Source organism: Ligilactobacillus animalis KCTC 3501 = DSM 20602, assembly GCF_001434535.1.
In the GTDB taxonomy this organism is placed as follows: domain Bacteria; phylum Bacillota; class Bacilli; order Lactobacillales; family Lactobacillaceae; genus Ligilactobacillus; species Ligilactobacillus animalis.
The window spans coordinates 1-115,343 of record NZ_AYYW01000003.1 but is presented as its reverse complement, the minus strand read 5'-3'; the positions used below and the strand labels follow the sequence as shown (position 1 = coordinate 115,343).

Here is a 115,343-nt window from a genome sequence, read left to right as displayed (position 1 = left end):
GCACCTTGGTTATATGTGATCCATGCATCTTTAGATGGGTTATCATTCTTGTTCGCTGATCTATTGAACATTCGGATCGGAAATTCCTTCTCCGGTGGGTTCATTGACTTCCTATTGTTTGGGATCTTACAAGGTGAAGATAAGACTAATTGGATGCGCGTTATTCTCTTTGGCGCCGTTTGGGCAGTCGTTTATTATCTTGTCTTTACTTTCTGTATCAAGAAATTCAAAGTTGCGATCCCAGGGATGGAAATCGAAGAAGATGTGCCAGTGCAAACTGAGGCTACAGATAGCTCTTTGAATGCTGAAGCTAAAACTGTGATCAAGGCCTTAGGTGGGGCTGAAAATATCGAAACGGTCGAAGCTTGTGCGACGTGCTTGCGGGTAGCTGTTGTTGATAAGAGTAAAGTTGATAAGAAAACGCTCAAGAGTTTAGGTGCCGTAGCTGTGCTTGAAGTAGGTGGCGGTATCCAAGCTGTTTTTGGCGGGAAAGCAAATCTCTTTAGCCAAGAGATCAATCAAATTTTAGGAAAAGGTGATTAAATATGTTTGGACTAAAAAAGAAGAAATTGGATCTAAGCTCACCAGTTGACGGTAAACTGATCAAATTAGCCCAGGTGCCTGATAAAGTTTTTTCACAGGGGTTAATGGGTCAAGGTTTTGCGATCGAACCAACAGCTGATATGATCTATGCACCGGTTGCTGGTAAGATCACCAATATTTTTCCAACTAAGCATGCGATCAGGATAAAAACTAAACAAGTTCCAGAACTGTTATTGCACTTAGGCTTAGATACGGTCGAACTGAACGGGACACCGTTTGAGCTCTTAGTTACAGAAGGCCAAAATGTCGATCCACAGACACGATTATGCAAAATGGATCGCCAACAGATCATCACGGCAGGTAAAGCTACTGCAGTTTTAGTATTGGTAACTTCGGGTGAAACAGTGACATTGCTTGAACAAGAGCGTGAGCAACATGGCCAAGTTTGCGCTACGATAAAACTTGATTAAAAGTATCAAAACATATTGCTTGCATTTGGTAACGCTTAGAACTATAATTGGACTATACCAACACGGAAGGGAGAATGGACCATGGAAATTATTGTAGTTAAAGACAAATTTGAAGGTGGCAAAAAAGCAGCAGAAATTTTTAAACAAGAACATGATAGCGGTGCCAAAGTTTTTGGCTTAGCGACTGGTGGGACCCCAGAAACAACTTATGAACAAATAGTTGCAAGCGACCTTGACTTTAGCGATGATGTTTCAGTCAACTTGGATGAGTATGTAGGCTTAGCTCCTGATGATGAACAAAGCTATCACTACTACATGCAACATCATCTCTTTGACAAAAAGCCATTCAAGAAGTCCTACTTGCCAGATGGCACGAACCTCGATGCCAATGCCGAGACTAAGCGTTACAGTCAAGTGATCGCAGACAATCCGATCGATCTCCAACTTCTCGGGATCGGTGAAAATGGACATATTGGTTTCAATGAACCAGGGAGTGCCTTTGATTCAACGACTTCTAAGATCCATTTGACCGATTCAACGATCAAAGCTAATTCACGTTACTTCGACAACTACGAAGATGTGCCTAAATATGCTTACTCAATGGGTATCGGCGAGATCATGCGCTCAAAGAAGATCTTGCTGGAAGCATTTGGCAAAAACAAAGCCGAAGCGATCAAAGCGATGGTCGAAGGTGAAGTAACGACCGCTGTTCCTGCAAGTATTTTGCAAAAGCATCCAAATGTGACGGTGATCGTAGATGAAGATGCTGCTTCATTGTTAAATTTAGACTAGAGCAGTATCACGGTACTAACAGAGAACAGTTTTTAGAGCTGCTGTTATTGGGCGATGAAGATGAGACTAAAGTGTAAGCGTATTTGCAGACAGGTGAGCTATATTTAGCTAAGAAATTTGGCCAAACAGTGGGTGTGGCTTTGATCGTTCCGACGGAAGAACCGACCGTCTTTGAATTGAAAAATCTAGCGGTCTTGCCTGAATTTCAACGCCAAAAGATCGCCACAAAACTTATCGAATATGCGATCTTAGCCCAAAGCACGCAGGTCAAACGGTTGATCGTTGGGACTGGTGATGCTGATTTGAATAACATGCGGTTTTATCTGCGCAACGGTTTCCGCTTTTTGCGCATCGAACCTGATTTCTTTTTGAGCTACCCGCAGCCGATCTATGCTGAGGGGATCTCTTTGAAGGATATGGTTTATTTTTACCGCGATCTAAGCTGATCATGATGTAGGAGTCATGATCGGCTTTTTTTATGATTTAAAAGAAAATTTTTTAATTATAGTATATAATGTCTATTGTGTGGCCATAATTTTGGCTAAATATTGAGTTTAAATTGAAAAGCGAGAATCGAAATGAAAAACAAACTATTATCCGGAACTTTCTGGATGATGCTTGGGAGTATCCTTTCACGGGTCTTAGGGATCATTTATCTTATCCCGTGGCTGATGATGATCGGTTCACCTAGTGATCAAAATGCTGCCCAAGCTATTTTTAATGCAGCTTATACACCGTATGCTCTGTTTCTATCGCTCGGAGTAGCTGGCTTTCCGACTGCGATCGCCCGCCAAGTTGCTGAGTATAATGGGCAAAATCGCTTTAAAGATAGTGTCCATGTTTTTAAATACGGGATGTTGTTTATGCTCTTTACGGGTTCGTTGTGTGGGCTATTGCTCTATATTTTTGCTCCAATGATCGCGCAAAGAAGTGCGGTCGTTTCGACTGAGGTGGCGACAACAGCGATCCGGGTGATGGTGCCGACTTTGATCATCTTGCCACCGATGAGTATGATCCGGGGCTTTTATCAAGGTAATTCCGATATGCAACCGATGGGCGTTTCTCAATTATGGGAACAATTGATCCGGGTGCTCTTTATTTTGGGGGCGACTTATTGGATCATGCTCGTCCAACATGGAAGTTACATCAAAGCGGTCAATTACAGTACGTTTGCGACCTTTATCGGGGCTTTGGCAAGTTACATATATCTGATCGCCTACTCGAGAAAGCGCATGGGGCATTACCGCGAGCTTTACCATGAAAGTGTTCCTGCTCATGATATGCATGTCTTTACGATCTTTAAAAATATTTTCAAAGAAGCTTTACCATTTATCTTTGTTGGTTCCGCGATCACGATCTATCAATTTATCGATCAGCTGACCTTTAAAGATATCATGGTCGATCTGACGGGATTGGATGCATTACAAGCCCAAGATCTGTACACGTATTTTTCAGCCAATCCAAGTAAGATCACGACGGTCGTTATCTCGTTAACGATCGCGATCTCTGAATCTTCCTTGCCGTTGTTAGCAACATTGGCCAAGCGTAATGAAAAGCATCAGATCGGTAAAACGATCGCACAAAACATCGAATTGATGCTACTGACACTTTTGCCAAGTTCGCTATTATTAGCGGTGTTGTCTTGGGAAGTAAACGGGGTCTTTTTCCCGTTTAGTCGTTTGGGAGCTAACTTATTAGCATATGCCCTAGTTACAAGTATCGCACTGGCACTGTTTACGGACTTCTTTACGATCGTTCAATCACTTGGTAAACATCGCCTAGCTGTGCGTTATTTGACCTTAGGGATCATTTTAAAATTAGCCTTACAAGTTCCGTTCACCTATCTTTGGGGAGCGTACGGTGCTTTAAGTGCGACGACAGTATCGTTTTTACTGATCTCCTTAGGGGTGTATGGCCAGATCAAGAAGCATTATCTGGTAAGAGGTCAGATGAGAAATGTGAAGTTGATCATTGTGATCAATTTATTGGTAGCTTTAGCGGCTTATCTGACAAACGAATTGGTCAGTCTAGTCTATCTACCACAAAATAAATTGACGGCCTTCTTGTATGCAGCGGTCTTTGGCGGAGCCTTTGTGCTATTGTATATCGCCTTGTTGAACAAGAGTGGCATTTTCAAAGAAGTCTTTGGTTTTAAAGTTAAATTAGCCGTCAAGGGCAAACATTAGTCGGGTGCGTGAGTTGTGCCGTATAAATAACGAGGGTTCTATCAAGATGTGATCGTGATAGAGCTCTCGTTATTTCTATTTCTACGGGGTTATTCGCCCGCTTGCAAACTGAGCTATTTTAGTTGACAGCTGATAATTTTTTTCTTAAACTTTCAGTGACTAAAAATTTATGGATGGAGATGTTATTGGTGAAACACACTAAATTACTTACTGCATTAGGCGCCTTTTTATTGGTCGTCTTGACTTTGAGTGCATGCACTCCGAGTGAAGATGCCGTTAAAAATAGCTCCTCTTCAGCAAAATCTGATAAGAAAGTTACTTTAAATATTGGAACGATGCCAGCACCGGATTCTTTGCCATTATATATTGCGCAAAAGGAAGGATATTTTAAAGATCAAGGTCTGGATGTCAAATTGACTAACTTTAAATCACCTAAAGAACGTGATGCAGCGATCTCCGGGGGACAATTGGATGCTGCTGTGACTGATGTGGTCGCTTTGGCTAGTTATGTCAATGGTGACTTAGGTTGGAAGAGTGCGACTGGCTTGACCGGTTATTTTGGGATCGTCACAAGTGATGATAGCGTAAAAAATGTGGCTGATCTTAAAGGTAAATCAGTTGCAACTTTGCCACGTCAAACCCCAACATTTTACCTCTATCAACAATTAAAGCAAAACGGTCTTTCCGCTAGTGACGTAACGATCAAGGAAGTCCCAGCTATTCCTGCTCGTTTGCAATTAGTTGAACAAAAGCAAGCCGACGCCACGATCTTACCTGATCCATTTTTGAGTATGGCTAAAGCAAGTGGCTTAAAAGAGATCGCTAAAAGTGATCCTAAGACTTACCAAACAACGATCCTTGGTGTAGACAAGAAATTGGGCGATGACAAGGCTACTTTGGCAAAATTGACAACAGCCTATAATAAAGCAGTTGCTCAGATCAATAAGCATAAGGCCAGCGATTATCAAGCAATCTTGACCAAAGATCTTGGCTTCCCAGAAGCGGTCGCTAAAAACTACACTTTGCCTCATTATGAAAAAGCGGGACGTGTCCCAGCTAAGATGCTTCAAGCAGCCTTCAACTATGCTAAAGAAGAGGGCATCTTGAAAAGTGATATCGATGCTAGTCACTACCAATTACCGGTGGCTAAGTAATGTTTGAACTTGAGCACTTGACGATCGGATATGCGAAGCGTCAAGTCATCACCGATCTTAGTTTGAAGATCCCTGAACAGACGATCTTAGCCATTTTGGGTCCATCTGGGAGTGGGAAGACGACGCTTTTAAATGCGATCGCGGACTTATTGCCGCACAGTGGTGGGATCTCTTTAAATGGTAAACCGGTCACACCTAAGCAAGCCACCCTCGCATTGGTGCCCCAAGATTATGGCTTACTACCTTGGAAGCGTGTCAGACAAAACATCGAACTAGGGGCTAAGCTCAAGGGGCAAAAGCTGGATACTAGAAAAGTACAGCAACTGTGTGCGACCTTGGAGTTGACCGACGTTTTAACTCGTTATCCCAGTCAACTTTCTGGAGGCCAAAAGCAACGAGTGGCCTTAGCGCGGGCCTTTGCTTTGACACCTGATCTGTTATTGTTGGATGAAGCTTTCTCTGCTTTAGATACGGTGATCAAGCGCCGGGCTCAACAGTTGTTCTTAGCGCAGTGGCAACAAAGCCCGGTAACGACATTGATGGTCACGCATGATCTAAAAGAAGCTTTACAACTCAGTGACCAGATCTTGATCTTGACTAAAGACCAGCCACGCTTGATCGAAAATCCACTTCAAGAAGTTTCATTTACTAACCGCGACCGTCCAGAGATCTTGGCGCCGGCTTTGACGAAATTAGAAGGGTTGGTGGCAACATTATGGTAAAACGTGGCTTGCAGTTGCTGTATGCTGTGCTCATCTTGCATATTTTGTGGGCGTTGGGAGCTTGGGTCGTAGATCGGCCCCTTTTGCCGACTCCTTGGGCGGTATATATGTATTTTCCCCACTTGTTGAATATGGATCTATGGTGGAATATCTACTTTAGTTTGTATCGGCTGGCAATGAGTTTAGTGTTTGCGACACTCATCGGTGTTCCATTGGGGATCATGAGCGTTTGTTTGCCTAAATTTGGAGCATTATTTGAACCACTGGTGTATTTTACGTATCCGATCCCCAAGATCGCTTTACTGCCTGTGATCATGTTGTTAGCTGGCTTAGGCAATGCTTCAAAGATCATTACGATCACTTTGATCATCGTCTTTCAAATCATCATTGGAGTCCGGGATGCGGTCAAACAGATCCCACCCACGATGTATCAAGTGCTAGATGTGTTGGCTGCTGATCGGTGGCAGACTTTTGTCAATGTTACGGGGCCAGCGAGTTTGGCGGGCTTTTTCTCTGCGTTGAAGATCGCTTTAGGGACCGCCATTGCCACGCTATTTTTCACAGAGATGTATGGGACACAGTATGGTATGGGTTACTATATCATGGACCAGTGGAATCGCTTGGATTACTTAGCGATGTTTGGTGGGATCATTGTGATCAGTGTGGTCTCGTTTCTTTTATTTTTAACGATCAGCGGTTTAGAGCGTTACTGTTTACGCTGGCAAAATAAATAATATGTGAAAGTTCAGTCGTAAGTAGGCTGAACTTTTTTGTTGACATTTGTAAACATAGGTGTATTATATAGTTGTGATTACAAATGTAAACGGAAGAAGGAGAAATAAATGGCACAAGCATTGACACTAGTTGTAGCAGTAGTTTTGATCGGCTTTATCAGTTGGTGGTTCTTTGGCAAACATGAACAAAAAGAGGTAAGTGCAACGATGGAAGATAAAAATTTGCAAAAAGTAAAAGTTGTAGTCGATGGGGGTTATACGCCAAATACTGTTGTTTTGAAAAAGGATGTTCCAGCTGAGATCGTTTTTGAACGTAAAGATCCATCAGCATGTTTGGAAAAAGTCGTCTTTGAAGATTTTGGGATCAATGAGACCTTGCCCAAAGATCAAGACCATGCGATCAAGATCGATACGCATAAGGCGGGTGAATTCAATTATGCTTGTGGGATGAACATGTTTCATGGGAAGGTGATCGTTAAATGATGTCATATCAAAAACGTTTTTGGCTTGCATTAGTTTTATCGTTACCGATGTTGGTGGACATGTTATTGATGCCCTTTGGTGTAATGATGCCTGGGTATAATTGGATCGCATTGGTCACGACGACATTGATCATGGCCTTTGCTGCTTATCCATTTTGGCGTAGTGCCTATGCAGCTTTTAAGCATCATAATGCCAATATGGATACATTGGTGGCCTTAGGGACAGCGGTCGCTTATTTTTACAGTATCTTTGCGATGGCCACAGGACGCCCCGTGTACTTTGAAAGTGCTGCTTTCATCACGGTCTTTGTTTTATTAGGACAAGTCTTTGAAGAAAGAATGCGCAATAATGCTTCGAGCGCTGTTGAAAAGCTTCTCGATCTGCAAGCTAAAGAGGCGACGGTCTTACGCGCTGGTAAACCGGTAAAAATACCTCTAGATCAAGTTAAAGTTGGTGATCTGGTCCAGGTCAAGCCGGGCGAAAAGATCGCAGTTGATGGCATTGTCGTCCGGGGCGATTCTTTGGTCGATGAATCGATGGTGACTGGGGAAAGTATGCCCGTCGAAAAGACAAAGGGTGAGCCAGTTATTGGTTCAACGTTGAATACCGATGGAACTTTGGTGTTTGAAGCTAAAAAAGTCAGTGCGGAAACCTTACTATCCCAGATCGTCGAATTGGTCAAAAAAGCCCAGACCAGTCATGCACCGATCCAAAAGTTAACGGATAAGATCTCAAATTATTTTGTCCCGTTAGTAATGATCTTAGCGATCGTGACTTATGTTGTGTGGTACGTCTTCTTAGGTGCAAGTGCGATCACGGCCTTGCTCTATGCGATCGCTGTGATCGTGATCGCTTGCCCGTGTGCGCTGGGATTAGCGACACCGACAGCTTTGATGGTCGGAACGGGTCGGAGTGCTAAAATGGGTGTTTTGATCAAAAATGGTGAAGTTTTAGAGTTAGTTGACCAATTAAAAACGATCGTCCTAGATAAAACGGGGACGATCACTGAAGGTAAGCCGGTCGTAACTGATGTCGTCGGCGAAGACAGTGGCTTAGTTTTAACGGTGGCAGCTAGCCTAGAAGCGGATTCAGAACATCCATTAGCCCAAGCGATCTTAAAACAAGCGGAACAAGAACAGCTAAAGTTAAGTCTGGTGACTGACTTTAAAGCCCAAAAAGGGATGGGCGTAACTGCCAAATTTGAAGATCAAGTAGCCTTTATCGGAAATGAACGGCTTTTGGGTGATGATGAATTGACCACCGAGCAACAGCAAACGCTCCATGACTTACAAGCTCAAGGTAAGACCGTTTCACTGGTCGGTCTAGCGGGTAAAGTTATTGGGATGATCGCCATTCAAGATGCCCCGAAACCGACTTCTAAGCAAGCTTTGGCCTTATTACAAGCTCAAGGCTTAAAGACAGTAATGCTGACAGGTGATAATGAACGAGCAGCCCAAGCGATCGCTAAAGAAGTTGGGATCGATGAGGTTATTGCTGGGGTCTTACCGCAAGAAAAGGTAAACTACATCGAACAAGAACAAAAGCAAGGAAAAACCGCCTTTGTCGGGGATGGGATCAATGATGCGCCCGCTTTGACGACGGCCGATGTTGGGATCGCAATGGGAGCTGGTTCTGATATTGCGATCGAAGCCGGCGGGATCGTTTTAGTCCAAAATGACCTCATGGGTGTCGTTAAAGCTCTGAAATTGAGTCAAAAAACTTTCCAACGGATTAAATTGAATTTGTTTTGGGCCTTGATCTACAATGTGGTCGGGATCCCGATCGCAGCTGGTGTTTTCGTGGCTTGGGGCTTGACGCTCAGCCCAGAATTAGCCGGCTTAGCGATGGCCTTTAGCTCGATCTCAGTTGTCGGTAGTTCATTGTTATTGAATAAAGTTAAGATATAAGAATATGAGATAATGCTCTAAAAATCATATAAATAGGCAAGTGGTCTACTATGTTTCAGCGTGGTAGACCACTTGCCTATTTACTTGTCGAACACGTTTCGATTTAGCTCAGAGCCGTATTGATATCATTATGTTGATCACAGTAACAAACCAAGTAAGCCTAAGATAACTTCGAGGCTGACGATCTTATGAAACAGTAAGACATTACGTGGGAACGTTGTGACTTTATCGGGTGCTTTGACGAAGCCTTGGACGAGCTGATAGTCGCTTTTGACGGTGAGTAAGGACAAGAGTACAAGCCACGGTAGATAACCGAGCACTGCACTTAAGATCAGTCTCAGATAGCTCAAAACATAATTAGCTTGTAATAAAGTCAAACTGTGCTTGGTACCTAGATAATAGGCAAGTGTCTTACGCCCGATCACAACGTCTTCATCTTTGTCGCAGATGTTATTGGCCAGCATGATGTTAGCGATCGTAAAGACAGCCGGTAAGGCGACGATACTACCGGTTAGCCAAAACCAATTATTGTAGGTCGGAGCGTTATAGATATTGATGTAGACTCCGATCAAAGTAATATTTAAACCCATTGCTAGCCCTGAAACCAACTCGCCTAAGGGAGTCTGTGACATGGGATAGGGACCACCGGAATAACAATAGCCGACTAAAAAACTCAAACTTCCTAAGAGCAATAGAGGCCAGCCACTCAGATAAGCGAGATAAAGGCCACTACCGGCAAAGAGCAACAGTAGAATAGCTAATACGCTGTAAGCCCACGGGATAGAAATATCGAAACTTTTGATGATATTATTAGTGCTATTTTGCGCGGCGGTCGAGTTTTGGTAACGGCGATAGTCACTTAATTGATTATGCCCATTGACCGCTAAATGAAAGCAGATCGCCGAAAAAATCAACAAAAAAGTCTTACCGAGATTTACATGATGGTAGTAATAAGCAGCCATGATCGTTCCTAAGAGCAGAGGCAAGACCGTCAGTAAGGTAGTTTGTGCTTGAACTAAAGCTTTAAAGCGTTGCATAGTCTTGCACCTACTTTCCGTAATAGACGAGGGTCTGGGTATCAGGTGTTACCAATAATTTAGTGAGCGAAGCATTGGCGGGTTCGCTTAGATTTTGTAAATTCCCGATATCTAAAAGTAACGCTGCCAGTAATTTGAGCGTAAACCCGTGACTGACGACTAAAAGTGTTTGGTCGGGATGCTTTTTAGTAACTCCAGCTAAAAAACTTTCCAGTTTGGCAGTGACTTGCGCGTATGTCGGTCCCCCTGAAACTTCCCATGAATTAGGTAACAAGTTATGATGCTCATCAAAATACATTGGATATTGGGCATAGAGATCGGTCAAAAGCTGGCCGTTCCAAGTCCCATAGTCAAACTCGACTAGTCGTTCATCTAAAGTTGGTGTAGTTGAGCTGATGAGGTTAGCGGTTTGGACGGCCCGTTTGAGCGGACTGGCATAGACGGCATCAAAACTTACATTAGCTAGCTTGGCTTTAGCGGCTAAAGCTTGTTGTTGACCGAGTTTAGTCAGTGGCGTGTCAATCTTGCTACCCTGCATGATCTGCGCTAAATTAGCCTCACTTTGTCCGTGCCGCACACAATAGATAGTTGTCATGATAAATTCCCCCATTTCTGCTTAAATTCTAGTGCAAGATCGATTTGAAAGTAAACAAAAAGCCCTGAAAAACAGGACTTTTTCATTTAGTATCAAAATTACTTGTTCAATGGTTTCCATTCCCAAGCTTCGACTTCAGGTAGGTCAGTACCTTCATCACGAATGTATTGGTGATGTTTTGCGATGATGCTATCCATTTCAGCAACTAATTCGCCGTACTTGTCTGGGTTAGGCAAGCTCAAGACAGCTGATTTCACTAAGTCGAAACGATCCATTTGGTTTAGGACACGCATGTCAAATGGGGTGGTGATATCACCATTTTCACGGTAACCGTGGATCTTGATGTTGTGGTTGTGGCGATCAAAGAAGATGTCACGGATCAAGCCTTCAAAACCGTGGAAGGCAAAGACAACTGGTTTGTCTTTAGTGAAGTACATGTCAAATTCATCATCACTCAAACCACGAGGGTCAACTTTAGGACTTCTGAGTTTCAACAAGTCGACCACATTGATGAAGCGGATCTTTAAGTCAGGCAATTTTTCATGCAAGCTCGAGATTGCAGCTAAAGTTTCCAAGTTAGGTTCTGTACCTGCAGCTGCAAAGACGATATCTGGTTCAGCGTTTTGATCTGTTGAAGCCCAATCGATGATCTTAAGACCCTTGTCGACTAATTCTTTAGCTTCAGCAGCTGAGTAGAATTGTTCACGTGGGTGCTTAGATGAAACGATCAAGTTGATCTTGTCGCGGTCATTTAAGACTTTGTCAAAGACAGCCAACAAGGAGTTTGCATCAGCTGGCAAGTATTCACGTATAAATTCAGGTTTCTTATCAGCTAAGTGACCTAAAAGACCTGGATCTTGGTGAGTGTAACCATTGTGGTCTTGTTGGAATACCGTTGAAGTAGCCACCACGTTTAAGGAAGGTATTTCTGTTCTCCAAGGAATTTCCTTAGCTTTACGTAACCACTTGAAGTGTTGAGTCAACATGGAGTCAACGACACGTAAGAAAGCTTCGTATGAGGCGAAGAAACCGTGGCGACCAGTCAAGACGTAACCTTCTAAGAAGCCTTCATCTTGGTGTTCAGACAATTGTGAGTCGATGATCCGGCCTTGTGGTGCCATGAATTCATCGTTAGGTTCTTTGATATCCAACATCCATTGGCGGTTTGTTTCTTTGAAGAGTGGTGCTAAACGGTTAGACATTGTTTCGTCAGGTCCGAAGATACGGAAATTCTTGTTAGCATCGTTTAATTTAACAACATCTTCAAGGTAACGACCTAAAACAGTCATATCTTGTTCTTTGTTCTTACCTGGTGTTGTTGTATCCACAGCATAGTTGCGGAAATCAGGTAAAGCTAAGTCACGGATCAATGAACCAGGATTTGTATGTGGGTTCATTGCCATACGTTTGTTGCCCTTAGGTGTCAATTCAGCCAATTCAGGGATCAAAGCACCTTTTTCGTCAAATAATTCTTCTGGGCGGTAGCTTTCCAACCATTCGACCAAAGCATCAGCATGTTGCATGTCATTTTGGTCAACTGGGATCGGAATTTGGTGAGCTCTAAATGAGCTTTCGATCGGTTTGCCATCCCATTCCTTTGGACCAGTCCAGCCCTTAGGTGCACGGAAGACGATCATTGGCCATACAGGTAATGAATTGTCATTGTTCTTACGTGCATTTTCTTGGATAGCTTTGATCTTTTCGATAGCTTTATCTAAGCCAGCAGCCATTTCTGGGTGCATCTTTTCAGGGTCAGTCCCTTCAACAAAGATCGGATCCCAGCCAAGACCTTCGAAGTATTTACGTAAGTTTTCGTTTGATTCACGTGACAAGATCGTTGGGTTAGAGATCTTAAAGCCGTTTAAGTCTAAAATAGGTAACACAGCCCCGTCATTTATAGGGTTGATGAACTTGTTTGACATCCAAGATGCAGCTAATGGACCAGTTTCAGCTTCACCGTCACCAACAACAGCAGCCACGATCAGATCAGGGTTATCTAGGACAGCCCCAGTTGCGTGGGAGATCGAGTAACCCAATTCACCACCTTCATGGATCGAGCCTGGTGTTTCAGGGGCAGCGTGAGAAGCGATCCCACCTGGGAATGAGAAACGTTTGAAGAGTTTCTTCATCCCTTCAACATCTTGCGTGATCTCTGGGAAAAGTTCAGTATAACTACCATCAAGATATGAGTTGGAGACCATAACTTGACCACCGTGACCTGGACCTTCGACATAGAACATATCAAGGTCGTATTTGTTGATAACACGGTTCAAGTGAGCATAGATAAAGTTTTGCCCGGCGATCGTACCCCAGTGGCCGATCGGTTTGACTTTCACGTCAGATGCTTCAAGTGGGCGACGTAATAATGGGTTGTCCTTTAAGTAAAGTTGTCCCACGGAAACATAGTTAGCGGCACGCCAGTAAGCATCAAGTTTGTTTAAATATTCTTTAGATGAGTAATCTACAGTCATGGCGAGATCTCCTTTGTTAATTTCTTTCTACACTTCTATAATAACGTTTTCTTGGGAGATGTCAACCATTTTGAATATTGGGACGTACCAAAATTAAATTTTACGGAACAAACGCCTATAATAAAGGATTTTTGCTCGAAATTTCTTTTTGTTCTTGGAGCTTGATCACTTCGATATCACGTGAGATCATCAATTCTTCATCAGTCGGAACTAACAAAGCAGCGATCTTAGAATCAGGTTTAGTGATAAAGCCTTCTTCACCCTTAGAATTGAGCGTGTTATCTAGTTTGACGCCCATGAATTCGAGTTCGTCACAGACTAATTTTCTGATCACATCGGAATTTTCTCCGATCCCAGCGGTAAAGACGATCCCATCTAAGCCTTTCATTTCGGCGTAGTATTGCCCGATATAGCGGACGATATTTTTGACAAAGAGCGTAACGGCGATCTGTGCGCGTTTGTTGCCTGCATCTTTGGCAGCGATGACGTCACGCATATCAGATGAGATGCCCGAGATCCCTAAAAGTCCAGACTGTCTGGTCAAGATCGAGATCATTTCTTCTGGGTCGGTGATGTTTAACTTTTTCATCATGTAAGTCACTAGTTCGACATCGACGTCACCCGAACGAGTCGCCATTGTGACCCCAGTCAGTGGGGTGAAGCCCATCGTTGTATCAAAAGACTTGCCATCTTTGACAGCACATAGAGAAGAACCGGCTCCCAAATGACAAGTGATCAACTTGAGGTCTTTAAGCGATTTGTGCATCAAAGCTGCGGCTTGGCGAGCGACATAACGGTGACTGATCCCGTGGGCTCCGTAGCGCCGGACACCGTATTTTTCGTACCATTCGTACGGCACGCTGTAGAGATAATTTTTTTCTGGGATCGAATGGTGATAGGCGGTATCAAAGGAAGCAACAGCTAAAGCATTTGGCAAAAGTTTTTTGAAGACTTTGATACCCAAAAGATTAGCCGGATTGTGTAAACGAGCTAGGTCACTGATCTCATCGATCTTTTTGATCACATCATCGTCGATAACGACGGAATGGTCGAAGTATTCGCCCCCAGCTACGACCCGATGACCAACGGCGGTGATCTCGTTTAGGTCTTTGAGCAAATGGAGTTCGACTAAAAGTTTCAACAAGAGATCAACGGCAAAAGCATGATCTGGGATCGGCAGTTCTTGGTGATATTTTTGACCGTTGTATTTGACAGTCACGCTCGAGCCTTCGATCCCGATCCGGTCGATCAGCCCACTGGCTAAGACATCTTCGGTGGGGATCGCAAATAATTTGAATTTTAAACTAGAACTACCAGAGTTGATGATCAATGTTTTTTCCATGGTGAGGTAAACCCCTTTCATATAGTTAAATCCATTACTATCATAAGCTAACTAGCACCCAATGTAAACGCTTCAGTTTGTGAAGTGGTGAGCTATCATAGGGCAATAACGTCTAGTAAATAACGATGGGAGCACCCTGATGCGTTTGTTGCATCAAAGTGCTCCCATTGTTTAAAGTAATTACCTCACAAACTCACTTGGATTTAATTTAAAAAGGCTAAAACACCGTATAAAGTGATAAGTATCACCGCTAGACCCCATTGCCACTTAGGCAGGTGGTCTTGAAAGCTAAAAGTTCGCGGATAGCCCTCTAAAAAACCTTGGACTCGTATTGCTTGTGCTAAAGCATCGGACCATTGAAGAGAGGTCACGATCAACTTTAGATAGAGTGCGGGGGTATAGAAGTGATACGGGTGTTGCTTGTTCAAAGCAGCATAACGCATCAAGCGGAGTTGCTTTTGTAAAGCGCTGACCATATTAGCAGCGGCTAAAAAGCCATAAACAAAGGTCTGAGAGAGCTTGAGATGTAAGACTAAGCTAAATAAGATCTTCTCTAAACTCGTGGTCAAAAGCAGACAACAGCCTAGCAATAAATAACAAAAGAGCCGGCTGGTGTACAGGGCTGCATTGGCCCAAGCATTTGTTTGACTAAAGGCGATAAAGGACCACCATGTTCCAAAGGCGAGGGGCAAGCTGACCAATAAGATGAGCCCGAGCTTTTTGTAAGACACGCGTTGACTAGCCAGGTAAAGCAAGCACAGAGCACAAAGAGCGATATTTAGCCATAAAACATGGGCAAAAGCGAGCAATAGCCCTAGACCAAGCATGAGGATGACTTGGATCGTAGGATTTAAGCGAAATTTTGTCAATTTTCGTTTCCCCCTAGCTTTAACGTTTGATCTTCAAAAATAAGTTCGTAATCCAAATTTTCAGTGATCCCTACGCGTTGATGCGAGGTCAATAAGACAGCGGTCTGTTCAGCTTGGCAACTGTCTTTGAGCAAAGTCAAGCAAGTCTGGATACTAGCTTGGTCGAGATTGGCGAAGGGCTCGTCTAAAAGTAAGACCGGTTGTCCCATTGCTAAAACACTTAAAAATTGGAGTTTTTGTTGCTGCCCGCCGGAGAGTTGGTAAACAGAGCGGGGCTCAAGTTCATCCAGCCCCAGGACCTGTTTGGCATGTGCAAGCCGTTCTTTAGTCCAATAGTGGGGCGCTAAAGTATTGCGGCTGACAAGTGCGAGTTCTTCTTGGACGGTCGCACAACTAAATTGCGCCGTCGCTTCTTGGAGCATGAGGCCGACTGTTTTGGCCCAACGCTGTTTGAAAAAATGCGGTGGACGTTGCCCAGCATAGCTCAATTTTCCTTGATAGGGGATAAGGGTACAAAGCGCTTGCAATAAAGTCGATTTCCCCACACCATTTGCTCCGCTCAACAGCCCGAGTTGCCCTTGGGGAAGGGTAAGATCATGTGGTTTCAACAATAAATTTTCCCCGCGAGTTAAACTGAGCTGTTTCCAAGTTAATTTCCCGGGTTTTAATGGGCGCCGATCTAGGGGAGCCGGAGTGGCTGACGTCAATTTGGACAAGTCGAACTTGATGAGACGACTGTGCTCGGCATTGAAGCGATAGGCAAAGTCGAGCAAGTCTTGGTAGCCACTGGGATCATGATCAGCGATGATAAAAGTCTTGCCTTGATTTTTTAATTTCAATAATAGCTTTAACAGTTTGGCTTTACTAGTCGGATCAACGTTAGCAAAGGGTTCATCGAGTAAGATGATCTCACTTTCGGTCGCCAGTACACAGGCGAGGGCCGCTTGTTGCTTTTGTCCACCTGACAGCGTAGAGAGTTGGCGATCTTTGAGCGAAGTCAGTTCTAGTTCTTGCAAGATACGTTGCTTTTGGGCAGTGATCTGTTTAGCTGGGAGCTGTAAATTTTCAAGGACAAAGGTCAATTGTTGGTCTAAAGTCGCCATACAAAAGCGTTTGTCAGGATCTTGAAATAGCATCCCGATCCGTTTAGCACGTTCAAAGGGCACGATCTGTTCGAGGGGCTGATCTTCTAAAAAGATACCGCCATGGGTGATCTGTCCGCCAAATTGAGGATACAGTCCACAAAGCAATTTAAAAAAGGTCGATTTACCACTGCCCGAAGGAGTAGCTAATAAGCTACAAGTTTGGGGCTCAACGTAAAAATCCAGCTTTTCAAAGAGCGGTGGTCGCCCGGGGGCATAGCTAAAAGTCAGTTCTCTAAGTTCTAATTTGACCATCAGATGCGCACCTTAGCTTTCGAGATGAGTTTTGCGATCTGGTAGATGAGTACACCATCAAAAAAGGCTAAAGATAATAGCCGGATACCAAATAAAGTCAATAACATCGAAAGTGGGTAGGCCTGGTAACCACTTTGGAAATAATCCCAAGCAAAGGTCACAATGGCTGAAAAGATCACAGATAAGGTCAGTGCTTTTTTGCCAAAATTTTTATAACCATAAGTCAAAAAGCCTAGTTCACTGGCAGCCCCTTGTAAAGCACCCGTGATCAAGTTAGCCGCACCCCAGCTGGAAAAGAGCAACATCTCAGCGGTCGCAGCGAGAAATTCGCCTAAAAAAGCCGCCCCTCGACGTTTTAATAAGATCGCTGCCAGTGGACCAGCCATCAGCCAGATCCCAAGCATCAGATCATTAGCGTAAGGTTTAAGGAAAGTTGCCGCTAAAGCGTAGTATAGATAGCTTGCACCTTGATAGATCAAACCAAAAAAGGCAGCTAAAAGGGCAAGAAAGATGATATCTTTGGTTTGCCAATGTTGTTTTGTTGAATTTGGATCGTATGTTTGCATACAAAAACCCCCTGCTTAGATTATATAAGCAGGGGTGTGGTGGTCTGGGCGCACGAAAAAATGCTAAGCTCCCTCCGCTGGTATTAACCAGATCAGGTGATATGGGTATTTCTCAGCCAAACGGCACCCCAGCTTATATCGCTCACAGTATAGCAATGTTTATGTGAGCTGTAAAATATTATGCTTATTGCGCAACACTGACAAAGGTATTGAATTTCAAATATTTGTAGTGGAAACGCATGTGTGAATATTCAAACGGTGTCCCGTTATCTAAGAAAAAGACACCTTCCATGATCCCAGTCGGTTCGTGTTCATTTAAGCCTAATAATTCACGATCGTTAGGCGTTGATGGCTCGGAAAAGACTGAGAGAAATGATTTAGTAACTGACTGATTGTGCTTATCTTGCATGTAGTTAAAGATCGAGCCTTTGATCGTTTGTTGATCTAGTTTAGGCACGATCTTGATCGGAATATAGCCTGTTTCGATCATAAATGGTTGGTCATCAAAGAGACGCAAGCGCACGATCTTGTAGACAAAATCTTCTGGATCTAAGAAGAGATCGCGTTGCAATTCTTCACTGGGACGTTCGACGTCAAAGTTCAAGACTTTGATCTTAGGTTTTTTCCCGTCCATTTGGAAGTTATCGGTGACCCCTAAGTTAGAACCTTCTTCGTAGTTGAAGACCGATTCATTTTTGAGGTATAGGGGATTGATAAAAGTTCCCGAGCCTCTTTTTTTGAAGATGATCCCATCATTTGCCATGCGATTCAACGCGCGCTTGATCGAGCTACGACTAACATCATATTGACTGGCAAGCGTACGTTCATCGGGCAGTTTCATATCGGGGAATTCATGATCAAAGATCTTTTGTTTGAGATCAGAGATGATCTGTTTATAAATAAGTTCGGCCGTAGTTCTCACCCTTTCACTAGTTCTTATTAAATTCTAGTTAACCACAAGAAGACTAAAACAACAAGAAATAAAAAATATTATGAGTTTTACTAAAATTTTACTAACTATTTTGGCAAATAAATGGTAGAATATTTTTGAGAGAATTGAAACTCATCTGCTGGGAGGAAATAAAATGTCAGTTTTAGTTTTAGGTGGCGCTGGCTATATCGGTTCACACACAGTTGACCGCTTAGTAGACCAAGGCCAAGATGTTGTAGTAGTTGACAGCTTAGTGACGGGTCACCGGGCTGCGATCAATGATAAGGCTAAGTTTTATCAAGGCGATCTTGCAGATCAAGATTTCATGCGTAAAGTATTTGCAGAAAATCCTGAGATCGATGCAGTGATCCACTTTGCAGCTTACTCATTGGTCGCAGAATCGATGAAAAAGCCATTGAAGTATTTTGATAACAACACGGCTGGGATGGTCAAGTTGTTGGAAGTTATGAATGAATTTGATATCAAAAATATCGTCTTCTCATCCACCGCAGCAACTTATGGTATTCCTGAAAAAATGCCGATCATGGAAAGTGATCCACAAGATCCGATCAATCCTTACGGTGAAAGTAAGTTGATGATGGAAAAGATCATGCGTTGGGCAGATGAAGCCTACGGGACAAAATTTGTCGCATTGCGTTACTTCAACGTGGCGGGGGCTAAGCCAGATGGTTCGATCGGTGAAGATCACGGTCCAGAAACGCACCTGATACCGATCGTTTTACAAGTAGCTCAAGGCAAGCGGGATAAGTTACAGATCTTTGGTGATGATTATAACACACCAGATGGGACCAACGTGCGTGATTATGTGCACCCATTCGACTTGGCGGATGCTCATATTTTAGCGGTAGATTACTTACGCAAGGGCAATGAGTCCAATGCCTTCAACCTAGGTTCTTCGACAGGTTTCTCCAACCTTGAGATCGTTGAAGCAGCTCGCAAGGTAACGGGCAAAGAGATCCCAGCTGAGATTGCTCCAAGACGTGGCGGTGATCCGGATTCCTTGATTGCAAGTTCCGACAAAGCCCGTGAGATCTTGGGTTGGAAGCCACAATTCGATAACATCGAACGCATCATCGAAACAGCTTGGGCATGGCATTCAAGTCATCCAAACGGTTATGATGACAAATAAGAAGTGCAATTCAGAGTGCTTAGAGACTAGTAAATAAGAGCCGCCGACATTGTAATGTGTATTTTGCATTACGATGTCGGCGGCTCTTATTTACTAGTCTCTGCTCTGAATTGCACGTTACGGCTACATAGCTCAAGTGCGCATTTTGCATTGCGTTGCATTTATCCACAAAAAAAGGAAATGCCAGCTGACATTTCCTGATACGATCTAGGCGAGTTGGGTCAAGAGTGGTTTTGCCTTGGCGTTATCCAATGGCAAGTAAGCCGGACCAACAGCTGCGCGATCGATCGCTAAACTATAATTGCTTGTGAGTGAAGGGACCATTTTTGAAAGCTCGTTCAATTGTTCCGAGACAAAGCGAGAGAAGGAGAAGTTGCGTTGCTCTTTCATCGTTTTTTCAAGATCAATATTAAAGGTCACATCTAAAAAGCAACCGCTTTCCTTATCGGATAAACGCCATGCTTTACCGTGGTTCTGTCGTGATTCAATTTTTTCAACTACTGTTTCAGCCATAAAAAGCCCCTCCTAGAAAAATCTTTGGTTGTATTAACGTCTATACCATACTATGGATCAAAATTTTTTGCAAACGTTTTACATTTGTTGATAAGTAAATCAGTAGAAATCATTATTTGAGTGCCTTAAATAGTGGGGGTCTAAGGACTTATCTTTAATACTTAAGGTTAGTTTAAGGAAAAATCTGCAAACTATACCAATTTTTGAAGTTTTAAAAAGTCGCTAAGCATCTGTGCAAGCGCTTTAAATAAAAGTGTAAATGCGGTAAAATAAGAGTAGTTAAATAACGCATTTATAAGTGAGATTTGGAGGAGATTTTTGATGGATATCTTTAGAAAAGAGCTTGATACCTTTGATGGACATACAGTGACTCAGATCACTTTAGTCAACGATAACGGAGTCGAGATCTCATGCTTAACGATGGGAGCGATCTGGCAAGCTTTTAACGTTCCAAGTGGTGCGGGGAAGAAGAACTTATTATTGAGTTTTGATCATACAAAGGATTACTATGCCAACGCTCAAAATATCTGTAAGGTGATCGGTCGAGTAGCTGGCCGGATCGCGCGTGGTAAGTGTGAATTAAACGGTGAGCAGGTTCAATTGCCACAAAATGAGAACGGTAATACGTTACATGGGGGCGCAAATGGATTTAGCACTTATAACTGGAACTATACCACTTCACGCAATAAAAATAGTGTGAGTGTTATCTTCCAAAAGAAGATCACCGAGAAGATGGATGGTTTCCCAGGAAATATTTTGGCAACGATCATCTATACTTTAAATAACAATAACAAAGTGACGATCGCCTTTAGTGCATTGGGTGGCTCAAAAGATAGTTTGTTCAACCCGACCAACCATGTATACTTCAATTTGAGTGACCGCCAAGACCTTTCCAGCCACTCACTTAAGATCAATAGCAGTGCAACGTTAGAGACGGACGAAAATAATATTCCGACTGGCCGGGTCAAAGATGTCGAAGATACACCACTTGATTTTAGAGAGTTCCGCAATGTTAAAGTAGCCGCTGACGAAGCTGACGGCTTTGATGATGCTTTTGTGGTCAACCAGCCGGGTAAAGGGACAGAACCGATCGCTGTTTTACGTGATGAAGATAGTGGCCACCAGATCACGATCGATTCCGATCGCAACGGCTTGGTAATGTACAATATGCCAGCCTTAGATACTGAGATCAAGTTCACACGTGATCAAGGTAAACCAGCGATCCCAGGCGAAGGTTTAGCGCTTGAAGCTCAGACCTTACCAGATGCGATCAATCAAGAAAACTTTGGTGATATCATCTTACCGAAGAACGGTAAGCGTTCATATCACATCCAATTTGCATACGATAAGATCAAGTAACTGTTTTAGGGCCGTGTTTTATAGAAGCACGGTCTTTTTTTGTGATATTCGACTTACTACACTTATCAAGTATTAATGGTATACTTAAATTATTATCTTTAAGTAAGGGGAAAGTTTATGGATCTTTGGAAAAAGTTTATCAATAATGTCTCCTTGAGACGATTCGTCGTCTTACTAGGCATCATTGGTGTTTTGTATACTTTACGTAGCTTGATCAGCATCATTTTGCTGACGTTTATCTTCACATTTTTAGTGGTACAGCTGACCAATTATATTCGGCGGTATGTGAAGATCCCATCGCAATTGATCGTGATCGTGACCTATCTATTGTTCATCGGTTTTATCTATCTGGCAGTGACGATCTATGTACCTAAACTCGCTGTCCAAACCGAAGCGATGATCAATTCATTATTGAGTTTTTATCAGCATCCACCGCATGGAGCGCAGGATCTGATACACTATATCGACCGCTACTTTGGTAAGATAGATATCATGCAACAGTTCAAGGGTGGCTTTGGGATCGCGCTAGGCTATCTTAAGAGTTTGGGCTCGATCGGCTTTACGTTTGTGATGTCGTTACTGTTGAGTTTCTTTTTTACGATCGAAAAAGACGATCTCTATCGTTTTTCTAAAGGCTTTTTGAGTGGCCCATTTGCGTGGTTATTCGAAGATATTTATCATTTTGCCAAGATCTTTGTGAATACTTTTGGGGTCGTACTTGAAGCTCAATTTGTGATCGCCGTCGTCAATACAGTGATCACCACGATCTGTTTGGCGATCATGAACATGCCTCAATTGCTCAGTTTAGGGATCATGGTCTTTGTGTTGAGTTTAGTCCCTGTAGCTGGGGTGATCATTTCCGCGATCCCGATGATGTTTATCGGCTATTCGGTCGGTGGGTTGCGCTATGTCTTTTATATTGTTATTATGCTAGTCGTTGTTCATGCTTTGGAAGCCTATATCTTAAATCCAAAATTCATGGCTAGCCGCACGGAATTACCGATGTTTTACACCTTTGTCGTCTTATTTGTTGCAGAACATCTCTTTGGTGTTTGGGGCTTGATCGTGGGTATTCCGATCTTTACCTTTATGTTAGACGTTTTAGGCGTAAAGCCGGTCCATGCCAAGGGTGAACGTTTGAAGAAAGTTAGAAAGTTGGAGCGTAAAAATGAATAAGCAGGAATTTTTGGCAGAATATGCTGTTGCCCGCAAAAATACTGATTCGGTCAAGTGGGATAATTTAAAAGAAACTTTCGATGCAGAAGATCTATTGCCACTTTGGGTCGCTGATACTGAATTTAAAGCACCAAAAGAAGCACTTGAAGCGATGACAAAACGGATCGCGCACGGTGCGTTTGGCTATTCACTAACACCGGATGCGTATTTTGAAGCTTATTTTAAATGGCAAAAAGAACGCTATGGGATCGAATTACATCGCGAATGGATGCGTTTTGGCACAGGGGTCGTGCAATCTTTGAGCACGTTAGTCAACTTGTTGACGCAAAAAGATGATGCTGTTTTGGTCTTGCAACCAGTGTATTATCCATTTATGAAGGTCATTGAAAATAATGAGCGTAAATTGGTCGTTTCCGATCTCAAGAATGAAGCTGGGATCTACTCGATGGATCTAGCCGATATCGAAGAAAAGATCACGGAAGAGCAAGTGAAGTTATTGATCTTATGTTCACCGCATAATCCAGTCGGCCGTGTCTGGTCTGAAACAGAACTAGCCGAGCTACTCGAATTATGTCGTCAAAAGCAAGTGCTCGTGATCGCAGATGAGATCCACCATGACCTTTTGTTGACAGATAAACCATTTATCTCAGCTTTAGAAGTCAGCGAAGGCAAGTATCGCGATAATTTAGTCGTTGTCGATGCGCCATCGAAGACCTTTAACATGGCAGCTCTGCAAAATAGTCATGTGATCATCCCTAATCCGCAGATGCGTCAGCGCTATGACAAGTTAGTTGAGCGTTTAGCTGCCCCAGCCGGTAGTATTTTAGGCAAGGTGGCTGCAGCTGCTGCCTATGAACATGGTACTTCGTGGCTCGAAGGTCTATTGGAAACGATCCAAGCTAACTATGACTATGTAAAGGAAAATCTAACTAAAGCTTATCCACAGATCGTCATTTCACCGTTAGAAGGAACATATCTAATGTGGATCGATCTTAGTGCAGTCGTGAATCCAGCTAAATTAGAGTTCTTTGTAAAAAATAAGGCTGGTTTAGCAGTCGATTTTGGCGATTGGTTCGGCGCTTCGGGTGCGGGACATATTCGGATCAATTTAGCCACGACACCTGAAAATATCGAACGTGCCGTGACTGCTTTGCTGAAAGCTTTAGATGAAAATCAAAGCTAAATTCACTAAAGCACTATCAATTTTTTGCATTTCAGTGTAAAATATCTTTGTATCATAAACATAAGAAAGAGGTTTTTACTAAATGGCAAAATTAGTATTTATCCGTCACGGACAAAGTGAATGGAACTTAGAGAACCTTTTCACAGGTTGGGTTGACGTCAACTTGAGTGAACAAGGCGAACGTGAAGCTAAGGAAGCTGGCCGCAAGTTAAAAGAAGCTGGTATCGAATTTGATCAAGCTTACACATCTGTTTTAACACGTGCCATCAAGACTTTGCACTTCGCACTTGAAGAATCAGGCCAATTATGGATCCCTGAAACAAAATCATGGCGCTTAAACGAACGTCACTACGGTGCATTACAAGGCAAGAATAAAGCTGATGCAGCTGAAAAATACGGTGACGAACAAGTTCACATCTGGCGTCGTTCTTACGACGTATTGCCTCCATTATTGGATGTAAACGATGAAGGTTCTGCAGCAAACGATCGTCGTTACGCAGAATTAGACCCACGTATCATCCCTGGCGGTGAAAACTTGAAGGTTACTTTGGAACGTGTTATCCCATTCTGGGAAGACAACATCGCTCCAGACTTGTTGGATGGCAAGAACGTTATCGTTGCCGCACACGGTAACTCATTACGTGCCTTGACAAAATACATTGAAAACATCTCTGATGAAGACATCATGGACGTTGAAATGGCAACAGGTCAACCAGTTGTTTATGAATTGGACGACAACTTGAACATTGTCTCCAAAGAAAAGCTTTAAGATAAAGCCTTTCGATAAAAGCGTGATCTCCTAAGTGAGACCACGCTTTTTTTACATATCGTGACGATTCATGACGAATAAATGACGACTTGTGTCAAATATTAGAGATAGGTATGTCTCGGGAAATAAATTGAGGGAAGTACCCAAACCACCCTAACTACCCAAACTACACAGAAAAAGCAAAGGTTTAGTTGACTTTGACCTTTAAATGATGAATAACCCCAAATATTAAGATATATGTATGGCGGTAAATAGGTTGTGAAAATATTCAAAGTGTATATTAATCTTTTTCAATGTAAGGCTATTTCAAATGATTATTAGACAGACTTAAAACTGACTTACTGGAATGGGGAATTAAGTTTGGTATAATTGAAATAACCATTAGAAAAAGGAAAGTGGGAGGATCCATGAAGAGTAATTTTGATTTTTTAGAGAAAGACATGGATACAATTGAACTTCTCGAACCAGCGAAGAAAATAGAGAGGCTATATGGTTCGGGTGAGTATGCAATTATGCTTTTTGAAATACGAAAGGTTGTTGAATTCATTGCTAAAAATATAGTGGATTTTGCTTTCTTAGAGTTGCCTGAAAAAGCTACGTTTAGTGACTATTTACGGGAGGCAAAACGAAATCATTTAATAGATGATAAACAAGTATTAGATAATTTTTATAATCTGAAAAATTTGGGTAATGAATCAGCACATACTATGAACATAGAATATTCCAAGGAAACTGGATTAATTAACTTAGAGAAATTCTATCGGATTTTGGTATGGTATACGACTAAATATACTGAAGTAAATGTAAAGGCCAAGCCATTTTATGAGCCACAGCCTATTGTTAATTATCAATCATTCGAACGTAAATTAATATATATTCAAACGCTGGATGGTTCGTCTAAAGATTGGCCAATATATGCTAATTCTGAAAAAATTGGGGATGCAAGTATTAATGATCCTGAAGTGGATGCACGTCCAAATAGTAAAGATTTACGTTCAGCAGCTGAAAAGAGGATTAATCAGTACATGAGTACTGCAGGCGTGCCGCACAAGCTTGAATGGGCAGAATTAGCATATCGACGATCTGATGGTAGTTTTTTCCGAGATCATGATGTTCATGAAGTTCTTGAGCGTTCCGGGGTGAAGCGAAATCCCAAACTTGCAGGTAGAGAATGGTATTTAACTGATTTAGAAACAGCCAAATTAGCTATTAAGGCAGTGAAAGACGGTAAGAAGTACCTTGACAATAATACTAATACCCTATCTAAAGAAGAAAAAACTAAGATTGAATTGCGTCCAGAACAAAAGAATGCAGTACTCGTGACTAGAAAAGGGTTCAAAAAATATGACGTCATGTTGTGGAATGCGAAGATGCGTTTCGGTAAAACACTAACCGCTTTGGAATTGGTAAAAGAAGAGAACTTTAAACGAGTCCTCATAATTACCCACCGTCCAGTTGTTAGTGATAGTTGGTTCGACGATTTTAGTAAGATAGGAATGAAGGAAGCTGGGTACGTATACGGTTCACGAACTGAAGGAGAACCAATCAGTTCTCTTGAAAGTTATGATGGGGCTTTTGTCTATTTTGCTAGTATTCAAGATTTACGTGGCTCCTATACTTTTGGAGGGACTGTTTCGGACAAGAACAGGGAGTTTACTCGCATTAATTGGGATTTGATCATTATAGATGAAGCTCATGAAGGAACCCAGACTCCATTAGCACAAAGGGTTATTGCTGGAATAAAGAATAATGATACTAAGATACTGGAATTATCAGGTACTCCATTTAATTTAATGGATAAATATACTGATGAGCAAATTTATACTTGGGATTATGTCATGGAGCAAGAAGCCAAGTATAAATGGAATCGAGAAGAAAAAGAGAAACCTAATCCATATGAATCACTACCAAAGGTTTCAATGTATACGTTTGATATTAGTGAACAATTCAAGAAGGAACACTATACCAATTTAATAGATAAATCTTTTAACTTCAAAGAGTTTTTCAGGACAGATGATAGTGGAAATTTTGTTCACGAAGAGGACGTTATGCAATTTTTAAATAACATAACCACACCTAACGATAAGAATAACTATCCATTTTCAACTATTAAATTTAGAGATAATTTACGTCACACTCTATGGCTTTTGCCAGGTGTTAAAGAAGCAAATGCACTAGAAAAGTTAATGAAAAAACACCCGGTTTTTGGAATGGACTATAATATTGTGAATATAGTTAGAAATGACAGTAATGATAGTGTTGAAGAGGCAAAAGAAAGTGATCTTCAAATGGTTCGAGATGCAATTGGGTCATCATCATCTAAAACAAAAACTATAACATTGACCGTACGTAAGTTAACAACAGGTGTTAATGTTCCTGAATGGACTGGAGTCGTATTCTTGTCTAACACTAACAGTGCAACTCAATATTTACAGGCGGCTTTTCGGGCTCAAACTCCATTTGTAGATGAGAAATTAGGTAGAAAAACAGAATGCTTCATATTTGATTTTGCCCCTGATAGAGCTTTAACGGTTATGGCAGAATCATCCTGTTTAAATACAGGAGTGGGGAAAATCACTTCTGATGCACAGCGAGTTCAGATGAATAAACTATTAAACTTCTTACCTATTATCGGTAAGGAAAATAATGTGATGAAGCGCTTCTCAGTCGACAGTTTATTAACCAAAATTAAAAGAGTTTATGCTGAAAAAGCTGTCCGTTCTGGGTTTGAGGATGACTCTCTTTATTCAGATGAATTGTTGAAGTTAGATAAGGCTGATTTGACTGATTTTAATAATCTAAAGGCTCTAGTAGGTACAACAAAAAAAGAAAAGTCACCCATAAATATTAATATTAATAACCAAGGATTATCAGATGAGGAGTATGAAGAAAGTGAACGAGGACGTAAAAAGAAACCTAAAGATCGTACTCCTGAAGAAATTGAAGCAATGGAAAAACTCAAAGAGATAAAGAAACAACGTAAGACGATGATATCTATCTTACGATCAATTTCAATTCGGATTCCATTGATGGTTTATGGTATGGATATCCCTATTACAGAGGATATTAGCATTAAGAAATTTGTTAATTTGGTGGATGATGTTTCATGGAAAGAGTTTATGCCAGAAGGTGTTACTAAAGAACTTTTCCTTCGCTTCTCTAAATACTATGATTCACAAGTTTTTATTGAAGCCGGTCGTATAATACGGCAACGAGTGAAAAAAGTAGATACCGAAGATCCTATTATTCGTGCACGGGAGTTAGTCTTGATTTTCGATACGTTCCGTAATCCTGATAAAGAAACTGTTTTAACACCATGGCGAGTGGTAAATATGCAATTGGGTAAAACGGTGGGGGGATTATCATTCTATGATAGTAGTTATAAAGATATGACAGTCAATGGAAAGGATGCATCCCATTGGATTGATACAGAGTACACTAGACAAGTATTTAATCCCAACGCACATATTTTAGAAATTAATTCGAAAACGGGCTTGTATCCTCTTTATGCCGCTATTTCGCTTTATTATCAAGAATTTAGCGATATGAATGAACAAACTGCTGGGAAGTTTACGCTGGAAGATGAACTGTTTATATGGCAAAGAATTCTCCGAGAAAATATATTCGTTATTGCTAAAACTCCGATGGCTAAGATGATAACGCAACGTACATTGGTAGGATACCAAGATTTTTCTAGCAATATAGAGTACGTGGAAAATATCGTAAGCGATTCTAAAAAAAATATAAAAGATGAGGCTAATAAGATAAGGAAGAGGTTTAATAATATGAAATTCGATGTTGTAATCGGTAACCCACCCTACCAAGAAGTTGTAGCGAAAAAAGAAACAAATAATGGACAGAAGCGCGTAAATAATATTTTTCAAAATTTTCAGTTATTAGCTGATGAATTGGCAGATAAATATACAGATTTGATTTATCCTGGTGGTCGTTGGATCCATAGATCAGGAAAGGGTATGAACAAGTTTGGATTGAATCAAATTAATGATCCTAAACTGAAGCAATTAATATACTTTCCGGATGCTAATGAGGTTTTTAGTCACGTTGATATTGGTGATGGACTATCGATTGTAGTAAAAGATATGTCAAAGAAGGAAAAAAGATTTCGATATAGTTACATCAAAGGTGGAGAAGAAACCTCGAAAGATGTAGGGTTACCGGGAACAGACCTACTTGTTCTCAATCCTTTAGATGATGATATTGTACAATTAGTTGATAAATTTGTCGCTAAGAATAAGTTAGGCTATATTTGCGATAGTGAAACCATTAATCAGAAACTTTTCCGAATTGAAAGTGACTTTGCCGAGAGAAATCCAGATAAAGTGAAATTATTCGAAGAAGGGATGGATATTGATTACACGAAGTCTATAAAATTGTTTACAAATGACAAGGCAGGTAAAATGGGTAGGGCTACATGGTTTGTTGCTGATAAGGATGTTATTACAGTTAATCAAGAAATTCTTAATAAGTGGAAGGTTATAGTTTCAAGTGCCAATGCTGGGGGGCAAAAACGTGATAATCAAATTGAAGTAATTGATAATCATAGTGCTTTTGGCCGATCCCGAATTGCATTAAAGGCATTTGATACGAAAATTGAAGCAGAGAATTTTTATAAATACGCAAATAGTTACATCATTAGGTATACATTTTTACTAACTGATGAAAGTTTAAGTTCATTAGGGAAGAAGACACCTGATATCCTGAATTATAATGGTGATAATACGTTTATAGATTTTGATGAAGACATTGATGAACAGCTCAAAGCTATTATAGGTATGTCTGATGAACAGTTCGAATATGTAAAAAACAGAGTCGATAATATCAGGAAGTAAGTTATATGGAAGAACAATTATTCAAGAACAAAGATCGTATTGTTGAATTGGGAGAGGTATTCACTCCTAAAGAAACAGTGATACAGATGCTGAATTTGCCCGGTGTTAAGGAACAGACGGAATTGCTAACTTCTACATTCTTGGAACCATCAGCGGGAGAAGGTGCATTTCTTACTGAACTGCTTCAACGAAAAATGAGAGTGGCTTTTAAGAAAAGTTCAACTTTAGAAGAGTATGAAGATAATATTCTGGTTGGGCTTTCCACTTTATATGGAATCGAGCTTATGGAAGATAACGTCGAAATGCTAGTTATGCAAATGAATACAATATTTCAACAAAATTATCAAGAGGGTATAAAAAGTTTCAATGGTACTGTAAATGATAAGGTAATCAAGAGTGCAATGGTGATTATTCAAGCTAATATGGCGCAAGGTAATGCACTAACAAAATTAGATTCTTCAGGTAAACATCTAATGTTTAGCGAATGGAAATTGTTACCTAAACAAGAAGGTAGTAGACAACAGGTACAAAGGACTGAATTTAAGTTTGAAGATATAATAGCGGGAGAAACAGAACCGAGCGACATATCTCCTGTGGGTGGTTTTGAAGTCGTTGAGGAAATATCGCTGTTTGACTTCTTAGATGATGAAGAAGATCAGAAAGAATTAGCAATACAATTGGAAGAGGAAGTTAAGAAGGTGTACCTTCCTGTACCAATAGTTGATGTGTATCAGAAAATTCTAAGAGTAGAGGGGCATTAAGTTCTTTGTAAATATACCCTTAAATATTTATCGTCATGAATTTTAGCGATAAAACGTAATCAAAGTAATTTTCAAATATATATTTTAATTATGAGCAAGCTACTATAATGTGGCTTGCTCTTTTTATTTTGCATTGATTTCTAAATAAAGGAGAGGGCCAAATTTGGAGAAAGAAGTTGTCAAGTTCATAAGATTGAAGCAGGAACGTATTAAGATAGAAGGTTGGGAGCAACTAAGCGCAAGTGCTATTTCAACACCGTATGACACAGCAAATTTAGTAGAACCATTTTTAAAAGAAGCAGACCGAGAGATGATGTTAGTTATTGGATTGGATACGAAGAATAAACCCACAGTTATTAGCATAGTTGCTATAGGTACGCTCAATCAATCGACTGTTTCAACAAGAGAAGTGTTTAAGCCGTTACTACTATCTAATTCGATCAGATTTATCGTCGTTCATAATCATCCGTCGGGTAATACGAACCCATCAAAGAATGATTTAAAAATCACACAAAAATTGAAGAAAGCAGGGGAGATGATGGAGATAGTATTGTTGGATAGCATTATTTACGGTGATGACATTAGAAGCTTGCTAGCAAATGATTGGGGTGGAGTGAGTCTTGGTAGGATATGAATTGGCGAAAAGAGAATTGATCTTAGAGCTTGAAACGATCATGCGCATAACTATTGATGAAACTAGAACGGTATACGAGACAGTGATGTTAGAGCGCTGTGAATTAGATGAAGCAGTTCAAGATTTAGTACCAAACAACGAGCATTGTGTCAGTGTAACGAGTTTTGCTGTTAAAGATGTAACAGGCTTTATTATTGCAAACAATCAAAATAAAGATGTCTGGGGCATTGGATTTATTGGCTCTGACGGAACAATAAAAGAATGGAGAGTGTAACATATGGATACATGGATCAGAATTTTGATCGAAGCAGGAATTCAGATTGGTATGGAAATTATCCGAGAATTAGGGGATGACTAATAAGTAATGGAGAAAATAACCCAAACAAAACCCTGAGTTGGCCGTGGCTAACTCAGGGTTACTTCAATGGTTACGGGTTATTTTTTTAGTACACCTAAAGGCATATCACTTGAGATATTTACTGTATAGGGGAGTCAGTTGAGAGCAGTTAATCATTTAACTGGATGACAAATTTAGCAATTTCTATTTCAAGTTTTATTGATAAGGTATGATCACTAGACCTGCAAATGCCGTGCGGGATCGAGTACCCAACCAAACTAGAAGCGCTAAGATAATTATTTATCGTATTTAAGTCTGTAGCAGTGATTCGGGAGTACCTTCTGTAATAACTCCAGGAATTGCTTTTTTTAGGTGCGGTACTGGATTCGGTTAGAAGATTTTTACAGTGATCATACAAAATATGAAAGGCCTCAAAACATTCATCTGTATTGTTGTAGTCCTCAAGAATGAACATGGGCCAAATGTCATGGATCCACTTGGTATTTGGGTGAATACTGTCAATAATCTTCTGAAAATTAGGGTACAATAGTGGGATGCTTTCCTTATAGAGATAGACAGCATGTTTATCTCTAGTCATCTTGATTGTACCATCTTCCTTTTTCTTTTTATTCCCTAGCTTATCGGGAACATCTACGAAAGCATATTGTAAGAAAAAAAAGCTTAATTCGTATATTAAATCTGCTTGGGAGTTAGTAATCTCCACTTGTGCATTAGGTCCGCTAAAGTAACTTTTTAGGTACTGTAATGTTTCTTTCTCTGAAACTTTTTGGTTGATCCGAGGATAGAAATCATTTTTGAAGTAATCCCATATGTCACTTGGATAAAGATGAAGATAAAGATAATAGAAGACGACAAATTCGGGTAGAATGAATCCTTCGATGAAATCTAACTGATATCGAATCACTGATCTATTTGTGTTGGATCTAGTTACGTTTTTACGCTTTTCCAAAATATCAATCGGTAGCCTGTTACTGATAGTTTTAGCAATTTTACGTAAAGTGACATAGCTAGAATCAGGCTTGGATATAGATGTTGTGTTCCAAGTGTTAGGGATTCGTTCTGAGTAATGATTTTTTAATATCTCTTTGGCTTGCATAATGACATCTCCCAAAGAAACGTGAAATTGTTTTTTGTTCATAGCAACCTCCTTCTTCAAACCTCAATCCACATTATAACATTAAAATCTGATAAAATAAAATATCCCTATTATATAAGGGTTTGAGAATAATAAAATTTCAAATTTAATTCTATTAATGTTTGGGGTTATCATTTAGTTGTTGATTGATGCTGATAGCGGTGATCAACAATAAAACCAATATAGGTACCTCTGTATTGACGGTATTGAAGAAAGGACGATGATATGGTGCTAACTATAAATGACTTAAAAAAACTGCCAGCTGAAGACATACTCAAGCTATATGGCCTACCGGTTGTATGTGTCAATGATGCTCTTCTGGAAAGGATGTATGACATTTCAAAGGAGGTTCGGGCTTTTGAGCAGTTAGCTGAACTTGAGTTAGAAATGCTTCCAGTGATCGACCAATTAAATGATATCGAAATTTTGTTTGATATCAAGGGATGGTACGAATCACAACAAGAGCTTCGGGAGCGTATCAAAGATCTAGAGCTGTATTTTAACATTGATACAGCTCTTGACAATGAAACGCCTTCGCTTGTAGAACAATTGTGCATCAAAACGGGAATTTCTCACAAGGAATTATCTGGTAAGGGGGCGTTGATCAGTGAGAATCAACTTTTAGCACGTGAACTGTTCAATAAGCAGAATTTTTGGGGAATGCAATGTAAGATACTTGGAAAAGCGGTACTTGGGCGCAATGTGTTGGATTCTGTTGCTCCAATTACAGGAAAATACCGGAGTTTTTCTGCTGTTTCGGGCCGAATGAGCTGTCGTGATCTTCCGCTTATGTCATTGCCAAAGGTGATGTATGACTTCTTACAACCTAGTGAGGGGTATAACATTTGGCATTTGGACTTTTGTCAACAAGAGATGCGAATTGCTAGTGCACTTACAGGGTGTAGGGTGATGCAACAAGAATTGACTGCTGGAAAAGATGTTTATGCAGTCTTAGGACAACAGCTTTTAAGCAGTGAATCCATAGACAAATGCCATAAGCTGGGGAAATCCTTACTGACACCGTATCTGTATGGAGCTAGTGAGTTTACCCTTAAAGAAAATTTGCGTAAATTTACTGATGAATTTGCCGATGTCAATATCCAACAGAAGATACGTACTGCTTATCCAGAGCTTAGTGAGGGCTTAGATTCATATGCAAGTAATCCATTCATTCGTGTAACACCTTACGGTAATGCACCTGTGTTTCGTGAATTTTCAACGGCACAGTTGCGTAATCTTCCAATTCAAGGATTAGGTGCTGTTATTTTGAAAAGATTGTTGATCAAGTTGTGTTCCTCAGGTGTTAGGGTGTTGATACCAAGACATGATGAAGTGATCTTAGAGCTACCACGAACTTTGGATGATGAAAGTGTCAATAGGGTACTAACAGAGACTGCTTCACAAGTGGTTGAGCAAGAACTACCTACCTATGTGACCAAAAATTTTTTAAAAATTAAAAGGAGCGGTGAAGAATCATGAAATTAAGTCAGTTAACCGGCAACAAAGTATCGTTTGAAGATTATAACGGCAAGTATATTGACGTTAAAGTTAAGAGTGCTTCTTGGAAGGAATCTAAGAATGGCAATGTCTTCTTATCAGTAGAACTGGAATTATGCTCAAGTGGAAAGACTTTTGACAAGCCAGTGTGCATATTCTCGCAAAAAGACTTGGAGAATATTGTTGTCAAGATCAGTGCTGAAAAGTATGCTGGGCAAGCTGATCCAAATATCGATGGGTCCGATATAATTGGTCTGGTATTTTGGGCAAGAGTCTCGGTGAATGAATCTGGATTTGCTTCGTTAAAAGATATTGTTCTTGATGATCCGAGTGTGATTTCGGCAAAAACGACGAATATCATCACTAATGCAATGAATCAATTTACTCAACAAGTTGGTGTAAACACTGGCCAATCAACAGGACCATCCTTGGTAAATGCTGGGAATTCAATCCAAAAACAAACGACTAGTGCTAGTACAGATAATGGAGAAGCGCAAGTCGGAGACAGTGCTTCCAGTTCACTTCAGCAAGATCCTACTGATGAATTACTTGAAGATGACATAGAAAAGGAGTTGGAAGCTTTGGCTAGCACACCCGTTCCAAAGAAGAACGTAAGTGAGACGCCCGATACTTCCAATAATCCATTTGCTAATGCATCAAAAATTCAAAGCAATTTGTTTGAAGAGATGCGCACGCAAGGCAGTAAAGCAGATGAGGTGGGTGGAACCAATGACTGAATTTGATGAATTAAAAAAGGTTATGTCTCCTTATGTAGACAGCGGAGTGGATGGGTTTAATGCTTGCATTATTGCTCATATTCAACAACATCTTGGGGAATCGATAGATTCTGCACAGTTGCCTGATGAAGGACACGTTGTGAACTACATTCAAAAAGTCGTTGGGAAGAAACCGACTCACGAAACAATGGTGGATTTTTTGGTGACAGCATTAACGTTATGTAACATCAATGATAATCTGCATATTTATGAGTGGTCTGAAGGTGTTTTCGTTGATGCTGAGGTTGGCTATAGGTTACGTAAAATCATTGTTCGGGTGTTAGGGGTGTTTGACACTCCATGGTCTCATAACTTCGAACAAGAAACAGTGCGCTTATTGAAAAGAAAAGTTGCACAGTACAAAGATACTGATGTAAATAAGCAAGTTGTTGTTTTTAGGGATCAAGCCTTAGACTTAAAAAGTTTGAAGCTGGTACCATTTGATCCTAAGTACCTATCAACTAGAAAGTCAGATGTTTCACCTAAACAAGGTAGCACACCTAACTTTGATAGATTTTTAAAGACGACCTTTAATGACGATCAAGATAAAATCAAATTTGTTTGGTATTGGTTGGCGGTACAGCTTCAGGTAGATAGAGCAGTCAATAAGCTTGTTTTTATGTACAGCTCTGGAGCAAGTGGTAAGTCTACATTGATCCATGTCATCACGAGACTTCTAGGTTCGAGCAATGTATCTCATAATTCATTAAACCATTTCAATGGTGAATTTGGCAAAGAGAATATGATAGGACGTTTTGCTTGGATTTTAGAAGAAAGCGGGGATAACATCAGTGATTTTGCAGGTATCAAAAATATTGTTGAGGGTAATGAGATGTCCGTAAATCGTAAGAACAAGATAATGGTTCAAACGATATTTACTTTAAAAGTGACCCTATCCTTTAACAAATTACCGATACCAGAAAATACGATCGGCTTTAGTCGACGGGTGGTCCTACTTAACTTTCCAAATACATTTGTCGGTAAGGGTGCCGATAAAGATTTGAATGGGAAGTTGGAATCTGAAAAGGATCAGATCGCCTTTAGAGCTATTGAGTATTTGAGAGAGCTTAAATCTAAATATAACTATGATCTTTCACAAGTTATAACTGGCTCACTTCAAAGGGAGACTGATGAGTACTTTGATAAAGCTAGGGGCCCCGTTTACATGTTTCTACGACAAAAATGTCAACGTAAGAATGGCTCTAGGACGCCTAAGACAGAAATTTTAAATGCGTTTCTCGATTTTTTGGATGAAACTGATGAAGATTCCAAGGGATTCAATAAGCCTAAAAGCTTTTGGCCAGAATTCAAGAAACAATTCAGAAATCTTTATGGTCGGGATTGCTCATTTTCAAAATCAAGCATTGAGTATGTCAATGATTTAATTTTGAGTAAGGGAGTGAAGAAAATTTGATAAATGACAAGATCTTAACTATCAATGAAGCATCTAAATTATTAGGTGTTAGACGTTCGATAGTGGAAGAACTGTTGAATGATCCACAGCTACCTAGGTTGTTCGTGGGTGAATCACAACAGGTCAGATTACTTCAAAGTCAGTTACTTGAGTATGTCAAAAAACGTGCTGAAAACTGGTTTGAATACGTAGTTTGAGAATATGACGGAAAAGAGCCTTGCGGGGCTCTTTTCCATATAAAATGGGAGGTTTCATTATGTCAGTAGTTAAGAAAACAAGCGCTGGTTATACCGTACAACTATCCATTGGTAGTGGTAAAAATCGGATACGACAAAATAAAACTTTCGTGACTAGACGTGAAGCAAATGAATGGTTAACACAACAGTCAGCCATTTTAGGAGGTTCAAAAGCCTTGCTTTACCAAAGAAAAATGACAGTTATGAGCTTTTATGATTTATGGGTCGCTAATAAAAAGAAAGGGTTAGCCAAAAACACTTTAAAATCATATTCAGCTACTAAAAATCGTTTAAGTCCATATCTTTCCCGAATTAAAGTCAGCACTCTAACACACCAACAGTTGCAAGGTGTATTCAATATGTTATCAAAAAGATACAGTCATGAAACTTTGCGTAAAGACTTGAGTCATATTCGCTCAATGTTGCGCTATGCTATGCGTATCTCAGTTGTGACCGCAAAAGTAAATCCTGCAGATGATGTGGTGATTACAGGGAACGATGACAGTTATTACAAGAATGTTGATGATAAGGTATTACCGTTGTCTGAGTTTAACGTTATCAAAGAATATTTAATAAGATTTGCTATTAAGAAGAATGATTGGCATACTCGCAATATGCTAGGCTTAAGTATAGCGATCAGTACTGGTCTACGTGGTGGCGAAATACTGGCTTTGCGCTATAAGGATATTGATTTTTCTGAGTGTATTCTGACAGTAAATCATTCATGGGATGGTGAGCTAGTAGCACCTAAGACTAAAGCAAGTCACAGGGTAGTTCCTATCCCTGACTGGCTAGTTGATAAAATAAAATACTGGGCCGACTTGAACAACCTGTCGCTAGATTCAGACATGCAAGTGATGACAAGGAAAGATGGCTCGGTAGGAAGTGTAGTCTCATTGACATCTGCTTTTAAAAAGTTGCAGAAGAAATTAGGATTTTCACCACAGTATTCACTGCATAATTTACGACATACGATTGCATCACATTTGTTGAACAAAGGTGTAAATATCGTCACAGTTTCTCGATTATTAGGGCACTCTAGCGTTCGGATCACAGAAAGTTACTATTTGGGCTTGGTCTCTGAAGATAAGGTAGCTGAAAGACGAAAAGTACTGGAACTTCTGTAAAGCATTTTGGGTGATTAGGGGGCTTAGGGGGGATATTTCAACTTATTGTTCACCGTATCTAAACAAACTGCAAGTATATATTTTAATAATGAAGGAACCTTAGGAGTTACGGCTTCTAAGGTTCTTTTGATAATTAAAATATGGAGGTGCCTAATATGGCAGAAAAGAAAGTAAAGACAACAACTGTTACAACAGAGATTTTGATTGAAAAGAGAGTTAAGGATGACAGCACATACTGGACTAAATATACTTGGGATAAAAATAAGCCAGCAGTTTTAGTATTAGCTAATTATCCTAGCAAACTTGGGATTGTTGAAGAAGATCTAACAACAATGCTCATTAAAAATGAAGTGTATCGTATGGATGATTATGGGGCTGTTATTATTGGCAATTTGTTCACAAAGCCTATTTCACGTAACACAGCTAATGAACGGACTTTAGCGGATGCTTATGAGATCGATTCAATGACAGAATTACTTAAAGTGACTAAGGAAGTTGAAAAAGTCATTGTTTCTGTTGGCTCACTCACGAATAGATATCAAATTGCTAGTGACCGATTGGCAATGTATGGTCGGATGTGTAGTGATGAAGGTCAATTGGATAAGATTGTAGAATTAGCAGATGGACAACATAAACCTAAACATCCGTTAGCCTTACAAGGTGATCATTGGACATTGGTACCGTGGACTTTTGATTGGGAGAATCCACCAAAATCAAGACGCAAGAAGAAGGTTGTTGAAGCTGATGAGTAGGATAGTTAAACGAACCAACGGCTATTTTGCAGAGTTTACCAAAGGAGCTGGTAAGAAGCGCTATCGTAAACAAAAGACATTCCAGAAGAAAAGTGATGCTCAAGATTGGTTGGTCGAAATGGAGCATAACTATCTTCAAGGTAGTGTATCACCTAAGGCCGATATGACATTTGCTGATTACTATAAGCATTGGATAACAATGTATAAGGCACCAGTTGTTTCAGCTAATACGATCGATAATTATCAATCATCTTATAATAGGATAAAAAGAAAAGATTTAGGTCAGATAAAGCTTAGGAACCTTACTCGTGATGATATTCAGACTTACTTTAATCAGCTAAATCGCAGTCATGAAACAGCCCGTAAAGACTTAACTAGGATAAGATCTTGCCTAAGAGATGCATTCAATGATGGTATAATCCCACGTAATCCAAGTGCTGGGAGTATAAACATTATTGCCGACCCTAGCTTGACCAAGGGAAATGAGCGTAAGTTTATGGCGGTTAAGGATTTTAGGAAACTTCAAAAATATCTCTTAGATAGGGACTACAATTTGTTAGATGTAAATTGCTTTGTTTTGTTTGTCATATCTCAAACAGCTATGCGTGTAGGTGAATGTTTAGCACTAAAGGAAGATGATATCGACGAAATAAATTGTACACTTCGTATTGATGAATCATGGGATAGCTATCACAAATTCCTTAAACAACCTAAGACTAAGAATGGTGTTCGTAAAGTCCCTGTGTCACGTGATGTCATGAATAAAATAACTACATGGGTCAGATATCAACGAAGAGAAATGTTCAAGCGTGGTTTGTATAATCCTGATCGACTTATCTTTTTGAATTACAAAGGTAAGATACCACCAGCTTCAAGTATAAATTTGACCTATAAGAGGCTACAAAAAAGACTAGGATTGTCAGGTATATTTTCAACTCACACTATGCGACATACGATAGCTAGTATGATGTTAAATTCGGGGGAGATATCACTGGTCTATATTTCTCGATTTTTGGGTCATTCGAATATTTCGATAACGCAGAAGTACTATATTGACTTACTCCCAGATCAAATCATGAATGAAGATAAAAAGGTGGTGAAACTATTAGCTTTAGCATAAGAAAATAAAGCTGTTAAGGCTTTATTTTTTTTATCAATTTTGGTGGTATTTTCTAAGGCTATTTTTACATATCGTAACATTTCGTAACGTGCACATGTCGAATAGATGACGAAATGAAAAATAATCAAAAAGTTGAGTTTTCATTGATATAATAGGATTTACAGCATGTCCCTGGAGGCCATTCTGGGAAGACAACATCGCTCCAGACTTGTTGGATGGCAAGAACGTTATCGTTGCCGCACACGGTAACTCATTACGTGCCTTGACAAAATACATTGAAAACATCTCTGATGAAGACATCATGGACGTTGAAATGGCAACAGGTCAACCAGTTGTTTATGAATTGGATGACAACTTGAACATTGTCTCCAAAGAAAAGCTTTAAGATAAAGCCTTTCGGTAAAAAGAAGCGTGATCTCCGAGCGAGACCACGCTTTTTTGTTAGCTTATTTATCAGCAAAATACTGTTTTACTTTAGGGACGACTTCTTTGCCGTAGATCTCGATCGCTTGCATGACATCTTCGTGAAGCATGGAAGCGACAGGTAAATGGAGATAGAAGCGAGTTAGACCTAAAGTCTAGATCATCTTGATGATCTTATTAGCTACCATATTAGCATCACCGACGAAAATAGCCCCTTCATAGTTGATACTTTCAAGATATTTTTCGTATGATAGGCCGGCCCAATGAGGCCGTTCTTGACTGATCGTGTCGATCAAAAATTTAGTCGGGTAGAAGTAATCCTTGATCGCTTTTTCGCGGTCATGAGCTAACCAGCCCCAAGAATGCGCAGCTATCGACATCTTAGTGAGATCTTTGCCAGTTTTTTCAGCGACAGCACAGTAGAGTTTTGTCAATGGTTGGAAATCTTTAAACTTGCCCCCGATAGTTGCGTAGACGATCGGAAGGCCCATTTCAGCTGCCCGGATCGTAGAATCGATACTACCACCAGTAGCTAAAGCAATCGGTAATGGTCTTTTTGAGCGAGGATAGATACCTTTATGATCGATCTTAGGTGTAAATTTTCCTTTAGGCCAGTCTAAGATCTCATTTTCGTTGATCTTTAGTAACATATCTAGTTTTTCTTTAAAAAGATCATCATAATCTGCCAGATCATAGCCAAAAAGCTCAAAGGCTTCGGTAAAAGAACCACGTCCAGCCATGATCTCGATCCGGCCAGGGGCAACCGCATCGATCGAGGCATGTTGTTCGTAAACTCTGATCGGATCGATCGTCGGTAAGTTAGTAGTGGCACTGGAAAGATGGATCTGTTTTGTCCGCGCTGCAGCCATTGCTAAAATGATCTCTGGAGCTGAAACGGCGAAGTCCTTGCGGTGGTGTTCACCAACTGCAAAAGCATCGATCCCAAGTTTATCTGCCAGTTCAACTTCTTCTAACAAGTCCCGGATCCGCTCATCATGGCTGATGGCTTGCCCAGTTTTTTCAAGTGGAGTCGTTTCACCAAAAGTAGAGATACCTAATTCAATTTGCATAAGAAATATCCTGCTTTCTTTAGTTTATATATAAACTTATTTTTTGTAAGCAAATAATAAAATGTGTTTTAACATTTGGCAATAGTTGCGAGAAGTGGTAGAAATACTGAAGCAAATTAGCTATTCTTAGAAAATTGCTTGGTAAAGTTCTAGATGTTACTTATGTAGCGAGTAAATAGCCTATAAAAAAGCGTGATCTCCGGGTGAGACCACGCTTTTTTATATCACACCACTAAAGAAATAGATCACCGTAGCTAAGATCATTAGCAATAATCCGATCATACTGAGGGGATGTCTATTATCTCTTTCAAAGTAGTTAGTTAGTATTGTGAGCAGTACTAAAAATTCTGGGAAGAAATCATATTTGTGTAGTAAAAGATGTGTGGCTAAAAAGATGAACAACAATAGCAACTGGAAGACCAGTAAGAAGCGCGAACGCATGTGTATTCCCCCTAGACTTTCTCTCTACTTTAATTATAACCGAGGAAATATCTAAAATAAAAAATCGTAATCCAAATAGATCACGATCAAAATTACAATAACAGTACAAATAAAAAGCACAGCACCCAAGCGGTACCGTATAAAGCATAGTCGAGGCGCATTCTTTCTTGATTTAAACTGCACCAAGAAAGAGCTTGGAAGACCAAGCCGACTAATGCTAAAACAGAAAGCAATAAAAATAATATATTACTGTTGGACGAATTTTTGAGTAGTTGTTCAAATAGCAGTAATACTAGCCAAAAAAGATTGAAGATCAAGAGATAAGTCCGTGTTTTACTGAGCAAAAAAAGCCACTTCTTTTCTAAATTTATTCTTAATTTCATTATACAGCAAGCAAGAATATTCGTAGTAAAAAACGCCTTTCAATGAGCTGAAAGGCGTTTGGTCGATCATTCAGAAATAACGAGCATTGATTTGATCGTTTTGCGATTTTGCATATCTTTGTAAGCTTGATCGATATCATCCAAGCTATAAGTTTGGGTAAAGACCCGGCCTGGATCGATATCACCATCGAGAACAGCCTTTAATAAGATCTGCTTATCATATGTCGTCACGGAAGCAGAACCCCCACCGATCGTAATATTTTGGGCAAACGTTGAGCCTAAAGGTCGGTTGTTATAGTGGGGTACACCGACATAACCGATGCGCCCACCGTTGTGTAAAACTCCAAGTGCTTGTTCGATCGAAGCTTCAGTCCCGACACATTCAAGGGCAGCATCTGCCCCGCCACCTAAGATCTCGCGAACTTTGGCGATCCCTTCTGGCCCACGTTCGGCAACAACTGCAGTCGCACCAGATGCTAGAGCCATTTCTTGGCGGTCTTTGTGGCGACTCATGAGGACGATCTGTGAAGCCCCGCGCATTTTAGCTGCGATCACAGCACATTGTCCGACCGCGCCATCACCGATCACGACTACTTTATCGCCGGGTTTGACATCGGCCACGCGCGCAGCATGGTAACCTGTTGGCATGACATCAGCCAAAGTCAACAATGATTTTAGCATACCTTCAGTATAATCAGCTGGCTTGCCAGGGATCTTGATCAAAGCCCAGTTACCGTAGTGGAAACGAACGTATTCGGCTTGGAAACCACTTGACCAATTGCTGTAGCCGGGATGGTTATCACAAGTACCATCAAAGCCAGCGCGACAAGCATTGCAGTGACCGCAGCCATGAGTAAATGGAACGATCACGAAATCGCCAGGCTTGACCGTAGTGATCGCCGAACCGATCTCTTCAACGATCCCTAAAGCTTCGTGCCCACTATTTTCTGAGTGAGCTGCTTTATCGTCGCCGTGAACATATGACCAAAGATCTGAGCCACAAACACACGCCCGTACGACTTTGATGATCACATCATCATCCCGCTCGAGGCTTGGCTTTTCGACCTCTTCGATGATCATTTGACCTGCTTTTTCAAAAATTGCGCTTTTCATGAAATCTACCCCTTTCATCTTATCGCTAACATTATAAAATATTGTCCACAAGGTATCCAATGCTTAGTTTCGATAATTAGTTATGCAAAGGAGGAATAGCTCGTTGTTGTTTCCATTTGAAAAATTTTGTCCAGAAAAATAAGAAAAGTAGATAGGGGATAAGTGAATACTGGGAGAGATAGAGCTTTACTTCTTGTTCATCAGGTGTGATAAAACTTTCAACATGTAAACCTAATACAGTCGTGAGCTTGGCATTTCCCTTGATCAAGAACATTTCGATGATAAAATCTATGATAAAAAGATAGATAAACATTTCTGTTCCACGGATGATATAATTTTTAAAATTCGCAGCCATTGCCTTATGCTCCTTTCTAAGTTGATCATATCATGTAAACGCTAACGATGATAGCTAAAAATAACAATTGATGCCGTGGTCACAAAAGACTTGGCGATACTCTTGGAGCTCTTCGGGATGTAAGGCTTTGACATCTTCAAATTCATACTTGCGTCCTAGAAGTTGATATTTATTTTCACCGAATTGATGGAATGGGAGCAGTTGAACATCAGTGATCTGATGCTCATTGAATAATTGTGCGAAATGTTTGGCGTCAGTCAATGAGTCGTTGAAGCCAGGGATCACCGGAATGCGTAAAACGATCTGCTTGTGATGGGCAAAAGCATACTGGATATTTTGAATGATCAAGTTATTTTGGACACCCGTTACTTGGCGATGTTTGAGCGTATTGTAGTGCTTAAGATCGGTGTAGATGAAGTCAACGTATTCGATGAGTTCCGCAAATTTCTGGGGCTCCACATAGGCGGTCGTTTCGATCGCAGTGTGGAGCCCTTTTGCTTTCGCTTGTTGCAAGATGCTTTTGGCAAAGTGGAATTGTGCAAAGATCTCGCCACCTGAAAGGGTAAGGCCACCGCCAGATTCTTCATAGAAATCAATATCTTTTAGGACTTCGGCGATGATCTCGTCTACAGTCCTTTCTTCGCCGATCGTCGTTTGTTTTTTAGTTTGTGCATCGAGGATCGGTTCGGGGCGCCGACGTTGTGATTCAGGATTGGCACACCAAGGGCAACGCAAAGGACAACCCTTTAAAAAGACTGTCGTGCGGATCCCCGGGCCATCATGGAGCGAAAAATGTTGAATATTAAAAATGATACCACGGTCAGTAACAACCATTATTAACACCTCACTTGCTTTTTTCTTTATCATAGCAATAAAACGAAAATATTTCAATTACGAACGAAAGAAAATAGAGTTTTACTTTTTAGCAGAATCGATTAAAATAGAATTTGGGGTGAAGTTAATGGAACGTTTAGATAAGATCATAAAATTAGTTTCAAAAGAGCGAAAAGTCGATGTTAATACGCTGTCCGAGACATTAGGGGTTTCGAAGGTCACGATCAGAAAAGATCTAGATAAACTTGAAGCAAAGGGATTATTGCATCGAGAGCATGGCTATGCGGTCTTAAATAGTGGCGATGACATCAATGTTAGATTGTCATTTCACTACGATGTCAAAAAAAAGATCGCACAAAAAGCGGCTGAATTAGTCAACGATAATGAAACGATCATCATCGAGTCGGGGTCGACGTGTGCGTTATTGGCAGAGGAGATCTGTCGGACTAAGCGGGGCGTGACGATCTTGACCAACTCTTATTTTATCGCCGACTATGTTAAGCGCTATGACTCGTGTAAGATCGTTTTACTCGGGGGCGAATATCAAAAGAACTCACAGGTGACGGTGGGCCCACTAGTCAAAGAGATGATCAGATTGTTTCACGTGCAACTTGCATTTATCGGTACCGATGGCTTTGCTGAAGCGGTCGGCTTTACCGGTAAGGATCTGATGCGCACCGAAGTCGTTCATGCGATGGCTGAAGTTGCCGATGAAGTCGTGATCTTGACCGATTCATCGAAGTTCTTGCAACGTGGAACAGTTGGTCAATTTACCCCTGACCAGATCAGTGGTGTTATTACGGATAAGAATATCAGTGCAACTAAAGAAGCGTATCTCCTGCAAAATCAAGTCAAAGTAACCAAAGTCTAAGTAAAGCGTGCGATCATGGATAACAAGAGATCTATTACGATGCGATAATACGTATTGTAATAGATCTCTTGTTGTTTATAGCTCGGATTTTTACGTCTAAAATAGGGAAAACATTTGTATTTTTTCTAATAACATGCTATGTTTATTACGAAAGAAAGTTTATGATTTTCAAACGAAAGGGAGGCGCGAAAGATGACACTCGAACTACTTACCCAAAAATACACCAATGAGACACAACAAAATTCGCAAAAGCACTTTGGTTATTTAACACCGCGAATGTATAAATATCGCAATAAAGTTTTAGATAAAAAGCCGTATATTGATGCACAACGAGCACTTTTGGTGACAGAAAGCTACCAAAAACATCAAGCTAAGCCAAATGTTTTGAAAAGAGCTTATATGCTCCAAAATATTTTAGAGAACATGTCGATCTATATCGATGATGAGACTATGATCGTGGGTAATCAAGCTTCTAGTGATAAGGATGCTCCGATATTTCCTGAGTACACTTTGGAGTTTGTTTTAGCTGAACTTGATCTGTTCGAAAAACGTGATGGGGATGTTTTTTATATCACTGAAGAGACTAAAGAGCAGTTGCGTGCGCTTGCGCCTTTCTGGGAGGATAATACGTTACGGGCGCGAGCGGGGGCCATGTTACCCCAAGAAGTTCAAGTTTATATGGAAACGGGCTTCTTTGGGATGGAAGGTAAGATGAACTCGGGCGATGCGCATTTAGCGGTCAATTATCAAAAATTACTAACTGAGGGTCTGCGTGGCTTTGAAGAAAAAACCAAGCAAGCTAAGGCCAAACTTGATCTGACGGTACCGGAAAACATTGATAAATATCATTTTTATGATGCGATCTTGATCACGATCTCGGCAGTCAAAAATTATGCCCAACGTTTTGCTGATCTAGCGCGCAAACAAGCCAAAGATGCGTCGGCTGCTCGGAAAGCAGAGTTGTTAGAGATCGCAGCGATCTGTGAAACTGTTCCCTATGAACCAGCCCAAACATTTGCGCAAGCGATCCAAGCGGTTTGGTTTATCCAATGTATCCTTCAGATCGAATCGAATGGTCATTCGTTATCATATGGAAGATTTGATCAATACATGTATCCTTATGTTAAAGCTGATCTTGAGGCAGAGCGCGAGACTGAAGCTTCGATCGTTGAGCGCTTGACCAATTTGTGGATCAAGACGTTGACGATCAATAAGATTCGAAGCCAAGCCCATACTTTTTCTTCGGCAGGAAGTCCGCTCTATCAAAATGTGACGATCGGTGGGCAGACACGCCAAAAAGAAGATGCTGTCAATCCGTTGTCATTTATGGTGCTCAGATCAGTTGCTCAAACACACCTGCCACAGCCTAATTTGACGGTCCGCTATCATGCCGGGTTAGATCCAGAATTTATGAATGAAGCGATCGAAGTGATGAAACTTGGCTTTGGGATGCCGGCTTTCAACAACGATGAGATCATTATCCCATCCTTTATCCAAAAAGGTGTCAGCGTGGAAGATGCGTATGATTACAGTGCAATCGGCTGTGTCGAGACCGCTGTTCCTGGAAAATGGGGCTATCGTTGCACTGGGATGAGTTATATGAATTTTCCTAAAGTCCTGTTGATCGCGATGAATGGGGGGATCGACCCAGTTTCTGGTAAGCGCTTCACTCCAAACTATGGATATTTTCCTGAGATGCAGTCATTTGAAGAATTGACCACTGCCTTTGATGAGACCTTGCGCTATTTGACTAAGATGAGTGTGATCGTCGAAAATGCGATCGATCTAAGTCTTGAAAGGGAAGTGCCAGATATTTTGTGCTCGGCTTTGACTGATGATTGTATCGGGCGGGGCAAGCATCTAAAAGAAGGGGGCGCAGTCTATGACTATATCTCAGGGCTTCAAGTAGGGATCGCTAATCTAGCTGATTCACTAGCGGCAGTCAAAAAGTTGGTCTTTAGCGAAAAACGTTTGACACCAGCAGAGTTGTGGCATGCGTTGCAGACTGATTATGCTGGTGAAGAGGGTGAAAGGATCCGGCAGATGTTGATCAATGAAGCGCCTAAGTATGGTAATGACGATGATTATGCTGACAAATTAGTGACGGCTGCCTATGATGTATATATCGAAGAGATCGCTAAATATCCTAATACGCGCTATGGACGGGGTCCGATCGGTGGTATTCGGTATTCAGGAACGTCTTCGATCTCGGCTAATGTCGGGCAAGGGCGTGGCACTTTGGCGACACCGGATGGCCGCCATGCAGGGACGCCTTTAGCGGAAGGGTGTTCACCATCACATAATATGGATCAAAAAGGTCCGACTTCGGTTTTGAAATCGATCGCTAAATTACCAACGCATGAGATCGTTGGGGGCGTGCTGTTGAATCAAAAAGTCAACCCCCAGACTTTGGCTAAAGAAGAGGACAAGCAGAAGTTGATCGCATTATTGCGGACATTTTTCAATCGGTTACATGGATACCATATCCAGTACAATGTGGTCTCAAAAGAAACCTTGCTCGATGCCCAAAAGCATCCCGAAGAGCACCGTGATCTGATCGTCAGAGTGGCGGGATATTCCGCCTTTTTCAATGTTTTATCTAAGGCAACGCAAGATGATATCATTGCCCGAACCGAACATGCATTATAGAAAGAAGGCCGACAAATGGAATTTATGTTAGATACAGTAAATCTAGCGGAGATAAAAAAATGGGCGCAGATCTTGCCCCTAGCAGGGGTGACTTCTAATCCGACCATCATTAAACGTGAAGGAGAGTTGGATTTTTTTGAACATTTGAAAAAAGTTCGTGAGCTCATCGGCCCGCAACCGAGCCTACATGTCCAAGTTGTAGCTAAGGACACTGCAGGGATGGTTGCGGAAGCTAAGAAATTGCAAGCAGAACTTGGAGGCAACCTCTATATCAAGATCCCGGTCACCCAAGAAGGCTTAGTAGCGATCAAACAGCTAAAGCAAGCGGACTTTAAGGTCACTGCAACTGCGATCTATACGACGATGCAAGGACTTTTAGCGTTGGAAGCCGGAGCCGATTATTTAGCCCCGTATTACAATCGCATGGAGAATTTAGATACTGATCCGGTGGCACTGATCGCACAGTTAGCCAGTGCGCGGGAAAAAAGCACGCAAAAGGGCAAGATCTTAGCGGCTAGTTTTAAAAATGCCAGCCAAGTGACTAAAGCACTGGGGGCAGGTGCTCAAGCCGTGACTGCAGGCAGTGATATCTATGCCGCCAGTTTAGCTGATCCTGCGATCGCTAAAGCAGTATCTGATTTTGCCATCGATTGGAAGACGAGCCAGAAACGCGCGGGAATATAGGAAAAAACATTAGCGCATCTCCAAAAGGTTTGTTAAAATAACAGATGAAGTTTTCGCGTATAAGGGTCCAGCAGAACTAATTAGTTTTGCTGGACCCTTATTTTTTATCTAAGAGAGAAAGTTTTTTATGGATTTTTACATGCGCTTACCCCGAAATCACCGGGAATTTGTTTTATTTTTGTTGATCGTGTCGTTGATCTCAGTGAACTTGATCGCTCCTTTGATCAGCATGTTTGAGTTAGGCTTTAGCTTTGAAGTCTGGCAAAATACGTTAAGAGTATTACCATTTATCTGGCTAGCAGTGGTGAGCTTAGTTATTTTGACACAAAAACCATCCGGCAAGCTCAAGGACTTGATCGTGCATCCAAAAGACAGTTTTCGGTCACAGATCACGATCAATATATTATGCAACGTCTTTTTGATGTCGTTTTTCATAACTTTGATCGGAGCTTGGATCGGTGAAGGGGCGATCCATTGAGCCCCAGTGAGTGAATTTTTTGGTAAATGGCCTCGCAATTTTAGCATAGCTTTTCTCGTTGAAGCAATTATCGCCCAACCGATCGCACGCCAAGTTTTATACCGCTATCATTTGAAAAAAGAGACCTTTGAATAGTTTCTATTAGGAAATAGCATATATTTTGGGTTTGATATCTATATTTTTTGGTATACCAATTTAAATATATATTGGTTGACAGAAGAATTTTGTTGCGCTATATTTAGTCTTGTTACTTGATGTAACTAACTTCTATGAGATTTGAAAATAATAATTAAGGTATATACCAATTTTAAAATGCGAGGTATTGAATTATGTGTGGTATCGTTGGCGTAACAGGCAATGAAAATGCAACAGATATTTTATTAGATGGATTACAACAATTAGAATACCGTGGCTATGACTCAGCCGGTATCTATGTAAATGACCAACAAGGTGATGGCTTTTTAGTTAAGGAAAAAGGCCGGATCGCTGATCTCCGTGCTTTAGTTGGACCAGAAGTCAAGGGTTCGACTGGGATCGGGCATACACGTTGGGCAACACACGGGGTCCCAAGTGTTAAGAATGCTCATCCCCACGTTTCAGCCGATGGACGTTTCTTCTTAGTTCATAACGGTGTGATCGGTAACTTTAGCCAATTGAGTGATGAATACTTGGCTGATGTTGAATTAAAGAGTGACACAGATACAGAGATCATCGTGCAATTGATCGGTAAGTTTGCTGATGAAGGTATGGATACTTTGGCTGCTTTCTGCAAAGTCTTGGGCTTAGTTGATGAAAGCTCATCTTACTCATTCTTGTTGATGGATAAAGACCAACCAAGCAAGTTATTTGTAGCTAAAAACAAGAGCCCATTGTTACTTGGTGTGGGCGATGGTTTCAACGTTGTTTGTTCTGATGCCACTGCAATGCTTGAACAAACGCATGATTTCATCGAATTGATGGATGGTGAAGTCGTGGTAGTTGAACCAGATAAGATCCAGATCATGGATCCAGCTGGCAATGCTGTCGAACGTGAACCATTCCATATCGATATGGATCCACAAGCCGCTAAAAAAGGTGCTTATCCATACTACATGTTAAAAGAGATCGACGAACAACCAGGCGTGATGCGCACTTTGATCCAAGAATACTTTAATGAAGACGGCTCAGTTAAGATCGATCAAGAACTATTGGATGCTTTATCCAAGGCAGATCGGTTATACATCGTGGCCGCTGGGACAAGTTACCATGCTGGTTTAGTCGGGAAAGAATTGTTTGAAAAATTAGTTCATATTCCAACTGAAGTTCATGTGGCCTCTGAATTTGCTTACAACCCACCATTGTTGTCTGAAAAACCATTCTTCATCTTCTTGACACAAAGTGGGGAAACCGCTGATAGTCGCCAAGTGTTGACTCAAGTTAATGAATGGGGTTATCCAAGTTTGACGATCACAAACGTGGCTAACTCAACGCTTTCACGTGAAGCAACTTATACTTTATTGTTACACGCTGGTCCTGAGATCGCTGTTGCTTCAACTAAAGCTTACACCGCTCAGATCGCTTTAGAGGCAATCTTGGTCAAAGCTTACGGTGAAGCTAAGGACATCAAGGCTGCTAAGGACTTTGATGTTGCGGGTGAATTGACGAAAGTTGCTAACGGGATGCAAGAATTAGTTGATGAAAAAGGTGACATTGAAAAGGTCGCTCAAGATATGTTTGCGACAACACGCAATGCGTTCTATATCGGCCGTGGTGTTGACTATGCGTTAGCGCAAGAAGCTGCTTTGAAGTTAAAAGAAGTTTCTTATGTTCAAACTGAAGGTTTTGCTTCGGGTGAATTAAAGCACGGCACGATCGCCTTGATCGAAGAAGGCACACCAGTCGTAGCGATCATCACCGATCCTAAGACAGCTGCGCATACACGAAGCAATGCGCAAGAAGTTATCGCGCGTGGTGCAAATGTCTTATTCATCTCCAGCCGTGATGTAGCTGCTGAAGGTGATCAGATCATCTTACCAGAAGTTGATCCATTGTTATCACCACTTGTTTCAGTCGTACCAACACAATTGTTGGCTTACTATGTAAGTTTACAACGTGGTTACGATGTGGATAAGCCACGTAACTTGGCTAAGAGCGTGACTGTTGAATAAAATTTTGATCTAGTCAAAGTCTGTTCCTGTTTAGGAGCAGGCTTTTTTGTTGTGTTTTTTAAGTATTAGGCTTAACTTATGGACGGGGTGAAAGTTAGTGGGAAATATATTTTAGGGGATATTTATATGCAAAATAAATACGCTGTTTTGAGTTATCAAGGTCTATCGGGGCTTTATGCTTTAGGCTTGAGCTTGTGGACAGGGACGATCTATCTTTACATGCAACAAGTCGGTTATAGTTATGGTCAGATCAATTTATTTTTAGCCCTTTTTTGGTTGGTGACTTGTGTAGCTGAGATCCCGTCAGGCTTTTTATCGGATAAATTTGGTGCCTTAAAAATGACCTTTTGGAGTGTGCTTTTTCGTGGAAGTGGACTTTTGCTCTTGGCAATATTTGATAAACATCTAGTGGTTTTGATTTTGAGTGCTATTTTGACAGCACTTGGTGATTCGTTGTATTCAGGGACGTTGACTTCCTGGATCGTCGAACGGACTAAGAATTCAGAGCTTGATCAAGGAAAGTTATTTTCACATAACTATATGTTAGTCAGTTTGGTGAGTTTTGTAGGCGGTTATCTGGAGGCGGATCAATTAGGGAATATCGAATTGCGCTTACCACTTATCAGTGGGGCGGTGATCCTGTACGTAGTTGGGCTTGTTTCTTTGAGTTTAGTGCGCTTTGATACAGCACCTAAACCACCTGAGCCACTCCGCTTTACATTTGAGCGTCAGATTTGGCAAAAAAAGCGACCATTACTTGAGACCTTGATCTTATTTTTACCACTGACATTCATAACGGTCGGACCTTATAATCAGTGGCAGCTTTACTTTCAGCGTGGACCTGAGATCAAGACGGGGCTGATCTTAGTGGGAATCAATTTAGCGGGGATGTTGGGTGCTTTTGCCTTTAACTGGAGCGCAAAACTTTCTTGGAAGACCGAACAGCTTTTCTTGGCACATGTGGTCGCACTTTGTTTGAGTGTATGGCTCCTTATCTATAGTAGTTATTATCTAGCTTTAGCTTTCATGTGGTTGCATGTAGCGCTATGTGCGTCGACTGAGGTCTTGCAAACTAAGCTATTGCATGAAAAGATAACCGATGATCTCCGAACGACTTGGGTGTCGGGCAATAATACTTTAGAAGCATTGGTGACGACAGTAGCTCTAGCCTTGAATGGATTTTTAGCGGATCACTTTGGCTTAGCCTTAGCTTGGGGTGTTGGTGCTTTGTTGGGGTTGTTGGATACAGTGGGATGGGCTTTTTGGCAGCGTTGGAACCATTGAACTGGATTTTTGGTTGAACACAATAGATATGGTGTGTTAAATTGTTCTCGAGGTGAAAATTATGGATAAAAAATTAGAAAATGCCCATAACCTATATTTACGTGGTATTCGTGACGGAGAGATCACAGAGGTATTAACACAGTACATGGGGGAGACCTATACGCAACACAGTACCGGTGTCTCTGACGGTAAAGAAGGATTTGCTCAATTTTTTACTGATTTTTTTAAGCGTAATCCGAAGCGTGATATCCAAGTTGTCCGAAGTTTTAGTGATGGTAACTATGTCTTCATGCAAGTTTATCAAAATCTAAATGATGGTGCTGCTAAATGGGTCACAGCTGATATCTTTCGTGCTGATGAAAGTGAGCGAATAGTGGAGCATTGGGATGTGATCGAAGCTTATAAGGACGGCGGTAAACATGACCAAGTTTTTGGGAGCGAGGATTTTGAGGACCTAGATAAGACAGAAGAAAATAAAAAGCGAGTCCGCTTATTTTTAGTCGAAGTATTGCAGAACCATGCTACAGAAAAATTTTCGGAATATGTAGCTGATGATATTATTTCGCATCAACATGAGATCACCGACGGAAGTAGTGCTTATCAAGAATATTTGCAAGAAAATAACGTTGAATATGATTTTATTTTTAAGGTTATCGGACATGGTAATTACGTTGTGGCCTATTCCCAAGCATTGATCAATTCTAGAGCTTACGCTGTTTTTGACATTTTCCGTTTACAAGCTGGAAAAATCGTTGAACGTTATGCGGTCACTGAACCGATCCCGGCTAAAACAGAATTAACTAATTCAGGCAAATTTTAAATATATTTGCAGGTAATAGATGTCTAGTGGTTACTAGGCGTCTATTTTTATTTAGGAAAGTTTAAAGGGACTTAACTTTATGATAAGATATTTATTTGTATTGCTTATATAGAATTATTTTTTTGTAAAGGATAAGATAACGTGTTTTGTAGATTGTGCGGGACAGAAAATCCCGATGACAGTAAGTTTTGTATCAAGTGTGGCAAAGAGTTGATCCCAGTTGAACAAAAAGCAGATGCGGTGGAGGATGTTAAAGAAATTGAACTAACTTCACAACCAGTAGCGGGTCTGTTAAGTTCAACTAAATTGATGTTAAAAGATATTTTCCGGTATGGTAAATGTATGAGCCGGGCTGATTATTGGTATGGTGTCCTAGGAATGGCATTGTTGACGCTGGCTGTATTTATCGGACTTTGGGCTTGTAATATTGCACTCAGATACTTTAATGGTATTGGTCAATATAGGATCGCCCAAGCACTTGTGAATTTTATTATTTTTGTTGCCGTCACAGCAATTATTGCACTATTTTTATTAAATCTTTCGGCCACTGTTCGACGTTTGCATGATATCGGCATGGATGGGGCTTGGGTCTTATTGCAATTTATCCCAGTCGGAAACATTATCGTACTAGTATTTATGTGCCAGCCTACCGCTATGGAAAATAATCGCTATCGCCAAGAAAAACAAAGTCAATTTGGTAAAAAAGTTTATGGTATCAAAGGCCTAGTTCCGGTGATCGTACTCTGTCTAGGGCTACTTGGGACTTCATTGCTGTGGGGGCTAGCTAATAGCAACAGTACGACCGATGATGATATGGAAAGCACCGAATTATACTATAACAGTAACGATGATGATGACGATTATTAGAGATGAGGTTTAACGGTGAAAAATAACAACAATAAGATTTTTGCAGGGATAACAGTAGTACTTGTATTTATCGCATTATTAGTTTTTGGGATCTCTGAGTTGAGTGCTCTAGGACAGTCTCATCACAAATATCCAGCTAAAAGTGAGCATAAAGTTGCTAGTTCAAGTTCTACAAGTTCAATGAGTTCGACTTCTGAAAGCTCAAGTGAAACTAGCTCAAGTAGTAGTGCTAGTCATGTAAGTAGTTCAAGCATTGAAACGGCTACAGCAACCCAAAGTTCAGCTAGTGAAACTCCAAGTGTAGCGACGAGTTCAAGTGAAGTGATCGATCCACGACCTGAACAAGATGAAACACCAGTGACTTACGCTTATCAAGCGCCAGATCCAGTGCAAAACACTCAAACAGTCTATGTTAATGCCAGCATTCCTGGACGCTATCACTTAGATCCTAATTGCCGTGGTTTACAACGCCATGGTGGTGGGACGCCAATGTTGCTTACAGAAGCCCAAAGGCAAGGTTACCAAGTCGAATGTGCGTATGAACGCTATGGAAATTAGTGCACAATTTGTTATATTTAGCTAGAAAGTTCATAATAAAAGGTGCATATTTTTAAAAGGATGGCGAATGCGGATGACAAAGACAGTATATTTTGCAGCTGGGTGGTTTACACCAAAGCAAAACGCAGCCTATGAACAAGTAATGGCAGCGATCAAGAAAAACAAGACGATAAATGATGCGGATAGTTATGTTCCTTTGGCGCATCAATATAAAGGTTTACGCGTGGATGAACATCCTGAATTACTAGAAGATAAAGAATGGCAAACAGCAACGTTCAATGGGGACTGTGTCGGGATCAAGAGTTCAGATATCTTCTTATGTACTTATCTACCGGATGAAGAAGACATCGGTTGTGGGGTCGAGTTAGGCTTAGCCAAGGGTTTAGGCAAATACATCGTGTTGGTGATCCCCGATGAAGATTATGGCAAGCCGATCAACTTGATGAGTTGGGGCGTTGCTGATACAGTCATCAAAGTCTCCGAGCTAGCTGATTTTGATTTCAATAAACCATACTACAACTTCTATGAAGGGGCAGTGTATTAGAATAATGATGACCACTCTGTTTCAGGGTGGTTTTTTATTTAAGCCGATCAAGCTCAATTTTTAGGAAAAGGGTCTTAGATATGGTTAAATAAGAGTAAAAAGGAGGCGTGCGGTGAAAGATGAGGTAAAATGGCGCCAGAAAAATTTATTACGCCAAGTTAATCTCTTTTTGGGACTTTATACGATCGGTGGGACGGTATTTGCGTATCTATGTGCCCAAGAACCGATCTTGATCTTTTTCCTCATATTCCTGATCCCCCTAGGTGTTATTTGTATGCTGGGGTTGTTGATTGGCTTATTGATCCAAATGCGTAAAATAGAGAAGGTTGCTGTTGACAAAACGGCTTATCGTACCTGGAATACTAAAGTGGCCAAGTTACTGTTAAGTTGGATCATTATATTTATCGTCGGCATCGCCGGTGGTATCCAACTGGGAAAATATACGGTCTTACGCCAAGAAAACTCCTTGATCGTGCCGTTACAAAAAGAATTGACGCAAAAATATCACCAAGCTGGCTTTATGGGCGATATCAAGGTTACCAAAGTCGGTAGAGATCGGATCGAGGCTGGAAGCGGATATTATGGTAGTTACACCTATACCGAAAAATTAGAGCCTGGAAAAACTTATCAAAAAAAGCTGTGGGTAAATTTCAGACCGTCCGAGCTAGAGCAGATCGATATCGGGACTAAAGCGTTGCGAAAAGGCGAATTAGATAGTCGATATCAGCGTTCTACCGAAAGCTTAGTGGCGCTAAAAGAAAGTGCAGCCCAACAACAGCCAGCTGTTAAAGCAGAATTGAAACAGATCAAACAGCAGTTTAAAACACTATTTTCCAAAGAAAAGATCACTAATATCGGAGTTTGCATGTATCCTTTTGAAGAAACTGATCCTAAGTTCCAAAAAGTAGCGGCTGTGATCGCTAAAAATCAGCAAAAAAAATTGCCTTTGGGTGGTTACTATAATTTGGATATCCCACAATTTGTCAAAGAGGGGCTATATTACTACTATGTTGATATCGCAACTCAAGATCCATATGCTTTTAATACTGATAGTTTGCGATATCTTTCTTATGCTGGGTTGCCGGATGGAAATTACCGTTTGCACTTTGAAGCTGAGTCTCCTTATGCTGAAAATGGGCTTGAACTGCAGCTCCAGAATGGCGAGATCGTCAAGCTAGAATCAACGAAATATACAGAATAGGGCTAACTAGATAGTTAGCCCTATTTTGTATATCATTGGATTTTAACTACAGTAGTTGTGATAGCTGCAAGCGTGCCTATTATAGAACAGCAAATATTGAACAAAAGATCACTCACCTTACTTAGTTCCACCTTCATTGTCGGCTTCACCACTGGCCCAGACTTTAGTTGCATAGATCGAGTTAAAGAGCAGGGCTGCTTGCAAGGCAACTTGGGAGAGATAGGCACCTAAAGAGCCGATATCAGTGGCACCGGTCATGACTTGGATGCTTAGGATCGACCAGTAGAGGATATTGGCAAGATTGACCACGATCCAAAGCGACCAGTTTTCTTGGTATTTCAAGATGTAGAGTAGTTGAGCGATGAAACTGACGACAAAATTGATCGAATCAAAATACGGTAGTTGTCCGTGTAACAAAGCTAAGATCCACCAGCCGATGAGCCAAGCGACAAAAGCCCCAACAAAGAGTTTTTTGCGACTAGCAGGCGAAAAACGATGCGTTGCTTGGTCGTGGCCCCACATGAACCAGCCGATGGGTTACGAGATGACATAGAAGATGTCCATTGCAAATGAACCATAGGCATGACTGATCCAAGCGATATAAGTCATGGCTAGACACTGGATCGTCCCAAAGATAAAGGCAATCTTGCGTCCTTTCATCCCGTAAACCAGTGATAACGTACCTGTGACCCCCGAGATCATACCGATCAAGCTATCGGGGACGATCCAAAAGACGGCTAGTTGGATCAAGATCAAAATGCTGACATAGGTAACTTCAAATTTCTTCCAATTGGTAAATAATTGCTTATAAAGCCAAGTGTTTGTCATAGTGATCACCTTCCTTTAAGAATATGATAAAACAATCACATTGATAATTCACGTTCTTTGTCTTTGGGGAAAGTTTTTGCTAAGATCGAGGTAGCAATATTAGTCTGGAGGGATTTTTTTGAAAAATTATAATTGGGCAACTTTAGGCTGTGGTGTGATCGCAAATGAATTAGCACAAGCCATGGCAGCTCACGGGCGTACTTTATATGGTGTGGCTAATCGAACACACAGTAAGGCAGTTGATTTTGCCAAAAAATATGGGGTCACTAAGGTCTATGATCAGATCGAAGACATCTTCAGTGATCCTGAAGTCGATATCATCTATATTTCGACCCCACACAACACTCACATCAAATATTTACGTCAAGCTTTAGCTGCGGGCAAACATGTGCTCTGTGAAAAATCGATCACATTGAATGCAGCTGAACTGACAGAAGCTAAGCAACTGGCAGAAAAAAATAATGTGATCTTGGCTGAAGCGATGACGTTGTACCATATGCCGATCTATAAAGAATTAGCCGAAGTGATCGCAAGCGGTCGTTTGGGTGAATTGCGCATGCTACAGTTGAACTTTGGGAGCTACAAAGACTATGATATGACCAATCGCTTCTTTAACCCAGAGTTGGCAGGAGGAGCTTTGTTAGATATCGGGGTCTACGCTTTGTCCTTTGCGCGCTGGTTCATGTCGCAAAAACCCGATAAAGTTGCATCCCAAGTCAAATTAGCTCCCAGCGGTGTCGACGAGCAAGCGGGTATCTTATTGCAAAATGAAGCGGGTGAAATGGCGACACTGGCTTTGACGTTGCACGCTAAGCAACCAAAACGCGGGATGGTCGCTTTTGATAAGGGATATATCGAGATCTATGAGTATCCGCGGGGCCAAAAAGCAACGATCACTTATACCGCTGATGGTGGCCAAGAGGTGATTGAAAGTGGAGCAACTGCAGATGCCTTGTTCTATGAGGTGACTGATATGGAACAAGCCGTTTCTGGGGGTCAAAATGTGATGCACTTAGATTATTCGACCGATGTGATGGAGATCATGACCGAGCTTAGAAGAGATTGGAGTCTAGTGTATCCCGAAGAAAAATAAGATTTTCCTTTTACATTTAACAAACTAGTATTATAATAGTAATTGTTCTCGGGATGTAGCTCAGTTTGGTAGAGCACCACGTTCGGGACGTGGGGGTCGCAGGTTCAAATCCTGTCATCCCGATCAATTACTAGTTAGAGTCGTACCTATACAGGACGGCTCTTTTTGTTTCAAAGGGGGAATCATAATAAAGCGCTCAGTTTGTCTTTTGCTGATCGGGGCTTTTGTCCTCGGGGTCAGTGGGTGTAGCTATCACGTGACGTGGGGCAAAAACGGTGTCACGGTGGCAGTCGTGCCTGCTAAAAAAGCGAGCTCGGTCAAAGATAAAGTGGTTTCGTCAACAACTAGTCACAGTAGTTCGGCTAAGTATTATACTAAAGCCGATACTAAAGAAGAGCTCGACCAGATCACGGCTGAGCTATTGGCGCCGTACGAGCAAAGAGGTTACACCAAGGAAAAAAGCTTTACGGGGACGAAGACACAGTATGCTAAATGGGAAAGAGATCCGACTAGCCCGACCGCTAAATATGCTGATCAAGCGATCTCAGTTGACCAGGCTAAAGGAACGGGCGCTCAGTTCGTATATTTTTGCCCAGCTAAACATGTTGTGTGGGCAGTGATCTTCACGGCAGATAAATAAAGGAAATTTTAAATCATCAGCCCTAGAAATTAGCACTAATTCATTGCCAACCATGGTGGATAACGTTTATAATTATAGTCAAAGTTAGTCAAACAGATTGAGGATAGTTTTATGCAAAATCGCAATATTTCCGATATAATCGAACGATATTTAAAGAGTATTCTTGCTGAAGCTTCCCAAGTTGAGATCAAACGTTCTGAAGTCGCAGACCAATTTGACTGCGTACCTTCGCAGATCAATTACGTGATCAAGACGCGTTTTACTTTGCAAAATGGCTATTTAGTCGAGAGTAAGCGGGGCGGAGGTGGGTATATTCGGATCGCCAAGGTCGATTTGATCAGTGACCCGGATATTTTAGATGAATTGATCGAGTACGTTGGGACCAGTATCAGCGAGACCAAGGCATTTCAGATCATTCAAACGCTCTATGAAAATGAGCTATTGACACATAAAGAAGCACATTTAGTAGCGACTGCGATCGAGAAAAGCACGCTAGCACTATCCGACAATGAGTTAGAAGAGGCGATCCGTGCCAAGATCTTGAATCGCATTTTAAATCGTCTGCGTTGTGCTGATCAATAATAGAAAGAAGGGGATCTTATGGATTCAACATCTTACACACCGAGTGCTAACCAAGTCTTGTTACTTGCACAAGAACAAGCTAACTACTTCAAGCACCAAGCGATCGGGACCGAACATTTATTGTTAGCCCTTGTTTTGGAGGAAAATGGTGTTGCCGGTCAAGTTTTAAGGCAAAACCTCGTAAGTAGTGTCGATATCAAAGAAGAGATCGAGCGGCTCGCAGGGTATGGGACTTTGCGCCGTCAAGCACCAGATAGTTATTTACCATATTCACCAAAATCCAAGGCCGTCTTAAATGATGCCTTGCGCCAAGCGATGATGATGGGTTCGTCTAAGATCGGGACCGAACATTTATTATTGGCACTATTAAATGATGAAAATATTTTATCTTCGCGGATCTTGTACAGTTTACAAGTCGATAATCGGCGTTTGCGGCAGTTGTTGTTGCGCCAATTGGGCATGACTGACCGCCAACGTCAACGTTTAGCTAAGCAAGCCAGTGAAGCGCAAAAACGTTCTAAGACAGAAACGCTAGATGGTTTAGCCCGTGATATGACGGCGATCGCACAAAATGAAGACACCGATCCCGTTATCGGGCGCACCAGTGAAGTCAAGCGTGTGATCCAAGTTTTAAGTCGCCGGACGAAAAACAATCCAGTATTACTAGGCGAACCTGGTGTGGGTAAGACAGCGGTCGCAGAAGGCTTAGCCCAAGCGATCGTCAATGGGGATGTCCCTGAGAATTTGGCGAAGAAACGCTTGATGATGCTCGATATGGGCTCGCTTGTAGCTGGTACCAAATACCGAGGCGAATTCGAAGACCGTCTAAAGAAGATCTTAGAAGAAGTCTACCGTGATGGCAATGTGATCTTGTTTATCGATGAGATGCATACTTTGATCGGCGCTGGTGGGGCTGAAGGTGCGATCGATGCCTCCAATATCTTAAAACCTGCTCTAGCGCGGGGTGAAGTGCAAGTCATCGGAGCGACGACATTAGATGAATATCAAAAATACGTTGAATCTGATCCTGCGTTAGAACGGCGCTTTGCGACAGTCATGGTCGATGAACCTGACCAACAAGCGACCCTTGAGATCTTAAAGGGTGTCCGTTCCCGCTATGAAAAGCACCATAAAGTCAAGATCAACGATGATGCTTTAGATGCAGCCGTCAAGTTGAGTTCGCGCTATATCACGAAGCGCTTCTTGCCAGATAAGGCGATCGATCTGATGGACGAAGCAGCAGCGCGGTTGCGGATCATGAGTGCTGAAAAGAGCAGTCAGTTATCTAAAGCCAAAGCTAAGCTAAAAGAAGTCAGTGATAGCTATGATGAGGAGATCTTACACGAAAACTTCGATGACGCGGCTAAATTGCGCAAAGAAGTGTTGAAATTAAAAGAAAAAGTTGAAAAACTCACAGCTAAACAAGCCGAAGAAGAAGCTAAAGGCGAGTTTAAAGCTGTGGTGACCCAAGAAGATGTGGCCGCTGTCGTTTCAGAATGGACTGGCGTGCCCGTTACCCAATTGACGAAGACTGAAAGTCAACGGCTGGTCGGCTTAGAGAAGATCTTGCACCAGCGTGTGGTCGGCCAAGATGAGGCTATCAGTTCGATCGCTAAAGCTATTCGCCGTTCGCGCAGTGGTTTGAGCGACCCGACCCGTCCGATCGGTTCATTTATGTTCTTAGGACCTACTGGTGTCGGGAAAACTGAGTTAGCTAAAGCCTTGGCTGAAGCAATGTTTGGCTCAGAAGATGCGATGATCCGGGTCGACATGAGTGAGTATATGGAAAAATACTCCACTAGTCGTTTAGTCGGTGCTCCTCCAGGATATGTCGGCTATGATGAAGGTGGGCAATTATCCGAAAAGGTCCGCAATAAGCCATATTCAGTCGTCTTGCTCGATGAAGTGGAAAAAGCCCACCCAGATGTGTTCAACATCTTATTGCAAGTTTTAGATGATGGTTATTTGACCGATTCTAAGGGCCGCAAAGTCAACTTTAGAAATACGATCATCATCATGACCTCTAACTTAGGGGCAACAGCCTTGCGGGACGAAAAATCCGTTGGGTTTGGCGCCGGTAATGTGGTCGATGACTACGCTGCAATGTCAGCTAAGATCAGAGAATCGCTCAAGAAGAGCTTTAGACCTGAATTCTTGAACCGGATCGATGAGATCGTCATCTTCCACTCACTTGAAAAAGATGAGTTGCACCAGATCGTGAAGTTGATGGCTAAAGATATTATCGCACGGGTAGCTGAACGCAATGTGAACTTGAAGATCACGCCAGCTGCAATCGATGTGGTAGCTAAAGCTGGATTTGATCCAGAATACGGGGCTCGTCCGATCAGACGTGCCTTGCAAAATGAGATCGAAGACCGCCTGAGTGAAGCCTTATTAGAAGGAAAGATCGTCACAGGTTCGACGGTGACGATCGGAGCTAAGAAGGGCAAGATCACTTTGAACGTCAAAGATCCAAAAGTTGAAACAGCAAAAGAAAAAGTGAATAATTAAGAGCTAAAAAAGCATTTTGCCAATATCATTATGAGAGTGGCGAAATGCTTTTTTTGTTAATCAGTTGTAAGTTCAAGTAAATTCCCTTCAGGATCTTGAATGACAGCTTCATAGTAGCCATCACCAGTTGTGCGTGGACCATTCAAAAGTGGGAAACCGGTGGCTAAGAATTTTTCAACGTAGGCATCCACATCGGCTTTAGTACCGACGGATAGTGCAATGTGCGTATATCCAAGACTATCGGCGACTCGTGGGCTTAGGTGCTGTTTTGACATCAATTCTAGACGACTACCCGAATCAAAGTTGATAAAATACGAGTGAAACCCCGTTTTTTTATTATGATAAAGTTCAGTACTAGTTCCCGCAAAATAAGTTTCATTCCTTCTTGATATCTCTGTGGGGGATCGGTAGCGTTCTGTTAGGTAGTGCTGCTTTGTTAGGGTTATTGACACTAGGTGTGGTGATCTCAAAACAGATCAGTGCTGAATTGGATATATAGTAAAAAATGGCGTTGTAAGTTAGAAATTTTCTAGCTTACAGCGCTATTGTAGTTATAGGGAGCTTATTTTAGTTCGACGACCGTATCAGCGATCTGATCGCTGAAATTTTGATCGTGTTCGATCACTAAAAGGGCGGGCTTGGTTTCTTGCAATAAAGCCAGCAGCTGGTCTTGGTTATAGGTATCCAAGTAGTTTAGGGGTTCGTCCCACAGATACAACTCGGCTGGGGTAGCAAGTGAAGCCGCTAATTCGACCTTTTTTGTTGGCCTAAGCTCATATTTTCGAGTAAAACATCAAAGGTGTGGCGCTCAAAGCTAAGTTTTTTCAAAAGTGTCAACAAGAGCGTGTAGTCGAGGTCGCGTTTTTGCGTAAACTCTTTGAGCGTTCCCCGGTTGGCGCTGAAATCTTGGCGCACGACACTGATATTTTGGGTGTTTAGTGACAGCTCACCACTCGCAGTTGCATTTGTGCTTCCCAAAAGAGCTTGGAAGAGACTGGATTTGCCACTGCCGTTATTACCCTTTAGGACCACGATCTCACCGGCTTTGACCTCAAAATTCAAAGGTGAAAATAGCTGTTGGTCGTAGGCAAGCGTGAAGTTCTTGGCTTCCACTAAAATTTGTTTGTGGGTCGGCTGGTAATTTAAGCTGAGTGGTTCACTGACTTCGAGGTTTTTAAGTTGCGTCTCTTTTTGTTTGATCTGCTCTTCGGCACGCGACTTCAATGAGGTAGCACGTTTCATCACCTTGGCAGCGCGCCGACCGATAAAGCCTTTGTCAGCGTGCGAATTATTTTGCTTTTGTCTTTCTGCTTGCGCTGCCCAATTTTCTTTAGTCAAAGCAGCTTGCTTGAGCCGTTTTAGTTCGTGGCGTGTTTTTTCATTTTGCTGGATATCATGGCTATCCCGGCGTTTCTTTTGCATTTCATATGATACAAGATCACCATTTTCTAAGCGCAATTGATTTCTTTCGATAACTAAGGTGTGGTCGATCGTTTGGTTCAAGAAGGTGCGGTCATGGCTCGTGACGATAAAGCCCTGTTTTTTCTGTTTTAGGTAAGCCACTAATTCCTGACGCCCTGCTAGATCGAGGTGATTTGTCGGTTCATCGAGCAAGAAAAAGTGGTCAGCTTGGCAAAAGAGCGCACATAATATCAATTTGGTCTGTTCCCCACCGCTGAGCGTGTTAAATGGTTGCCACAAGAGATCTTCACTGATCCCAAATAATTTGAGCTCACGTGTTAGTTCCCATTCTAAGAAGTTCCCTGTCTCTTGCAGACAGTAAAGCGCCAGTTGTGTTTGATCGCCCAAAGGTTGTGGAAAATACGCTAGGGGCACGGAAACATTGATCGTACCCGTATAAGAAAGTTTATTTTGTAATAATTTGAATAAGGTAGTCTTACCGCGACCGTTGCGCCCTAAAAGACCTAAACGCCAAGAAGTATCCAGTTCAAAATTGGCGTTGTCAAAAAGAGCAGCTTGGCCCGGATAAGCAAAAGTAAGATTTTTGATCGAGATATTCGACATAAAGGCATTCCTCCAATTTTTGAGGAACAAAAAAAGCCTGCACAAGGGCAGACTGAGTCATCTTGCATCAGCCCAAAACCCTAAATTCTGCCCAAGTGAAACTGACCCTGTTTGTTCCCAGAGTTGTTAAACTTGTTTGTTGTGCAGAATTTAGAATTTCAATGGCGACGCCTCCGTTCAATTTGATCTACGAACTAGGATAGCAGGTTAGTTGTGCACTGTCAACCGAAATTTTGTGATAAAGTTTCAAGTAAAAAGACACGTAATAGTGCAATATAAACTGCACTATTCCTTTTCTATAATGTGCTTATATGGATCTATCTGTATATAAATGTTATAGGGAGTGTTTTTTATGAAAAATAAATTTTGTTCAAACTGTGGTCAACAGTTAGAAGCAGGGGCGAAATTTTGTCCCCAATGTGGTGCTACCCAAAATGTAGCACCAAGTAATCAAGGACAACCGGTGAACCAACAGCCACAAACCCCACCGGTCCAACCAAATCCTCAAAGCTACCAACAAGCACCACAACAACCAAACATGCAACAGGGGTATCAACAACAAGTGCCACCAACAGGGCAACAACCATACCAACAACAAGTACCACCAACGGGGCAATATCAACAACGGGTAAATCAATTTATAAATAATATCAAAAAATTTAAAAATGTTGTCCCAGGTCAAATGGGGTCACAACCTAATTTAGGTTTTTGGGATAGTGTAAAGTATGTGACTGCAAATACGTTTGATTTTAAGACGCCAGAAACACGGAAGGCAGTTTATTGGTGGGGAACTTTAGGACAATGTATTGTAGGTCTGGCCTTATATATGATCATGTACTTTTTTGCGATTACGGGTTTCAGTAGTGGTAGCGAACTTATGTTACTTTTAGGGAATCTATTTTATATTATTTTTTATGTTTTCTGCTGTGCTTCCGGAATCAGCTTGTTAGCTGCCGCAGTACGCAGAACACGTTACATTGCCAATAATCCATGGTTAGTTTTAGTGCCATTTTACAATATTTATTTATTATTGGTCGATCACCCACAATACCAAAGCCAACCGTATCAACAACCTAACCAAATGCAACAACCATACCAACAACAAAATTATGGTCAACAACCACAATATATGAATCAACAACAAGCACCACAACAACCGGTACAAAATCAACACCAACCACAACAAGTACCATCACAAAAACCAAACGATGATCAAAATACACCTCAAAATTAGGGGGAGAATTGATGTTAAATTGTCCTAACTGTGGGCAACAAAATCCTGCTGGTTCTGCATTTTGTAGTAATTGCGGAGCGCAGTTGCAAATGTATGCCCCACCTAAGAAAAATGGCTTGCCTGTTCCAGCGATCATCGGGATCTGTATAGCCGTAGTCGTGTTGATTTTTGGTGGCTTATATATGTTAGGCGGTAATGATCCTGAGTATAAGACAGCTGATAAATTGGAACTGGCTGATATTGTGGGGACTTGGAGATTAGTTGACGAGAGCAAAAAAGACACGATGACCGAAGAGATAAAAATCAGTGAAGATGAGATCACAACGGATTCAGGTGAAAAAATTGCTGTACGTTACAGCACTGTGACTGATGAAGACACAGTGATCATTTCAGATACCGATAATATTTTTACAGCTAATATGGTTGAATTACGTCTGGAAAAGCGTAAAGTAAACGGAATTGAGCATGTTGTCCTTGCTGTCTATAACAGTTCTGATGATAGCTGGGGATATTACGTAAGAAAGTAGAGGTGCTTCTATGATCTGTCCAACTTGTGGATATCAAAATTCACCTAGAGAGAAGTATTGTCAGCAATGTGGGCTTATTTTGCCCAAAGCTAGTCGTTCGAAATTACCAGTAGTCATTATTGTTAGTTTTTTGCTTTTTACAGCAATTGGGACGGGCCTAGCATATCATTTTGGCGTGATCAACAATGACCCTAAGTATGTGAAATACGATAAGATCGAACCTAAGGATGTTACTGGTAAGTGGAAATTTGTTGAGGAAACAAAAAAGGGTGTGTTAGATAAGAATCTTCGATCATTTGAGATCACACCTAGTAAGATCACATACAGAGTGAAGTCGAGTAAAGAATTACAAAAAATAGATCTATCACTGAGAATTGTGGATAAGTCATCAAAACTTATTGTATTTGCAAATAAAGATGCTAGTACCTGGTTAGCATTTCGCTTGGAAAAGCATAAGATAAATGGTGTTGAACGAACGGTTTTAGCTTTTCCAGTTCAAGATGGCGAATGGGCTTACTTTGTACGTGAAGGGAAGTGAAGTTAGATGCAATGTCCAAACTGTGGAAAAGATAATTTACCTGGCGCACAATTTTGCGAAAATTGTGGACAAAGTTTGTCAGCATCACAACAAACTTTCATTCAACCGATCCCACCTAAAAAGAATAATGCTGGTAAGTATATCTTAGGGGTATTTATCGGATTGTTTCTTAGTCTGATCGCGGTCGGTGCAATAACCTTGGTGCATAATACATTGGCTCAACGTCCAGTAAAAACGAGTGCTAAGTTGAAAACCGAAGTATATAAATATAAAGATTCATCAGAAGATGATAGTTCAACCCAAGAAGATGCCAGTTCCGATGATGATGCAGATTCATCAGATGAGCAAGAAGTTGATCAAGATGCGCCAACACCTGTTGTAGCTAACGGTCAAACGACGACTTGGGTCAGTGATGATGGCCCAGTTTTAACGATCAATGGAACGACAATTGTGACAATTTCAAACGGAAGTAAGGCTCCAGAAGATGGAACTTATGATATTAGCGGGATCGAAAACAATGGTGAAAGTTTTCATCCTATGAGTGGTCCGCCACAAGGGCGAATCGATAGAGGGGAAATCAGCATCGTTGACAATGTTTTGACTGTGAACAATCAAGGTCAGATCACGACTTATCACTATCAACCAGAGTCAAAAGAAGGTAATACCGAAAGTAGTTCCTATGATGATGACGATAATATCTATGAAGCAGATTAGGAGGGAAGACTATGCAATGTCCAAATTGTGGAAATAATAATGCTCCTGGAGCAAAATTTTGCCAAAATTGTGGTTATAATTTTTCAACGGGCAAGAAAAAAGGTCCATGGCTATATATCTTATTAGTTATCGGAGCTTTAGTTGTACTATGCGGTGTTTTCTTTGCATACAAGGCGGTTACTAACCAAACAGCAAGTGCTCCAACCAAGCAAGTGGTAAGTTCCAAAAAAGAAACGAGTTCGTCCAAAGCTAAGAAAAAAGAAAGTTCTAGTGAAAAAGAAAGCTCAACAGCAGTGGAAAGTTCATCTGAACGTGAAAAAGCTTCTAGCACAAGTGTAGAGGTTGCGGGAAATAATGCAGCAGCTAATAGTGAATCAACAAGTAGTGCTACATCATTACCTGATCCATTATTTGTCGATGGTCGAACATCGATCTGGGAAAATGTTACTAATCCTGATGATGTTATGATCATCACAGGTGTTGATACGGTGCAGACTGCTCATGTGGTACATGATAGTGCGACAACACCGACTCATTACGACAATTCTTACAATATTGAAGAAAATACTGGCAACAGCTTACTTTTGCGTTCAACAATGGGTGGCTTCGGTGGCGGTATTGAAGTCAAAGGCGATCATATTGTCTGGCAAGATCATGAAACGATCAAAGAATATTCGCTAAAATATATTAAATAATTTTACATACCTAACGCAAAAAATGCGTTGGGTATTTTTTTGTCTCGATTTAGGTAAAAAATAACGTTTACATAAAAAATCTAGCATGGTAGAATTTACGTGTAAATATTTAGACTGGGGGGATATGATGAAAGAGGCAACACAAAAGCAAAACATTCAAAAAGTCAACGAGCTATTCACAGAACTATATGATCTGCTAGACCATCAAGCAGCTAAAGTAGCTGTTCAAAATGCGTATAACAAAATAAATGCGTCAGATAAACTTTCAGTCCAGTACGCCGAGGTGCCCGAAGCAATCGAGGCGCTGAAAAGAGAGTTTTCGAGGCTGTCACTTGCTAAACAGACAAAATTCACCCGTGCCCAAGAAGAGATAGTCTCCCAGTTGACGGTTTTTACTAGAAAATCTTTTCAAAAGGGGTTTGAAGGCTTAGGAATGGTGGGCGTTTGGTTTGTATAAGAAAATACCTGATCGAATTTCAAAAATTTGGTCAGGTATTTTTTCATGTAAAACTACATGTATAAGTACGTTGAAGACCGCTATATCAACTGCAAGACGCATTTTATATAATTTGGGATGTATTAATGCTAGGGAGTTTATCATTATGGATAAAGAAGAAATCGATATTGAGGCATTGCACTCATTTTATAAGGAATTACAAAATTTGATCGGTCTAGAAAGCATGTTGAAGGTCCATGATCACTATAAAGGCTCGCAATTAGTGATCCCAAGTCATCTCTATGACCGCAAGATCGCTGCGACAAAGATCACTGAGCAATATAACGGACGCAATTCACGTGAACTAGCGCGCAAGTACGGTTATTCCCAAAAATGGGTCTTGGACAATTTACGTAAAGCCCGTGAAAAAGGCACACCGGTAGCAGATTGCAAAAAATAGGCAACCTAAAATAAATTTAAAAAATTATATTTATTGTTGACAAATTCATAGAATATGCCGAATATAAGGTTGATAAATTAGGATTTATCGAGATAATTTCCAAGGATAAAATTTATGAAAATACCAGTCGAAATGTCAGCAAATAAGGGTATATACTTAAAGTAAGATTAATTTTTCGGAGTGCACCATGATTTCGGATTACAAGAAGACATATCAAGAGATGGCAGCACTGATTGGAGAGCAACGGACACATAAGTTGTTTGAAATGGTCAAGAGTACCAAATATGACTTCTCTATGCGGCTGTATTCTAAGCAGTACTGTGAATATTATATTTTAAAGCATAAAGATCACAAGCAACCACGTATTTTAGCCCTAGAATTAGGCTATAGTTTGCGTTTTGTGCAAGATGTGATCAAAGAAAAACGATGCTTGCCAACAAACTATGATGAGGAAATTGTTAAGATGAATAAGTACAACGGAATTTATCAGCTATTCTACGAGCTGTTTGGCGAGCGGGTGGTCAATCTGGTCTATGATAATTTGCGAGGAAGCACCATCTATTTTCCTTCCAAATTACATTCTAAAGATTATGCGCGCAAGAAGATCGCGGAAAATATGGATCGCTTGAATGTACGTGAGCTGGCAAAATTGACTGGTTACAGTGAGCGCAGTGTGCGACGGATGATAAGTGAGATAACTGAAGATGATCAATGAGGCTTTAGCAGATCTGCTAGAGCTTTTTTTGTGCAGTGAAAAAAGTTATTCTTTTTGCATTAGATGACACTATACGTCTATTTAGCGGCGGATAATATAAAACATAAGGTGATCAATTGAAAGTTTAGTGGTAGCTTTTGATCACCGGATCACTAGGCAATGCATTGGATGAAGATTAAAGCATTGCACAGAAGGGAGAAGTCTAATGACTAACAATTCACCAAGAAATACCCATGGACCGATCGTCAAAACTGGTCCTACAGCAGGGCAAAATCGTTCACGTAACAATGATGGTAGCTGGCGCAAAAAGCGCAGTGATGCTGGAAAATCAAGAAAGTAGGCCCACAGATGTTAGAGGAAATTTACCAAAAGATGTACGTAGTGGCAGAAAAAGTCTACAACTATATGTACCAATTTTTAGGTGATCCAGAAGATTGGTTCGATTGATCAAAGTAGCTCGGTTCTTGGGGATCGGGCTATTTTTATGATGTGCAAATAGATGGTGTTAAGTAAGCGCTTTATTGTATTATAAAGATATATTAAAAGTGGAGGTAACTATTATGAGATCAGAAGAATTTATTAGAGAAAATGTTACAAAATATTTTGATGATAGCAATGTATTGATTACGCCCGCAAAAACAGATAAAGAAAAAAAGAAAGTTGTTAATGCGGCACAAAAAATTGCTAACGGCATAAATCCGGCATTCATTGCAGCAATTTATGATACAACACTTTTGGGGAGTGGGAAGGAAGGTATTGTTTTTACAGGGGAAAAACTTTTCTATAAAGAAGCTTTTGAAGCCCCGGTTGAGATTGATTTAAGTAAGGTAGTGGAAGTAGAATATCTTGAAAATAAGATTGTAAATTCAAAAGGAAAAGAAAGTATTGAGTGTGATTTGGTAATTAAATTAGAGGAATCTGATGATATCAAATTACATAAGGGATATGTCACAGATACATTGAAGGCGTTAGGTGATTTTTTAAATGAATTGGCTAATGAGGTAAGTGAAACTGTTAGCACAGATCACCAAGTTATTTTGACTGATTGTAGTGATGAAGCTATTCTTGCATATTTGAAAATTGTAACTAATTTTATTAAGCATGATGGGAAAGTTGAAACTAAAGAATATGTCAGTTTAGCAGGCTTGATTGGTGGATTACAGCTGGGGGATAAATTATCTGATGAGCTAAGAAAATATCGTAATAGTGCAGAAATGGAAGATAATGATAGTTTGATTTCAACATTAAAACGAGAAATTCCTGAAGGAAGCCAAAGTGAAATTTTTCAAGGTTTAGTGAATGATTTAATATTAACAACTCCGTTTGAAAAGTATGATGAAGTTAGAGAAGAAGAATATTTTAAGGATATTCAAGAAAAATTAGGAGTTACGGATGAACAGATTGATGTCTTCATCAAAAAAAGTGAACAAGATAAAAAAATCATTGAGGAAAGAACTACTGATAAGGAAGCAAAGAAAATGCGGGAGGAACTTGCAGGTATAGCAGGTGCCGCAGGAGCTTCTTTAGCTGCTTTTGGTGTTACGGGAGTAGTGGTTGGAGCGTTTGGGGAACTAGGTTTAGGGACCTTAGCTTTTGCTACAATGTCAACTGGGGGAATTGCATTGGCTGTAGCAGGAATTACAACAGCTGGAATCGTTGGGTATAATGGAGTTAAAAAATTATCAAGTAGTAAAACTGAAGACAGTATTATTCGTCAAACATTACTTCAAGAAGCTATTAAGAGACACGAAATGGGTATGCAATTGATGTTGAGTGACATAAATTATATTACAAAAAGAATAGTAGACTTATCAGCAAAGATAAACAAAAGTGATGAAGCTCGTGAACAATTGAAAAAATTAGTAGAGAGATTGTCTAAAACTAATAATGCAATTAATCACGCAAAACAAGATGAAGAATATCGGAAACGTGAATTGATTTTGAGTGAACTTCCAGAAACTTTAGAAGTTGAAAAGTTGAATGATTTACTCAAGCAAAATATTAATGGGGATAAGTTTGGAATGGCCTTGGACGAAGTATACAATTATAAAGAAGGCGAAAACCGCATTAATGAAGAAAGTGAGCTAAAAAACCTAAAAGTATGTAAAGCAATCTTAGAAAATATAGAGTATTACAAAGTTGCAACTATGGCTAATGCTAAAAATGTGGGTAAGAAGCTCTGGTCAAAGCTAAATAACTAATTTAGGTGAGAATAATGAAAAAAACAGATGATCTTTTTGATGATTTAGCTGAAATATTAGCTGTAAATCAAGACCAACTAGAGTTAGGTGAAGTAAGACTGGATAACTTGAACAATGATCTTGATATTGTTGAACAAAAACTTTGTGAAGAAAGTAAACTTTTTACTGATACAGAACGACTCTTGCAAGAAAATAGATTATCTAGCGATGAGTTATCAGAGCTGGCAGGTATATTGGCTTTAGAAAACTCAATAGAGAAGAAAAAATATGAAGATATCCAGTTGCTGAATACCGATAGCTGGGATGCGTTGTTATCTAGTGCTCAAAATTATGCAAATGTTAGAAAACTTGATATGAATGATCCATATTTCAAAGTTCTAAGTGAGCGTGAGATAGTTGAAATAAATCAACAGATCGTCAGAGACTTTAAGTTATCACGCCTAGATGGGATGGATTATGCGTTTGCTGCTTCTGTTGGAATAATAATGGGATTAGTAGATAAGTTTTTAATAGGTGATATAACGCGACAAAAAAATAATGGGAATGATATGTTGCGCCGTAAAGTTGATGAATTGTATAGTAAAGTTGTAGTCGGGTACGCTAATTTTGTTAATCCTGATGGTGGAAAATTTAGTAGCGAAAAAACGGCAATTAAATTTCTTGAAGGAAAGTATGCTGTGAACTACGATGCGGCAACTCATGATTCGATTATTGAAAGTGGAATAAATAAATTTACACCTAATAATCATCATATCAAATCGATTGCGCACTGGCCTGATTTGCTAGGTTTGATTGTAGGAATAATGGATCAAATTACAGGAAAAACAACGATTTTTAATAATGGTAGGATAGAACGTGTAACTACAGTCAATCAGGGATTGGAATTTAGCTCATCAAATATGATAGTTAAAATTGCTGAATCTGTAAAAAATTGGTTTGGACATATTATGTCTGATATCGCGGGCTCGAGCACATCTATGCAACGTGGAGCAGGTTTACCAGCACCATTTTTCGGAACGTTACAAAGTCTTAACTTTGGGAAAATAGGCGATAAAAATTTTGGTGAGGTAAGCACATGGCTTTATGAAAAAGGCTTTGATCTGCGAATGTTTACGGCTCAATCTATTCCAGTTATATTAGAAGAGGTTATGATAAGGATCTATATGTCCTTTAAGCGAAAATTCTATATAGATGAGCAGACAGGAGAATTAGCAGATTCCTACAAAGAAGATTTAAGCAGGATGTTGTTAACTACTACTGCTGTTTTTGAAGCAGGCGATGTAGTGGATGCTTTGGTACGTAGTGGTGGTTTAAATGTAACAGTTTTATTGAAGTTGAATTACGTCAATGTCGCTGATATGGGATTTAGGGCTGTACAAGTTCTTAGGAATAAGGTAAAACATATCCATGATTTGGAACAAAAAGACGCAGAGCTTCAGCGAGAATGGAATCGAATATCTCTTGAATTAACAATGTAAATAATATAAGCCATATTCGGAATTTTCTGAATATGGTTTTTTTATTTGGTAATTATTTTGTGACACATATTGTCTATGCGAGAAGGGATAATTAGTGTAAACAAGATAATGAGTGAGTTCAAAATATTTTGGATGCTTTTTGTGACAAACTTTACGTGTTTTTCGTTATAAAACCTTTTAAAACTAGGTAAATATAAATTTTTTTATAATGTATTTTTTAACTTTTATCAAGTAGAATTGCCTATAATATTGTAAGAGAATTAAAGTGTTATTAACAATTATTATTAAAGGGGTGTCCTGATGTTTTTTGGGAAATTAAAAAAAGCTCAAGCAGAAACCAATGAAAAATTAGAAGTATTATCTCAAAAGCAAGCAGAGCTAGAAAAGATCATTCAAATTTATGAGGAAAAATTATCAAAAACAGAAGAAAAAGTAGAAGATATTTCTGAAACATATAAAGATGAGATTCGTAGTGCCATTAGAGCGAATGTAGAGAGTGAGGTGAGTAGTACCGACTCAAGTGGATTGAAGGTAAGATATGCCAATCAAGATACTGAGTTGTTTCCCAGGCGACGCAGAAGATTAAAAGTTCTTGTTACTGCAACAATGAGTGCAGGAAAATCAACATTGATCAATGCGCTTGTTGGTAAAAAAATACTATTTTCACAAAATGAGTCGGCCACTGGTAAAATTTATCACATTTTAAATAAGGTAGATAAATCTGGCTTTAGCCGACTTGAAGATGAATTACAAAATTTAGAAACTGAACAAGAAATTATCAAAATTAGTGAAAGTTCCAGTGAGAAAGACATCTATATCAGTACTTACATAGAGAGATTCAATGAATTCCCAGTTGAAATTATTGATACTCCTGGGACGAACTATTCTGGAAATGATAATCACTTGGGGTTAACTGAATATGCTCTAAATAATATTGATTATGATGTTATTTTATGTGTACTAAATGCTACACAAGCGGGTACATATGATGAGAAGAAGAATTTACAACTTGTAAAAAAAGCTGATAAACCAGTAATTTTTGCGCTTAATAAAATAGATACGTTTAACAAAAAAAATGATTCTGTTGAACAAAGTATATCTGATGCAGAGGAAGAACTAAGTGAGTTAGGATTTTTAGAGCCCACTGTATTGCCGGTTTCAAGTTATTTTGCATTACTAGGATGTTTGAGTGGTACAGATTCTCTAGATGATGATGATGAATTTGAATTAGAACGTCTAACTAGAAAACTCACCAAGGATAAGTTATATAAGACTGGTAATGAAGATATAGATGATACAGTTGATGTATTAAGTGGCATTTACCAGTTAGGGAATGAATTATTGAAATATACAAAGTAGAGGGAATTTTATGAGTGAAGTATATGTTAAATACAATCCTTATACAGTTAAAACAGATATAAGAATTGATGATAAAAATTTTGATATTGATGCGGGTAAACACCTGCAGGAATGGGTGGAAGAACTACCGGAATATATCACATCGAAAGGAAAGGACAAAAATTTTAAGTTCACATTCCATGGTACTAATTATGATTATGAAGATGTGGTTGAAGCTTGTGAGCGATATGTCAAAAAAAATCCAGAATTTAATTTTGAGATTAACTACGAGGCACCAACTGAAGAAGTGGTTGATAAAATTGGTCAAATCACAGAAATTTTTGAAGAAATCCAAGCAGGTGATGTGGAGGATTTGAAGACTCCAGAATTGGCAGATGCCTTTGAAAAAGCTAAAAGTGATGAGTTTCCAATAAATGTAATTGCTACAATGAGTGCTGGCAAATCAACACTTATTAATTCTCTATTAGGAGATGAAATTATGCCATCTTCTCAAGAACCATGTACTGCAATTATTACTAATATTAAGGATAATGACGACTTATATAATTTTAAGGCAACTGTTTTTGATAAGCAAAATATGAAGATTGCCGAAAGTGATAATGTTACCATTAAAGAAACAACAGAGTGGAATAGTGATGAGAACGTAGCAACCATTAACATGGAAGGGGATATTCCATTTATTGGGTCGAAAGAGAATGATTCTAATTTAATATTAATTGATACGCCTGGACCAAATAATGCTCGAAAAGAAGAGCATAAAAAGACAACATGGAAAATGTTAGGGAAATCTTCAAAGACATTAGTATTGTACATTTTAAATGCTACACAATTGGGTATAAAAGATGATAAAAATTTTTTGACTAGAGTTAAGGATACTATGAGTGTAGGAGGCAAACAGTCCAGGGATAGATTTATTTTTGTTGTCAATAAATTAGACGCTTTAAAAGCTAAAACAGAAGATGTTTCTAAAACTTTAGCTAATGTGCGGAGCTACTTAGAGGATGATATCGGAATTGAGAATCCAAATATTTATGCGGCAAGCGCATTGAATGCGCTGCAATTAAGAACTATCTTAAAGGGGAAATCAGTCGATGATTTGGACATAGATGACGATGAAGAAGCTGAGTTATTTGTAAAGATTAGACGAGCTATTAAGCGGGAAGATCATCATTTCGAACAGTATGCTCCACAAATTCCATCTATTAAGAGAGAAATAGATAGCAAATTAGCCAAAGCAATTGAAGAGAAGGATAAAAAAGAACAGGCATTAATTTATAGTGGTGTTCCTACAATTGAGTCAGCAATTAGATTATATGTAGAAAAGTATGCTATTCCAGCAAAAATTTCAAATATTGTTGCAACATTTGAAGCCAGCTTGAAAAAAGCAAATATTAAACGTTCGTTAGAGAATAAGATTAGTGAAAATGAGGAATTGGGAAATAAACTTCGAGCTAAAGCTGCTGAAATTAACTCAAAACTTGAAAGTGCAAAAAATGGTAAAGAATTGCAAAGTAAAATTGATAAAATTAGCTATTCTAAGTTAGTTGAAAAAGAAGCTAACAAATCAATTAAGCAAGCGATAGCTGATTTTAATGAGCAAGTTGATAATCTGCAAGATGAAATTGAAGAATATGAAGCTAAAACGGAATATGAAAGTTTAGTCCAAGAAGTAGAAGATATTAGACAACGTGTTGAAGTTGAGTTAAATGAATTGGTAGAATTCTGTATTAATGAACAAACACAGGATTTGATTGATGAATATAAAAGCAGAATCAACTCAATCTTGGATGAATCGGACATGGATATGGAATTAGGAAGTCCTATAGAATTTATTCATGCCGATATAGAATCGAGTGTTGGAAATATTGAACAAATGAATGTACAACATCGTGAAGCTGAATACCATTTTGAAAGTCAAAAGAAATGGTATAACCCATTTACATGGTTTAAAGGTGATAAATACGTAGAAGATACACCAGAAAAAGATTTTGTTGAGAAAAAAGATTTTGTCAATATGTTTAGTGGGGTTCAACCAATGTTAGTAGATTATGTGCCGCAGATAACTGCATATGCTGAAACACAGGAAGTTAAGACTAGAAAATTCTTCGAACACGAATTTGAACGGTTGACATCTATGATGCAAGAGGAAATGAAGAGCTTAGAAAATGTTAAATCGCAAAAAGATTTATCTGAAGCCGAAATTGAAAAAAATCGTCAAACATTAGAATGGCTAGCAAATCTTGAGGCGAAGTTGAACAATGTTTTAAGTATATAGGGAGGATAGACTGATGGCTATAGACAATTTTTTTAAGGAAAGTGTGAAGAGTGGGAATCGGACAAAAGTGGTTGTAAGTATGAAAGATTCAATATTACTTGATCCAACATTAAAGCTTTTTGATGAAAAACTTCAATTTGCTATGGGAAAAATTCCTAATCTGATTGAAGAGCATGATGGTGAAACTTTCAAAAGTGAAGATGAATGGACAGAAAAATATTTGTATGATGTTTTGGCTGATTTAACATTTAATTTTTCGCAAGAAAGAATCGACTTTTTACATCAACTTGCCCCCACTGTGAAAAAAGGTGAGGAGACAGTGAATAAGAAAAACACCAAAAGTCAAAAAAATCCCAGTAGTAGAGGAGTCAGGCATAAAGAAAATAGTAAACAAGATACTCAAAAAATTGCAGGAACCGTAACAGCAGTGGCTGGGGCAATTACGACAGCCGCTGGATTAGCCACAGCACATACTGCTTTAACTATTAGCGGAGCATGCGTAACTATTGCTGGAGTAGCAATTGCTTTGGTTGATAACTCGAAAGAATAAGGGATGGTGTCATGAGTGAATTGAATCTTCCGCATGGTGAAGATGTAAAGAAACTTGTTAAACGAGTAAATGATTCGCAAGAATTAGAATTAACGCGTAAAGACCTAGATTTTGTGGCATTAATAGCTGGATTACAGATTTTGCGCCAATATCTTTCACGAAAAAAGATTTTGAATATGCGTAGACTAAATGATCAAGAATCAGCTAATTTAGTAAAGCATAACTCAGTTGTTGAAAATGTAATTAAAAATAAAAATTATGGTGAGTGGATACTTGGTCCAACAAGTTACGATGCAATAGCTCGATCGTCAACTAAAATTACTAAGACTGGACTGTCTGGAATGAATCATCGCTACAAAACATTAGCACATGATCCGCTAGTTGGTTTGTTGGTTGGTCCAATAAATTTAATGAGTGAAACGATAACTTTTAGTGATGAAGATGCGCTTATTTCTTTGAAGACCTCAAATGTTGTCCCTACAGATTATGGACGGGCAGATTCGGGGTATCAAATAGGTGAACCTACTACATTTACGACAGCCACTGCTACTAGCATTGAGTATGTAAAAAATGACGCTATGATTTTGCCAGCAGCGGTAGTGAAGCATTTGTTACATTTAGCTTCTGATGTGGGCACACAACAAGGGTTGCCTATTCCTGGTCTATCATTGCTACCTAATATTGGAGAAGTTACTTCGGCTAGTGTCAATAGTTGGTTGTTAGAAAACCATTTTGATGCTATGTGGATTGCTAATATCGGAGTCCAGTATGGATTAGCCGAGTTTATAAATACAATTAGTAGTATTATCTATAGATTTTTGAGATATCGAAATTCACCTGTATCTGCTGAAATTGTTAAGCGGAAAACTGACAAAGTAATTGCAGTAGCTAATGGGATTTCTACATCACAAGATTTAATACGCTCATTAATGAAAGCACAATTTGATTTACCGAATGCTATTCGTGAGCTTGATTTTGGTGGGTTAATAGCTACAATTAAGCGTCTTATCCAATCAGATGAATTTAAAGATGATATAAAAAATATTGATAAAATTTGGAATCAAGTGGTTTTTGGTATGACACACAGTGTTGAAGATTTGGAAATTCAATTACAGACTCAACTACGCTATATTGATAGTAAATATTCTCAAATAATGAAAGAGATGTTGAAAGAATATGAAGTATATGCAAATCTTCAAGAAAATGCAACTAATTGGAATCAGTCTGCGAAAAGTCAATTTGAAAGTAGTGTAGAGTTTGCAAAGTTGAATAATGTCACAAATTATTTGAGCTCAAAGGAAGATATTTATAATTTTTTCAATAATTAAGGAGTGATTTTCTATGTTCCATGGTGAAGAACGTGAGGCTGCTGTTGAAAGAATGAATAAAGAATATAAGCAGATGGAAAGACATCAGAAAAATGTTATTCGTAGTAGTGAACATTTGTATCGTGAAAGGGACAGACTAAAGAAATCGGTATTTACAATGTGGGATTTGATCAATTCATTTAGAGAAAAGCCTACAGAACTAAATGTGACGCTAAAAAAGGTGAAAATCGAATACGATCGATATGAAGACTTGATAAGTGAAGCTGAAGTTCAAGCAGATGAGTTGGAGAAAGTTTACGGTGGAGCAGTATCGGCTGTAGCTATTGGTGGTGGAGTAGCAGCTTTGGGACCCTCAGTTGCAATGTCAATTGCAACAACATTTGGAACTGCCTCCACTGGAACAGCTATCTCGGCATTATCTGGGGTGGCAGCAAGGAATGCAGCACTTGCTTGGCTAGGTGGTGGAACTTTAGCAGCTGGTGGTGGCGGCACAGCTCTTGGAAGTACCATATTAGGCCTTGCAGGTCCTGTTGGTTGGGGAATAGCAGCTGCAGGAATTGTTGGTGGTTCATTAATGGCTAATGGTAAAAATAAAAAAGCTATTGCCCAAGCTAATGAAGCAACTAAAAAAATAGAGGCGCAGTCTAAAATACTTGAAGGAACAGCAGAAGAAATTAGAATTCTACGTAGGCAAACCTCTAAATTTACTTCTGAAATGAACAGTGCAAGATTAAGAGTTGAGCGATTTAATCGAAATTTTAATGAATTAAGCGAGACAGAACAGGATAGAATTGTTGCAATTGTCAATAATGTATTTTCAGCTGCTAAGATGTTGAATAAAACGGTTGGACAAAAATAACACAGTTTTATCAAGCTTAATGGAATTTATGTCAGCAAAAGCTACTACAGTAATATACTAGAGCAACATATGCAAAAAGCGTCCAAAATCTTGGATGCTTTTTTGCTGTGTGACAATATATGTCTATGTGATGCGGGATAATATATTCATAAAGTAAGTCAGCAAGAATTTTTACGAGGAGATGAGCGTATGTCTAGTTTGTGCGATATTTTTAATGAGGTAGTAGATGCTATAGAACTTTTGAAGGCACTCGTTGATGAAGATGAAGTTAATTAATGTTGTTGATGAGATACTAAGGGAAAAACATTATAAATTGATACAGTGGAGGTATTATTATGGGATTGATGGATTTTTTAGGAGCAGCAAAAAAATGGGCCGAAGATGAAGCAGTGAAAACTGAAAAGAAATTCGATCAAAATTTACGTTCGATGTCAACTGCTGAATTAAAGCGTCATAAGAAAAATATGGAAGCTAAAGGTATTCCACAACAATATGGCTACGATAAGGTAGTTGCATAATTGAGACGCCGTGGCGAACTATAACATCTAAAGATCTATATCCCATTCTTTAAGGAGTTGGATATAGATTTTTTATTTTTATCACTTTCTGCGTAGTTTTCTGTTTATTATGTAGCGTAAAATATGTTATTATAATAAATTGATTAGAAAGAAAGGAAAAACATTTTAGCTATGTGGGGTAGAAAAAATATTATCTTGCTAGCCTCAGGGATCTTGATCGTGGTCTGTGTGCTGATAACTTTTTTCAGCAACGCAGGTGAAAAGAAGACCACGTTGACTTTCCAAGATGGCAGCACATATACAGGTACGACAAATGAGGGTAAACCCGTCAAAGGTACGCTCAAGTTCAAAAACGGCGATGTTTATACCGGTGGCTTCAAAGACGGGCATTTCGAAGGCCGGGGTACTTTCAAGTCACATAACGGCTGGACCTTTACGGGGATCTTCCATAAGGGTGTCGCAAATGGCGCGGGCAAATTGCAGGATAAAGACCACGTCATCCAAGCCGGTAACTATGTCAAAGGAGAGTACAAAGACAAATGAGAATCAAATGGTTTAGTTTGATCCGGATCACGGGTCTGATCTGTGTGCTCTTATATCACTTCTTTCAAATGCGCTATACCGGTGGTTTTATCGGGGTCGATATCTTCTTTACGTTCTCAGGCTATCTGATCACCGCCTTGATCATCGATGAGTTCAGTCGTTCGCAAAAATTTAGGTTGCGGGACTTCTATTATCGGCGCGTGATGCGGATCTTGCCTCCCCTGGGCTTGATGATCTGTATCGTTTTACCGTTCACTTTATTGGTCGGTAAAGATTACATCACTGACCTGACACGCCAGATCACATCAGCGGTCGGATTTGTGACCAACATCTTTGAGATCAACACGGGTGGAACGTATGAATCGCGCTTTATTCCGCATTTGTTCGTCCATACGTGGTCATTAGCGATCGAAGTTCAATTCTACTTGATCTGGGGCTTTTTACTTTACTTATTGACTAAAGTCTCAACGTCGGTCAAGCAATTCCGGTTGCGGGTACTAGCTGGCTCAGCTTTGCTTGCCGTAGGAAGTGCGACCGCAATGTATCTAGGAGCCCAAGGCTTGAGTGAATTTTCACCGATCTACTTCTCCAGTGTGACTCACATCTTCCCATTTTTCATCGGGAGCGTGTTAGGGTCGATCGCGGGGATCCAAGATCTGATGCCAGCTTTCAGTGCAAGTGTTGAGAAACATTGGACTAAAAATAAAGCTTTAGCCTTTATGATGATAAATTTAGCACTATTATTCATCTTGGCTTACTTCCTGCGCTTTGATCGCCGTGAGACTTACATGTTTGGCTTTATTTTAGCGAGTCTCTTTGCCGCGGGTGCGATCTTTGGGGCGAATATCTTACACCGCAAGACGCCGGATGTAAAAGAGCCTCAGATCTTTGTCTACCTCGCAGATATCAGCTATAGTGTTTATCTGTTCCACTGGCCGTTGTTTGTCATCTTACCCAAGCAATTCAGTAACGGGATCGCCGCGCTTTTGACGACGATCTTATCGGTCATTTTTGCGAGCTTCTCGTATTACTTCTTAGAACCGCTTCTCCGTGGTAAATCGGTCTCATTGGCTGGGCGTGAAGTCAATTTCAAACAGATCGTAGCTCCTTTAGGTGGTTTTATGACACTAGCGATTGGCTTTGGGGTGTTCCTCTGCTTACAAGCACCGACGATCTCTTCGTTGGAAGAAAACTTGATGTTAGGTGGGATCCAACAAGATGTCGGTAAGCTCGATATGGCGTACGCCAAAGCGACTGCGCCTAAAAATGAGACGCCAGTAGCGGCCGATCAAAATACGGGTATCCCAGCTGGAACGACGATCATCGGCGATAGTGTGACGCTTGGCAGTCGCAGTTATCTGTTGGAACACATGACAGACGTCGATATCGACGCAGAAGGTAACCGCACGATGAATCTAGCTTATGATGTTTTGATGAATCTACAAAATAGTGGGCAATTGCGTAAAAACGTGGTGATCTGTATCGGGACCAACTCGTTAGATGATTATCAAGAACAAACTCAAAAGGTGATCAATGACTTGAAACCAGGGCATCATTTGATCTTCATCACCCCGCATGATGGCCATGCCGATTCTTCGTATAACTCATATAAGTTGGGTGTGTGGGAACGGACTTTACCAAGCAAATACAAGTTCATCACGATCGGCGACTGGGATCAAGTTGCCCGAGCACACCAAGAAGTCTTTGAAGGCACTGATGGGACACACTTTGGTGGACGTGAAGATGCCAGCAAGTTGTATCTTGATTGTATCCAAGATGCACTCAAACGGGCTGAAAAGACACCAGTTAAGAAATAACCATTTAAGTATCAGCAAAAAATTTGCTGGTACTTTTTTATTTGCGTTTTTGCAAGGAAAAATACATGGAATTAGTCGTGTATATGTACAATATCAAATGAATTTGTTTTTAAATATAATGGACCTAAAACGATTTTACATATATAGGAGGGTCCTCAAATGAGTGTTGAAGATTTATTAGATGTTAGTCAAGGCGACGATTTAATGAGTGAATTATACGGTCAGACTAAAGAGCAAACCAAGCAAGTCGCCAAAAGTGCAGATGAAGTAGCAAGTGTGGTCGCTAAACCTGTCACGACAAATGCCCCAGCGCCATCAGCGGGTAATGACGTATCGGGATTATTGGGCAATGATACTGCCAATGTACCGGCACAAACAGAGGCACCTAAAGTTGAAAAAACGCTCTACAACAAGCTAGATGCAAATGATCAAAAATTGGCTGAAAAGCAATCTAAACAGCTCAACTATGCAGAACGGATCACATTGACGAATTACGGTCAAAAAGCCGCTGATAGTATTGATGCCTTTTCCAAGAAATATATGGAAAAAGGTCTTGATGATAGCAATCGTAAATCTGTCAGTGCCGATCTGAATATGTTGGCTAATGTGATCAAGAGCATCAACTTACAAGAAGTTGCTGATCAAGTCGAACGTGAAGAAACACAACAAGAAGATCGGGGAGGTTTCTTTGGCTTATTCAAGAAAAAGCCAAGCAAATTAGTTCCAGAAAAGAAACAAGATATCTTTAAAGCTACTTCTGATCGGATCGATGCTTTGAAAAATAAACTCGGTGTCGATCAACAGATCTTAGTCGAAGATAATAAGCAATTAGATGCCGTCTATACCGAAAATTTGAACTTATTCAGAGTTACTAATATCTTGATCGCAGGTTTGGAAATTTATGAAGAAGAGCTTGTGACTAAGATCATCCCTGAGCTACAAGAAGCTAAAAAAGATCCGACGCAAGATGAAGCTAAGATCCAAGAACATCGGTGAAAATTTGGACGGATGGAGCGGGATCTCATCGCTTAACCAGATCGAGATGACCGTGATCAAGTGGTCGGTCAAAAGTTTGACGGTCATAGTTTGTGAAAAGGGAGTATTTAGAGGCGGATGTGTTGTCAGATATTCCGAGGTGACACTGGCCTCTCATATAAGTAGTGCCGCCATTTTAGATCAATGTTAGTGCTGTAAAGGACTCTAAGCCACTCGCGCTGGTGGTAGATCAGTGGCAAAATATGTACAGCGATCCCGTGATAGAGTTCAGTTGGAGGCAAGCAGAGGACTTTTTGTTGGAATACTTGCAGTATCTGTTCGTCGATAGTTGCATGGATGTAGTCAAAGATCTCATCAACACTATTAAAATGCTTTTGATAAATGGCTTGGCGTGAGATGCTAGCTTCGTTTGCGATCTCAGTTAAAGTCAAGTGTGATCGCTGCTTGTTTTGCAGAGCCAAACGCATAACAGCATTGATGATCATTTCCCGTGTTTCTCTCATTTTGTGATTCCTTTCCATAAAAAATTGTCACTGTGTTAAGCAATAGGCAGGGAAAATCGCTATTTTACTCAGGGATATGTTGTCAGCGTGTCAATTTTTAGGGATATATTTCTTAGGTAGAGCTAGGGTATAGTGTGGAAAATGATGGGAATATTGTAACATGTTCAATGATTATAGAGGAGAGAAACGTATGAAAAATAAAAAATTATTATCGGCTCTTGTGAGTTTGATATTATTCATAGTATATGTAGCTATTATTTATACTAACCGTGAAAATCAATGGGTCATGGCCTTAGCTGCTTTAGTGCTATTGCCGATCATTGCAGTCGTATATAGGGATCTATTTTTACCCAAGGATAAATGAACGAACCTTAACCTTCTTATAAGTTTTAGGCAAAATAAATGTCTCCTGCTAGTTTTCGACTATACTATATAGTAGAAAGAAAAAAGTGGGAGGTATTTTTATGGATAAAAATGAAGTAGTCGAAACACCTAAACAAAAGGCACAAAAAGCGGTCCATACAGCAGCGATCGGAGCAGCCACAGTGGCGGCAACACCGATCCCATTTGCCGACGCGATAGCTTTGATGCCGATCCAAACCGCAATGATCGTGCAGATCTATCGGGCGTACGGTAAAAATGTTTCTAAGGGTATGGTACAAGGTGTGCTCAAATCCACTTTTGCGACAACGATGGGGCGGAGCTTAGCAGGTAGCTTATTCAAATTAGTCCCAGGTGCTGGAAGTATTCTAGGAGGCGCGATCAGTGCAGGTGTAGCCGTTTCAGTGACCGAAGCGATCGGCCAAGTTTTGATCAAAGAATTTGAAGATGGTAATGCGATCGATCTTGAGAGCTTGAGTTCGATCATTTTAACAGCGATCGCGATCGCAACAAAGAAAAAATAGTACCAGTTCGAAGATTTTTGTGCTAAACTGGCAAAAACACAAAAAGGATGTATAAGAGATGAAACGCTACCAGACATTATTATTTGACGTTGATGACACCTTACTTGATTTTCATGCGGCTCAAGACCAAGCGCTCGACCAGCTATTCACTTCAGTCGATATCGAGCCGACTGCTACGGTAAAACAGGCCTATGCCACATATAACCAAGGACTGTGGGAACAGCTCGAACGTGGCGAGATCACACGGGATGAGTTGATGGCGATCCGTTTTCCGACCTTTTTTAAGGAGCATTTTGGTAAAACATTAGCTAATAATAGCTTAAATGAACGTTACCTGCAGTTTTTAGCTAATGGTCATCAAGCCCTGCCTGGAGCACGTGAATTGTTGGAAGATCTAGCAGCACGTGACTATGAGCTGTATATTGTGACTAACGGTGTTAAATTCATCCAAGAAAAGCGGCTAAAAGAATCTAAGTTTGATCAATATTTCAAACAGATCTTCATCTCAGAGACGTTAGGTGCCCAAAAGCCGTCGCAACTCTTTTTCAAACGTGCTTTTGATCAGATCGCGGGTTTTGATAAAGAAAAAGCCCTGATCATCGGTGATTCGCTCAGTTCAGATATGTTAGGTGGCAAAAATGCCGGGATCGATACACTATGGTTGAATCGTAAGCAACAGGTAGCTGATCCTAAGATCAAGATCGATCTGGAAGCTAGTTCGCTGGCTCAGATCAGTGATATTTTAAGCTAAATAAATGAAGTTGTAGTTAGCCAGTATAAGTACTACTCTGTATTTGGGGAGTGAGAGTATGTCAGATACATTAGTAGTACTATCAAAGTTGATCGATGCTATTTCAGAAGAGTATTTATATTTTTCTCAAAAATTTATACAAAAAGTAAATATGAGCAAATATAATTTACGGAAACTAAATATAGGCAATATTATGCGAGATGATTATTTCTTACATGAACTTATTCCAGAATATTTAAAATTTTCAGCTATTTTGATGGAAAAGATAGAATATGACTTTCTAGATTATTTATTGGATTTTGATTTCAGTTATCGTGTGAAATCCCAAAAGACGACCTATGATAAAATCAGACAGTACTCTTACAGGGAAAAATCTCTTGGCGGAATTTCTGTAATAAATCATTAAATGATTTGGTGGGTTTTCGGATCATTTTGGCAGATATTGAAAAAAATCTAGACGGAATTAGAGATTTATTAACTTTAAAGTGTGATGATAAGAAGTTATTTCGATTTATTGATTGTGATGTTGGTGGATATCATGCAATTCATTGTTATTTCAAGATCAATAACTATAGTTTTCCGTGGGAATTACAGATTTGGGATTCTGCAAACAAAGCTGATAATTTTTTTGCGCATGAAGAACATGAACGAAAGAGGATGGTGGAAAGTAATGCTTCATATGACCGCTTTAGCTAAGCAAAATGGAATCGCATTAGCTTATCATTTTGCTGCAACAGACAAAGAAGAATTTTTAAAAAAAGAAGTGAATTACGAAATATTTCGCCAGACTTTTTGGCGGGGATCAGTATTCATGTGATAAACAGCGAAGGAACAACTTTTGCAGATATTCAGCGTATGGATCCATATTTTTCTGATGCAATACAACTAGATAGCGTATCTGAATTAGTTGAAAAGGTCAGACGGTTGAGTCAATTGAATGCCACTGATATTGCAGCTTATTTAGTACAACGCTACCATTTAAATGCTTTCTTATTACAAAAGACGCTATATTATATTTATGCTGATTACTTAGAAAAATATCGTGAACCTCCCTTTATCGCTGACTTTGAAGCATTTGAACATGGACCGGTCGAAAGAGAAGTCTATCGTAAAAATAAATATACTGATGAATTAGAAAAGTCAGGTTTATTTGAGGGAAAATTAGCGGTCTACCCAAAAACTGCAGAATTACTTTTGACGATCAAAACAACAGTTGAACAGTGTAAGCAACAATATATTGCAGCTTGGGATGATCCGGGGAAAAATTTGACCCATCGAAAAGGGACTCCTTGGAGTCGTGCGCGTGCCAGGCAAGAAAATTTGAAAATTTTAGATGAAGATATTTGCGCTTATCATCATTTAGAACGTTTGCCGACACTGACGAAATAGTTTTCAGAAAACGCGCAAAAAGTATTGACAGTACCGGTTTTTATTGCTACACTATATAGATACAAAAACTGTGAATTTAGATGCTTGATACGATCTATTGTCCGGATCAGGTAAACGAAGAAGCAAAAATAGTGAGGTTTATTTTATTAAACATGATCTGTTTTTGCTTTTTTTTGCCAAAATTCACTGAAAATTTTTGTAAAAAGTTATTTGTAACATAATTGTAATATTAATTTTCAGTTGTAGCAGCAATTTACAGTAAATATTTTGAGAGGTGAACAACTTGGCAGGACATTTAGTAAAATACGGCAAACACCGTGAACGCAGAAGTTATTCTCGAATCAAAGAAGTTCTAGATCTGCCTAACTTGATCGAGATCCAAACAGACTCTTACAAATGGTTCTTAGACGAAGGTTTGCGTGAGATGTTTGAAGACATCATGCCTATCGAAGACTTCGCAGGGAACTTATCACTTGAATTTGTCGATTATCAATTGTTAGAACCAAAGTACACGGTTGACGAAGCACGTGAACACGATGCTAACTACTCAGCACCATTACACGTTACTTTGCGTTTGATCAACAAGGAAACAGGAGAGATCAAGTCACAAGACGTCTTCTTTGGCGATTTCCCATTGATGACAAAGCAAGGTACATTCATCATCAACGGTGCTGAACGTGTTATTGTCTCACAATTAGTTCGTTCACCCGGCGTATACTTTAACTCTGAATTAGATAAAAATGGCCGTGAAAACTACGGTACAACGGTGATTCCTAACCGTGGTGCTTGGTTGGAATACGAAACAGATGCTAAAAATGTTGCGTATGTACGTATCGACCGCACACGTAAGATTCCATTGACAGAATTGATCCGTGCTTTGGGTTACGAATCAGATTCACAAATTCTTGAAATGCTCGGTGAAACTGATGCATTGATGAATACTTTGGAAAAAGATATCCACAAGAACATGGAAGATTCTCGGGTTGAAGAATCCTTGAAAGATATCTACGAACGCCTACGTCCAGGTGAACCAAAGACAGCTGATTCTGCACGTAGTCTTTTGACAGCTCGTTTCTTTGATCCAAAACGTTACGACTTAGCAGCTGTTGGCCGTTACAAGATCAACAAAAAGCTTGATTTGAAGACACGTTTATTGAACACACGTGTAGCTGAAACTTTAGCTGATCCAGAAACAGGCGAGATCATCGTCAACAAGGGTGACCTTTTAGATAAGGTAGCTATGGAAAAACTAGCTCCTTACCTCAAGCGTGATGACTTCAAGATGGTAACATTCCATCCATCTGAAGAAGGTGTGGTCCAAGAACCAATGACCTTACAGATCATCAAGGCCTACTCTGAAACAGATCCAGAACGCGTGATCAATATGATCGGTAACGGTAATGTACCTTTGGAATACAAGCACATCACACCAGCTGATATCTTGGCTTCCATGAACTACTTCTTCAACTTGCAAGAAGGTTTAGGTAGCGTTGATGATATCGACCACTTGGGTAACCGTCGTATCCGTTCTGTGGGTGAATTATTACAAAACCAATTCCGTATCGGTTTGACACGGATGGAACGTGTGGTTCGTGAAAGAATGTCTATCCAAGACATCGCAACGGTAACACCACAACAATTGATCAACATCCGTCCAGTTGTTGCTTCGATCAAGGAATTCTTTGGTAGTTCCCAGTTGTCCCAGTTCATGGATCAAACAAACCCACTTGGCGAACTTACACATAAGCGTCGTCTTTCAGCCTTAGGGCCTGGTGGTTTGACACGTGACCGTGCTGGCTATGAAGTTCGTGACGTTCACTATACTCACTATGGTCGTATGTGTCCGATCGAAACGCCTGAAGGTCCTAACATCGGTTTGATCAACAGTTTGTCCACTTATGCTCGTGTTAACAAATATGGTTTCGTGGAAACACCATACCGTCGTGTTTCTTGGGATACACATAAAGTTACTGACAAGATCGACTACTTGACAGCTGATGAAGAAGATAACTATGTCGTAGCTCAAGCTAACTCACCATTAAACGATGACGGTTCATTCGTTGATGATGTTGTTATGGCTCGTCATAAAAATGAAAACATCGAAATTTCCGTTGATAAAGTCGACTACATGGACGTGTCACCAAAACAAGTTGTTGCGGTCGCTACAGCATGTATTCCTTTCTTGGAAAACGATGACTCCAACCGTGCTTTGATGGGTGCTAACATGCAGCGTCAGGCGGTTCCTTTGATCAAGCCACATGCTCCATTAGTTGGTACTGGTATTGAATACAAAGCCGCTCATGACTCCGGTGATGCTTTGATCGCTGACCATGACGGTACAGTTGAATACGTTGATGCGCGTGAGATCCGCGTGCGTCGCGAAGATGGCTCTTTAGACACTTACAAGTTGATGAAATTCCGTCGTTCTAACGGTGGTAAGAACTACAACCAAACACCGATCGTACGTGTTGGTGACCACGTTGATGCTGATGATGTGTTAGCTGATGGCCCATCAATGGAAGAAGGGGAATTAGCTTTAGGGCAAAACCCACTTATCGCCTTCATGACTTGGGACGGTTACAACTTCGAAGATGCTATCGCTATCAACGAACGTTTAGTTAAAGAAGATGTTTATACTTCGATCCACATCGAAGAACATGAATCCGAAGCTCGTGATACAAAACTCGGGCCTGAAGAAATGACACGTGAAATTCCTAACGTTGGTGAAGATGCGTTGAAGAACTTAGATGAGTTCGGTATCGTACGCATCGGTGCTGAAGTTAAGGATGGCGATATCTTAGTTGGTAAAGTTACGCCTAAGGGTATGACTGAATTATCAGCTGAAGAACGCCTATTGCATGCGATCTTTGGTGAAAAAGCACGTGAAGTTCGGGATACCTCCTTACGTGTGCCTCACGGTGGTGGCGGTATCGTCCAAGACGTGAAGATCTTCACGCGTGAAGCTGGTGATGAATTAGCACCTGGTGTTAACATGATGGTTCGTGTTTACATTGCACAAAAACGTAAATTACAAGTCGGCGATAAGATGGCTGGTCGTCACGGTAACAAGGGTACTGTTTCTGTTGTTATCCCTGAAGAAGATATGCCATTTATGCCAGATGGTACACCAATCGACATCATGCTTTCTCCAATGGGTGTGCCTTCCCGTATGAACATTGGGCAAGTATTAGACTTGCACTTGGGTATGGCTGCACGTAAACTCGGTATCCACGTAACTTCACCAGTTTTCGATGGTGCTCGTGACGAAGATATCTGGGCAGCCTTGAAAGAAGCTGGTCTTCCATCTGACGGTAAGACAGTTCTTTACGATGGCCGTACAGGTGAAGCCTTCGATAACCGTGTCGCTGTTGGTGTCATGTACTACATGAAACTCGCTCACATGGTCGATGATAAGATCCACGCTCGTTCAATTGGACCTTACTCCTTGGTTACACAACAACCTCTTGGTGGTAAAGCACAATTTGGTGGCCAAAGATTTGGGGAAATGGAAGTTTGGGCCCTTGAAGCTTATGGGGCAGCTTACACCTTGCAAGAAATCTTGACCTACAAGTCTGATGACGTGGTCGGCCGTGTTAAGACTTACGAAGCTATCGTTAAGGGTGAACAAATTCCACAACCAGGCGTGCCTGAATCATTCCGCGTTTTAGTTAAGGAATTACAATCACTTGGTCTTGATATGAAAGTGCTCGACGCTCAAAAACAAGAGATCGAATTGCGCGATATGGACGAAGATGATGATGACATCATGAAAGTCGATGCATTAGCTAAAGTTTCGGAAGAAGAAAAAGCTAAGCGCGAAAAAGCTGCAGCAGAAAAAGAAGCTGAAGCAGAAGGCTCAAAACCAGCCGAAGAAGAAACAAAAGTTGAAAAGTAGTAAACACTCGTATTTCAAAATAAGAAAGGGAGGTCGGTCCTTTGATCGATGTCAATAAATTCGATAGCATGCAAATCGGCCTTGCTTCATCCGATAAGATCAGAAGCTGGTCTTATGGTGAAGTCAAGAAGCCAGAAACGATCAACTATCGTACGTTGAAACCAGAAAAAGACGGTCTGTTTGATGAACGGATTTTCGGACCTACAAAAGACTGGGAATGTGCCTGTGGAAAATACAAGAAAGTTAGCTATAAGGGCGTTGTGTGTGACCGCTGTGGCGTTGAAGTCACACGTGCAAAAGTTCGTCGTGAACGTATGGGTCACATCGAACTTGCTGCCCCTGTAACACATATCTGGTATTTCAAAGGTATCCCTAGCCGAATGGGTCTTGTGCTTGACATGAGCCCTCGTGCCCTTGAAGAGATCATCTACTTTGCATCTTATGTGGTTACTGATGGTGGGGACACGCCTTTAGAAAGAAAGCAACTCTTAACTGAACGTGAATATCGTGAAAAACGTGAAGAATACGGTGATGGCTTTAAAGCAGCAATGGGTGCCGAAGCTATCCGGACACTTTTACGCGATGTAGATCTAGAAAGAGAATGTGCTGAATTAAAAGAAGAATTAAAAGAAGCAACGGGTCAAAAACGGACACGTGCCGTTCGCCGTTTGGATATCTTGGAAGCCTTCTTGAATTCCGGCAACCATGCTGACTGGATGGTAATGGATGCAATTCCTGTTATTCCACCAGATCTACGTCCAATGGTCCAACTTGAAGGTGGCCGTTTTGCAACAAGTGACTTGAACGACTTATACCGCCGTGTTATCAACCGTAACAACCGTTTGAAACGCTTGCTCGACTTGAATGCACCTGGCATCATCGTGCAAAACGAAAAGCGGATGTTGCAAGAAGCTGTTGATGCTTTGATCGATAACGGTCGTCGTGGTCGTCCGGTAACAGGTCCTGGTAACCGTCCATTGAAGTCCTTATCTCACATGCTTAAAGGTAAGCAAGGTCGCTTCCGTCAAAACTTGTTGGGTAAGCGTGTTGACTACTCTGGTCGTTCGGTTATCGACGTTGGTCCTAAGTTGAAACTTAACCAAATGGGTATCCCGCATGAAATGGCTTTGGAATTGTTCAAACCATTCATGATGCGTGAATTGACTAAGCGTGGTATGGCTTCTAACATCAAGAATGCTAAACGTAAGATCGATCGTCGTGACGATGATATCTGGGACGTTTTAGAAGATGTTATCAAAGAACACCCAGTCTTGCTCAACCGCGCCCCTACATTGCACCGTTTGGGTATCCAAGCCTTTGAACCTACCTTAGTTGATGGTAAAGCTATGCGCTTGCATCCACTTGCCTGTGAAGCTTACAACGCCGACTTTGACGGGGACCAAATGGCTATCCACGTGCCATTATCTGATGAAGCTCAAGCAGAAGCACGCTTGCTCATGCTTGCTGCTCACCACATCTTGGCACCTAAAGATGGTAAGCCGATCATCTCACCATCTCAAGATATGACGATCGGTAACTACTACATTACGATCGAAGAAAAAGATCGTGAAGGTGAAGGTATGATCTTCAAAGACGTCAACGAAGTTCGCACAGCTTACCAAAACAACTACGTGCACTTGCACACACGTATTGGTTTGCAAGCATCTTCCTTGGCTGCTAAGGGAACACCATTTACAGACTGGCAAAAAGACCGGATCTTGGTGACAACAGCTGGTAAAGCGATCTTTAACGAGATCTTACCAGAAGATTTCCCATACCTTAACGAACCAACTGCAGAGAACTTGTCTGGCAAGACACCAGATAAGTATTTCTTAGAACCAGGTCAAGATATTCATGAATACTTGGCTGAAGCTGATCTTGTAGCACCATTCAAGTCTGGTTTCTTATCAGATATCATCGCTCAAGTCTACAAAGACTACAAAGTTACTGCTACAGCAGAACTTTTGGACCGCATGAAAGACTTAGGTTACTACGAATCAACTAAATCTGGTTTGACAGTGGGTATCGCTGACGTTACTGATCTTGATGAAAAACCAGAGATCGTTGAACGTGCTCATAAAGAAGTTGCGACAGTTGCTAAGCAATTCCGTCGTGGTTTGATCACAGAAGACGAACGTTACAACCGTGTTATCGCTATTTGGAACAAGGCTAAAGATGATATCCAAGCTAAGCTAGTTGAAAAGATGGATCCATCTAACCCTATCCAAATGATGAGTGATTCCGGTGCTCGTGGTAACATCTCTAACTTTACGCAGCTTGCTGGTATGCGTGGTTTGATGGCTGCTCCTAACGGTAAGACAATGGAACTTCCAGTTATTGCGAACTTCCGTGAAGGTCTTTCTGTGATGGAAATGTTTATTTCCACTCACGGTGCTCGTAAAGGTATGACCGATACGGCGCTTAAGACAGCCGACTCCGGTTACTTGACCCGTCGTTTAGTAGACGTTGCCCAAGATGTTATCATTCGTGAAACAGACTGTGGTACTGACCGTGGTTTAGATGTGACAGCTATCCGTGAAGGTAACGAAATGATCGAACCATTATACGATCGTATCTTAGGTCGTTACACGATGAAGGCTGTTAAACATCCAGAAACAGGCGAAGTTATCGTTCCAGCTGATGTTATGATCGATGAAACAATGGCACAACAAGTTGTTGATGCTGGTGTTGAAATGGTCACGATCCGATCCGCCTTCACATGTAACACACGTCATGGTGTTTGTGAACACTGCTACGGCCGTAACATGGCTACGGGTGATGAAGTTGAAGTGGGTGAAGCAGTTGGTACTGTGGCTGCTCAATCTATCGGTGAACCTGGTACTCAGCTTACGATGCGTACTTTCCATACCGGTGGGGTTGCCGGAGACGATATCACACAAGGTCTTCCTCGTGTGCAAGAAATCTTCGAAGCTCGTAATCCTAAGGGTCGTGCAATGATCACAGAAGTTACGGGTGTCATCCAATCAGTTGAAGAAAACCCAGCTGAACGTACAAAAGAAGTTACAGTTCAAGGTGAAACAGATACCAGAACATACTCCTTACCATTTACTTCTGTCTTGAAGGTAAAAGAAGGCGACTATGTTCACCGTGGTGAAGCCTTGACAGTAGGTTCGATCGATCCTAAGGAATTGATCAAAGTGCGTGACGTCTTATCAACTGAAAACTACATCTTGCGTGAAGTTCAAAAGGTTTACCGTATGCAAGGGGTAGAAATTTCTGATAAGCACGTTGAAGTTATGGCACGTCAAATGTTGCGTAAAGTTCGTATCATGGATCCAGGTGACACAAACATGTTGCCAGGTACATTGATGGACATCAACGACTTTAAGGATAACAACGTTGATACTTTGATCAACGGCGGTATCCCAGCAACAGCACGTCCTGTCCTTCTTGGTATCACCAAGGCTTCCTTGGAAACAAACAGTTTCTTATCTGCTGCTTCCTTCCAAGAAACAACACGTGTCCTAACTGATGCTGCTATCCGTGGTAAGAACGATCCATTGATCGGTTTGAAGGAAAATGTTATCATTGGTAAGATCATCCCTGCTGGTACAGGTATGAAGAAGTACCGTGACATTGTTCCTGAAGAAGTAGGTACTGCTTCTGACAGTGTTTACTCGATCTCCGACGTGGAAAAATCACTTGAAGCAAAAGAAGCGATGGCTGCTGTTAAAGCAGATGATGAAAACTAAGCATCGCTGATATACTAAAAAAGCATCTCGCAAAAAAATGCGAGATGCTTTTTTGTTTGGTTTAATTTTGCATGTTTTGGCTGACCTTTTCTAATAACCATTGATTAAAGGCAGCAGTGTCGATCCCCACACAGACTTTAGCGTTAGTCTTACCATCATGATAGGCACCACGGATATCAGCTACGGTCTCACCTACTGCAGGTCCTTCTGTGACGATATCGACCCAGTAATCTTTAGTCTCAAAAGCTTCTGGATGTTCGAGATAAAAGAGCGTCTGTAGATCGTGGATCGCCGTTCCATTTTCATCATGGTCAAAGTCATGTCCAATGATATCGTGGAGCATTTGACCGGCACGCCCAAACTGTTTGAGTTTATCTGTCGTCTCATCACTGATCCGGCCAGCAAGTGTAACATCTAAGCCGACCATAACAATCGGGAGCTGAGAGTTGTACATGATCTGAGCTGCATGCGGGTCAGTAAAGATATTGAATTCAGCAGCACTAGTCATATTGCCACGACCTAATGAACCGCCCATTGCGATGATCTGCTTGATCTTAGATTTGACTTCAGGATATTCACGCAGTAGCAGGGCGATGTTGGTATACGCTCCAGTAGTGATCAAAGTTATCGGTTCAGTGCTGTTCATGAGTGTTTCACGTAAAGCTTGGACAGCATGCAAAGCGAGCGGCTTACTGGTTGGTTCAGGAAAGTCATAGCCAGCCATACCACTTTCACCGTGGATCCGAGCCGCATCTTCGAATTTTTTGATCAATGGATCAGTTGCGCCCGCTGCTACAGGGACATCTTTGTTAAAAAAGTCGACTAGTGTCAAAGCATTTTTAGTCGTTTTATCAACGGTAACATTACCAGCAACAGTAGTGATCAAAGCGACTTCTAGCTTGGGGTCGGTCAAAGCAGTTGAGATCATCACTGCATCGTCGATCCCTGGGTCAGTATCTAAAATAATTTTGTGTGTCATAAATAATTCACCTCTATATAAAAATATCATTATACACTATAAATTATAGTTGAAACCGCTTGATTTTGCTTAGATAGACCCTTGGACTTAATTTTTTTTTTAAAATTTAGCCCAATTTAAAGCAATAGGCAAGCTCAAAAGATACCCCACAGACAAAAAAGGAACAAAGGGAAACGCATGTTGTTTTGTATATTTGGCATAGATAAGTGCGGTCAGACTGGCGATAAATAAAATACTAGCTAAAGTTTGATCACCTAGTGTTATCCCTAGGACTAAAATAACAAAGGTATCACCATAGCCAAGCTTTTTAGTCCAATTTGCCCAAAAGAGCACACCAAATAAAACGACTTGGGTAAAGGAAAGCTGCAAGGGAGCAAGCGTTAGTAAGCAGATGGCACCCAATATCAATAGGTAAAGAGAAATAGTCGTATCTTGCCAATCTTCTAGGCTCAAGCAAAGTAGCCAAAAACTCGTCAAAATGAAATTAGGCCAGATCTCCCACGGCAAAAAATAGCAGACACTCCCCAGTAATAGACCAAAACCTAATTCGATGTAGGTGCTTAAGGGTGAGATCTTTTGGTGGCAAAAATGACAATGCCCTTTTTGTAAAACATAACCTAAAACGGGGAGTAATTGCCACCACGTCAAGTTATGTTGGCACGTTTCGCAAAAAGAATGCGGATAGAGCAATGAACAGCGGTATTTAGAGCGGTAAGCCAGACAGGTCGCAAATGACCCCAGACATAAACCTAAGATGATTATCAGTGTAATCAGCATGTTAAGATTCCTCCTCACTTTATAGATACGCAAGACCTTGGAAAAAAATTGCACATAATTTGAAAATATTATTTGACATCCCTTGTTTAAACGTGTTAATCTGTAAAAGGTGCTTTATGTGAACAGTTCTCTTGGGATCAGCCCAAGATCGTGCTGGCTGTGAGCAAGTTAGCACACATTTAAACGACGTACATCGGGACGTTATTTTTTTATTTATAAAAAAGAAACTCCTGGATGTGTGTACTTAAAATAATACATGAGACAAGGAAGGAGGAAGCTTTAGATATGCCTACAATTAACCAATTAGTTCGTAAGGGCCGTAAGTCTAAAGGTTCAAAATCTAATTCCCCAGCTTTAAACTTTGGGTATAACAGTTACAAGAAAGTACAAACAAACAATCCTGCTCCTCAAAAACGCGGGGTTGCAACTCGTGTCGGTACAATGACACCTAAGAAACCTAACTCTGCTTTACGTAAGTATGCTCGTGTTCGTTTGTCTAACTTGATCGAAGTTACAGCATACATCCCAGGTATCGGCCACAACTTGCAAGAACACAGTGTTGTTCTTATCCGTGGCGGTCGTGTAAAAGACTTACCAGGGGTTCGTTACCATATCGTTCGTGGTGCTTTAGATACAGCCGGTGTTGACGGCCGTATGCAAAGTCGCTCCAAGTATGGTGCTAAGAAACCTAAGAAATAATTAAACATAAATAACTAAAAAATACTTAATTACGAAGAAGTAGCTAGAATTTGAGGAGGTCATTTTAGATGCCAAGAAAAGGTGCCGTTGCAAAACGCGAAGTGCTCCCAGATCCAATTTACAACTCAAAATTGGTTACACGCTTGATCAACCGTTTGATGTTAGACGGTAAGCGCGGGACTGCATCAAAAATTTTATACGAATCTTTTGATATTATTAAGGAACAAACAGGTAACGATCCATTAGAAGTGTTCGAAGAAGCAATGAAGAACATCATGCCTGTTTTGGAAGTTAAAGCTCGCCGTGTTGGTGGTTCTAACTACCAAGTTCCGATCGAAGTTCGTCCAGAACGTCGTACAACATTAGGTTTGCGTTGGTTAGTTAACTACTCACGTTTACGTGGGGAACACACAATGCCAGAACGCTTAGCTAAAGAAATTATGGACGCTGCTAACAATACAGGTGCATCAGTTAAGAAGCGCGAAGATACACACAAGATGGCAGAAGCCAACCGCGCATTTGCACACTATCGCTGGTAATTTTAGGATGACTATTATATGATTTAGATAGGTAAATCTTATAGTAGTCATTTTTTTGAAAAAAGAACTACTATTATCTTTATTTTTGGAAGGAGAGAAATCTCAAATGGCAAACAAGCGTGAATTCCCATTGGAAAAAACACGTAACATCGGGATCGTTGCTCACATCGATGCTGGTAAGACAACAACGACCGAACGTATCTTGTATTACACAGGTAAGATCCACAAAATCGGTGAAACACACGATGGTGCTTCACAAATGGACTGGATGGAACAAGAACAAGAACGTGGTATCACGATCACATCCGCTGCTACAACAGCGCAATGGAAAGACAACCGTATCAACATCATCGACACCCCAGGACACGTTGACTTTACTGTCGAAGTAGAACGTTCATTACGTGTTCTTGACGGTGCGGTAGTTGTTTTGGATGCTCAATCTGGTGTAGAACCACAAACAGAGAACGTATGGCGTCAAGCTACAACATACGGTGTTCCACGTATCGTATTCATCAACAAGATGGACAAGATCGGTGCTAACTTTGACTACTCTGTAAGCACGATCAAGGACCGTTTGCAAGCAAACCCATTGCCAGTTCAAATGCCTATCGGTGCTGAAGATCAATTCGAAGGTGTTATCGACTTGGTTGAAATGCAAGCTGACCTTTACGATGAAGATGCTTCTGGTGCTAGCTGGGAAACAGTTCCAGTTCCAGAAGAATACTTGGAAGAAGCACAAACTCGCCGTGAAGAAATGATCGAAGCATTAGCTGATGTTAATGAAGACATCATGGAAAAATACCTTGGTGGGGAAGAAATTTCTAAAGAAGAAATCAAGAAAGCTATTCGTCAAGCTACACTTAGCTTAGATGTATACCCTGTTTTTGCTGGTTCTGCCTTCAAGAACAAAGGTGTTCAAATGATGCTTGATGGTGTTAATGATTACTTACCATCTCCATTAGATGTTAAGCCATATAACGCTACAAACCCAGATACAGACGAAGTTGTTGAACTTGTTGCTGATGATGACAAGCCATTTGCTGGTTTAGCATTTAAGATCGCAACTGACCCATTCGTTGGTCGTTTGACATTCTTCCGTGTTTACACAGGTACTTTGGAAGCTGGTTCATACGTCTTGAACGCTACAAAGGGTAAGCGTGAACGTGTAGGTCGTTTGTTGCAAATGCACTCTAACCACCGTAACGAAATCTCTGAAGTATTCTCCGGTGATATCGCTGCTGCTATCGGTTTGAAGGACACAACAACAGGTGACTCCTTGACAGATCCTAAGCACCCATTGATCCTTGAATCCATGGAATTCCCAGAACCAGTTATCCAAGTTTCTGTGGAACCAAAATCCAAGGCTGACCAAGATAAGATGGACGTTGCTTTACAAAAACTTGCTGAAGAAGATCCTACATTCAAGGCTGAAACAAACCCTGAAACAGGCGAAACATTGATCGCTGGTATGGGTGAGTTGCACTTGGATATCATCGTTGATCGTATGAAGCGTGAATTCCACGTTGAAGCTACTGTTGGTGAACCACAAGTTGCTTACCGTGAAACATTCACAAAACAAGTACAATCACAAGGTAAGTTCGTTCGTCAATCTGGTGGTAAAGGTCAATACGGTGACGTTTGGATCGAATTTACACCAAACGAAGAAGGTAAAGGCTTCGAATTCGAAAATGCTATCGTCGGTGGTGTTGTTCCTCGTGAATACATCCCTTCAGTAGAACAAGGTTTGAAGGAAGCTATGCAAAATGGTGTCTTGGCTGGATATCCATTGATCGACGTTAAGGCTAAGTTATATGATGGTAGCTACCACGATGTTGACTCCTCTGAAGCTGCATTTAAGGTTGCTGCATCACTTTCCTTGCGTAACGCTGCATCCAAGGCTGGCGCTGTAATTCTTGAACCGATCATGAAGGTTGAAGTTGTTGCTCCAGAAGATAACTTGGGTGACGTTATGGGTCACGTGACAGCTCGTCGTGGCCGTGTTGAAGGTATGGAAGCTCGCGGTAACGCACAAGTTGTTAACGCATTTGTTCCATTGTCCGAAATGTTCGGTTACGCAACAACATTGCGTTCTGCAACACAAGGTCGTGGTACATTTACAATGACAATGGATCACTACGAACCAGTGCCAAAGGCTATCCAAGAAGAAATCATCAAGAAAAACGGCGGCAACGCTTAATCATAATTGATGGTATAAGAAAAGACCGTTGGGGTTATCCCAGCGGTCTTTTTGTGATACATAAAATCAACTTTCTAAGTAAGAGATCATCTTATCGAAGTTGTTTTCCATATCGGTAGTTCCTACTTGATAGAGTTCATCGAGTTTTTTGATGTTATGTTCTAAACGGCCGACTTTAACAGGTGTTTCTGGTGCTAACACAAAGATCTTACCATCTTTTTCCAATTGATTCAAAGTTTTGACCGACTTATTGTAATTTTCTGGTCGTGCGATCGCAGCTTTGACAAAGTTAGGATAAGTTTTGAAATGACGATGATAGAGCTTTTGAAGAGCAAAACTAGTTGGCTTTTTGCGGTAATCGCGCATTCTAGTTCTGACGACCACGATCTTATCAAAACCAGCTTGTTGAGCTAGATCATAAGGTATCGAATCAGCGATCCCGCCGTCTAGACATAATCCCTTAGCCGTTTGGACTGGTTTGGAGATAAAAGGCATAGAAGATGAAGCTTCTAAAGCATTCACAAATGGTTTGCCTGGTTTTGGTTTATTGAAAGTAACGGCTTTGCCACTTGTCAATTCAGTCGCTACGACCACGAAATTAGTTTCCGAGCGTTCATATGCTTTAACATCAAAGTTATGCCAAGTTGGTCCGTGATCTGCGAATAAGAAATCAAGGTTGATGATGCTTTCTTTTTTGAGCACATTAGCCATTGAGATGTATTCTTTGTCATCGCGGTATTGCGTATTGATGTTGTAAGTTCGCTTATATTGTTTGGAAACGTAATTAGCACCACTCAAAGAGCCAGCTGAAACGCCGATCACGGTTTTAAATTGAATATCTTTTTTTAGTAAAACATCAAGGATACCTGAAGTGTAGAGCCCACGCATGGCACCACCTTCGAGCACTAGTGCTGCATTATAGTACATAATTAATGACCTTCTCTCTTCTTGGTACAACCTAATTTTAAGAAGTTTAAGTTTTTTGTGCAAGGTAAAAGGAAAAATTTAAACTAAATGCTTAAAAATAAAGTAGCATGTCTTGCTAGTTTAAATCTAGGTTGCATGCTACTTTATTATATTAGTATACTTTTGCACCTAAAGAACTTTCAAAATGACGTAAAGCCCATTCGTGTCCGATTTGATCAAAACTAGCCACGGCATTTTTAGGGATCTCAAGTGAGTAGTTTAGGTCGTAAGCGTCCACGGCAGTATGCAGAACGCAAATGTCAGTGCAGACCCCAGTTAAACAGAGCGTATCGATCTTGCGGGTGCGTAAAAAGTTATCTAAGCCTGTATTTTGGAAGCTGGAATACCGATCTTTGGAGTATTGCCAGACTAATTCGTTGGCTTGATTATTTTGGTACCACTCTGCTAACTTACCGTAAAGTTGGTGTCCCCAAGTTCCTTCTATATTATGTGGGGGAAATAATTTACTTTCAGGATGGTACTTATCGTTTAACTGATGGGTGTCGGTCGGTAAGATAACATAATCACCGTTAGCTAGGTAGGTGTCAGCTAATTTGAGGATAGTCTCTTCGATAGCTTGGCCAGGCTCTTTGCAGGAAAGCGTACCGTCGTCGGCAATAAAGTCGTTAGTGTAGTCGATAATGAGTAGAGCTTTTTTCATGTTGAGATACCTCGTATATATTTTTCTTATTATAATAGAAGAAAAGTGATCTAGTTGTAAAGTAAAAGCACAAATAACGCTTTCACAAAAATATTTTCAAAAAAATACTTGATTTGTGTTTTTGTTTGTAATAATATAGAAAAGTACTTGTGCAAGGGACAAGTGCATAATTCAGTTGTTTTATATTTTAAATGAGCTATGATGTGAAAGGTTGCGACACACCCGGGAGCTTTGCCACAGGCGTGACGGGAATTTTCACGGAGCTAGTCTTATTTTTAAAATAGACGAGGGAGGTAACATAATGGCAAAACAAAAAATTCGTATTCGTTTGAAAGCATACGAACACCGCATTTTAGATCAATCCGCTGACAAGATCGTGGAAACAGCTAAGAGAACAGGTGCTCAAATTTCCGGTCCTATTCCGTTGCCAACGGAACGTACAATTTACACGGTTATTCGTTCACCACACAAATACAAATATTCTCGTGAACAATTTGAAATGCGCACACATAAGCGTTTGATCGATATCGTAAATCCTACACCAAAGACAGTTGATTCATTGATGAAACTTGACTTACCATCTGGTGTTGATATCGAAATCAAATTATAATAAATTACATTAAACTATAAAAATTAATTGGAGGTGTACTCATGACCACTAAAGGAATCTTAGGCAAAAAAGTAGGTATGACACAAGTCTTCACTGAAAACGGCGAATTAGTTCCTGTAACAGTTGTTGAAGTTGGTTCTAACGTTGTATTACAAGTTAAAACTGTTGAAAACGACGGTTACGAAGCTGTTCAATTAGGTTTTGATGACCAACGTGAAGTGAATGCTAACAAACCTGCTAAGGGTCATGCAGCAAAAGCAAATACTGCTCCTAAGCGCTTCGTTCGTGAAATCCGCGATGTTGAGCTTGGAGAATACAAAGTCGGTGACGAAATCAAGGCAGACTTGTTCGAAGCAGGCGACATCGTAGACGTAACAGGTACGTCCAAGGGACATGGTTTCCAAGGTAACATCAAACGTTGGGGTCAAAGTCGTGGACCAATGGCTCACGGTTCCCGTTACCACCGTCGACCAGGTTCGATGGGTGTTATCATCAACCGTGTTATGAAAGGTAAGTTATTACCAGGACGTATGGGTGGCAAACGAGTTACGATCCAAAACTTGGAAATCGTTAAAGCTGATACAGAAAACGGCGTACTTTTGATCAAGGGTAACGTACCAGGCGCTAACAAGTCATTCGTTACAATTAAGAGTACAGTTAAATAATTAGAGGAAGGGAGGAAAAATACACATGCCTACAGTAGCATTATTTAATCAAGACGGTACACAAAACGGTGATGTTCAATTGAACGATGCAGTTTTTGGTATCGAACCAAATGAAAGTGTTGTTTTTGATGCTGTGATCATGCAACGTGCATCACTTCGTCAAGGCACACACGCAGTTAAGAACAGAAGTGCTGTTCGCGGTGGTGGTCGTAAGCCATGGCGTCAAAAGGGTACAGGTCGTGCTCGTCAAGGTTCTATCCGCTCACCACAATGGGTTGGTGGTGGTACCGTATTCGGTCCTACACCTCGCTCATATGCTTACAAGCTTCCACGTAAAGTGCGTCGCTTGGCTATCCGCTCCGTCCTTTCTCAAAAGGTATTGGACAATAGCTTGGTAGTTGTTGAAACATTGAACTTCGACGCTCCAAAGACAAAAGCATTTGCAGAAGTTTTGAACAACTTAGATGTTAAATCCAAAGTTTTAGTAGTTCTTGAAGATGACAACGAAAAAGCTGCATTAGCTGCACGCAACTTGGCTAACGTAACAGTTATCCCAGCTAAAGGCTTGAACGTATTAGACGTCGTAAACAGCGACAAGATGGTCATCACAAAAGGAGCTCTTTCTCAAGTAGAGGAGGTTCTTGCATAATGGAATCACGCGATGTAATCTTACGTCCTATCATCACAGAAGCTTCTATGAATGAAATGGACAACAAACGCTACACATTTGAAGTTGACTTACGTGCTAACAAGACACAAGTTAAAGATGCTGTTGAAGACATCTTTGAAGTTGAAGTTGCTAAAGTTAACATCATGAACGTTAAAGGTAAAAAGAAACGCATGGGTCGTTACGAAGGCTACACACGTAAGCGTCGTAAAGCTATCGTTACTTTGAAACCAGAATCAAAAGATATTCAATTATTCAACGAAGAATAAAATTTTAAATTAATCATAGGAGGGAAATATAGTGGGGATCAAAAAATTTAAACCAACCTCTAACGGTCGTCGTAATATGACTGGTTCAGATTTCGCTGAAATCACAAAAACAACCCCAGAAAAGTCCTTGCTTGCATCTAAGAGTAAGACAGCTGGTCGTAACTCTTACGGTCATATCACAGTTCGTCACCGTGGTGGTGGACACAAACGTCAATACCGTTTGATCGACTTCAAACGTATTAAAGACGATGTTCCTGCAACAGTTAAAGCAATCGAGTATGATCCAAACCGTTCTGCTAACATCGCATTAGTTGTTTATGCTGATGGTGTTAAATCATACATCCTTGCACCAAAAGGCCTTGAAGTTGGCCAAAAAATTCAATCCGGTAAAGATGCTGATATCAAAGTTGGTAACACATTGCCATTGGAAAACATTCCAGTTGGTACAGTTATCCACAACATCGAATTAAAACCAGGTAAGGGTGGCCAATTGGTTCGTTCTGCTGGTACATCAGCTCAATTACTTGGTAAAGAAGGCAAATACGCAATCGTTCGTTTGACTTCTGGTGAAGTTCGTATGATCTTAGTTACATGCCGTGCTACGATCGGTGCTGTTGGTAACGAACAACACGAACTTATCAACATCGGTAAAGCTGGTCGTTCCCGTTGGTTGGGCAAGCGTCCACAAAGCCGTGGTTCTGTAATGAACCCTAACGATCACCCACACGGTGGTGGTGAAGGTAAAGCTCCTGTTGGTCGTCCATCTCCAATGTCTCCATGGGGTAAGAAGACTACAGGTCTTAAGACTCGCTCTAAGAAAGCTAAGTCAAACAAATTTATCGTACGTAGTCGTAAAAAGAAATAATCTCCTAATCGCGTAAATTTTATGCGATTATTGTTCCGAAAGGAGGACATACTTTGAGTCGTAGTTTGAAAAAAGGACCTTTCGTCGACGAACACTTGATGAAAAAGGTTGAAGCACAAGCTGATCAAGAAAAGAAATCAGTGATCAAGACATGGTCACGTCGTTCCACGATTTTCCCTAGCTTTATTGGTTACACAATCGCAGTATATGATGGTCGTAAGCATGTGCCGGTTTATATCCAAGAAGATATGGTCGGCCATAAATTAGGTGAATTCGTGCCAACACGTACATTCCATGGTCATGCCGCAGACGATAAGAAGACAGGCAAGAAATAATAAGGGAGGATAAATCATGGCTGAACAAGTAACATCAGCAAAAGCAACTGCCAAGACAGTTCGAATCCCTGCACGTAAAGCACGTCTTGTGATCGATCTTATCCGTGGTAAGAACGTTGCTGAAGCATTCGGTATCTTGAAGTTCACACCAAGATCTGGTGCTTACTTAATCGAAAAAGTTTTGAAATCTGCTGTTGCAAACGCAGAAAACAACTTTGACTTAGATGTTGAAGATCTTTATGTAAGCGAAGCCTATGTTAACGAAGGACCAACCTTGAAGCGTTTCCGTCCTCGTGCAAAGGGTTCTGCTTCCCCAATCAACAAGCGTACAAGTCACATTACAGTTGTGGTATCTGTTAAATAAGGAGGGATAACGCGTGGGTCAAAAAGTAAATCCAACCGGGTTACGTGTCGGTATCATTCGTGACTGGGATGCAAAATGGTATGCTGAAAAAGATTTTGCTTCCAACTTACACGAAGACTTACACATCCGTGAATACATCGAAAAGAAATTAGCCGACGCTGCTGTCTCTACCGTAGAAATCGAACGTGCTGCAAAGCGTGTTAACATTTCTATCCATACTGCAAAACCAGGTATGGTCATCGGTAAAGGCGGTTCTGAAGTTGAAAAGCTTCGTAAAGAATTAAACAACTTGACAGGCAAGCGAGTACACATCAACATTGTGGAAATCAAGAAGCCTGACTTAGAAGCAAAATTAGTTGGTGAAAGCATTGCTCAACAATTGGAAAACCGTGTTGCTTTCCGTCGTGCAATGAAACAAGCTATCCAACGTACAATGCGTGCTGGCGCAAAAGGTATCAAGGTTCAAGTTGCTGGTCGTTTGAACGGTGCTGATATGTCCCGTATCGAACAATTCTCAGAAGGTACTGTTCCTTTGCATACATTGCGTGCTGATATCGATTACGCATGGGTAGAAGCTACAACAACATACGGCCAATTGGGCGTTAAAGTTTGGATCTACCGTGGTGAAGTATTGCCAACAAAGAAAAATAACGGTAAAGGAGGGAAATAGTCTATGTTAGTACCAAAACGTGTAAAGCACCGTCGTGAATTCCGCGGTAAAATGCGTGGTGAAGCAAAAGGCGGTAAGGAAGTAACATTCGGCGAATTCGGTTTACAAGCTACTGATTCACATTGGATCACAAACCGTCAAATCGAAGCTGCTCGTATTGCTATGACTCGTTACATGAAGCGTGGTGGGAAAGTTTGGATCAAGATTTTCCCTCACAAGTCCTACACAGCTAAGGCTATTGGTGTTCGTATGGGTTCCGGTAAAGGTGCTCCAGAAGGCTGGGTAGCTCCTGTAAAACGTGGCAAGGTCATGTTTGAAATTGGTGGTGTTTCTGAAGAAGTTGCTCGTGAAGCATTGCGTTTAGCTTCCCACAAACTCCCAGTCAAGACTAAGTTTGTAAAACGTGAGGTAGGTGGCGAATCAAATGAAGATTAATGAAATTAATGAATTAACCACTGCTGAAATGCTCGAAAAAGAAAAGCAATTCAAAGAAGAATTATTTAACTTACGCTTCCAATTAGCTACCGGTCAATTAGAAAACACCGCACGCTTGAAAGAAGTTCGTAAAACGATCGCACGCATCAAGACTGCGTTGCGTCAACAAGAATTGAACAAATAAGAATACGAAAAGGAGGCTAATCGCGCATGAGTGAAGCTCGTAACCAACGCAAAGTCTATCAAGGACGTGTCGTTTCTGACAAAATGGAAAAAACAATCACTGTTGTTGTTGAAACTTACGTGAACGATAAAGTTTACGGCAAACGTGTTAAGTATTCAAAGAAATACAAGGCACATGACGAAAACAATGAAGCAAAAGTTGGCGACATTGTTAAGATCATGGAAACACGTCCGTTGTCAGCTACAAAACGTTTCCGTTTATTAGAAATCGTTGAAAAAGCAGTTATTATCTAATTTTCGATAACTAACAAAGCATTCGTATTCTGATCTATCTAATAGCGAAAGGAGGTCACATACTGTGATCCAACAAGAGAGTCGTTTGAAAGTCGCTGATAACTCCGGTGCCCGCGAAATCTTGGTTATCAAGATTTTGGGTGGTTCCCGTGTGAAGACTGCTAATATCGGTGACATTATTGTTGCTACTGTTAAACAAGCAACACCAGGTGGCGTTGTCAAAAAAGGCGATGTTGTCAAGGCTGTTGTTGTTCGTACAAAATCTGGTGCACACCGTGCTGACGGTTCATACATCAAGTTCGATGAAAATGCTGCTGTTATCATCGGTGATGACAAGTCACCTAAGGGTACACGTATTTTCGGACCTGTTGCACGTGAATTACGTGACGGAAACTTCATGAAGATCGTTTCCTTAGCACCTGAAGTATTATAATATCCGTCTATTTGGCAAGGAGGTGCGCAGAGAAAATGTTCATCAAGAGCAATGACAAAGTTAAAGTTATCGCTGGTAAGGACAAAGGTAAAGAAGGCGTTGTTATCAAGGCTTTCCCAGCAAATGATCGTGTGATCGTAAAAGGTGTAAACATCGTTAAGAAGCATCAAAAACCTAACAACGCAAACCCAAACGGTGGGATCGTTGAAATGGAAGCACCAATTCATGTTTCTAACGTTAAAAAAATTAGTGAATAGTCGAGAAAGGAGGATACTTTCTTCATGGTTAACCGTTTAAAAGAAAAATATACTAATGAAATCGTTCCATCCTTGATGGAAAAATTCAACTACTCATCAATCATGCAAGCACCTAAGGTTGATAAGATCGTTATCAACATGGGTGTTGGTGATGCTGTAAGCAATGCTAAAAATTTGGATGAAGCTGTGGAAGAACTTACGCTTATCTCTGGTCAAAAACCAGTTATTACCCGCGCTAAGAAATCTATCGCTGGCTTCCGTTTACGTGAAGGTATGGCAATCGGTGCCAAGGTTACCTTACGTGGACAACGTATGTACGAATTTTTGGACAAATTAGTTTCAGTTTCATTGCCTCGTGTGCGTGACTTCCATGGTGTAAGCAAGCGTGCATTTGATGGCCGCGGGAACTACACATTGGGCGTACGCGAACAATTGATCTTCCCTGAAATTGATTTTGATAATGTTAACAAGGTTCGTGGTATGGATATCGTTATCGTTACAACTGCTAACACAGACGAAGAATCCAAAGAACTTTTGACACAACTTGGAATGCCATTCGCTAAATAAGGGGGTTTCACATTGGCTAAAAAGTCACAAGTAGCAAAGAATAAGCGCCCAGCTAAGTTCTCAACACAAGAATACACACGTTGCGAACGTTGCGGTCGTCCTCATTCTGTATATCGTAAATTTAAGTTATGCCGTGTTTGCCTGCGAGAACTTGCTCATAAGGGTCAAATCCCTGGCATGAAAAAGGCTAGCTGGTAGTCCATATTAACAAGGAAAAGGAGGCAATAACATGGCAATGACAGATCCTATTGCAGACTTCTTGACACGTATTCGTAATGCTAACATGGTCAAGCATGAATCTGTAGAAGTTCCTGCTTCAAAAATGAAGAAAAACATCGCTGAAATCCTTAAGAACGAAGGATTTGTTCGTGATGTAGAATACATCGAAGATGACAAGCAAGGTATCATCCGTGTATTCTTGAAATACGGTAAAAACAACGAACGCGTTATCTCTGGTATCCGTCGTATCTCAAAACCAGGTTTACGCTCATACGTTAAAGCTGACGAAGTGCCTAAGGTTCTTAACGGTTTAGGTATCGCTATCGTGTCAACATCTGAAGGTGTTATGACAGATAAAGATGCTCGCGCTAAGAAAATCGGTGGCGAAGTAGTCGCTTACGTTTGGTAATATATAAAGTTCAAAAGGAGGTGTCCATCTCGTGAGTCGTATTGGTTATAAGGCAGTTGAATTACCTGAAGGCGTTGAAGTAAAACAAGACGGAAACGTTGTGACTGTAAAAGGTCCTAAGGGTGAATTAACTCGTGAATTCTCTGATCTTATCAAGATCAACATCGATGGTAACGTTGCAACATTTGAACGTTCAAGCGATGATAAAAAAGCTAAAGCAATGCATGGTACAACCCGTGCTAACTTCCACAACATGGTAGTTGGTGTAACAGAAGGTTACAAGAAAGAACTTGAACTTCGTGGTGTTGGTTACCGTGCTCAAATGCAAGGTAAGAAGCTCGTGTTAAACGTGGGCTACTCTCACCCTGTTGAATTTGAAGAAGAAGATGGAATCAAATTTGAAACTCCATCAGCTACATCAATTATCGTTTCTGGTATCAACAAAGAAGACGTTGGCGATTGCGCTGCTCGCATTCGTGCAACTCGTGCACCAGAACCTTACAAAGGCAAAGGTATTCGTTACGTTGGCGAATATGTACGTCGTAAGGAAGGTAAGACTGGTAAATAATCTTGCAGCATGATCTGCTGTTAAATAAAACTAAGAGGTGAAAAAAGTGATTTCAAAACCAGATAAGAATAAGACGCGTCAAAAGCGCCATACACGTGTTCGTGGTAAGATCTCTGGTACTGCTGAGTGCCCACGCTTAAATGTTTATCGTTCAAACAAAAACATCTACGCTCAAGTTATTGATGACGTAGCGGGTGTGACGCTGGTCAGTGCCTCTACTTTAGACAGTGAAGTTAGCGCTGGTACAAAGACAGCTCAAGCAAGTGCTGTTGGTGAATTAGTGGCTAAACGTGCTGCAGACAAGGGTATCAAAGAAGTTGTATTTGACCGTGGCGGATACCTTTATCATGGTCGTGTGCAAGCTTTGGCTGAAGCTGCTCGCGAAAACGGCTTAGACTTTTAGGAAAAGGAGGAAATAACGTTTATGACTTTTATTGATCCAGCTCAATTAGATTTAGAAGATCGCGTTGTTGCGATCAACCGCATCACTAAAGTTGTTAAAGGTGGACGTCGTCTTCGCTTTGCTGCTTTAGTAATCGTCGGTGACCATAATGGCCACGTGGGCTTCGGTACAGGTAAAGCTCAAGAAGTTCCAGAAGCTATCCGTAAGGCTGTTGATGCTGCTCGTAAGAACTTAGTTAAAGTTCCAATGGTCGGAACAACACTTCCTCACGAAGTTCTCGGTCAATACAGCGGTAGTCGTATTTTACTTAAGCCAGCTGAAGCTGGTTCTGGGGTTGCTGCTGGCGGTGCTGTTCGTGCCGTTATGGAACTCGCCGGAGTTGCTGATGTTACAAGTAAATCATTAGGCTCCAACACACCAATCAACGTTGTTCGTGCAACAATGGATGGTTTAGCTAACATGAAGAGTGCTGAAGAAGTTGCTGCTTTACGTGGCGTTTCTGTTCAACACTTAGCAGAGTAATAAGGAGGACAAATTCATGGCTAACTTAAAAGTTACTTTAGTTCGTTCTGTCATCGGACGTCCTCAAAATCAACGCGAAATCGTTAAGGGCTTAGGCCTTGGACGTGTAAACAGCTCTGTTGTCGTTCCTGACAACGCTGCAATGCGCGGTGCTATTCGCAAGATCAATCATTTAGTGGACGTTGAATTGGCTAAATAATTATTATTTAGATAAATAAGGAGGTGCCAACCCTAATGAAATTACATGAATTAAAGCCAGCTGAAGGCTCACGCCAAGTACGTAACCGCGTAGGTCGTGGTACTTCATCCGGTAACGGTAAAACTGCAGGTCGTGGCCAAAAAGGTCAAAAGGCTCGTAGTAAAGTACGTTTGGGCTTTGAAGGTGGACAAATGCCATTGTTCCGTCGTATGCCAAAACGTGGTTTCAATAACATCAACCGCAAGGAATATGCTATTGTAAACTTAGAAACTTTAAACAAATTCGAAGACGGTGCAGAAGTAACACCAGCATTGATGGTGGAAGCTGGTATCGTTAAGAATGAAAAAGATGGCGTTAAAGTTTTAGGTAATGGTGAATTGAACAAGAAATTAACTGTTAAAGCTAATAAGTTCTCTGCCAGTGCTAAAGCAGCTATCGAAGCAGCAGGCGGTCAAGCAGAGGTGATGTAATACATGCTTAAGACACTAAAGTACGCCTTTGCTGTAAAAGAGATTCGCAATAAAATCTTATTTACCTTAGGTGTCTTGGTTGTATTTCGCTTAGGCACGTATATCACTGTCCCTGGGATCAACGCTAAAGCATTGAATAGTGTTGCGTCTTCAGGGTTAATTAGTATCTTGAACACTTTTAGCGGTGGCGGTTTGACTAACTATTCCATTTTAGCAATGGGTGTTTCTCCATATATTACCGCTCAGATCGTTGTTCAGTTATTACAAATGGACATTGTTCCACGATTTGTTGAATGGAGTAAACAAGGTGAAGTCGGACGGCGCAAGTTAAATCAGTGGACTAGATATCTGACCATTGTGCTCGCGTTTATACAATCAATCGGGATTACAGCTGGGTTCAACTATATGAGTAGTTTGAACTTGGTGAAAGATCCAAGTCCACAAACATACATCAGTATCGGGTTGATCTTGACTGGTGGTACGATGTTTACGACTTGGTTAGGTGATATGATCACTGATCGTGGTATCGGTAATGGGATCTCAATGATCATTATGGCGGGTATCATCGCCCGTGTTCCAGATGGTATTCGTCAGGTATTTGTTGAAGAATTCCAAGGTGCCTCAGACTTGTGGCAACCGATCTTATATATTGTCATCTTATTATTAGCTATCTTGGCGATCGTTACATTCGTGACTTATGTTCAACAAGCTAACTATAAGATTCCGATCCAATATACAAGACGCCTCGCAGGTGCTTCAGAGAGTTCATATTTACCATTGAAAGTGAACGTTGCTGGGGTTATCCCAGTTATCTTTGCTAGCTCATTTATCGCAACTCCGCAAACGATCTTGATGTTATTTACACAAAATCACTCGGAAGATAATTGGTACATCATTATGAGCAAATTGTTCAATATGCAAACTGTACCAGGTATGATCTTGTATACAGTGCTTATTGTTGTCTTCACGTTCTTCTATGCCTTTGTGCAAGTTAACCCTGAAAAATTGGCTGAAAACTTGCAAAAACAAGGAAGCTATATTCCTTCTGTTTGGCCAGGGCGTGAAACACAAAAGTATGTTTCAAGCTTATTGATGCGTTTGAGCTCAGTAGGTTCACTTTTCCTAGGGCTCGTTTCATTGATCCCATTAGTAGCTTCGGCTGTTTGGGGCTTGAATGAATCGATCGGTCTAGGTGGTACTAGTCTTTTGATCGTTGTAGGGGTAACTCTTGAAACAATGCGTCAATTGAACGGTATGATGATGAAACGTGAATATATCGGTTTTATCAGAAAATAATGAACTGCCATTGACAACAAGCAAAGTTGCTCAACTTTGCTTGTTGTTTTTTATATAGAGTATGAATGCATTTTAGCGCAGGTAAGTCCTTATTTTTACGGCTATTTAGTGGTATAATCAATATGGACGTTTAAACCGAGCTGGGTATGGAGCATACCTTGGTGATCACGATGTATTTGTGGTTATATAAAACGGGAAAGTTCAAAACGTAATCTTGAAGTATAAAGGAGCATTTTACAATGGCATTAAATCTTATGTTGATGGGTCTGCCAGGTGCGGGCAAGGGTACCCAAGCTGAAAAGATCGTGGACCAATATCACATTCCACACATCTCCACGGGGGATATCTTCCGTGCAGCAATGAAGAACAATACTCCAATGGGGATCGAAGCTAAGAGTTACATAGATAAGGGTGAACTTGTCCCTGATGAAGTAACGAACGGTATCGTTAAAGAACGTTTAGCTAAAGATGATGTTAATGATGGTTACATGCTTGATGGTTTCCCACGTAACATGGCCCAAGCTGAAGCCTTGGAAACATTCGGGGCTGAATTAGGCAAGCCATTGAACTGTGTGATCAACATTCATGTTGACCCAGAATCTTTGATGGAACGTTTGACAGGCCGTTATATCTGCCGTAACTGTGGCGCAACTTACCACAAGATCTTTAACCCAACTAAGGTCGAAGGTACTTGTGATCGTTGTGGTGAACACGAATTCTATCAACGTGAAGATGACAAACCTGAAACAGTTAAGAACCGTCTTGATGTTAATATCAAGATGAACACACCATTATTAGACTTCTACAAGAAACAAGGTATCTTGCATGAAGTTGATGGTAACCAAGATATCGATAAAGTTTTTGCTGATATCAAGGCTGTTTTAGATCAAATCAACTAAAATCAAATAAAAAAGATACACCTGGATTGTCATTTTTTTAAAATAGTGCTTGCATCCAGCTTGACACTATGATATGATAATTCAGGTTTATCTTTTCAATAGGCTCAGTTTGCCATTTTGAGCAAACAGAACTTGCGGAAAAAGGTGGGACTCCATAAAAAGCTTCTCACATTTTTACGTGTAAAGTTTTAAAACCAATTTAAGGAGGTACTTTTGCGTGGCGAAAGATGATGTGATTGAAATTGAGGGTACGATCAAAGAAACGTTGCCAAATGCGATGTTCAAAGTTGAACTTGAAAATGGACATGAGATTTTAGCTCACGTTTCCGGTAAGATCCGCATGCATTATATTCGTATTTTACCAGGAGACAAGGTTACTGTTGAAATGTCCCCTTATGATTTGACTAAGGGTCGCATTACCTATCGCTTTAAATAGATTGTACTTCAAAAATATTTAGGAGGTATAATTCATGAAAGTAAGACCATCAGTTAAACCAATGTGCGAACATTGCAAAGTTATCAAACGCAAAGGTCGCGTTATGGTTATTTGCGATAATCCAAAGCACAAACAACGTCAAGGATAATAATTAATCAGGAGGTGTAATTGTAATGGCTCGTATTGCAGGTGTCGATTTACCACGCGACAAGCGTATCGTTATCGGCTTAACTTATATTTACGGAATCGGTAATACAACAGCTAAGAAGATCTTAGCTGAAGCAGGTGTTTCAGAAGACGTTCGCGTTCGCGATTTAACAGCAGATCAAGAAGACAAGATCCGTGCTGTTGTTGATAACTACAAGGTAGAAGGTGACCTTCGCCGTGAAGTTTCTTTAAACATCAAGCGTCTTTCCGAAATTGGCTCTTACCGTGGTCTACGTCATCGTCGTCATTTACCAGTTCGTGGTCAAAACACGAAGAACAATGCGCGTACACGTAAAGGCCCAGCAGTTTCAATTGCAGGTAAGAAGAAATAATTTAAATAATCTAAGAAGGAGGTTAGCTATTTCATGGCAGTTAAAAAGTCTCGTAAGCGCCGTGTAAAGAAGAATATCGAAAGCGGTGTTGCACATATTCATTCAACATTCAATAACACACTTGTTATGATCACAGACGTTCATGGTAACGCCGTAGCATGGTCATCAGCAGGTTCTTTAGGCTTCAAGGGTTCCCGTAAGTCTACTCCATTTGCTGCCCAAATGGCCGCTGAAGCAGCAGCTAAGGGTGCAATGGATCATGGCATGAAGACTGTTGAAGTTGCAGTTAAAGGTCCTGGTTCTGGTCGTGAAGCTGCTATTCGTGCGCTTCAAACAACAGGTCTTGAAGTTACATCTATCAAGGATGTTACACCAGTTCCTCATAACGGATGCCGTCCTCCAAAACGCCGTCGTGTTTAATGTGGATCAGTATTCATTTTGAGGATAGACTCATAATGTTTTCAACCAGATTACACGTAACGTTTTGAAAGGGGTAAAGATAAGAATGATCGAATTCGAAAAACCAAAAATTCATAAAATCGAAGAAGGCCAAGATTACGGCAAGTTCGTCGTTGAACCGCTTGAACGTGGTTATGGTACAACTTTAGGTAACTCCTTACGTCGTATCTTACTTTCTTCCTTACCAGGTGCGGCGATCACTGATGTTCAAATTGATGGTGTGTTACATGAATTCTCAACCGTAAAAGGTGTTTTAGAAGATGTAACAGCGATCATTTTGAACTTAAAGAAAGTCGCACTTAAACTTGATTCTGAAGATTCTCAAACTTTGGAATTTGATGTTGTTGGGCCAAAAGAAGTTACTGCCGGTGACATTCAAGGTAGCAGTGATGTAGAAATCCTCAACCCAGATCAATATATTTGTACTGTGGCTGATGGCGCTGTGTTCCATGCTCGAATGACTGCTAACAAGGGTCGAGGCTATGTTTCCGCAACGGAAAACAAAGCTAAGGCTGAAGACATGCCTATTGGCGTTTTACCAATCGACTCAATTTATACCCCGATCGAACGTGTCAACTACCAAGTAGAAAAAACACGTGTTGGTCAAAAAAATGATTATGATAAATTAACGTTAGACGTGTGGACAAACGGCTCGATCACACCAAGTGAAGCAATCAGCTTGTCCGCTAAGATCTTAACAGAGCATTTGACATTATTTGTTGATTTGACAGATGAAGCTAAGAATGCTGAGATCATGGTCGAAAAAGAAGAAACACATAAAGAAAAAATGCTTGAAATGACAATCGAAGAACTTGACTTATCTGTACGTTCATACAACTGCTTGAAGCGTGCTGGTATCAACACTGTGCAAGCTTTGACTAACAAGTCTGAAGCAGATATGATGAAGGTACGTAACCTTGGTCGCAAGTCCTTGGAAGAAGTTAAGGCTAAATTGGCAGATCTTGGCTTGTCATTACGTCATGATGACTAATATAAAATTTAAGGGAGGGAACTGTTCATGGCTTACCGTAAATTAGGTCGCACAAGCGCACACCGTAAATCAATGTTACGCAACTTGACAACTGACTTGATCGTTAACGGTCGTATCGTTACAACAGAAACACGTGCTAAAGAAGTACGTAAGACTGCTGAAAAGATGATCACTTTGGGTAAAAAAGGTGATTTAGCTTCTCGTCGTCGTGCTGCTGCATTCATGATGGATGTTGTTGCAGACGTTAAAGAAGATGGCGATAAGGCAGTTGTTCAAACAGCATTGCAAAAGTTGTTTGAAGAAGTTGCACCTCGTTTTGAAGGCCGTAACGGCGGTTATACACGTATCATCAAGATGAACGAACGCCGCGGCGATGCAGCTAAGATGGCTGTTCTTGAATTGGTCGACTAATTTTTAATTATTAGCGACGAATATTACTAGTGTCACTTTTATAGCGATAACTGGGCGTTACGATGTTGGGTAAAACCGAGTCTAGTCCTAAGTAGCAGGTGTTGGATCTGTGAAACCTTCGTTATAAAAAGTGATTTTTTTATTATCTTCATTTTTTTGGTATAAATCTTAAATAACGATGAAAAGAGTGCCTTTTTTAGGGCACTCTTTTTTAGTTTATATAACTCGCAGTTTGTAAAATTAAGTTAGAAAAATAAAAAGCCATTTGTGATAGACTTTTG

General features: G+C 40.5%; 121 protein-coding genes, 1 tRNA gene, 7 pseudogenes and 1 riboswitch (1 of these 130 running past the window's edge). Of the genes and pseudogenes, 105 read left to right on the top strand and 24 right to left on the bottom strand.

What is annotated here, in order from left to right; translation table 11 throughout:
• The 10 genes and pseudogenes from FC30_RS09815 to FC30_RS01055 form a co-directional block, all read left to right on the top strand.
• Positions 1-543 (top strand): annotated as a pseudogene (locus FC30_RS09815) (PTS transporter subunit EIIC) (it extends 958 nt beyond the left edge of the window).
• 2 nt (positions 544-545) lie between these two features.
• Entirely contained in the window at positions 546-1,013 is a 468-nt protein-coding gene (locus FC30_RS01095) for a PTS sugar transporter subunit IIA (protein ID WP_010688293.1), read from the top strand.
• Between the two features lie 81 nt (positions 1,014-1,094).
• Complete coding sequence (locus FC30_RS01090; protein ID WP_010688292.1) at positions 1,095-1,805, top strand: glucosamine-6-phosphate deaminase; 711 nt, start codon at positions 1,095-1,097, stop codon at positions 1,803-1,805.
• An 83-nt stretch (positions 1,806-1,888) separates the two neighbouring features.
• Complete coding sequence (locus FC30_RS01085) at positions 1,889-2,251, top strand: GNAT family N-acetyltransferase (RefSeq protein ID WP_010688291.1); 363 nt, start codon at positions 1,889-1,891, stop codon at positions 2,249-2,251.
• Positions 2,252-2,383: 132 nt separating this feature from the next.
• Positions 2,384-3,991, top strand: coding sequence for a putative polysaccharide biosynthesis protein (locus tag FC30_RS01080; RefSeq protein ID WP_010688290.1), 1,608 nt, complete (start codon positions 2,384-2,386; stop codon positions 3,989-3,991).
• Positions 3,992-4,170: 179 nt separating this feature from the next.
• Positions 4,171-5,145, top strand: coding sequence for an ABC transporter substrate-binding protein (locus tag FC30_RS01075; protein ID WP_420896551.1), 975 nt, complete (start codon positions 4,171-4,173; stop codon positions 5,143-5,145).
• Positions 5,145-5,867: an ABC transporter ATP-binding protein gene (locus FC30_RS01070; RefSeq protein WP_010688288.1), complete on the top strand. Its 723-nt coding sequence runs from the start codon at positions 5,145-5,147 to the stop codon at positions 5,865-5,867. The genes FC30_RS01075 and FC30_RS01070 overlap by 1 nt, the downstream gene beginning before the upstream one ends.
• A complete protein-coding gene (locus FC30_RS01065) occupies positions 5,861-6,601 on the top strand; it encodes an ABC transporter permease (RefSeq protein ID WP_010688287.1) in 741 nt (246 codons plus the stop codon). The genes FC30_RS01070 and FC30_RS01065 overlap by 7 nt, the downstream gene beginning before the upstream one ends.
• A 108-nt stretch (positions 6,602-6,709) precedes the next feature.
• Positions 6,710-7,084 (top strand): cupredoxin domain-containing protein, encoded by a 375-nt coding sequence (locus FC30_RS01060; RefSeq protein WP_010688286.1) that lies wholly within the window; start codon positions 6,710-6,712, stop codon positions 7,082-7,084.
• Complete coding sequence (locus FC30_RS01055; RefSeq protein WP_010688285.1) at positions 7,081-8,991, top strand: copper-translocating P-type ATPase; 1,911 nt, start codon at positions 7,081-7,083, stop codon at positions 8,989-8,991. The genes FC30_RS01060 and FC30_RS01055 overlap by 4 nt, the downstream gene beginning before the upstream one ends.
• 137 nt (positions 8,992-9,128) lie before the next feature.
• On the opposite strand, the gene FC30_RS01050 is transcribed toward FC30_RS01055, so the two are convergent.
• The 8 genes from FC30_RS01050 to FC30_RS01015 form a co-directional block, all read right to left on the bottom strand.
• Positions 9,129-10,028: a UbiA family prenyltransferase gene (locus FC30_RS01050; protein WP_010688284.1), complete on the bottom strand. Its 900-nt coding sequence runs from the start codon at positions 10,026-10,028 to the stop codon at positions 9,129-9,131.
• A 10-nt stretch (positions 10,029-10,038) separates the two neighbouring features.
• A complete protein-coding gene (locus FC30_RS01045) occupies positions 10,039-10,623 on the bottom strand; it encodes a histidine phosphatase family protein (protein ID WP_010688283.1) in 585 nt (194 codons plus the stop codon).
• A gap of 98 nt (positions 10,624-10,721) precedes the next feature.
• The gene (locus FC30_RS01040) at positions 10,722-13,094 is read right to left on the bottom strand and encodes a phosphoketolase family protein (RefSeq protein ID WP_010688282.1); all 2,373 of its coding nucleotides are present in this window, start codon (positions 13,092-13,094) and stop codon (positions 10,722-10,724) included.
• A gap of 115 nt (positions 13,095-13,209) precedes the next feature.
• A complete protein-coding gene (locus tag FC30_RS01035) occupies positions 13,210-14,436 on the bottom strand; it encodes an acetate/propionate family kinase (RefSeq protein ID WP_010688281.1) in 1,227 nt (408 codons plus the stop codon).
• A 203-nt stretch (positions 14,437-14,639) separates the two neighbouring features.
• On the bottom strand, positions 14,640-15,305 hold the full coding sequence (locus FC30_RS01030; protein ID WP_010688280.1) for an energy-coupling factor transporter transmembrane component T family protein: 666 nt from the start codon (positions 15,303-15,305) through the stop codon (positions 14,640-14,642).
• A complete protein-coding gene (locus FC30_RS01025; protein ID WP_010688279.1) occupies positions 15,302-16,702 on the bottom strand; it encodes an ATP-binding cassette domain-containing protein in 1,401 nt (466 codons plus the stop codon). The genes FC30_RS01030 and FC30_RS01025 overlap by 4 nt, the downstream gene beginning before the upstream one ends.
• Positions 16,702-17,268 (bottom strand): ECF transporter S component, encoded by a 567-nt coding sequence (locus FC30_RS01020; RefSeq protein ID WP_010688278.1) that lies wholly within the window; start codon positions 17,266-17,268, stop codon positions 16,702-16,704. Before FC30_RS01020 ends, FC30_RS01025 begins: the two co-directional genes overlap by 1 nt.
• Positions 17,269-17,320: 52 nt before the next feature.
• A riboswitch (TPP riboswitch) is annotated at positions 17,321-17,409 on the bottom strand.
• A 43-nt stretch (positions 17,410-17,452) separates the two neighbouring features.
• Entirely contained in the window at positions 17,453-18,190 is a 738-nt protein-coding gene (locus FC30_RS01015; protein WP_010688277.1) for a GntR family transcriptional regulator, read from the bottom strand.
• 163 nt (positions 18,191-18,353) lie between these two features.
• On the opposite strand from FC30_RS01015, the gene galE reads away from it, so the two are divergent.
• A complete protein-coding gene (gene galE / locus FC30_RS01010) occupies positions 18,354-19,349 on the top strand; it encodes a UDP-glucose 4-epimerase GalE (RefSeq protein WP_010688276.1) in 996 nt (331 codons plus the stop codon).
• A gap of 207 nt (positions 19,350-19,556) precedes the next feature.
• Here the strand turns inward: galE and FC30_RS01005 are convergent, their stop codons facing one another.
• Positions 19,557-19,862 (bottom strand): hypothetical protein, encoded by a 306-nt coding sequence (locus tag FC30_RS01005; protein ID WP_010688275.1) that lies wholly within the window; start codon positions 19,860-19,862, stop codon positions 19,557-19,559.
• Positions 19,863-20,183: 321 nt separating this feature from the next.
• Here FC30_RS01005 and FC30_RS01000 point away from each other — a divergent pair, with 321 nt between their 5' ends.
• From FC30_RS01000 to FC30_RS00965, 8 genes are all read left to right on the top strand, one after another.
• A complete protein-coding gene (locus tag FC30_RS01000) occupies positions 20,184-21,221 on the top strand; it encodes an aldose epimerase family protein (RefSeq protein WP_010688274.1) in 1,038 nt (345 codons plus the stop codon).
• A gap of 117 nt (positions 21,222-21,338) precedes the next feature.
• Positions 21,339-22,397, top strand: a complete 1,059-nt coding sequence (locus tag FC30_RS00995) for an AI-2E family transporter (protein WP_010688273.1) — start codon at positions 21,339-21,341, stop codon at positions 22,395-22,397.
• A complete protein-coding gene (locus FC30_RS00990; protein WP_010688272.1) occupies positions 22,390-23,580 on the top strand; it encodes a MalY/PatB family protein in 1,191 nt (396 codons plus the stop codon). The genes FC30_RS00995 and FC30_RS00990 overlap by 8 nt, the downstream gene beginning before the upstream one ends.
• An 82-nt stretch (positions 23,581-23,662) precedes the next feature.
• Positions 23,663-24,349, top strand: coding sequence for a 2,3-diphosphoglycerate-dependent phosphoglycerate mutase (locus FC30_RS00985; RefSeq protein WP_010688271.1), 687 nt, complete (start codon positions 23,663-23,665; stop codon positions 24,347-24,349).
• 407 nt (positions 24,350-24,756) lie between these two features.
• Positions 24,757-29,199 (top strand): Eco57I restriction-modification methylase domain-containing protein, encoded by a 4,443-nt coding sequence (locus FC30_RS00980; RefSeq protein ID WP_010688270.1) that lies wholly within the window; start codon positions 24,757-24,759, stop codon positions 29,197-29,199.
• Positions 29,200-29,204: 5 nt separating this feature from the next.
• Positions 29,205-29,960: a DNA methyltransferase family protein gene (locus FC30_RS00975; protein WP_010688269.1), complete on the top strand. Its 756-nt coding sequence runs from the start codon at positions 29,205-29,207 to the stop codon at positions 29,958-29,960.
• A 163-nt stretch (positions 29,961-30,123) separates the two neighbouring features.
• Positions 30,124-30,594: a JAB domain-containing protein gene (locus tag FC30_RS00970; protein WP_202812824.1), complete on the top strand. Its 471-nt coding sequence runs from the start codon at positions 30,124-30,126 to the stop codon at positions 30,592-30,594.
• Positions 30,581-30,868: a hypothetical protein gene (locus FC30_RS00965; protein WP_010688250.1), complete on the top strand. Its 288-nt coding sequence runs from the start codon at positions 30,581-30,583 to the stop codon at positions 30,866-30,868. Before FC30_RS00970 ends, FC30_RS00965 begins: the two co-directional genes overlap by 14 nt.
• Before the next feature lie 232 nt (positions 30,869-31,100).
• Here FC30_RS00965 and FC30_RS00960 read toward each other — a convergent pair whose 3' ends face one another.
• Entirely contained in the window at positions 31,101-32,090 is a 990-nt protein-coding gene (locus FC30_RS00960) for a hypothetical protein (RefSeq protein WP_010688249.1), read from the bottom strand.
• Between the two features lie 324 nt (positions 32,091-32,414).
• On the opposite strand from FC30_RS00960, the gene FC30_RS00955 reads away from it, so the two are divergent.
• From FC30_RS00955 to FC30_RS09230, 8 genes and pseudogenes are all read left to right on the top strand, one after another.
• Positions 32,415-33,566, top strand: a complete 1,152-nt coding sequence (locus FC30_RS00955) for a DNA polymerase (protein ID WP_162255307.1) — start codon at positions 32,415-32,417, stop codon at positions 33,564-33,566.
• A complete protein-coding gene (locus FC30_RS00950; protein WP_010688247.1) occupies positions 33,563-34,321 on the top strand; it encodes a hypothetical protein in 759 nt (252 codons plus the stop codon). The genes FC30_RS00955 and FC30_RS00950 overlap by 4 nt, the downstream gene beginning before the upstream one ends.
• Positions 34,314-35,774: a DNA primase family protein gene (locus FC30_RS00945; protein ID WP_010688246.1), complete on the top strand. Its 1,461-nt coding sequence runs from the start codon at positions 34,314-34,316 to the stop codon at positions 35,772-35,774. Before FC30_RS00950 ends, FC30_RS00945 begins: the two co-directional genes overlap by 8 nt.
• A complete protein-coding gene (locus FC30_RS00940; protein ID WP_010688245.1) occupies positions 35,771-35,971 on the top strand; it encodes an excisionase family DNA-binding protein in 201 nt (66 codons plus the stop codon). The genes FC30_RS00945 and FC30_RS00940 overlap by 4 nt, the downstream gene beginning before the upstream one ends.
• Before the next feature lie 59 nt (positions 35,972-36,030).
• Positions 36,031-37,137 carry a tyrosine-type recombinase/integrase gene (locus FC30_RS00935; protein ID WP_010688244.1) on the top strand — a complete coding sequence of 369 codons (1,107 nt, stop codon included), beginning with the start codon at positions 36,031-36,033 and terminating at the stop codon, positions 37,135-37,137.
• A gap of 155 nt (positions 37,138-37,292) precedes the next feature.
• Positions 37,293-37,889, top strand: coding sequence for a DUF1643 domain-containing protein (locus FC30_RS00930; RefSeq protein ID WP_010688243.1), 597 nt, complete (start codon positions 37,293-37,295; stop codon positions 37,887-37,889).
• Positions 37,882-39,009, top strand: coding sequence for a tyrosine-type recombinase/integrase (locus FC30_RS00925; RefSeq protein WP_010688242.1), 1,128 nt, complete (start codon positions 37,882-37,884; stop codon positions 39,007-39,009). Before FC30_RS00930 ends, FC30_RS00925 begins: the two co-directional genes overlap by 8 nt.
• A 178-nt stretch (positions 39,010-39,187) precedes the next feature.
• A pseudogene (locus tag FC30_RS09230) lies at positions 39,188-39,394 on the top strand (2,3-bisphosphoglycerate-dependent phosphoglycerate mutase); the annotation flags it as partial.
• Between the two features lie 61 nt (positions 39,395-39,455).
• On the opposite strand, the pseudogene FC30_RS00920 reads toward FC30_RS09230, so the two are convergent.
• The 6 genes and pseudogenes from FC30_RS00920 to FC30_RS00895 form a co-directional block, all read right to left on the bottom strand.
• Positions 39,456-40,502: pseudogene (locus FC30_RS00920) on the bottom strand (LLM class flavin-dependent oxidoreductase).
• Between the two features lie 219 nt (positions 40,503-40,721).
• A complete protein-coding gene (locus FC30_RS00915; protein ID WP_010688239.1) occupies positions 40,722-40,943 on the bottom strand; it encodes a hypothetical protein in 222 nt (73 codons plus the stop codon).
• A 92-nt stretch (positions 40,944-41,035) separates the two neighbouring features.
• Positions 41,036-41,287 carry a hypothetical protein gene (locus FC30_RS00910; protein WP_010688238.1) on the bottom strand — a complete coding sequence of 84 codons (252 nt, stop codon included), beginning with the start codon at positions 41,285-41,287 and terminating at the stop codon, positions 41,036-41,038.
• 105 nt (positions 41,288-41,392) lie between these two features.
• Positions 41,393-42,439, bottom strand: a complete 1,047-nt coding sequence (locus FC30_RS00905; protein WP_010688237.1) for an alcohol dehydrogenase catalytic domain-containing protein — start codon at positions 42,437-42,439, stop codon at positions 41,393-41,395.
• Between the two features lie 76 nt (positions 42,440-42,515).
• A complete protein-coding gene (locus FC30_RS00900; protein ID WP_010688236.1) occupies positions 42,516-42,794 on the bottom strand; it encodes a hypothetical protein in 279 nt (92 codons plus the stop codon).
• Positions 42,795-42,848: 54 nt separating this feature from the next.
• On the bottom strand, positions 42,849-43,628 hold the full coding sequence (locus tag FC30_RS00895; RefSeq protein WP_010688235.1) for a glycyl-radical enzyme activating protein: 780 nt from the start codon (positions 43,626-43,628) through the stop codon (positions 42,849-42,851).
• Between the two features lie 127 nt (positions 43,629-43,755).
• Between FC30_RS00895 and FC30_RS00890 the strand changes: the two genes are divergently transcribed.
• From FC30_RS00890 to FC30_RS00840, 12 genes are all read left to right on the top strand, one after another.
• Positions 43,756-44,499 (top strand): DeoR/GlpR family DNA-binding transcription regulator, encoded by a 744-nt coding sequence (locus FC30_RS00890; protein WP_010688234.1) that lies wholly within the window; start codon positions 43,756-43,758, stop codon positions 44,497-44,499.
• Between the two features lie 192 nt (positions 44,500-44,691).
• Complete coding sequence (locus FC30_RS00885) at positions 44,692-47,148, top strand: glycyl radical protein (RefSeq protein WP_010688233.1); 2,457 nt, start codon at positions 44,692-44,694, stop codon at positions 47,146-47,148.
• Between the two features lie 15 nt (positions 47,149-47,163).
• A complete protein-coding gene (locus FC30_RS00880) occupies positions 47,164-47,832 on the top strand; it encodes a fructose-6-phosphate aldolase (protein ID WP_010688232.1) in 669 nt (222 codons plus the stop codon).
• A gap of 127 nt (positions 47,833-47,959) precedes the next feature.
• On the top strand, positions 47,960-48,310 hold the full coding sequence (locus tag FC30_RS00875; protein WP_010688231.1) for a hypothetical protein: 351 nt from the start codon (positions 47,960-47,962) through the stop codon (positions 48,308-48,310).
• Between the two features lie 6 nt (positions 48,311-48,316).
• Entirely contained in the window at positions 48,317-48,445 is a 129-nt protein-coding gene (locus FC30_RS09810; protein ID WP_010688230.1) for a hypothetical protein, read from the top strand.
• Between the two features lie 194 nt (positions 48,446-48,639).
• Entirely contained in the window at positions 48,640-50,457 is a 1,818-nt protein-coding gene (glmS, locus tag FC30_RS00870; RefSeq protein WP_010688229.1) for a glutamine--fructose-6-phosphate transaminase (isomerizing), read from the top strand.
• A 126-nt stretch (positions 50,458-50,583) separates the two neighbouring features.
• The gene (locus FC30_RS00865) at positions 50,584-51,741 is read left to right on the top strand and encodes an MFS transporter (protein WP_010688228.1); all 1,158 of its coding nucleotides are present in this window, start codon (positions 50,584-50,586) and stop codon (positions 51,739-51,741) included.
• A 61-nt stretch (positions 51,742-51,802) separates the two neighbouring features.
• A complete protein-coding gene (locus tag FC30_RS00860) occupies positions 51,803-52,561 on the top strand; it encodes a nuclear transport factor 2 family protein (RefSeq protein WP_010688227.1) in 759 nt (252 codons plus the stop codon).
• 141 nt (positions 52,562-52,702) lie between these two features.
• Positions 52,703-53,428: a DUF805 domain-containing protein gene (locus FC30_RS00855; protein ID WP_029507275.1), complete on the top strand. Its 726-nt coding sequence runs from the start codon at positions 52,703-52,705 to the stop codon at positions 53,426-53,428.
• Between the two features lie 15 nt (positions 53,429-53,443).
• A complete protein-coding gene (locus FC30_RS00850) occupies positions 53,444-53,986 on the top strand; it encodes a hypothetical protein (RefSeq protein WP_010688225.1) in 543 nt (180 codons plus the stop codon).
• A 67-nt stretch (positions 53,987-54,053) separates the two neighbouring features.
• Positions 54,054-54,530 carry a nucleoside 2-deoxyribosyltransferase gene (locus FC30_RS00845; RefSeq protein ID WP_010688224.1) on the top strand — a complete coding sequence of 159 codons (477 nt, stop codon included), beginning with the start codon at positions 54,054-54,056 and terminating at the stop codon, positions 54,528-54,530.
• A gap of 112 nt (positions 54,531-54,642) precedes the next feature.
• Positions 54,643-55,731, top strand: a complete 1,089-nt coding sequence (locus FC30_RS00840) for a hypothetical protein (protein WP_056938452.1) — start codon at positions 54,643-54,645, stop codon at positions 55,729-55,731.
• Between the two features lie 117 nt (positions 55,732-55,848).
• On the opposite strand, the pseudogene pnuC reads toward FC30_RS00840, so the two are convergent.
• Positions 55,849-56,559, bottom strand: a pseudogene (gene pnuC, locus FC30_RS00835) (nicotinamide riboside transporter PnuC).
• 112 nt (positions 56,560-56,671) lie between these two features.
• Between pnuC and FC30_RS00830 the strand changes: the two are divergent.
• The 5 genes from FC30_RS00830 (at position 56,672) to FC30_RS00810 (ending at position 61,385) form a co-directional block, all read left to right on the top strand.
• Positions 56,672-57,652, top strand: a complete 981-nt coding sequence (locus tag FC30_RS00830) for a Gfo/Idh/MocA family protein (protein WP_191975471.1) — start codon at positions 56,672-56,674, stop codon at positions 57,650-57,652.
• A 49-nt stretch (positions 57,653-57,701) separates the two neighbouring features.
• Positions 57,702-57,775 (top strand) — tRNA-Pro (locus FC30_RS00825).
• Between the two features lie 133 nt (positions 57,776-57,908).
• Entirely contained in the window at positions 57,909-58,292 is a 384-nt protein-coding gene (locus FC30_RS00820; protein ID WP_010688221.1) for a hypothetical protein, read from the top strand.
• Between the two features lie 111 nt (positions 58,293-58,403).
• Complete coding sequence (locus tag FC30_RS00815; RefSeq protein ID WP_010688220.1) at positions 58,404-58,874, top strand: CtsR family transcriptional regulator; 471 nt, start codon at positions 58,404-58,406, stop codon at positions 58,872-58,874.
• An 18-nt stretch (positions 58,875-58,892) separates the two neighbouring features.
• Complete coding sequence (locus FC30_RS00810; protein WP_010688219.1) at positions 58,893-61,385, top strand: ATP-dependent Clp protease ATP-binding subunit; 2,493 nt, start codon at positions 58,893-58,895, stop codon at positions 61,383-61,385.
• A 56-nt stretch (positions 61,386-61,441) separates the two neighbouring features.
• On the opposite strand, the gene FC30_RS00805 is transcribed toward FC30_RS00810, so the two are convergent.
• Positions 61,442-61,777 (bottom strand): VOC family protein, encoded by a 336-nt coding sequence (locus tag FC30_RS00805; RefSeq protein WP_050778940.1) that lies wholly within the window; start codon positions 61,775-61,777, stop codon positions 61,442-61,444.
• A 170-nt stretch (positions 61,778-61,947) separates the two neighbouring features.
• Positions 61,948-63,410, bottom strand: a pseudogene (gene abc-f, locus FC30_RS00800) (ribosomal protection-like ABC-F family protein).
• Positions 63,411-63,762: 352 nt separating this feature from the next.
• Here abc-f and FC30_RS09670 point away from each other — a divergent pair.
• The 21 genes and pseudogenes from FC30_RS09670 (at position 63,763) to FC30_RS00705 (ending at position 82,653) form a co-directional block, all read left to right on the top strand.
• Entirely contained in the window at positions 63,763-64,644 is an 882-nt protein-coding gene (locus FC30_RS09670; protein WP_010688215.1) for a zinc ribbon domain-containing protein, read from the top strand.
• An 11-nt stretch (positions 64,645-64,655) separates the two neighbouring features.
• Positions 64,656-65,171 (top strand): zinc ribbon domain-containing protein, encoded by a 516-nt coding sequence (locus tag FC30_RS00790; RefSeq protein WP_010688214.1) that lies wholly within the window; start codon positions 64,656-64,658, stop codon positions 65,169-65,171.
• Positions 65,172-65,181: 10 nt separating this feature from the next.
• Positions 65,182-65,244, top strand: a pseudogene (locus FC30_RS09875) (zinc-ribbon domain-containing protein); the annotation flags it as partial.
• Positions 65,245-65,250: 6 nt separating this feature from the next.
• Positions 65,251-65,709, top strand: coding sequence for a hypothetical protein (locus FC30_RS00785; protein WP_156400125.1), 459 nt, complete (start codon positions 65,251-65,253; stop codon positions 65,707-65,709).
• Between the two features lie 6 nt (positions 65,710-65,715).
• A complete protein-coding gene (locus FC30_RS00780; protein WP_010688212.1) occupies positions 65,716-66,423 on the top strand; it encodes a zinc ribbon domain-containing protein in 708 nt (235 codons plus the stop codon).
• 11 nt (positions 66,424-66,434) lie between these two features.
• Positions 66,435-67,118, top strand: coding sequence for a zinc ribbon domain-containing protein (locus FC30_RS00775; RefSeq protein ID WP_010688211.1), 684 nt, complete (start codon positions 66,435-66,437; stop codon positions 67,116-67,118).
• Between the two features lie 127 nt (positions 67,119-67,245).
• On the top strand, positions 67,246-67,575 hold the full coding sequence (locus FC30_RS00770; RefSeq protein ID WP_010688210.1) for a hypothetical protein: 330 nt from the start codon (positions 67,246-67,248) through the stop codon (positions 67,573-67,575).
• Between the two features lie 145 nt (positions 67,576-67,720).
• Positions 67,721-68,014: a Mor transcription activator family protein gene (locus FC30_RS00765; protein WP_010688209.1), complete on the top strand. Its 294-nt coding sequence runs from the start codon at positions 67,721-67,723 to the stop codon at positions 68,012-68,014.
• Between the two features lie 220 nt (positions 68,015-68,234).
• The gene (locus FC30_RS00760; RefSeq protein ID WP_010688208.1) at positions 68,235-68,729 is read left to right on the top strand and encodes a hypothetical protein; all 495 of its coding nucleotides are present in this window, start codon (positions 68,235-68,237) and stop codon (positions 68,727-68,729) included.
• A 205-nt stretch (positions 68,730-68,934) separates the two neighbouring features.
• Entirely contained in the window at positions 68,935-69,069 is a 135-nt protein-coding gene (locus FC30_RS09805; RefSeq protein WP_010688207.1) for a hypothetical protein, read from the top strand.
• 220 nt (positions 69,070-69,289) lie between these two features.
• A complete protein-coding gene (locus FC30_RS00755; protein ID WP_010688205.1) occupies positions 69,290-70,930 on the top strand; it encodes a hypothetical protein in 1,641 nt (546 codons plus the stop codon).
• Between the two features lie 14 nt (positions 70,931-70,944).
• Positions 70,945-72,408, top strand: coding sequence for a hypothetical protein (locus tag FC30_RS00750; protein ID WP_010688204.1), 1,464 nt, complete (start codon positions 70,945-70,947; stop codon positions 72,406-72,408).
• 300 nt (positions 72,409-72,708) lie between these two features.
• The gene (locus FC30_RS00745; protein ID WP_056938451.1) at positions 72,709-73,767 is read left to right on the top strand and encodes a dynamin family protein; all 1,059 of its coding nucleotides are present in this window, start codon (positions 72,709-72,711) and stop codon (positions 73,765-73,767) included.
• 10 nt (positions 73,768-73,777) lie between these two features.
• Positions 73,778-76,042 (top strand): dynamin family protein, encoded by a 2,265-nt coding sequence (locus FC30_RS00740; protein WP_010688201.1) that lies wholly within the window; start codon positions 73,778-73,780, stop codon positions 76,040-76,042.
• A 13-nt stretch (positions 76,043-76,055) separates the two neighbouring features.
• Complete coding sequence (locus tag FC30_RS00735) at positions 76,056-76,592, top strand: hypothetical protein (protein WP_010688200.1); 537 nt, start codon at positions 76,056-76,058, stop codon at positions 76,590-76,592.
• Positions 76,593-76,603: 11 nt separating this feature from the next.
• Positions 76,604-77,920 carry a hypothetical protein gene (locus tag FC30_RS00730; protein ID WP_010688199.1) on the top strand — a complete coding sequence of 439 codons (1,317 nt, stop codon included), beginning with the start codon at positions 76,604-76,606 and terminating at the stop codon, positions 77,918-77,920.
• Positions 77,921-77,933: 13 nt separating this feature from the next.
• Entirely contained in the window at positions 77,934-78,779 is an 846-nt protein-coding gene (locus tag FC30_RS09665) for a hypothetical protein (RefSeq protein WP_029507272.1), read from the top strand.
• A 335-nt stretch (positions 78,780-79,114) separates the two neighbouring features.
• On the top strand, positions 79,115-79,297 hold the full coding sequence (locus tag FC30_RS00720; RefSeq protein ID WP_010688197.1) for a hypothetical protein: 183 nt from the start codon (positions 79,115-79,117) through the stop codon (positions 79,295-79,297).
• A 171-nt stretch (positions 79,298-79,468) separates the two neighbouring features.
• Complete coding sequence (locus FC30_RS00715; protein ID WP_010688196.1) at positions 79,469-79,840, top strand: MORN repeat-containing protein; 372 nt, start codon at positions 79,469-79,471, stop codon at positions 79,838-79,840.
• Positions 79,837-81,657, top strand: a complete 1,821-nt coding sequence (locus FC30_RS00710) for an acyltransferase family protein (protein WP_010688195.1) — start codon at positions 79,837-79,839, stop codon at positions 81,655-81,657. The genes FC30_RS00715 and FC30_RS00710 overlap by 4 nt, the downstream gene beginning before the upstream one ends.
• Positions 81,658-81,816: 159 nt before the next feature.
• Positions 81,817-82,653 carry a toxic anion resistance protein gene (locus tag FC30_RS00705; protein ID WP_010688194.1) on the top strand — a complete coding sequence of 279 codons (837 nt, stop codon included), beginning with the start codon at positions 81,817-81,819 and terminating at the stop codon, positions 82,651-82,653.
• 125 nt (positions 82,654-82,778) lie between these two features.
• Here FC30_RS00705 and FC30_RS00700 read toward each other — a convergent pair whose 3' ends face one another.
• The gene (locus FC30_RS00700) at positions 82,779-83,156 is read right to left on the bottom strand and encodes a TetR/AcrR family transcriptional regulator (protein ID WP_010688192.1); all 378 of its coding nucleotides are present in this window, start codon (positions 83,154-83,156) and stop codon (positions 82,779-82,781) included.
• 190 nt (positions 83,157-83,346) lie between these two features.
• Here FC30_RS00700 and FC30_RS09410 point away from each other — a divergent pair, with 190 nt between their 5' ends.
• From FC30_RS09410 to rpoC, 8 genes are all read left to right on the top strand, one after another.
• Positions 83,347-83,520, top strand: a complete 174-nt coding sequence (locus tag FC30_RS09410) for a hypothetical protein (protein ID WP_010688191.1) — start codon at positions 83,347-83,349, stop codon at positions 83,518-83,520.
• Positions 83,521-83,620: 100 nt separating this feature from the next.
• The gene (locus FC30_RS00695) at positions 83,621-84,061 is read left to right on the top strand and encodes a YcjF family protein (protein WP_010688190.1); all 441 of its coding nucleotides are present in this window, start codon (positions 83,621-83,623) and stop codon (positions 84,059-84,061) included.
• Between the two features lie 58 nt (positions 84,062-84,119).
• Positions 84,120-84,812 (top strand): YjjG family noncanonical pyrimidine nucleotidase, encoded by a 693-nt coding sequence (locus tag FC30_RS00690; protein ID WP_010688189.1) that lies wholly within the window; start codon positions 84,120-84,122, stop codon positions 84,810-84,812.
• A gap of 58 nt (positions 84,813-84,870) precedes the next feature.
• Positions 84,871-85,218: a hypothetical protein gene (locus FC30_RS00685; RefSeq protein ID WP_010688188.1), complete on the top strand. Its 348-nt coding sequence runs from the start codon at positions 84,871-84,873 to the stop codon at positions 85,216-85,218.
• Positions 85,219-85,244: 26 nt separating this feature from the next.
• Positions 85,245-85,508 carry a hypothetical protein gene (locus FC30_RS00680; protein WP_010688187.1) on the top strand — a complete coding sequence of 88 codons (264 nt, stop codon included), beginning with the start codon at positions 85,245-85,247 and terminating at the stop codon, positions 85,506-85,508.
• Between the two features lie 117 nt (positions 85,509-85,625).
• Positions 85,626-86,201 carry a Panacea domain-containing protein gene (locus FC30_RS00675; protein WP_156400123.1) on the top strand — a complete coding sequence of 192 codons (576 nt, stop codon included), beginning with the start codon at positions 85,626-85,628 and terminating at the stop codon, positions 86,199-86,201.
• Between the two features lie 274 nt (positions 86,202-86,475).
• Positions 86,476-90,096 (top strand): DNA-directed RNA polymerase subunit beta, encoded by a 3,621-nt coding sequence (rpoB, locus tag FC30_RS00670; protein ID WP_143828559.1) that lies wholly within the window; start codon positions 86,476-86,478, stop codon positions 90,094-90,096.
• 41 nt (positions 90,097-90,137) lie between these two features.
• On the top strand, positions 90,138-93,809 hold the full coding sequence (gene rpoC / locus FC30_RS00665) for a DNA-directed RNA polymerase subunit beta' (RefSeq protein ID WP_010688183.1): 3,672 nt from the start codon (positions 90,138-90,140) through the stop codon (positions 93,807-93,809).
• 61 nt (positions 93,810-93,870) lie between these two features.
• Here the strand turns inward: rpoC and rihC are convergent, their stop codons facing one another.
• Both rihC and FC30_RS00655 read right to left on the bottom strand, forming a co-directional pair.
• Complete coding sequence (gene rihC, locus FC30_RS00660; RefSeq protein ID WP_010688182.1) at positions 93,871-94,788, bottom strand: ribonucleoside hydrolase RihC; 918 nt, start codon at positions 94,786-94,788, stop codon at positions 93,871-93,873.
• A gap of 99 nt (positions 94,789-94,887) precedes the next feature.
• On the bottom strand, positions 94,888-95,565 hold the full coding sequence (locus FC30_RS00655) for a prepilin peptidase (protein ID WP_010688181.1): 678 nt from the start codon (positions 95,563-95,565) through the stop codon (positions 94,888-94,890).
• Between the two features lie 285 nt (positions 95,566-95,850).
• Here FC30_RS00655 and rpsL point away from each other — a divergent pair, with 285 nt between their 5' ends.
• The 3 genes from rpsL (at position 95,851) to fusA (ending at position 99,000) form a co-directional block, all read left to right on the top strand.
• Positions 95,851-96,264 carry a 30S ribosomal protein S12 gene (gene rpsL, locus FC30_RS00650; protein ID WP_004050336.1) on the top strand — a complete coding sequence of 138 codons (414 nt, stop codon included), beginning with the start codon at positions 95,851-95,853 and terminating at the stop codon, positions 96,262-96,264.
• 68 nt (positions 96,265-96,332) lie between these two features.
• Positions 96,333-96,803: a 30S ribosomal protein S7 gene (gene rpsG, locus FC30_RS00645; RefSeq protein ID WP_004050334.1), complete on the top strand. Its 471-nt coding sequence runs from the start codon at positions 96,333-96,335 to the stop codon at positions 96,801-96,803.
• Positions 96,804-96,909: 106 nt separating this feature from the next.
• Positions 96,910-99,000: an elongation factor G gene (gene fusA / locus FC30_RS00640; RefSeq protein ID WP_004050332.1), complete on the top strand. Its 2,091-nt coding sequence runs from the start codon at positions 96,910-96,912 to the stop codon at positions 98,998-99,000.
• 66 nt (positions 99,001-99,066) lie between these two features.
• On the opposite strand, the gene FC30_RS00635 is transcribed toward fusA, so the two are convergent.
• Together FC30_RS00635 and FC30_RS00630 are read right to left on the bottom strand one after the other, a co-directional pair.
• Entirely contained in the window at positions 99,067-99,927 is an 861-nt protein-coding gene (locus FC30_RS00635) for a patatin-like phospholipase family protein (RefSeq protein WP_010688180.1), read from the bottom strand.
• Between the two features lie 151 nt (positions 99,928-100,078).
• Positions 100,079-100,627, bottom strand: coding sequence for a cysteine hydrolase family protein (locus FC30_RS00630; protein WP_010688179.1), 549 nt, complete (start codon positions 100,625-100,627; stop codon positions 100,079-100,081).
• Between the two features lie 301 nt (positions 100,628-100,928).
• Here FC30_RS00630 and rpsJ point away from each other — a divergent pair, with 301 nt between their 5' ends.
• The 29 genes and pseudogenes from rpsJ to rplQ all read left to right on the top strand — a co-directional run bounded on the left by rpsJ (position 100,929) and on the right by rplQ (position 115,062).
• Complete coding sequence (gene rpsJ, locus FC30_RS00625; protein ID WP_004050324.1) at positions 100,929-101,237, top strand: 30S ribosomal protein S10; 309 nt, start codon at positions 100,929-100,931, stop codon at positions 101,235-101,237.
• A gap of 41 nt (positions 101,238-101,278) precedes the next feature.
• Positions 101,279-101,902, top strand: a complete 624-nt coding sequence (gene rplC / locus FC30_RS00620) for a 50S ribosomal protein L3 (protein WP_004050322.1) — start codon at positions 101,279-101,281, stop codon at positions 101,900-101,902.
• 25 nt (positions 101,903-101,927) lie between these two features.
• Positions 101,928-102,551 carry a 50S ribosomal protein L4 gene (gene rplD, locus FC30_RS00615; RefSeq protein ID WP_010688178.1) on the top strand — a complete coding sequence of 208 codons (624 nt, stop codon included), beginning with the start codon at positions 101,928-101,930 and terminating at the stop codon, positions 102,549-102,551.
• Positions 102,551-102,838, top strand: coding sequence for a 50S ribosomal protein L23 (gene rplW, locus FC30_RS00610; protein WP_004050317.1), 288 nt, complete (start codon positions 102,551-102,553; stop codon positions 102,836-102,838). The genes rplD and rplW overlap by 1 nt, the downstream gene beginning before the upstream one ends.
• Before the next feature lie 31 nt (positions 102,839-102,869).
• A complete protein-coding gene (gene rplB / locus FC30_RS00605; RefSeq protein WP_010688177.1) occupies positions 102,870-103,703 on the top strand; it encodes a 50S ribosomal protein L2 in 834 nt (277 codons plus the stop codon).
• Between the two features lie 53 nt (positions 103,704-103,756).
• Entirely contained in the window at positions 103,757-104,038 is a 282-nt protein-coding gene (gene rpsS, locus FC30_RS00600) for a 30S ribosomal protein S19 (RefSeq protein WP_004050313.1), read from the top strand.
• Positions 104,039-104,054: 16 nt separating this feature from the next.
• Positions 104,055-104,402 carry a 50S ribosomal protein L22 gene (gene rplV, locus FC30_RS00595; protein ID WP_004050311.1) on the top strand — a complete coding sequence of 116 codons (348 nt, stop codon included), beginning with the start codon at positions 104,055-104,057 and terminating at the stop codon, positions 104,400-104,402.
• 13 nt (positions 104,403-104,415) lie between these two features.
• Entirely contained in the window at positions 104,416-105,072 is a 657-nt protein-coding gene (gene rpsC, locus FC30_RS00590) for a 30S ribosomal protein S3 (protein ID WP_004050300.1), read from the top strand.
• A gap of 3 nt (positions 105,073-105,075) precedes the next feature.
• Positions 105,076-105,507, top strand: coding sequence for a 50S ribosomal protein L16 (gene rplP / locus FC30_RS00585; RefSeq protein ID WP_004050298.1), 432 nt, complete (start codon positions 105,076-105,078; stop codon positions 105,505-105,507).
• Positions 105,497-105,691 (top strand): 50S ribosomal protein L29, encoded by a 195-nt coding sequence (gene rpmC, locus FC30_RS00580; RefSeq protein ID WP_004050297.1) that lies wholly within the window; start codon positions 105,497-105,499, stop codon positions 105,689-105,691. The genes rplP and rpmC overlap by 11 nt, the downstream gene beginning before the upstream one ends.
• Before the next feature lie 26 nt (positions 105,692-105,717).
• The gene (gene rpsQ, locus FC30_RS00575; RefSeq protein WP_010688176.1) at positions 105,718-105,984 is read left to right on the top strand and encodes a 30S ribosomal protein S17; all 267 of its coding nucleotides are present in this window, start codon (positions 105,718-105,720) and stop codon (positions 105,982-105,984) included.
• A 64-nt stretch (positions 105,985-106,048) separates the two neighbouring features.
• Positions 106,049-106,417 carry a 50S ribosomal protein L14 gene (rplN, locus tag FC30_RS00570; protein ID WP_004050293.1) on the top strand — a complete coding sequence of 123 codons (369 nt, stop codon included), beginning with the start codon at positions 106,049-106,051 and terminating at the stop codon, positions 106,415-106,417.
• A 35-nt stretch (positions 106,418-106,452) separates the two neighbouring features.
• Positions 106,453-106,665: pseudogene (gene rplX, locus FC30_RS00565) on the top strand (50S ribosomal protein L24); the annotation flags it as partial.
• 33 nt (positions 106,666-106,698) lie between these two features.
• Positions 106,699-107,241: a 50S ribosomal protein L5 gene (gene rplE / locus FC30_RS00560; RefSeq protein ID WP_004050289.1), complete on the top strand. Its 543-nt coding sequence runs from the start codon at positions 106,699-106,701 to the stop codon at positions 107,239-107,241.
• Positions 107,242-107,253: 12 nt separating this feature from the next.
• Positions 107,254-107,439: a type Z 30S ribosomal protein S14 gene (locus FC30_RS09225; RefSeq protein WP_004050287.1), complete on the top strand. Its 186-nt coding sequence runs from the start codon at positions 107,254-107,256 to the stop codon at positions 107,437-107,439.
• A 31-nt stretch (positions 107,440-107,470) separates the two neighbouring features.
• A complete protein-coding gene (gene rpsH / locus FC30_RS00555) occupies positions 107,471-107,869 on the top strand; it encodes a 30S ribosomal protein S8 (RefSeq protein ID WP_010688175.1) in 399 nt (132 codons plus the stop codon).
• A gap of 31 nt (positions 107,870-107,900) precedes the next feature.
• On the top strand, positions 107,901-108,437 hold the full coding sequence (rplF, locus tag FC30_RS00550) for a 50S ribosomal protein L6 (protein WP_010688174.1): 537 nt from the start codon (positions 107,901-107,903) through the stop codon (positions 108,435-108,437).
• Positions 108,438-108,474: 37 nt separating this feature from the next.
• Positions 108,475-108,840, top strand: a complete 366-nt coding sequence (gene rplR / locus FC30_RS00545) for a 50S ribosomal protein L18 (RefSeq protein ID WP_029507270.1) — start codon at positions 108,475-108,477, stop codon at positions 108,838-108,840.
• Positions 108,841-108,861: 21 nt separating this feature from the next.
• A complete protein-coding gene (gene rpsE, locus FC30_RS00540) occupies positions 108,862-109,362 on the top strand; it encodes a 30S ribosomal protein S5 (protein ID WP_004050282.1) in 501 nt (166 codons plus the stop codon).
• A 16-nt stretch (positions 109,363-109,378) separates the two neighbouring features.
• Positions 109,379-109,561, top strand: coding sequence for a 50S ribosomal protein L30 (gene rpmD / locus FC30_RS00535; RefSeq protein ID WP_004050281.1), 183 nt, complete (start codon positions 109,379-109,381; stop codon positions 109,559-109,561).
• 35 nt (positions 109,562-109,596) lie between these two features.
• On the top strand, positions 109,597-110,031 hold the full coding sequence (gene rplO / locus FC30_RS00530) for a 50S ribosomal protein L15 (RefSeq protein ID WP_004050280.1): 435 nt from the start codon (positions 109,597-109,599) through the stop codon (positions 110,029-110,031).
• A gap of 3 nt (positions 110,032-110,034) precedes the next feature.
• Entirely contained in the window at positions 110,035-111,327 is a 1,293-nt protein-coding gene (secY, locus tag FC30_RS00525) for a preprotein translocase subunit SecY (RefSeq protein WP_010688173.1), read from the top strand.
• 239 nt (positions 111,328-111,566) lie between these two features.
• A complete protein-coding gene (locus FC30_RS00520; protein ID WP_010688172.1) occupies positions 111,567-112,226 on the top strand; it encodes an adenylate kinase in 660 nt (219 codons plus the stop codon).
• Positions 112,227-112,443: 217 nt separating this feature from the next.
• The gene (gene infA / locus FC30_RS00515; RefSeq protein ID WP_003689399.1) at positions 112,444-112,662 is read left to right on the top strand and encodes a translation initiation factor IF-1; all 219 of its coding nucleotides are present in this window, start codon (positions 112,444-112,446) and stop codon (positions 112,660-112,662) included.
• Between the two features lie 34 nt (positions 112,663-112,696).
• The gene (rpmJ, locus tag FC30_RS00510; protein WP_003696792.1) at positions 112,697-112,810 is read left to right on the top strand and encodes a 50S ribosomal protein L36; all 114 of its coding nucleotides are present in this window, start codon (positions 112,697-112,699) and stop codon (positions 112,808-112,810) included.
• A 25-nt stretch (positions 112,811-112,835) separates the two neighbouring features.
• The gene (rpsM, locus tag FC30_RS00505) at positions 112,836-113,201 is read left to right on the top strand and encodes a 30S ribosomal protein S13 (protein ID WP_004050267.1); all 366 of its coding nucleotides are present in this window, start codon (positions 112,836-112,838) and stop codon (positions 113,199-113,201) included.
• 33 nt (positions 113,202-113,234) lie between these two features.
• The gene (gene rpsK, locus FC30_RS00500; RefSeq protein ID WP_004050265.1) at positions 113,235-113,621 is read left to right on the top strand and encodes a 30S ribosomal protein S11; all 387 of its coding nucleotides are present in this window, start codon (positions 113,235-113,237) and stop codon (positions 113,619-113,621) included.
• Positions 113,622-113,706: 85 nt separating this feature from the next.
• Complete coding sequence (locus FC30_RS00495; protein WP_010688171.1) at positions 113,707-114,651, top strand: DNA-directed RNA polymerase subunit alpha; 945 nt, start codon at positions 113,707-113,709, stop codon at positions 114,649-114,651.
• A gap of 27 nt (positions 114,652-114,678) precedes the next feature.
• Positions 114,679-115,062 carry a 50S ribosomal protein L17 gene (gene rplQ / locus FC30_RS00490; protein WP_004050261.1) on the top strand — a complete coding sequence of 128 codons (384 nt, stop codon included), beginning with the start codon at positions 114,679-114,681 and terminating at the stop codon, positions 115,060-115,062.
• Positions 115,063-115,343 lie beyond the last annotated feature (281 nt).

Coding starts and splice junctions, on each gene's coding strand:
- FC30_RS01080 (WP_010688290.1), top strand. CDS start 2,384: ATGAAAAACAAACTATTATCCGGAACTTTCTGGATGATGCTTGGGAGT.
- FC30_RS09410 (WP_010688191.1), top strand. CDS start 83,347: ATGAAAAATAAAAAATTATTATCGGCTCTTGTGAGTTTGATATTATTC.
- FC30_RS00655 (WP_010688181.1), bottom strand. CDS start 95,565: ATGCTGATTACACTGATAATCATCTTAGGTTTATGTCTGGGGTCATTT.
- FC30_RS01045 (WP_010688283.1), bottom strand. CDS start 10,623: ATGACAACTATCTATTGTGTGCGGCACGGACAAAGTGAGGCTAATTTA.
- FC30_RS00915 (WP_010688239.1), bottom strand. CDS start 40,943: ATGCGTTCGCGCTTCTTACTGGTCTTCCAGTTGCTATTGTTGTTCATC.
- rplW (WP_004050317.1), top strand. CDS start 102,551: ATGGAATCACGCGATGTAATCTTACGTCCTATCATCACAGAAGCTTCT.
- FC30_RS01060 (WP_010688286.1), top strand. CDS start 6,710: ATGGCACAAGCATTGACACTAGTTGTAGCAGTAGTTTTGATCGGCTTT.
- FC30_RS00935 (WP_010688244.1), top strand. CDS start 36,031: ATGTCAGTAGTTAAGAAAACAAGCGCTGGTTATACCGTACAACTATCC.
- FC30_RS00925 (WP_010688242.1), top strand. CDS start 37,882: ATGAGTAGGATAGTTAAACGAACCAACGGCTATTTTGCAGAGTTTACC.
- rplD (WP_010688178.1), top strand. CDS start 101,928: ATGCCTACAGTAGCATTATTTAATCAAGACGGTACACAAAACGGTGAT.
- FC30_RS00750 (WP_010688204.1), top strand. CDS start 70,945: ATGAAAAAAACAGATGATCTTTTTGATGATTTAGCTGAAATATTAGCT.
- FC30_RS00860 (WP_010688227.1), top strand. CDS start 51,803: ATGGATAAAAAATTAGAAAATGCCCATAACCTATATTTACGTGGTATT.
- fusA (WP_004050332.1), top strand. CDS start 96,910: ATGGCAAACAAGCGTGAATTCCCATTGGAAAAAACACGTAACATCGGG.
- rpmC (WP_004050297.1), top strand. CDS start 105,497: ATGAAGATTAATGAAATTAATGAATTAACCACTGCTGAAATGCTCGAA.
- FC30_RS00945 (WP_010688246.1), top strand. CDS start 34,314: ATGACTGAATTTGATGAATTAAAAAAGGTTATGTCTCCTTATGTAGAC.
- FC30_RS01090 (WP_010688292.1), top strand. CDS start 1,095: ATGGAAATTATTGTAGTTAAAGACAAATTTGAAGGTGGCAAAAAAGCA.
- FC30_RS00815 (WP_010688220.1), top strand. CDS start 58,404: ATGCAAAATCGCAATATTTCCGATATAATCGAACGATATTTAAAGAGT.
- FC30_RS00720 (WP_010688197.1), top strand. CDS start 79,115: ATGGGATTGATGGATTTTTTAGGAGCAGCAAAAAAATGGGCCGAAGAT.
- FC30_RS00705 (WP_010688194.1), top strand. CDS start 81,817: ATGAGTGTTGAAGATTTATTAGATGTTAGTCAAGGCGACGATTTAATG.
- FC30_RS00875 (WP_010688231.1), top strand. CDS start 47,960: ATGGATTTTTACATGCGCTTACCCCGAAATCACCGGGAATTTGTTTTA.
- FC30_RS00775 (WP_010688211.1), top strand. CDS start 66,435: ATGCAATGTCCAAATTGTGGAAATAATAATGCTCCTGGAGCAAAATTT.
- FC30_RS00845 (WP_010688224.1), top strand. CDS start 54,054: ATGCGGATGACAAAGACAGTATATTTTGCAGCTGGGTGGTTTACACCA.
- rpsL (WP_004050336.1), top strand. CDS start 95,851: ATGCCTACAATTAACCAATTAGTTCGTAAGGGCCGTAAGTCTAAAGGT.
- FC30_RS00950 (WP_010688247.1), top strand. CDS start 33,563: ATGAAATTAAGTCAGTTAACCGGCAACAAAGTATCGTTTGAAGATTAT.
- rpmJ (WP_003696792.1), top strand. CDS start 112,697: ATGAAAGTAAGACCATCAGTTAAACCAATGTGCGAACATTGCAAAGTT.
- FC30_RS00790 (WP_010688214.1), top strand. CDS start 64,656: ATGTTAAATTGTCCTAACTGTGGGCAACAAAATCCTGCTGGTTCTGCA.
- FC30_RS09665 (WP_029507272.1), top strand. CDS start 77,934: ATGTTCCATGGTGAAGAACGTGAGGCTGCTGTTGAAAGAATGAATAAA.
- FC30_RS00700 (WP_010688192.1), bottom strand. CDS start 83,156: ATGAGAGAAACACGGGAAATGATCATCAATGCTGTTATGCGTTTGGCT.
- FC30_RS01005 (WP_010688275.1), bottom strand. CDS start 19,862: ATGGCTGAAACAGTAGTTGAAAAAATTGAATCACGACAGAACCACGGT.
- FC30_RS00975 (WP_010688269.1), top strand. CDS start 29,205: ATGGAAGAACAATTATTCAAGAACAAAGATCGTATTGTTGAATTGGGA.
- rpmD (WP_004050281.1), top strand. CDS start 109,379: ATGGCTAACTTAAAAGTTACTTTAGTTCGTTCTGTCATCGGACGTCCT.
- FC30_RS00865 (WP_010688228.1), top strand. CDS start 50,584: ATGCAAAATAAATACGCTGTTTTGAGTTATCAAGGTCTATCGGGGCTT.
- FC30_RS00990 (WP_010688272.1), top strand. CDS start 22,390: ATGAATAAGCAGGAATTTTTGGCAGAATATGCTGTTGCCCGCAAAAAT.
- FC30_RS00635 (WP_010688180.1), bottom strand. CDS start 99,927: ATGTACTATAATGCAGCACTAGTGCTCGAAGGTGGTGCCATGCGTGGG.
- rpsE (WP_004050282.1), top strand. CDS start 108,862: ATGACTTTTATTGATCCAGCTCAATTAGATTTAGAAGATCGCGTTGTT.
- rplV (WP_004050311.1), top strand. CDS start 104,055: ATGGCTGAACAAGTAACATCAGCAAAAGCAACTGCCAAGACAGTTCGA.
- FC30_RS00695 (WP_010688190.1), top strand. CDS start 83,621: ATGGATAAAAATGAAGTAGTCGAAACACCTAAACAAAAGGCACAAAAA.
- FC30_RS01050 (WP_010688284.1), bottom strand. CDS start 10,028: ATGCAACGCTTTAAAGCTTTAGTTCAAGCACAAACTACCTTACTGACG.
- FC30_RS00730 (WP_010688199.1), top strand. CDS start 76,604: ATGAGTGAATTGAATCTTCCGCATGGTGAAGATGTAAAGAAACTTGTT.
- FC30_RS00895 (WP_010688235.1), bottom strand. CDS start 43,628: ATGGTTGTTACTGACCGTGGTATCATTTTTAATATTCAACATTTTTCG.
- FC30_RS09805 (WP_010688207.1), top strand. CDS start 68,935: ATGACTAACAATTCACCAAGAAATACCCATGGACCGATCGTCAAAACT.
- FC30_RS00780 (WP_010688212.1), top strand. CDS start 65,716: ATGCAATGTCCAAACTGTGGAAAAGATAATTTACCTGGCGCACAATTT.
- FC30_RS00810 (WP_010688219.1), top strand. CDS start 58,893: ATGGATTCAACATCTTACACACCGAGTGCTAACCAAGTCTTGTTACTT.
- FC30_RS01035 (WP_010688281.1), bottom strand. CDS start 14,436: ATGGAAAAAACATTGATCATCAACTCTGGTAGTTCTAGTTTAAAATTC.
- rplE (WP_004050289.1), top strand. CDS start 106,699: ATGGTTAACCGTTTAAAAGAAAAATATACTAATGAAATCGTTCCATCC.
- glmS (WP_010688229.1), top strand. CDS start 48,640: ATGTGTGGTATCGTTGGCGTAACAGGCAATGAAAATGCAACAGATATT.
- FC30_RS00885 (WP_010688233.1), top strand. CDS start 44,692: ATGACACTCGAACTACTTACCCAAAAATACACCAATGAGACACAACAA.
- FC30_RS00715 (WP_010688196.1), top strand. CDS start 79,469: ATGTGGGGTAGAAAAAATATTATCTTGCTAGCCTCAGGGATCTTGATC.
- FC30_RS00685 (WP_010688188.1), top strand. CDS start 84,871: ATGTCAGATACATTAGTAGTACTATCAAAGTTGATCGATGCTATTTCA.
- FC30_RS01025 (WP_010688279.1), bottom strand. CDS start 16,702: ATGGTCAAATTAGAACTTAGAGAACTGACTTTTAGCTATGCCCCCGGG.
- rpsQ (WP_010688176.1), top strand. CDS start 105,718: ATGAGTGAAGCTCGTAACCAACGCAAAGTCTATCAAGGACGTGTCGTT.
- FC30_RS00995 (WP_010688273.1), top strand. CDS start 21,339: ATGGATCTTTGGAAAAAGTTTATCAATAATGTCTCCTTGAGACGATTC.
- FC30_RS00760 (WP_010688208.1), top strand. CDS start 68,235: ATGGCAGCACTGATTGGAGAGCAACGGACACATAAGTTGTTTGAAATG.
- FC30_RS01075 (WP_420896551.1), top strand. CDS start 4,171: ATGTTATTGGTGAAACACACTAAATTACTTACTGCATTAGGCGCCTTT.
- FC30_RS00770 (WP_010688210.1), top strand. CDS start 67,246: ATGAAAGAGGCAACACAAAAGCAAAACATTCAAAAAGTCAACGAGCTA.
- FC30_RS01095 (WP_010688293.1), top strand. CDS start 546: ATGTTTGGACTAAAAAAGAAGAAATTGGATCTAAGCTCACCAGTTGAC.
- FC30_RS00955 (WP_162255307.1), top strand. CDS start 32,415: ATGTATGACATTTCAAAGGAGGTTCGGGCTTTTGAGCAGTTAGCTGAA.
- galE (WP_010688276.1), top strand. CDS start 18,354: ATGTCAGTTTTAGTTTTAGGTGGCGCTGGCTATATCGGTTCACACACA.
- rpsM (WP_004050267.1), top strand. CDS start 112,836: ATGGCTCGTATTGCAGGTGTCGATTTACCACGCGACAAGCGTATCGTT.
- rplQ (WP_004050261.1), top strand. CDS start 114,679: ATGGCTTACCGTAAATTAGGTCGCACAAGCGCACACCGTAAATCAATG.
- FC30_RS00745 (WP_056938451.1), top strand. CDS start 72,709: ATGTTTTTTGGGAAATTAAAAAAAGCTCAAGCAGAAACCAATGAAAAA.
- FC30_RS00735 (WP_010688200.1), top strand. CDS start 76,056: ATGGCTATAGACAATTTTTTTAAGGAAAGTGTGAAGAGTGGGAATCGG.
- rpsH (WP_010688175.1), top strand. CDS start 107,471: ATGGCAATGACAGATCCTATTGCAGACTTCTTGACACGTATTCGTAAT.
- FC30_RS00985 (WP_010688271.1), top strand. CDS start 23,663: ATGGCAAAATTAGTATTTATCCGTCACGGACAAAGTGAATGGAACTTA.
- FC30_RS01065 (WP_010688287.1), top strand. CDS start 5,861: ATGGTAAAACGTGGCTTGCAGTTGCTGTATGCTGTGCTCATCTTGCAT.
- FC30_RS00755 (WP_010688205.1), top strand. CDS start 69,290: ATGAGATCAGAAGAATTTATTAGAGAAAATGTTACAAAATATTTTGAT.
- FC30_RS09670 (WP_010688215.1), top strand. CDS start 63,763: ATGAAAAATAAATTTTGTTCAAACTGTGGTCAACAGTTAGAAGCAGGG.
- FC30_RS00930 (WP_010688243.1), top strand. CDS start 37,293: ATGGCAGAAAAGAAAGTAAAGACAACAACTGTTACAACAGAGATTTTG.
- FC30_RS00765 (WP_010688209.1), top strand. CDS start 67,721: ATGGATAAAGAAGAAATCGATATTGAGGCATTGCACTCATTTTATAAG.
- FC30_RS00630 (WP_010688179.1), bottom strand. CDS start 100,627: ATGAAAAAAGCTCTACTCATTATCGACTACACTAACGACTTTATTGCC.
- FC30_RS01070 (WP_010688288.1), top strand. CDS start 5,145: ATGTTTGAACTTGAGCACTTGACGATCGGATATGCGAAGCGTCAAGTC.
- rpsJ (WP_004050324.1), top strand. CDS start 100,929: ATGGCAAAACAAAAAATTCGTATTCGTTTGAAAGCATACGAACACCGC.
- FC30_RS00905 (WP_010688237.1), bottom strand. CDS start 42,439: ATGAAAAGCGCAATTTTTGAAAAAGCAGGTCAAATGATCATCGAAGAG.
- FC30_RS00690 (WP_010688189.1), top strand. CDS start 84,120: ATGAAACGCTACCAGACATTATTATTTGACGTTGATGACACCTTACTT.
- FC30_RS00980 (WP_010688270.1), top strand. CDS start 24,757: ATGAAGAGTAATTTTGATTTTTTAGAGAAAGACATGGATACAATTGAA.
- FC30_RS00495 (WP_010688171.1), top strand. CDS start 113,707: ATGATCGAATTCGAAAAACCAAAAATTCATAAAATCGAAGAAGGCCAA.
- FC30_RS01055 (WP_010688285.1), top strand. CDS start 7,081: ATGATGTCATATCAAAAACGTTTTTGGCTTGCATTAGTTTTATCGTTA.
- rpsK (WP_004050265.1), top strand. CDS start 113,235: ATGGCAGTTAAAAAGTCTCGTAAGCGCCGTGTAAAGAAGAATATCGAA.
- rplP (WP_004050298.1), top strand. CDS start 105,076: ATGTTAGTACCAAAACGTGTAAAGCACCGTCGTGAATTCCGCGGTAAA.
- FC30_RS00960 (WP_010688249.1), bottom strand. CDS start 32,090: ATGAACAAAAAACAATTTCACGTTTCTTTGGGAGATGTCATTATGCAA.
- FC30_RS00740 (WP_010688201.1), top strand. CDS start 73,778: ATGAGTGAAGTATATGTTAAATACAATCCTTATACAGTTAAAACAGAT.
- FC30_RS00880 (WP_010688232.1), top strand. CDS start 47,164: ATGGAATTTATGTTAGATACAGTAAATCTAGCGGAGATAAAAAAATGG.
- rihC (WP_010688182.1), bottom strand. CDS start 94,788: ATGACACACAAAATTATTTTAGATACTGACCCAGGGATCGACGATGCA.
- rpsG (WP_004050334.1), top strand. CDS start 96,333: ATGCCAAGAAAAGGTGCCGTTGCAAAACGCGAAGTGCTCCCAGATCCA.
- FC30_RS01040 (WP_010688282.1), bottom strand. CDS start 13,094: ATGACTGTAGATTACTCATCTAAAGAATATTTAAACAAACTTGATGCT.
- FC30_RS00890 (WP_010688234.1), top strand. CDS start 43,756: ATGGAACGTTTAGATAAGATCATAAAATTAGTTTCAAAAGAGCGAAAA.
- FC30_RS01000 (WP_010688274.1), top strand. CDS start 20,184: ATGGATATCTTTAGAAAAGAGCTTGATACCTTTGATGGACATACAGTG.
- rplO (WP_004050280.1), top strand. CDS start 109,597: ATGAAATTACATGAATTAAAGCCAGCTGAAGGCTCACGCCAAGTACGT.
- FC30_RS00710 (WP_010688195.1), top strand. CDS start 79,837: ATGAGAATCAAATGGTTTAGTTTGATCCGGATCACGGGTCTGATCTGT.
- FC30_RS00900 (WP_010688236.1), bottom strand. CDS start 42,794: ATGGCTGCGAATTTTAAAAATTATATCATCCGTGGAACAGAAATGTTT.
- secY (WP_010688173.1), top strand. CDS start 110,035: ATGCTTAAGACACTAAAGTACGCCTTTGCTGTAAAAGAGATTCGCAAT.
- FC30_RS01020 (WP_010688278.1), bottom strand. CDS start 17,268: ATGCAAACATACGATCCAAATTCAACAAAACAACATTGGCAAACCAAA.
- FC30_RS00520 (WP_010688172.1), top strand. CDS start 111,567: ATGGCATTAAATCTTATGTTGATGGGTCTGCCAGGTGCGGGCAAGGGT.
- rplC (WP_004050322.1), top strand. CDS start 101,279: ATGACCACTAAAGGAATCTTAGGCAAAAAAGTAGGTATGACACAAGTC.